Annotated in this window: 105 protein-coding genes and 1 pseudogene; 51 read left to right on the forward strand and 55 right to left on the reverse strand. The window is 64.6% G+C overall.

The window, feature by feature from the left end; genetic code table 11:
* Positions 1-127: 127 nt before the first annotated feature.
* Positions 128-850 carry a hypothetical protein gene (locus tag Q0030_RS26150; protein WP_298373463.1) on the reverse strand — a complete coding sequence of 241 codons (723 nt, stop codon included), beginning with the start codon at positions 848-850 and terminating at the stop codon, positions 128-130.
* A gap of 166 nt (positions 851-1,016) precedes the next feature.
* Here Q0030_RS26150 and mbfA point away from each other — a divergent pair, with 166 nt between their 5' ends.
* The 4 genes from mbfA (at position 1,017) to Q0030_RS26170 (ending at position 4,983) form a co-directional block, all read left to right on the forward strand.
* The gene (mbfA, locus tag Q0030_RS26155) at positions 1,017-1,988 is read left to right on the forward strand and encodes an iron exporter MbfA (protein WP_298373464.1); all 972 of its coding nucleotides are present in this window, start codon (positions 1,017-1,019) and stop codon (positions 1,986-1,988) included.
* Between the two features lie 19 nt (positions 1,989-2,007).
* On the forward strand, positions 2,008-2,874 hold the full coding sequence (locus tag Q0030_RS26160) for a hypothetical protein (RefSeq protein WP_298373466.1): 867 nt from the start codon (positions 2,008-2,010) through the stop codon (positions 2,872-2,874).
* A gap of 160 nt (positions 2,875-3,034) precedes the next feature.
* Positions 3,035-4,507: an amidase gene (locus tag Q0030_RS26165; RefSeq protein WP_298373469.1), complete on the forward strand. Its 1,473-nt coding sequence runs from the start codon at positions 3,035-3,037 to the stop codon at positions 4,505-4,507.
* Positions 4,508-4,629: 122 nt separating this feature from the next.
* On the forward strand, positions 4,630-4,983 hold the full coding sequence (locus Q0030_RS26170; RefSeq protein WP_298373471.1) for a nuclear transport factor 2 family protein: 354 nt from the start codon (positions 4,630-4,632) through the stop codon (positions 4,981-4,983).
* A gap of 49 nt (positions 4,984-5,032) precedes the next feature.
* On the opposite strand, the gene Q0030_RS26175 is transcribed toward Q0030_RS26170, so the two are convergent.
* Together Q0030_RS26175 and Q0030_RS26180 are read right to left on the reverse strand one after the other, a co-directional pair.
* The gene (locus Q0030_RS26175) at positions 5,033-6,121 is read right to left on the reverse strand and encodes a Zn-dependent alcohol dehydrogenase (protein WP_092119616.1); all 1,089 of its coding nucleotides are present in this window, start codon (positions 6,119-6,121) and stop codon (positions 5,033-5,035) included.
* Between the two features lie 53 nt (positions 6,122-6,174).
* Positions 6,175-7,956, reverse strand: coding sequence for an acyl-CoA dehydrogenase family protein (locus Q0030_RS26180; protein ID WP_298373477.1), 1,782 nt, complete (start codon positions 7,954-7,956; stop codon positions 6,175-6,177).
* Positions 7,957-8,027: 71 nt separating this feature from the next.
* Here Q0030_RS26180 and Q0030_RS26185 point away from each other — a divergent pair, with 71 nt between their 5' ends.
* The gene (locus tag Q0030_RS26185) at positions 8,028-8,729 is read left to right on the forward strand and encodes an SDR family NAD(P)-dependent oxidoreductase (RefSeq protein WP_298373480.1); all 702 of its coding nucleotides are present in this window, start codon (positions 8,028-8,030) and stop codon (positions 8,727-8,729) included.
* A 163-nt stretch (positions 8,730-8,892) separates the two neighbouring features.
* Complete coding sequence (locus Q0030_RS26190; RefSeq protein WP_298373482.1) at positions 8,893-9,723, forward strand: enoyl-CoA hydratase; 831 nt, start codon at positions 8,893-8,895, stop codon at positions 9,721-9,723.
* 264 nt (positions 9,724-9,987) lie between these two features.
* Here Q0030_RS26190 and Q0030_RS26195 read toward each other — a convergent pair whose 3' ends face one another.
* Positions 9,988-10,611, reverse strand: a complete 624-nt coding sequence (locus tag Q0030_RS26195; protein WP_298373483.1) for a GNAT family N-acetyltransferase — start codon at positions 10,609-10,611, stop codon at positions 9,988-9,990.
* 70 nt (positions 10,612-10,681) lie between these two features.
* Positions 10,682-10,885: a DUF1127 domain-containing protein gene (locus Q0030_RS26200; RefSeq protein WP_298373485.1), complete on the reverse strand. Its 204-nt coding sequence runs from the start codon at positions 10,883-10,885 to the stop codon at positions 10,682-10,684.
* A gap of 117 nt (positions 10,886-11,002) precedes the next feature.
* Between Q0030_RS26200 and Q0030_RS26205 the strand changes: the two genes are divergently transcribed.
* From Q0030_RS26205 to tcuB, 4 genes are all read left to right on the forward strand, one after another.
* On the forward strand, positions 11,003-11,902 hold the full coding sequence (locus Q0030_RS26205) for a transcriptional regulator GcvA (protein WP_298373487.1): 900 nt from the start codon (positions 11,003-11,005) through the stop codon (positions 11,900-11,902).
* A gap of 242 nt (positions 11,903-12,144) precedes the next feature.
* Entirely contained in the window at positions 12,145-13,470 is a 1,326-nt protein-coding gene (locus Q0030_RS26210) for an MFS transporter (protein ID WP_298373490.1), read from the forward strand.
* A 141-nt stretch (positions 13,471-13,611) separates the two neighbouring features.
* On the forward strand, positions 13,612-15,003 hold the full coding sequence (tcuA, locus tag Q0030_RS26215; protein WP_298373903.1) for an FAD-dependent tricarballylate dehydrogenase TcuA: 1,392 nt from the start codon (positions 13,612-13,614) through the stop codon (positions 15,001-15,003).
* Between the two features lie 29 nt (positions 15,004-15,032).
* Positions 15,033-16,136, forward strand: a complete 1,104-nt coding sequence (tcuB, locus tag Q0030_RS26220; RefSeq protein WP_298373493.1) for a tricarballylate utilization 4Fe-4S protein TcuB — start codon at positions 15,033-15,035, stop codon at positions 16,134-16,136.
* 160 nt (positions 16,137-16,296) lie between these two features.
* On the opposite strand, the gene Q0030_RS26225 is transcribed toward tcuB, so the two are convergent.
* From Q0030_RS26225 to Q0030_RS26235, 3 genes are read right to left on the reverse strand one after another with little or no spacing between them, the layout of a single operon-like run.
* Positions 16,297-16,710, reverse strand: coding sequence for a Rieske (2Fe-2S) protein (locus Q0030_RS26225; RefSeq protein WP_016846808.1), 414 nt, complete (start codon positions 16,708-16,710; stop codon positions 16,297-16,299).
* A 53-nt stretch (positions 16,711-16,763) separates the two neighbouring features.
* Positions 16,764-17,873, reverse strand: coding sequence for an amidohydrolase family protein (locus Q0030_RS26230; RefSeq protein WP_298373501.1), 1,110 nt, complete (start codon positions 17,871-17,873; stop codon positions 16,764-16,766).
* Positions 17,870-18,952, reverse strand: a complete 1,083-nt coding sequence (locus Q0030_RS26235) for an amidohydrolase family protein (protein WP_298373503.1) — start codon at positions 18,950-18,952, stop codon at positions 17,870-17,872. Before Q0030_RS26235 ends, Q0030_RS26230 begins: the two co-directional genes overlap by 4 nt.
* A gap of 172 nt (positions 18,953-19,124) precedes the next feature.
* Between Q0030_RS26235 and Q0030_RS26240 the strand changes: the two genes are divergently transcribed.
* Positions 19,125-19,601, forward strand: coding sequence for a CinA family protein (locus Q0030_RS26240; protein WP_298373505.1), 477 nt, complete (start codon positions 19,125-19,127; stop codon positions 19,599-19,601).
* 364 nt (positions 19,602-19,965) lie between these two features.
* On the opposite strand, the gene Q0030_RS26245 is transcribed toward Q0030_RS26240, so the two are convergent.
* From Q0030_RS26245 to Q0030_RS26255, 3 genes are all read right to left on the reverse strand, one after another.
* A complete protein-coding gene (locus Q0030_RS26245) occupies positions 19,966-21,276 on the reverse strand; it encodes an HlyD family type I secretion periplasmic adaptor subunit (protein ID WP_298373508.1) in 1,311 nt (436 codons plus the stop codon).
* Between the two features lie 8 nt (positions 21,277-21,284).
* Positions 21,285-23,036: a type I secretion system permease/ATPase gene (locus Q0030_RS26250; protein WP_298373510.1), complete on the reverse strand. Its 1,752-nt coding sequence runs from the start codon at positions 23,034-23,036 to the stop codon at positions 21,285-21,287.
* A 149-nt stretch (positions 23,037-23,185) separates the two neighbouring features.
* Positions 23,186-23,980 carry an acyl-CoA thioesterase domain-containing protein gene (locus tag Q0030_RS26255; RefSeq protein ID WP_298373512.1) on the reverse strand — a complete coding sequence of 265 codons (795 nt, stop codon included), beginning with the start codon at positions 23,978-23,980 and terminating at the stop codon, positions 23,186-23,188.
* Positions 23,981-24,092: 112 nt separating this feature from the next.
* Between Q0030_RS26255 and Q0030_RS26260 the strand changes: the two genes are divergently transcribed.
* The gene (locus Q0030_RS26260; protein ID WP_298373515.1) at positions 24,093-25,001 is read left to right on the forward strand and encodes a LysR substrate-binding domain-containing protein; all 909 of its coding nucleotides are present in this window, start codon (positions 24,093-24,095) and stop codon (positions 24,999-25,001) included.
* Between the two features lie 229 nt (positions 25,002-25,230).
* On the opposite strand, the gene Q0030_RS26265 is transcribed toward Q0030_RS26260, so the two are convergent.
* The 7 genes from Q0030_RS26265 to Q0030_RS26295 all read right to left on the reverse strand — a co-directional run bounded on the left by Q0030_RS26265 (position 25,231) and on the right by Q0030_RS26295 (position 32,628).
* Positions 25,231-26,208 carry an ABC transporter ATP-binding protein gene (locus Q0030_RS26265; RefSeq protein WP_298373517.1) on the reverse strand — a complete coding sequence of 326 codons (978 nt, stop codon included), beginning with the start codon at positions 26,206-26,208 and terminating at the stop codon, positions 25,231-25,233.
* The gene (locus Q0030_RS26270; protein WP_298373520.1) at positions 26,205-27,617 is read right to left on the reverse strand and encodes an amidase; all 1,413 of its coding nucleotides are present in this window, start codon (positions 27,615-27,617) and stop codon (positions 26,205-26,207) included. Before Q0030_RS26270 ends, Q0030_RS26265 begins: the two co-directional genes overlap by 4 nt.
* Positions 27,614-27,805 carry a hypothetical protein gene (locus Q0030_RS26275; RefSeq protein WP_298373521.1) on the reverse strand — a complete coding sequence of 64 codons (192 nt, stop codon included), beginning with the start codon at positions 27,803-27,805 and terminating at the stop codon, positions 27,614-27,616. The genes Q0030_RS26270 and Q0030_RS26275 overlap by 4 nt, the downstream gene beginning before the upstream one ends.
* Entirely contained in the window at positions 27,802-28,875 is a 1,074-nt protein-coding gene (locus Q0030_RS26280; RefSeq protein WP_298373522.1) for an oligopeptide/dipeptide ABC transporter ATP-binding protein, read from the reverse strand. Before Q0030_RS26280 ends, Q0030_RS26275 begins: the two co-directional genes overlap by 4 nt.
* A 3-nt stretch (positions 28,876-28,878) precedes the next feature.
* Positions 28,879-29,766 (reverse strand): ABC transporter permease, encoded by an 888-nt coding sequence (locus Q0030_RS26285; protein ID WP_298373525.1) that lies wholly within the window; start codon positions 29,764-29,766, stop codon positions 28,879-28,881.
* Positions 29,767-29,857: 91 nt separating this feature from the next.
* Positions 29,858-30,811: an ABC transporter permease gene (locus Q0030_RS26290; RefSeq protein WP_176528672.1), complete on the reverse strand. Its 954-nt coding sequence runs from the start codon at positions 30,809-30,811 to the stop codon at positions 29,858-29,860.
* Between the two features lie 197 nt (positions 30,812-31,008).
* Positions 31,009-32,628: an ABC transporter substrate-binding protein gene (locus tag Q0030_RS26295; protein WP_298373906.1), complete on the reverse strand. Its 1,620-nt coding sequence runs from the start codon at positions 32,626-32,628 to the stop codon at positions 31,009-31,011.
* 243 nt (positions 32,629-32,871) lie between these two features.
* Here Q0030_RS26295 and Q0030_RS26300 point away from each other — a divergent pair, with 243 nt between their 5' ends.
* Positions 32,872-34,479 (forward strand): ABC transporter substrate-binding protein, encoded by a 1,608-nt coding sequence (locus Q0030_RS26300; protein WP_298373529.1) that lies wholly within the window; start codon positions 32,872-32,874, stop codon positions 34,477-34,479.
* A gap of 184 nt (positions 34,480-34,663) precedes the next feature.
* Here the strand turns inward: Q0030_RS26300 and Q0030_RS26305 are convergent, their stop codons facing one another.
* Together Q0030_RS26305 and Q0030_RS26310 are read right to left on the reverse strand one after the other, a co-directional pair.
* Entirely contained in the window at positions 34,664-36,898 is a 2,235-nt protein-coding gene (locus Q0030_RS26305; RefSeq protein ID WP_298373531.1) for an adenylate/guanylate cyclase domain-containing protein, read from the reverse strand.
* Positions 36,899-36,990: 92 nt separating this feature from the next.
* Positions 36,991-39,804, reverse strand: a complete 2,814-nt coding sequence (locus Q0030_RS26310; RefSeq protein ID WP_363323491.1) for a VCBS domain-containing protein — start codon at positions 39,802-39,804, stop codon at positions 36,991-36,993.
* Between Q0030_RS26310 and Q0030_RS40615 the strand changes: the two genes are divergently transcribed.
* Positions 39,770-39,886, forward strand: coding sequence for a Vmc-like lipoprotein signal peptide domain-containing protein (locus Q0030_RS40615; protein WP_363323492.1), 117 nt, complete (start codon positions 39,770-39,772; stop codon positions 39,884-39,886). The two genes, Q0030_RS26310 and Q0030_RS40615, sit on opposite strands and share 35 nt — an antisense overlap.
* A 590-nt stretch (positions 39,887-40,476) precedes the next feature.
* Here the strand turns inward: Q0030_RS40615 and Q0030_RS40620 are convergent.
* Positions 40,477-41,154, reverse strand: a pseudogene (locus Q0030_RS40620) (FecR domain-containing protein); the annotation flags it as partial.
* Positions 41,155-41,748: 594 nt separating this feature from the next.
* Here Q0030_RS40620 and Q0030_RS26315 point away from each other — a divergent pair.
* The gene (locus tag Q0030_RS26315; protein ID WP_298373537.1) at positions 41,749-42,501 is read left to right on the forward strand and encodes a transglutaminase-like cysteine peptidase; all 753 of its coding nucleotides are present in this window, start codon (positions 41,749-41,751) and stop codon (positions 42,499-42,501) included.
* A gap of 126 nt (positions 42,502-42,627) precedes the next feature.
* Here the strand turns inward: Q0030_RS26315 and Q0030_RS26320 are convergent, their stop codons facing one another.
* From Q0030_RS26320 to Q0030_RS26345, 6 genes are all read right to left on the reverse strand, one after another.
* Positions 42,628-43,827, reverse strand: coding sequence for an ABC transporter substrate-binding protein (locus Q0030_RS26320; RefSeq protein WP_298373540.1), 1,200 nt, complete (start codon positions 43,825-43,827; stop codon positions 42,628-42,630).
* A 78-nt stretch (positions 43,828-43,905) separates the two neighbouring features.
* On the reverse strand, positions 43,906-45,744 hold the full coding sequence (locus Q0030_RS26325; protein WP_298373542.1) for an AMP-dependent synthetase/ligase: 1,839 nt from the start codon (positions 45,742-45,744) through the stop codon (positions 43,906-43,908).
* Positions 45,745-45,919: 175 nt separating this feature from the next.
* The gene (locus Q0030_RS26330; protein WP_092119687.1) at positions 45,920-46,699 is read right to left on the reverse strand and encodes an ABC transporter ATP-binding protein; all 780 of its coding nucleotides are present in this window, start codon (positions 46,697-46,699) and stop codon (positions 45,920-45,922) included.
* 10 nt (positions 46,700-46,709) lie between these two features.
* A complete protein-coding gene (locus Q0030_RS26335) occupies positions 46,710-47,468 on the reverse strand; it encodes an ABC transporter ATP-binding protein (protein WP_050403853.1) in 759 nt (252 codons plus the stop codon).
* The gene (locus tag Q0030_RS26340; RefSeq protein ID WP_298373546.1) at positions 47,465-48,616 is read right to left on the reverse strand and encodes a branched-chain amino acid ABC transporter permease; all 1,152 of its coding nucleotides are present in this window, start codon (positions 48,614-48,616) and stop codon (positions 47,465-47,467) included. Before Q0030_RS26340 ends, Q0030_RS26335 begins: the two co-directional genes overlap by 4 nt.
* 10 nt (positions 48,617-48,626) lie before the next feature.
* Positions 48,627-49,502, reverse strand: coding sequence for a branched-chain amino acid ABC transporter permease (locus tag Q0030_RS26345; RefSeq protein ID WP_298373548.1), 876 nt, complete (start codon positions 49,500-49,502; stop codon positions 48,627-48,629).
* 292 nt (positions 49,503-49,794) lie between these two features.
* On the opposite strand from Q0030_RS26345, the gene Q0030_RS26350 reads away from it, so the two are divergent.
* Together Q0030_RS26350 and Q0030_RS26355 are read left to right on the forward strand one after the other, a co-directional pair.
* The gene (locus tag Q0030_RS26350) at positions 49,795-50,547 is read left to right on the forward strand and encodes an ABC transporter ATP-binding protein (RefSeq protein ID WP_298373550.1); all 753 of its coding nucleotides are present in this window, start codon (positions 49,795-49,797) and stop codon (positions 50,545-50,547) included.
* Positions 50,544-52,061, forward strand: a complete 1,518-nt coding sequence (locus Q0030_RS26355) for a permease (RefSeq protein ID WP_298373551.1) — start codon at positions 50,544-50,546, stop codon at positions 52,059-52,061. The genes Q0030_RS26350 and Q0030_RS26355 overlap by 4 nt, the downstream gene beginning before the upstream one ends.
* A gap of 83 nt (positions 52,062-52,144) precedes the next feature.
* Here Q0030_RS26355 and Q0030_RS26360 read toward each other — a convergent pair whose 3' ends face one another.
* Positions 52,145-53,083 carry an alpha/beta hydrolase gene (locus Q0030_RS26360; protein WP_298373555.1) on the reverse strand — a complete coding sequence of 313 codons (939 nt, stop codon included), beginning with the start codon at positions 53,081-53,083 and terminating at the stop codon, positions 52,145-52,147.
* 174 nt (positions 53,084-53,257) lie between these two features.
* Between Q0030_RS26360 and Q0030_RS26365 the strand changes: the two genes are divergently transcribed.
* From Q0030_RS26365 to Q0030_RS26375, 3 genes are read left to right on the forward strand one after another with little or no spacing between them, the layout of a single operon-like run.
* Positions 53,258-54,073, forward strand: a complete 816-nt coding sequence (locus Q0030_RS26365) for an MBL fold metallo-hydrolase (protein WP_298373558.1) — start codon at positions 53,258-53,260, stop codon at positions 54,071-54,073.
* 44 nt (positions 54,074-54,117) lie between these two features.
* Complete coding sequence (locus tag Q0030_RS26370) at positions 54,118-55,167, forward strand: amidohydrolase family protein (RefSeq protein WP_298373561.1); 1,050 nt, start codon at positions 54,118-54,120, stop codon at positions 55,165-55,167.
* An 11-nt stretch (positions 55,168-55,178) separates the two neighbouring features.
* Positions 55,179-56,111, forward strand: coding sequence for a GNAT family N-acetyltransferase (locus Q0030_RS26375; RefSeq protein ID WP_298373564.1), 933 nt, complete (start codon positions 55,179-55,181; stop codon positions 56,109-56,111).
* A gap of 7 nt (positions 56,112-56,118) precedes the next feature.
* Here the strand turns inward: Q0030_RS26375 and Q0030_RS26380 are convergent, their stop codons facing one another.
* The 3 genes from Q0030_RS26380 to Q0030_RS26390 form a co-directional block, all read right to left on the reverse strand.
* Positions 56,119-57,375: an aminopeptidase gene (locus Q0030_RS26380; RefSeq protein ID WP_298373567.1), complete on the reverse strand. Its 1,257-nt coding sequence runs from the start codon at positions 57,373-57,375 to the stop codon at positions 56,119-56,121.
* 120 nt (positions 57,376-57,495) lie between these two features.
* A complete protein-coding gene (locus Q0030_RS26385) occupies positions 57,496-58,857 on the reverse strand; it encodes an adenylosuccinate lyase family protein (protein ID WP_298373598.1) in 1,362 nt (453 codons plus the stop codon).
* A gap of 60 nt (positions 58,858-58,917) precedes the next feature.
* Complete coding sequence (locus Q0030_RS26390) at positions 58,918-59,307, reverse strand: carboxymuconolactone decarboxylase family protein (RefSeq protein WP_298373601.1); 390 nt, start codon at positions 59,305-59,307, stop codon at positions 58,918-58,920.
* Between the two features lie 137 nt (positions 59,308-59,444).
* On the opposite strand from Q0030_RS26390, the gene Q0030_RS26395 reads away from it, so the two are divergent.
* From Q0030_RS26395 to Q0030_RS26410, 4 genes are read left to right on the forward strand one after another with little or no spacing between them, the layout of a single operon-like run.
* Positions 59,445-60,404 carry a tripartite tricarboxylate transporter substrate-binding protein gene (locus Q0030_RS26395; protein ID WP_298373604.1) on the forward strand — a complete coding sequence of 320 codons (960 nt, stop codon included), beginning with the start codon at positions 59,445-59,447 and terminating at the stop codon, positions 60,402-60,404.
* A 19-nt stretch (positions 60,405-60,423) separates the two neighbouring features.
* Positions 60,424-61,311 carry an NAD(P)-dependent oxidoreductase gene (locus tag Q0030_RS26400; protein ID WP_298373607.1) on the forward strand — a complete coding sequence of 296 codons (888 nt, stop codon included), beginning with the start codon at positions 60,424-60,426 and terminating at the stop codon, positions 61,309-61,311.
* Entirely contained in the window at positions 61,308-62,288 is a 981-nt protein-coding gene (locus tag Q0030_RS26405) for a Gfo/Idh/MocA family oxidoreductase (protein WP_298373609.1), read from the forward strand. The genes Q0030_RS26400 and Q0030_RS26405 overlap by 4 nt, the downstream gene beginning before the upstream one ends.
* Before the next feature lie 6 nt (positions 62,289-62,294).
* Positions 62,295-63,050, forward strand: coding sequence for a GntR family transcriptional regulator (locus tag Q0030_RS26410; RefSeq protein ID WP_298373612.1), 756 nt, complete (start codon positions 62,295-62,297; stop codon positions 63,048-63,050).
* A gap of 121 nt (positions 63,051-63,171) precedes the next feature.
* Here the strand turns inward: Q0030_RS26410 and Q0030_RS26415 are convergent, their stop codons facing one another.
* Entirely contained in the window at positions 63,172-63,303 is a 132-nt protein-coding gene (locus tag Q0030_RS26415; protein WP_298373615.1) for a hypothetical protein, read from the reverse strand.
* A 359-nt stretch (positions 63,304-63,662) separates the two neighbouring features.
* Between Q0030_RS26415 and Q0030_RS26420 the strand changes: the two genes are divergently transcribed.
* Positions 63,663-63,839: a hypothetical protein gene (locus tag Q0030_RS26420; RefSeq protein ID WP_298373618.1), complete on the forward strand. Its 177-nt coding sequence runs from the start codon at positions 63,663-63,665 to the stop codon at positions 63,837-63,839.
* A 600-nt stretch (positions 63,840-64,439) separates the two neighbouring features.
* Here Q0030_RS26420 and Q0030_RS26425 read toward each other — a convergent pair.
* Entirely contained in the window at positions 64,440-65,996 is a 1,557-nt protein-coding gene (locus Q0030_RS26425; RefSeq protein ID WP_298373620.1) for a serine hydrolase, read from the reverse strand.
* A gap of 106 nt (positions 65,997-66,102) precedes the next feature.
* Here Q0030_RS26425 and Q0030_RS26430 point away from each other — a divergent pair, with 106 nt between their 5' ends.
* Both Q0030_RS26430 and Q0030_RS26435 read left to right on the forward strand, forming a co-directional pair.
* Positions 66,103-66,729: a cyclic nucleotide-binding domain-containing protein gene (locus tag Q0030_RS26430; RefSeq protein ID WP_298373623.1), complete on the forward strand. Its 627-nt coding sequence runs from the start codon at positions 66,103-66,105 to the stop codon at positions 66,727-66,729.
* A gap of 366 nt (positions 66,730-67,095) precedes the next feature.
* On the forward strand, positions 67,096-67,368 hold the full coding sequence (locus tag Q0030_RS26435; RefSeq protein WP_298373625.1) for a hypothetical protein: 273 nt from the start codon (positions 67,096-67,098) through the stop codon (positions 67,366-67,368).
* A 9-nt stretch (positions 67,369-67,377) separates the two neighbouring features.
* On the opposite strand, the gene Q0030_RS26440 is transcribed toward Q0030_RS26435, so the two are convergent.
* Both Q0030_RS26440 and Q0030_RS26445 read right to left on the reverse strand, forming a co-directional pair.
* On the reverse strand, positions 67,378-68,412 hold the full coding sequence (locus Q0030_RS26440) for an ATP-grasp domain-containing protein (RefSeq protein ID WP_298373628.1): 1,035 nt from the start codon (positions 68,410-68,412) through the stop codon (positions 67,378-67,380).
* The gene (locus Q0030_RS26445; protein WP_298373631.1) at positions 68,409-69,437 is read right to left on the reverse strand and encodes a putative zinc-binding metallopeptidase; all 1,029 of its coding nucleotides are present in this window, start codon (positions 69,435-69,437) and stop codon (positions 68,409-68,411) included. Before Q0030_RS26445 ends, Q0030_RS26440 begins: the two co-directional genes overlap by 4 nt.
* Before the next feature lie 245 nt (positions 69,438-69,682).
* On the opposite strand from Q0030_RS26445, the gene Q0030_RS26450 reads away from it, so the two are divergent.
* Positions 69,683-70,123 carry a hydrogenase gene (locus tag Q0030_RS26450; RefSeq protein ID WP_298373633.1) on the forward strand — a complete coding sequence of 147 codons (441 nt, stop codon included), beginning with the start codon at positions 69,683-69,685 and terminating at the stop codon, positions 70,121-70,123.
* A gap of 20 nt (positions 70,124-70,143) precedes the next feature.
* Here the strand turns inward: Q0030_RS26450 and Q0030_RS26455 are convergent, their stop codons facing one another.
* From Q0030_RS26455 to Q0030_RS26485, 7 genes are all read right to left on the reverse strand, one after another.
* Entirely contained in the window at positions 70,144-71,427 is a 1,284-nt protein-coding gene (locus Q0030_RS26455) for an RNA polymerase sigma factor (RefSeq protein ID WP_298373635.1), read from the reverse strand.
* 87 nt (positions 71,428-71,514) lie between these two features.
* Positions 71,515-71,910 (reverse strand): YciI family protein, encoded by a 396-nt coding sequence (locus Q0030_RS26460; protein WP_097670979.1) that lies wholly within the window; start codon positions 71,908-71,910, stop codon positions 71,515-71,517.
* Between the two features lie 197 nt (positions 71,911-72,107).
* Positions 72,108-72,803 carry an AprI/Inh family metalloprotease inhibitor gene (locus tag Q0030_RS26465; RefSeq protein ID WP_298373643.1) on the reverse strand — a complete coding sequence of 232 codons (696 nt, stop codon included), beginning with the start codon at positions 72,801-72,803 and terminating at the stop codon, positions 72,108-72,110.
* The gene (locus Q0030_RS26470; RefSeq protein WP_298373646.1) at positions 72,803-73,786 is read right to left on the reverse strand and encodes a 2-hydroxyacid dehydrogenase; all 984 of its coding nucleotides are present in this window, start codon (positions 73,784-73,786) and stop codon (positions 72,803-72,805) included. The genes Q0030_RS26465 and Q0030_RS26470 overlap by 1 nt, the downstream gene beginning before the upstream one ends.
* Complete coding sequence (locus Q0030_RS26475; RefSeq protein ID WP_298373649.1) at positions 73,786-74,574, reverse strand: ABC transporter permease; 789 nt, start codon at positions 74,572-74,574, stop codon at positions 73,786-73,788. Before Q0030_RS26475 ends, Q0030_RS26470 begins: the two co-directional genes overlap by 1 nt.
* Positions 74,571-75,374 (reverse strand): ABC transporter ATP-binding protein, encoded by an 804-nt coding sequence (locus tag Q0030_RS26480; RefSeq protein ID WP_298373652.1) that lies wholly within the window; start codon positions 75,372-75,374, stop codon positions 74,571-74,573. The genes Q0030_RS26475 and Q0030_RS26480 overlap by 4 nt, the downstream gene beginning before the upstream one ends.
* Before the next feature lie 16 nt (positions 75,375-75,390).
* Positions 75,391-76,434: an ABC transporter substrate-binding protein gene (locus Q0030_RS26485; RefSeq protein ID WP_298373655.1), complete on the reverse strand. Its 1,044-nt coding sequence runs from the start codon at positions 76,432-76,434 to the stop codon at positions 75,391-75,393.
* 145 nt (positions 76,435-76,579) lie between these two features.
* Between Q0030_RS26485 and Q0030_RS26490 the strand changes: the two genes are divergently transcribed.
* Positions 76,580-77,386: a creatininase family protein gene (locus Q0030_RS26490; protein ID WP_298373658.1), complete on the forward strand. Its 807-nt coding sequence runs from the start codon at positions 76,580-76,582 to the stop codon at positions 77,384-77,386.
* Positions 77,387-77,755: 369 nt separating this feature from the next.
* Positions 77,756-78,019, forward strand: coding sequence for a hypothetical protein (locus Q0030_RS26495; protein ID WP_092119779.1), 264 nt, complete (start codon positions 77,756-77,758; stop codon positions 78,017-78,019).
* 196 nt (positions 78,020-78,215) lie between these two features.
* Here the strand turns inward: Q0030_RS26495 and Q0030_RS26500 are convergent, their stop codons facing one another.
* Positions 78,216-78,485 (reverse strand): metal-sensing transcriptional repressor, encoded by a 270-nt coding sequence (locus Q0030_RS26500; protein WP_050403822.1) that lies wholly within the window; start codon positions 78,483-78,485, stop codon positions 78,216-78,218.
* Between the two features lie 337 nt (positions 78,486-78,822).
* Here Q0030_RS26500 and Q0030_RS26505 point away from each other — a divergent pair, with 337 nt between their 5' ends.
* From Q0030_RS26505 to Q0030_RS26550, 10 genes are all read left to right on the forward strand, one after another.
* Positions 78,823-79,116 (forward strand): hypothetical protein, encoded by a 294-nt coding sequence (locus Q0030_RS26505; protein ID WP_298373664.1) that lies wholly within the window; start codon positions 78,823-78,825, stop codon positions 79,114-79,116.
* 318 nt (positions 79,117-79,434) lie between these two features.
* Entirely contained in the window at positions 79,435-79,800 is a 366-nt protein-coding gene (gene hisE, locus Q0030_RS26510; RefSeq protein WP_298373667.1) for a phosphoribosyl-ATP diphosphatase, read from the forward strand.
* Entirely contained in the window at positions 79,784-80,077 is a 294-nt protein-coding gene (locus Q0030_RS26515) for a hypothetical protein (RefSeq protein ID WP_298373670.1), read from the forward strand. The genes hisE and Q0030_RS26515 overlap by 17 nt, the downstream gene beginning before the upstream one ends.
* Before the next feature lie 37 nt (positions 80,078-80,114).
* Entirely contained in the window at positions 80,115-81,776 is a 1,662-nt protein-coding gene (locus Q0030_RS26520; RefSeq protein ID WP_298373909.1) for an NRAMP family divalent metal transporter, read from the forward strand.
* 35 nt (positions 81,777-81,811) lie between these two features.
* Positions 81,812-82,012, forward strand: coding sequence for a hypothetical protein (locus Q0030_RS26525; protein WP_298373673.1), 201 nt, complete (start codon positions 81,812-81,814; stop codon positions 82,010-82,012).
* A gap of 307 nt (positions 82,013-82,319) precedes the next feature.
* Positions 82,320-84,317: a carbohydrate porin gene (locus Q0030_RS26530; protein ID WP_298373676.1), complete on the forward strand. Its 1,998-nt coding sequence runs from the start codon at positions 82,320-82,322 to the stop codon at positions 84,315-84,317.
* Positions 84,318-84,662: 345 nt separating this feature from the next.
* Positions 84,663-85,043: a hypothetical protein gene (locus Q0030_RS26535; protein WP_298373679.1), complete on the forward strand. Its 381-nt coding sequence runs from the start codon at positions 84,663-84,665 to the stop codon at positions 85,041-85,043.
* Positions 85,043-86,779: an ABC transporter permease subunit gene (locus Q0030_RS26540; protein WP_298373681.1), complete on the forward strand. Its 1,737-nt coding sequence runs from the start codon at positions 85,043-85,045 to the stop codon at positions 86,777-86,779. The genes Q0030_RS26535 and Q0030_RS26540 overlap by 1 nt, the downstream gene beginning before the upstream one ends.
* A gap of 13 nt (positions 86,780-86,792) precedes the next feature.
* Complete coding sequence (locus Q0030_RS26545; RefSeq protein WP_298373684.1) at positions 86,793-88,103, forward strand: nitrate/sulfonate/bicarbonate ABC transporter ATP-binding protein; 1,311 nt, start codon at positions 86,793-86,795, stop codon at positions 88,101-88,103.
* 294 nt (positions 88,104-88,397) lie between these two features.
* Positions 88,398-89,882: an FAD-dependent monooxygenase gene (locus Q0030_RS26550; protein ID WP_298373686.1), complete on the forward strand. Its 1,485-nt coding sequence runs from the start codon at positions 88,398-88,400 to the stop codon at positions 89,880-89,882.
* Between the two features lie 68 nt (positions 89,883-89,950).
* Here Q0030_RS26550 and Q0030_RS26555 read toward each other — a convergent pair whose 3' ends face one another.
* The 4 genes from Q0030_RS26555 to Q0030_RS26570 form a co-directional block, all read right to left on the reverse strand.
* Positions 89,951-91,576: an FMN-binding glutamate synthase family protein gene (locus Q0030_RS26555; protein ID WP_298373689.1), complete on the reverse strand. Its 1,626-nt coding sequence runs from the start codon at positions 91,574-91,576 to the stop codon at positions 89,951-89,953.
* A 299-nt stretch (positions 91,577-91,875) separates the two neighbouring features.
* Entirely contained in the window at positions 91,876-92,184 is a 309-nt protein-coding gene (locus tag Q0030_RS26560) for a hypothetical protein (protein ID WP_298373691.1), read from the reverse strand.
* 70 nt (positions 92,185-92,254) lie between these two features.
* Positions 92,255-93,124: a patatin-like phospholipase family protein gene (locus tag Q0030_RS26565; RefSeq protein WP_298373694.1), complete on the reverse strand. Its 870-nt coding sequence runs from the start codon at positions 93,122-93,124 to the stop codon at positions 92,255-92,257.
* Positions 93,125-93,498: 374 nt separating this feature from the next.
* Positions 93,499-94,272: a ferredoxin--NADP reductase gene (locus Q0030_RS26570; RefSeq protein ID WP_298373696.1), complete on the reverse strand. Its 774-nt coding sequence runs from the start codon at positions 94,270-94,272 to the stop codon at positions 93,499-93,501.
* 297 nt (positions 94,273-94,569) lie between these two features.
* Here Q0030_RS26570 and Q0030_RS26575 point away from each other — a divergent pair, with 297 nt between their 5' ends.
* On the forward strand, positions 94,570-95,505 hold the full coding sequence (locus tag Q0030_RS26575; protein ID WP_298373697.1) for a RimK-like protein: 936 nt from the start codon (positions 94,570-94,572) through the stop codon (positions 95,503-95,505).
* Between the two features lie 80 nt (positions 95,506-95,585).
* On the opposite strand, the gene Q0030_RS26580 is transcribed toward Q0030_RS26575, so the two are convergent.
* Entirely contained in the window at positions 95,586-95,942 is a 357-nt protein-coding gene (locus tag Q0030_RS26580) for a response regulator (protein WP_298373699.1), read from the reverse strand.
* Positions 95,943-96,143: 201 nt separating this feature from the next.
* On the opposite strand from Q0030_RS26580, the gene Q0030_RS26585 reads away from it, so the two are divergent.
* The 3 genes from Q0030_RS26585 to Q0030_RS26595 all read left to right on the forward strand — a co-directional run bounded on the left by Q0030_RS26585 (position 96,144) and on the right by Q0030_RS26595 (position 96,963).
* Positions 96,144-96,407 carry a hypothetical protein gene (locus Q0030_RS26585; protein ID WP_298373701.1) on the forward strand — a complete coding sequence of 88 codons (264 nt, stop codon included), beginning with the start codon at positions 96,144-96,146 and terminating at the stop codon, positions 96,405-96,407.
* A gap of 110 nt (positions 96,408-96,517) precedes the next feature.
* A complete protein-coding gene (locus tag Q0030_RS26590; RefSeq protein ID WP_298373704.1) occupies positions 96,518-96,664 on the forward strand; it encodes a hypothetical protein in 147 nt (48 codons plus the stop codon).
* Positions 96,665-96,735: 71 nt separating this feature from the next.
* Positions 96,736-96,963 carry a hypothetical protein gene (locus Q0030_RS26595; protein ID WP_298373707.1) on the forward strand — a complete coding sequence of 76 codons (228 nt, stop codon included), beginning with the start codon at positions 96,736-96,738 and terminating at the stop codon, positions 96,961-96,963.
* A 133-nt stretch (positions 96,964-97,096) separates the two neighbouring features.
* Here Q0030_RS26595 and Q0030_RS26600 read toward each other — a convergent pair whose 3' ends face one another.
* Positions 97,097-98,053, reverse strand: coding sequence for an amino acid ABC transporter substrate-binding protein (locus tag Q0030_RS26600; protein WP_298373710.1), 957 nt, complete (start codon positions 98,051-98,053; stop codon positions 97,097-97,099).
* Between the two features lie 13 nt (positions 98,054-98,066).
* Entirely contained in the window at positions 98,067-99,356 is a 1,290-nt protein-coding gene (locus Q0030_RS26605; protein ID WP_298373713.1) for a dicarboxylate/amino acid:cation symporter, read from the reverse strand.
* Positions 99,357-99,572: 216 nt separating this feature from the next.
* Between Q0030_RS26605 and Q0030_RS26610 the strand changes: the two genes are divergently transcribed.
* Positions 99,573-100,574 (forward strand): NADP-dependent oxidoreductase, encoded by a 1,002-nt coding sequence (locus tag Q0030_RS26610; protein WP_298373715.1) that lies wholly within the window; start codon positions 99,573-99,575, stop codon positions 100,572-100,574.
* A gap of 477 nt (positions 100,575-101,051) precedes the next feature.
* On the opposite strand, the gene Q0030_RS26615 is transcribed toward Q0030_RS26610, so the two are convergent.
* Complete coding sequence (locus Q0030_RS26615; protein ID WP_298373718.1) at positions 101,052-104,222, reverse strand: multidrug efflux RND transporter permease subunit; 3,171 nt, start codon at positions 104,220-104,222, stop codon at positions 101,052-101,054.
* A gap of 10 nt (positions 104,223-104,232) precedes the next feature.
* Positions 104,233-105,435, reverse strand: a complete 1,203-nt coding sequence (locus Q0030_RS26620; RefSeq protein ID WP_298373721.1) for an efflux RND transporter periplasmic adaptor subunit — start codon at positions 105,433-105,435, stop codon at positions 104,233-104,235.
* 264 nt (positions 105,436-105,699) lie between these two features.
* Here Q0030_RS26620 and Q0030_RS26625 point away from each other — a divergent pair, with 264 nt between their 5' ends.
* The 5 genes from Q0030_RS26625 to Q0030_RS26645 all read left to right on the forward strand — a co-directional run bounded on the left by Q0030_RS26625 (position 105,700) and on the right by Q0030_RS26645 (position 110,042).
* Positions 105,700-106,410, forward strand: coding sequence for a cysteine rich repeat-containing protein (locus Q0030_RS26625; protein ID WP_298373724.1), 711 nt, complete (start codon positions 105,700-105,702; stop codon positions 106,408-106,410).
* Between the two features lie 40 nt (positions 106,411-106,450).
* On the forward strand, positions 106,451-106,672 hold the full coding sequence (locus Q0030_RS26630) for a cysteine rich repeat-containing protein (RefSeq protein ID WP_298373727.1): 222 nt from the start codon (positions 106,451-106,453) through the stop codon (positions 106,670-106,672).
* Between the two features lie 110 nt (positions 106,673-106,782).
* On the forward strand, positions 106,783-106,995 hold the full coding sequence (locus Q0030_RS26635) for a hypothetical protein (RefSeq protein WP_298373730.1): 213 nt from the start codon (positions 106,783-106,785) through the stop codon (positions 106,993-106,995).
* A 309-nt stretch (positions 106,996-107,304) separates the two neighbouring features.
* Complete coding sequence (locus Q0030_RS26640) at positions 107,305-108,435, forward strand: FAD-dependent monooxygenase (RefSeq protein WP_298373733.1); 1,131 nt, start codon at positions 107,305-107,307, stop codon at positions 108,433-108,435.
* Positions 108,432-110,042, forward strand: coding sequence for a benzoate-CoA ligase family protein (locus tag Q0030_RS26645; RefSeq protein WP_298373736.1), 1,611 nt, complete (start codon positions 108,432-108,434; stop codon positions 110,040-110,042). Before Q0030_RS26640 ends, Q0030_RS26645 begins: the two co-directional genes overlap by 4 nt.
* Before the next feature lie 163 nt (positions 110,043-110,205).
* Here the strand turns inward: Q0030_RS26645 and Q0030_RS26650 are convergent, their stop codons facing one another.
* Genes Q0030_RS26650 through maiA form a run of 3 tightly spaced genes read right to left on the reverse strand, consistent with a single transcriptional unit; the run spans position 110,206 to position 112,524 of the window.
* Positions 110,206-111,390, reverse strand: a complete 1,185-nt coding sequence (locus Q0030_RS26650; protein WP_298373739.1) for a 3-hydroxybenzoate 6-monooxygenase — start codon at positions 111,388-111,390, stop codon at positions 110,206-110,208.
* Positions 111,390-111,902 (reverse strand): MarR family transcriptional regulator, encoded by a 513-nt coding sequence (locus tag Q0030_RS26655; protein WP_298373741.1) that lies wholly within the window; start codon positions 111,900-111,902, stop codon positions 111,390-111,392. Before Q0030_RS26655 ends, Q0030_RS26650 begins: the two co-directional genes overlap by 1 nt.
* Positions 111,892-112,524: a maleylacetoacetate isomerase gene (gene maiA, locus Q0030_RS26660; RefSeq protein ID WP_298373745.1), complete on the reverse strand. Its 633-nt coding sequence runs from the start codon at positions 112,522-112,524 to the stop codon at positions 111,892-111,894. The genes Q0030_RS26655 and maiA overlap by 11 nt, the downstream gene beginning before the upstream one ends.
* A gap of 148 nt (positions 112,525-112,672) precedes the next feature.
* Between maiA and gtdA the strand changes: the two genes are divergently transcribed.
* On the forward strand, positions 112,673-113,713 hold the full coding sequence (gene gtdA / locus Q0030_RS26665; protein ID WP_298373748.1) for a gentisate 1,2-dioxygenase: 1,041 nt from the start codon (positions 112,673-112,675) through the stop codon (positions 113,711-113,713).
* Positions 113,714-113,756 lie beyond the last annotated feature (43 nt).

The raw sequence follows: 113,756 nt of genomic DNA on the forward strand, positions 1-113,756 counted from the left end.
CCATCATCACCACCATCATCATCACAGCTTCTACCGTCGCGATTACTGAGCGATGGCGACCGATCGGCGGTACCACAACGGGGCCCGCGGGCCCCGTTGTTTTGTCAACGATGATGCTGCATCTCGCTCAATCGTTGCGCGCCTTCTCCTTTGCGGCGCGGTGCAGATGGCGATATGTGCCGTCGAACACCGTGTCCGATGACGACGTCCATTCCGTTCCGGCGGCCAGTTTGGGCCGATTGTTGTAGATGCGGCGCGCCTGCAATTCGCGTTCGGCAGCCTCCTCCTCGCCCATCTGCTCGAGCTGAAAGTTCGCTTCCTCGGGAATCACGATGATCTGGGCGAACGGCTCGTTCGGCCGGAAAATGTGAGTGCGCCCTTCCGCCGGCGCCTTGAACACCGTGAAGAACATCATCGGCCACCAATTGCGCACGAGCGCCGGAACGGCGATCGGCACGGAGTCGGTGCGATCGGTGTAGAAGCGCGGATGCGGTTCGGTACGGATCGCCATGCCCTTCTCGACCTTGAGATCGAGCAATATCTGGTAGGTGTAGAACGCGTCGCCGAAATTCCGGAAGGGTGGCCACTGCACGCCGCTGTCCGGCGGCTCGCCCCAATCCGCATCGAGGCGCAACTGGCCATCCTTCGTGGTGACGTGCAGCTCGAAATCATAGGGGTAGAACAGCTCGATGCCGTATTGCGCGCCCTCCGAGAACGGCACGCAATGCCAGACCTGCTCGCGCGAACCATCGCTGCGCGGCTCACGGTTGCCGGCCCAGCCCGGAATCTCGAGTTTGGTCCGCCGCGGCGCCAGGCGCGCGTCGTTCAGCCGATATTTGACCCTGTCCATACAATCCCCCTCGTGAGCCACAGTAACTCGAACGGGCACAGAACAGCCCGGTTCCCTTCATCGTGATCACGAACAGGGCCATAGCGCGGCTTTGTGGATTGACCCCAGCACGGCCTACACATATTAGAATTATTCTAATTCTAAATTGGGTAAAGAAGGCGTCGTCGTGAAGAATTTCGCCGATTTGACCGAGCGCGAGGTACTCGCGGTCGCGATTGCCTCCGAAGAGGAGGACAGCCGGATCTATATGTCCTTCGCCGAGGACCTCACCGAGCGCTATCCTGATACCGCAAAAATCTTCGAGGAGATGGCGGAGGAAGAGCGCGGCCATCGTCACCGGCTGCTCGAAACCTATGAGCAGCGCTTCGGCCCGCACCTGCCGCCGATCCGGCGCGAGGACGTCAAAGGCTTTCTGCGCCGGCGCCCGATCTGGCTGACCAAGAACCTGCCGCTCGACACCATCCGCAAGGAAGTCGAGACCATGGAATTGGAGGCCGAGCGCTTCTATGCCCGTGCCGCCGAAAGGGCCGACGATGTCGGCGTGCGCCGGCTGCTCGGCGATCTCGCCGAGGAGGAGAAGGGCCACGAGAAGCTCGCGGTCCGCCTGACCGGCGAGATCCTCAAGCCCGACGTGCGCGCGGAGGAAGACCGCACGCGGCGGCGGATGTTCGTGCTGCAATACGTGCAGCCGGGCCTCGCCGGACTGATGGACGGCTCGGTCTCGACCTTGGCGCCGCTGTTCGCCGCCGCCTTCGCCACCCATCACAATTGGCAGACGTTTCTCGTTGGCCTCGCCGCCTCGATCGGTGCCGGCATCAGCATGGGCTTTGCGGAGGCGCTGTCCGACGACGGCTCGCTGACCGGCCGCGGCTCGCCCTGGCTGCGCGGCATCACCTGCGGATTGATGACGACACTTGGCGGTCTCGGCCACACCATTCCCTATCTGGTGCCCGACGCCTGGCCGAACGCATTCTGGATCGCGACTGCGATCGCCGGGATCGTGGTGTTCTTCGAATTGTGGGCGATCGCCTTCATCCGCTCGCGCTACATGGACACGCCGTTCCTGCAGGCGGTGTTCCAGATCGTGCTCGGCGGCGCGATCGTGCTCGCGGTCGGCATATTGATCGGCGCGGCGTAGCGCGGAATCGAGGTATCTGATGTGCCGTCTCCGCAAACATCGCGTTCTGGCCGGCGCAGCATTGACCTTGCTGGGCGCGCTCGGATGCAGCGGTCGCGCGCAGGCGACCGACGAGATCCAGGTCTACAATGCCGGCATCGCGGCGGTCGGCCAGTTCACCATCCAGCAGCATCTCAACTATGTCGGCATCGGCCAGAAGGATCCGCCGTTCCCCGGCGGCTTTCCCTCCAACCACAGCCTCAACGGCACGCCGGAGTTTGCCTATGGCATGACGGACTGGTGGGAGCTCGGGCTCTATCTGCCGTTTGCCGTGCAGGACCGGCAATTCCTGTCCGACGCATTCAAGCTGCGCACGCTGTTCGTGTCGCCGAACGCCGACAAGCGCAATTTGTTCTACGGCATCAATTTCGAGCTGAGCTACCAGATGCCGAAATTCGCGCAGACCCGCTGGGGCCTCGAGATCCGGCCGATCATCGGCATGCGCAACGCGGACTATGAATTCATCGTCAATCCGATCGTCGACGTCGGCTTCGGCAAATATGGCGAGGCGGATTTCGCTCCCGCCGCGCGTGTGGCGCGGAAGCTGAAGGATAATGTGTATGTCGGCCTCGAATACTATGGCGATTTCGGCAAGATCGGCGCCTTCAGCCCGCTCGCCGAGCAGCAGCACACATTGTTCGCGGTGACCGACTTCAAGGTGGGCGATGTCGACATCGACTTCGGCGTCGGCTACGGCCTGACGCGGGCATCCGACCGGCTCGTGGTCAAGACCATCATCGGATACGCCTTCCCGGTGCCCGGGACCAAGGAGAGCAGCGAGCGCGCCAGCGCGAGCGGCCCCATCAATCCCATGGCACACCTGTCGGCGCGCAGCACGCCATATTAGGCGCGCGTCGGGTTCGTCGACATCAGGCAGAGCCCGATAATCACGATCGCGTTAGGCGATGTGTGACGTCAAAGGTTGCGCGAGCGCAATTGCGATCAAGCCGGTCTTGCCCGTCCGCTCCATTCTGCGCATGATCGCCGCCAAAATCAGGGAGCACGCCGTGGCCAAATCGCAATACAGTTTCAAGACCGCCGTCGAACTGTCGGATGCGCTACGCAACAAGCAGGTCTCCGCCGTCGAGCTCGCCGAAGACGCGATCGGCCGCATCGAGCGCCACGACGGCAAGATCAACGCGGTCTGCGTGCGCGATTTCGAGCGCGGCCTCGCTGCGGCCCGCGCTGCCGATGCCGCGATCGCGCGCGGCGAGCACAGGCCACTGCTCGGCATTCCCATGACGGTGAAGGAATCCTTCAACGTCGCGGGATTGCCGACCACCTGGGGCTTCCCGCCTCAAAAGGATTTTGTGCCGACTGAGGACGCGCTCTCGATCCAACGGGTAAAGGACGCCGGCGGCGTGATCCTCGGCAAGACCAACGTGCCGGTCGCCCTCGCCGACTGGCAGAGTTACAACGAGATCTACGGCACCACCAACAACCCCTACGACCTCGGCCGCACGCCGGGCGGCTCCTCCGGCGGGTCGTCGGCCGCGCTCGCCGCGGGCTACGGCGCATTGTCGCTCGGCTCCGACATCGGCGGCTCGCTGCGCGTGCCGGGATTCCACTGCGGCATCTATGCACACAAGCCGACCTTCGCGCTGCTGCCGTCGCGCGGCCACACCCCGCCGCCGCTGCCGCCGCTGCCGTTCGATCGCGATCTTTCCGTGATCGGCCCGATGGCGCGCGGCGCGGCCGACCTCGCCCTCGTGCTCGACGTGATGGCCGGCCCCGATCCGCTCGAAGCCGGCAAGGCCTACCGGCTGGACCTGCCGGCGGCGCGCCACAGCGTCTTGAAGGATTTCCGCATCCTCGTGATCGACAGCGATCCGCTGCTCCCGACCGACAAGGTGATCCGGGGAAGCATCGACAAGCTCGCGAGCAACCTCGACAAGGCCGGCGCGAAAGTGTCTCGCTCGAGCCCACTCTTGCCGGACTTCGCCGCGTCCTCGCGGCTTTATATGCGGATCCTGCTGTCGTTCCTCGCGGCGACCTTCCCGCCGGAGGTCTATGCCGGCGCCTGCGCGGCGGCGGCCGCGCTGCCGGCCAGCGACACCAGCCTGCAAGCCGAGCGGCTGCGCGGCATCGCGCTCAGCCATCGCGACTGGGTGATCGCCGACGGCGGCCGCGCACGGCTGCGCGCGCAATGGCGCGAGCTGTTCAAATCGTTCGACGCCGTGATCTGCCCGATCATGCCGACGCCGGCCTATCCGCACGACCATTCGCCCGACCAGGAGCAGCGGCGGGTTCTGATCGACGGTGAGCCGCACGTCTACACCGACCAGCTCGCCTGGCCCGGCATCGCGACCCTGCCCGGCCTGCCCTCGACCGCGATCCCGACCGGCTTTGCGCCCGACGGATTGCCGGTCGGCGTGCAGATCGTCGGCCCCTGGCTCGAGGACCGTACGCCACTCAAGCTCGCCGAGCTGATCGAGCGCGAGTTCGGCGGCTTCGTGCCGCCGAAGATGTTCGATGATTGATGCGAGTCCCACCGTCATTGCGAGCGAAGCGAAGCAATCCATATAGCAACGTGCGCGGAACGATGGATTGCTTCGTCGCTCCGCTCCTCGCAATGACGAGATGAGAAGCCGGGAGGAAACCAATGAGCAACGACCTCGATGAGCTGACAAAACTCAACAAGGACTACGTCGATTCCGTTCAGAACTGCGACGTCAAGCGTTTCGACGAAATCCTGGCGCAGGACTTCTACTGCACCAATCCCGACAAGAGCCTGGTCGACCGCGCCGCCTTCCTGAAGCAGACGGCGATCCCGGTGAAGATCAAGGGGTTGAAGGCCGAGGACGTCAAGATCCGCATCCTCGGCGATTTCGCCATCATCCACGCCCAGACCAGCTACACCAACGCCGACGGCCAACCTACGCACGGCCGCTACACCGATTGCTGGGCAAGGCAGAACGGCAAATGGCTCGCGGTGTCGGCGCACGTCGCGCGGTGAGCGAGGTGTCGTCCCGGCTCGCGCTTCGCTTGGCCGGGACGACGGGGCCTCAGCTGTCGAACATGATCACGCTGCGGAGGGTCTTGCCGGCTTTCATGTTGGCAAAGCCCTCGTTGATCTCGCTGAGCTTCAGCTTGGCCGAGATCCAGTCCTCGAGATGCAGCTTGCCGCGCATGTAGAAGTCGACGAGGCGCGGCATGTCGACGCGGAAATGGTTGGAGCCCATCGACGAACCCTGGATGCGGCGCTCGCGCAAAAAGTCAAAACCGTGCAGCTCGATCTTCTGGCCGAACGGGATCATGCCGACGATGGTCGCGGTGCCGCCGGCGGCCAGCATGGCGAAGGCCTGCTCGGCAGTCTCCTTGCGGCCGAGCACCTCGAAGGAATGATGCACGCCGCCGCCGGTGAGCTCGCGCACCTGCTGCACGACGTCGCCGCGCGCGGGATCGACGATGTCGGTGGCACCTAACTTGGTCGCGAGCTGCAGCTTCGCCGGATTGGTGTCGATCGCGATGATGCGGCCGGCGCCGGCGATCTGCGCGCCGTTGATCGCGGCCATGCCGACGCCGCCGCAACCGATCACAGCCACGGTCTCGCCGGCGGTCACCTTCGCGGTATTCACCACGGCGCCATAGCCGGTGATGACGCCGCAGCCGATCAGCGCGGCGAGATCGAGCGGCATCTCCTTCTTGATCTTCACGATGGCGTTCTCGTGGACCAACATCTGCTCGGCGAACGACGACAGATTGAGGAACTGGTTGAGCTTCTCCTTCCGGCCCCAGGACAGGCGGTTGGAGGCGCCGGGCAGCATCTTCACCGTGGTGTCGGTGCACAGCACGGTGCGCCCGGTGGTGCAATTGTCGCAGGTGCCGCAGAACACCGACAGACAGGTTACGACGTGATCGCCCGGCTTCACGTAATTGACGTCGGAGCCGACCTTCTCGACCACGCCGGCCGATTCATGGCCGAGCACGGCCGGCAGCGGATGCGGATAGAGGCCTTCCATGAAGTGCAGGTCGGAATGACAGAGGCCCGCGACCGCGGTACGGATCAGGACCTCACGCGGCCCCGGATTGGGCACGCTGACGTCCTCGATCACCAGCGGCTGATTGACTTCATGCAGGACGGCGGCCTTCATCGGGATCTCCCTTGGCGTTTCTGATTGTTTGAACGGTGCGCTCGCGCGGCAGACTACGCTGCTGATAGCAATTCGCCAACCTCGGCCATGCCGACGGCGCGATCGCCGAGCAGGTGCTCGGTCATCCTGCGCTGAACGGTATTTTCCGCTAGCCGGAACGGATCGCCCGGCATCACGCGGTGATCGATCACCATCCGCGACAGCAACAGCCGGCGCGCGTCACCGCGCATCTCATGAATGCGACCGCCCTCCCATGCCAGCGCCACCGCGCTCGCGACATGATAGAGCAGGCTGGTGGCGCGCCGCGCATCGCCCTCATTGTCGATGCGGCCTGCGACTTCGCGCGCAAACCCGATCGCACGATCGCTGAGATCACGCAGCCGGTTGCGCCAGGCTTGCGGCACATTCGGGCCGTCATCGAGCCGCGCATGCAGATCGGCGGCGAGCGCGTTGTCGGCGCCATGGCGTCCGACCGCGCGCTGCAGCGCATCGATCGCGACGATGTTGCCGGTGCCCTCCCAGATCGAACCGAGATGCGCATCGCGCAGCAGCCGCGGCGTGACGAATTCCTCGATGTAGCCGATGCCGCCGCGCATCTCCATCGCGTCGCCGCAGACCTTGCGGGCGTCACGGGTGGCGCGGAATTTCAGGGTCGGCGTCAGGATGCGGAGCAGCGCCGCGGCATCCTGGCTGCCGGCCTCGGCGCGGTCGAGCGCATCGGCGGTCAGGAAGCTCATCGACAGCGCCTGCTCGGTCGGCAGCATGATCTTCATCAGCTGACGCCGCGCCAGCGGCAGATCGATGATGCGTTGGCCAAACACCACGCGGCCCCTCGCGACGGTGATCGCGTCGTGCCAGGCGCGGCGCATCAGCGCGGTCGACTTCACGCCGTTGGAGAGCCGCGACGAATTCACCATTTCGGCCATCTGCACGAAGCCGCGGTCGAGCTTGCCGACGGCATAAGCGATCGCACCGTCGAACTTGATCTCGCCCGAGGCCATCGAGCGGGTGCCGAGCTTGTCCTTCAAACGCACGATCCGGTAATGGTTCTGCGAGCCGTCGTCGAGGAAGCGCGGCATCAGGAACAGGCCGACGCCTTTAGTGCCCGGCCCTGCGCCCTCGGGGCGCGCCAGCAGCATCACCACCTTGGCGTCGGCATTCGAGCAGAACCACTTCTCGCCATAGAGCCGCCAGTGGTCGCCCTCCTGCACCGCGCGCGTGGTCAGCGTGCCGACGTCGGAGCCGCCCTCCTTCTCGGTCATGAACTGGCCGCCCTGCGTCAGTCTGCTCATGTCGGTCTGGGTCAGGCCGTCGAGATATTTCGCCTTCAGTGCCTCGCTGCCGAAATTCGCCAGCAGTTTTGCGCAGCCATCGGTGACGTTGATCGGGCAGCCCATGCCGAATTCAGTCTGGTTGAACAGGAAGGTGAAGGCGTGCTTGGCCACCACAGGATATTTGTCGGGCCAGCCCATGATGCCCTTGCGGATCGACAGTGCGTGGATGCCGAACTCGCCGAACGCGGCCTTCTCGATCTCGCGATAGGCCGGATGATATTCGATTGTTTGCACGTCGCGGCCGAACTTGTCGCGCTGGTGCAGCACCGGCGTATGCCGGTCGGCAAGCCGCGCGCATTCGTCGAGATAGCCGCCGGCCAATCCACCGAGCCGGTCGAGATGCGGCTCGATGTGGCGGAACAACGCCTCGGGCAGATGCAGTTTCAGAAGATCGGTCAGCGCCGGATCGGCCCGGTAGAAATTCATTCCCGTCGTATCGGGCGCCAACAGGCCCGGCTGGCTGGCGGACGACGTTTTCGGATCCTGTTTGTGCGGCTGCATTGAATTCCCGGCTTCGGTGCTCATTTGTTTGGGCACGACTATCCTCCTCCGGCCGAGCAAAGGAAAGCCCAATGGATATTCCAAAATACAAGATCGCCCTGATCGTCGGCGCCGGCGAAGGCCTCAGCGCCTCACTGACACGGCTATTTTCGCGCGAGGGAATTCGCGTCGCGCTGGGCGCCCGCAGCATCGAGAAACTTGGTGCGTTATGCAACGAGACCGGCGCGCGCGCCTATGCCTGCGATGCCACCAAGGCCGAAGATGTCGCGCGTTTGTTCGGCCTGGTCGAACGCGAGATCGGAACACCCGACCTCGTGGTCTATAACGCCTCTGGCCGCAGCCGCGGTCCGTTCGTTGAACTCGTCCCTTCCGAGGTCCAGCAGGCGATCGCGGTCTCGGCGTTCGGCGGTTTCCTGGTGGCACAGGAAGCAGCGAAGCGCATGCTGCCCAACAAGAAAGGCGCGATCCTGTTCACCGGCGCCTCCGCCAGCGTCAAGGGCTATGCGCAATCGGCGCCGTTCGCGATGGGCAAGTTCGCATTGCGTGGACTGGCGCAGAGCATGGCGCGCGAATTGTCACCGCAGGGCATCCATGTCGCGCATTTCGTGATCGACGGCGGCATCCGCAGCGCCGCGCGCACTGAGCCCGCCGACCGCCCGGATTCGATGCTCGATCCCGACGCGATCGCGTTGAGCTACTGGAACGTGCTGCAACAGCCGCGCAGCGCCTGGACTTGGGAGCTGGAATTGCGGCCCTGGGTTGAGAAGTTTTGAGATGACGGAGATCATGCAAGCAGCGTAACGTCGGCGACAACCATCCGCCGCATCCGTCATTGCGAGCGGAGCGAAGCAATCCATGCCACCACGAGCGGCGAAATGGATTGCTTCGGCGCTTCGCGCCTCGCTATGACGGCAACGATTGGCTTGGAGAGGAACCATGACCGCTGAAATCAAGATCGAGACTGGCACCGACGAACTGCTCTGCGTGATCCGCGACCGCGTCGCCGTCATCACGCTGAACCGCCCCGATGCCCGCAACTCGCTGTCGGACACGCTGACGCCGGCGCTGCGCACGATGATCCGGACCTGCGGCGAAAACCCCGAGGTCGGCGTGCTGCTCGTCACCGGCGCCGGCAAGGCGTTCTGCGCCGGCGGCAACGTCAAGGGCATGGGCGCCAATCGCGACCCGAAGAAGCTCGAAATGTCCTATGAGGACAAGGTCGCCGACCTGCAGGAGCGCCAGCGCCTGCTGACCGGCGCGCTGGCCTCGGTGCGCAAGCCGACCATTGCCGCGCTGCCCGGCCCGGCGGTCGGCGCGGGCCTCGCGATCGCGATGGCCTGCGACATCCGGATCGCGGCGCAATCCGCCTTCATCTCGACCGGTTATCTGCGCGTGGCGCTGAGCGGCGACTACGGCATGGCTTGGCTATTGACGCGCCTGGTCGGCACCTCGCGCGCCCGCGAATTGATGTTCACCTCCGAGAAGGTCGATGCCACGAGGTGCGAGCAGATCGGTCTCGTCAACCGCGTGGTGCCGGACGAAACGTTGCAGGACGAAGCATTCGCCCTGGCGAAGTCGATGGCCGAAGGCCCGACGCTCGCGCTGCGCTACATGAAGGACAATCTCGACGAGGCGCTGCAATTCGACTTCGCCACCGCGCGCGACCACGAGGCCGAGCGGCTGATCCGCCTGACCACAACGGCGGATCACAAGGAGGCGGTGCAGGCCTTCATCGAGAAGCGCAAGCCGGTATTTCGGGGTAATTGAGCGCGTAGCGCCCTTCAAGTCACCTCTCCCCTTGTGGGAGAGGTCGGATTGCATCGGAAGATGCAATCCGGGTGAGGGGTTCAGGTCTCTCCGTGAGGGCGAGTCTGCCGAAAGACCGCACCCCTCACCCGCACCGCATTCCGCTTCGCTGCATGCGCTGCGGCCCCTCCCACAGGGGGAGAGGCGAAGCAAGCGCGTAGCCCGGATGAAGAATCAAAAAGAAAAGGGCCCGGTTCTGGAGGGGCCAGAACCGGGCCTAGTCAGTCAAACCGCAAGCGAGGACATCGTGGCCAAGCGGGAAGTGGCGGCGAGCCGCCAGCTGGCACAGGGAATGTCTTGTGGTTCGACGTGGATCTCCTTCGCAAAGCGCACCAGCTTCCAGTCACCGGGGCTTTGGGTAAAGGCGTAATCGGACTTGCGGGCGAGCCCGATCATCGCCGCATTGGAGCGCAGCGTGTCGCCGAAGATGCGCTCGGCTCCGAAGGACGCCGCGCGGCATTCGAGATTCTTCAACAGCGCCTTGCCAATGCCGTGGCCCTGCCACCGGTCATCGATCGACAGGCCGAACTCAACGCTCGACGTATCGGCATGGAAGGCATAGCGGGCTTCGCCGACGATGGTCTCAAAACCATCGACCACCATCGTCGCGACCACCGTGAACCGGTCTGCCTCGCCGACGTGAATAAAACGCTCGAGCTCCATCTTTGGCAGCTCGCTTAGTGCACCCAGGAAGCGGTTGTAACGGGACCCGGCGGAGAGCGAGCGGATGTAATTCTGCAGCTCTTCGCGATCGCGCGGCTCGACGAAGCGCACCTTGATCTCGCTGCCGTTCCTGGCGCGCAGCACATCAGAGTGTTGCTTGAGATCGTCGAGATGCAGCGCAGTCATGACACGCTCCTCGGGGTGAAGGAATTAGCCGGCGCCCCTCGATCGAGGCTGCGCCGGCGATGGCGGCCCATTAGGCCCGCCAGAATGGCTTGTCGGTCTCGAAAACGATGTCGCTGCGGGACATGCCGATGTCGTGCAGGTCGCGCTCGGTCCACTGCGACAACTCGCGGCGGCGCTCATAGCGATCCCACCAGACATGCAGGGTATCGCTGACCTGGTTCAGCAACCCAGGCGTATGATGATTTGTCATCGATTCATGGGTGAAAATGGACATTTACGGCTCCTATCGGTAACCTGTTGACGGTAATATCGGAGCTATTCGGCCCGTTCACAAACGACACTTTGTACCGCTTCGCATGAATTAAAGTCATGCATCGGAGATTACCCTGACATGACCAGCCGCCTGCCTTCGCTGAACGGCCTCAGGGCATTCGAGGCCGCCGCGCGGCACATGAGCTTCACGGTCGCAGCGTCCGAATTGAACGTGACGCAGACCGCGATCAGCCATCAGATCCGGCGCCTCGAGGAAGAGCTCGGCGTTCGTCTGTTCGTCCGCCAGAACCGCTCGTTGAGCCTGACGCCGGAGGCCGCCGAATACCTTCCCGGCGTCCGCGCCGCCTTCAACGACCTCAGGCTCGCGACCGATCGCCTGCTGCGTCGCGACGATGGTCACGTGCTCACCGTCTCGACGCTGGCATCGCTCGCCGCCAAATGGCTGCTGCCGCGACTGTCGGCGTTCCAGGAGGCGCATTCCGGCATCGATGTCCGCATCACCACCTCGACCAGCCTGGTCGACTTCCAGCGCGACAAGGTCGACGCGGCGATCCGCTATGGCCGCGGACAATGGGCCGGCCTGCGCGCGGACTGGCTGATGGCGGACGAGCTGTTTCCGGTGTGCAGTCCCTCGCTGCTGGATGGAACCAGGCCGCTGAAATGCCCTGAAGACCTCAGGGACCATGTGCTGCTGCACACCAGCAACGCCAACAGCGACGATTGGCGGCTGTGGCTGACCGCAGCCGGACTGCCGACCGACATCTCCAAGCAGCCGGGCGTGACCTTCGACCTGCTGTTCGTAACGATCCAGGCCGCGATCGACGGCATCGGCATTGCGATGGGCCGTACCTCCTATGTGCAGGACGATATCGCCAAGGGCCGGCTCGTGGTTCCGTTCAAGATTGCATTGCCGGCCGACGCCGGCTTCTATCTGGTCACGCCGCAGGGACGCGTCGATTCTCCGAAGCTCTCTGCATTCCGCTCCTGGCTCGGCGCCGCGGCGCATACGACGCCTTGATGCGGCGCACGCAGCAGCGCAAGAGCTTCTTGTTTTGACGCGTTTTCTTTACGCGACCGGTGCCCACTTCGCTCAAAAACGCTCCGGAGAATTCCACCTACGGCTTTTTTCCGATAGCGGCGGCGCGATTTCGGGTTGGTCGCGCCGGACAGCCGTGCCAAATTGCCGCATATGGCAGTTAACTGCCTTGGCCGGCGAGACAATTTGCGCCGGCCGTTTTGTCACGGGGAGGAAAGGGCGTTATGTCGCAGTCGAGTTCATCGCAAGTCCCGCAAATCAAATCGCGTCTCGGCGCCATCCTCCGCGCGACCAGCGGCAATTTCCTCGAGCAATTCGATTTCTTCCTGTTCGGCTTTTATGCGCAGGACATCGCGAAGGCGTTCTTCCCCGCCCAGAATGAGACCGCGGCGCTGCTCAATGCATATGGCGTGTTCTGGCTTGGCGCGCTGATGCGTCCCGTGGGCGCGGTCGTGCTCGGCTCCTACATCGATCGCATCGGCCGCCGCCAGGGCCTGATCGTGACGCTCGCGCTGATGGCGCTGGGTACCGTCGTGATCGCCTTCTGCCCGTCCTATGCATCGATCGGCATTGCCGCAACGATCATCGTGCTGATTGGCCGGCTGATCCAGGGCTTCTCCGCCGGCGTCGAACTGGGCGGCGTCTCCGTTTATCTTTCCGAGATCGCAACACCCGGCAATCGGGGATTCTACACCTCGTTTCAATCCTCCAGTCAGCAGGTCGCCATCTTCGTCGCGGCCGTCATCGGCTTCGTCCTGAGAGAGGTGATTCCGGGCGACACCTTCCTCGATGCGATCGGCGGCGTCGCCAAATGGCGCATCCCGTTCTTCATTGGATGCCTCATCATTCCCGTGATTTTCATGTTGCGGCGTTCGCTTGAGGAAACACCGGCCTTCCTGGCCATGAAGAAGCATCCGACGCCAAGCGAAGTGTTTGCCTCGGCGATCGAGAACTGGCGCATCGTCATCCTGGGCATGATGATCGCGGTCCTGACCACCACGACGTTCTATTTCATCACGGTGTATGCGCCCGGCTTCGGCAAGGAGCTGCACCTTTCGGCCTCCGGGACGCTGCTGGTGACCCTGCTCGTTGCGGTGACGAATTTCATCTGGAATCCGGTCGGCGGCGCGCTGTCCGACCGGATCGGCCGCAAGCCGGTGCTGATCGCCATCGCGAGCCTGTCGTTCGTGACCGCCTACCCGGCGCTGTCGTGGCTTGCGCATGAGCCCACGCTCGGGAAGCTGCTCGCCGTGCAGATGATGTTCTCGTTCTACTTCGGCGTCTACAGCGGCACGATGCTGGGATGCCTGGTCGAGATCGTACCGGCGCATGTCCGCACCACCTGCTTCTCGATCGCGTTCGCGTTGGCGGCGGGCATATTCGGCACGTCGACTCCCTTCGTCGCGACCAAGCTGATCGCCATGACCGGCCAGGACAAGGCCTCGCCGGCCTACTGGCTGATGTTCGGCGCTGTTCTCGGCATCATCGCCGCGCTGATCGTCTATCGTGGCGGCCAGACCATCGAGCAGCGCGAGACGGTTGCTGCGTGACTCTCCGCATGCAATTGGGGCAGACTCTTTGATTTGAACATGATCTTTCGGAAAACCGCTACACACTTTTCCGGATCATGCTCATTCGCCTGCCCCAGTTGCTTTCCATGCCAACCACGATAACAAGAACGCATGGTTGATCTGACGCGCAGGTTCGACGTGCTGGTGATCGGCGGCGGCAACGCCGCCCTTTGCGCTGCGATCAGCGCACGGCGCGCCGGCGCATCCGTGCTGGTGCTGGAGGGCGCTCCGAAATTCTACCGCGGCGGCAACACCCGCCACACCCGCAACATGCGCTGCGCCCATGACGCGGCGACCGAGATCCTCACCGGTCCCTACACCGAGGAGGAGTTCTGGAAGGATTTGCTGCTGGTGACCGGCGGCCAGACCGACGAAGAACTGGCCCGCTTCATGATCCACGAGTCCAAGGACATCCTGAACTGGATCGTCGAACAGGGCGTGCGCTGGCAGCCCTCGCTCGGCGGCACGCTCAGCCTTGGCCGCACCAACTCGTTCTTCCTCGGCGGCGGCCGCGCGATGCTGAACGCGCTCTATCGCACCGCCGAGGAGCTCGGCGTCGACGTCCTCTACGATGCCGAGGTGATCGATCTCAAGATCGAGGACGGCATGTTCCTCTCAGCCGCGCTGAAGCAGCCGGTCGGCGGCAAGACCGAGGTGCGTGCCTCGACGCTGGTCGCGGCGGCCGGCGGCTTCGAGGCCAATATCGAGTGGCTGAAGCAATATTGGGGCGAGGCCGCCGACAATTTCCTGATCCGCGGCACGCCCTATAACCGCGGCGCGATCCTGAAGATGCTGCTCGCGAAGGGCGTGCAGGAAATCGGCGATCCCACCCAGTGCCACGCGGTGGCGATCGATGCCCGTGCGCCGAAATTCGACGGCGGCATCATCACCCGCCACGACTCGGTGGTGTTCGGCATCGTCGTCAACAAGCATGCCGAGCGCTTCTACGACGAAGGCGAGGACATCTGGCCGAAGCGCTATGCGATCTGGGGCCGCCTGGTCGCAGCACAGCCGGACCAGATCGCCTACATCATCTTCGACTCGACCGTCGTGACGAGCTTCATGCCGACGCTGTTCCCGCCGATCGCAGGCGCGACGATCGCCGAGCTCGCCGGCAAGCTCGAGCTCGATGCGTCAGCGTTGGAAAAGACCATCACCGACTTCAACGCCGCGGTGCAGCCCGGCACGTTCGATCACACCATCCTCGACGACTGCGCTACCCAAGGCATCACGCCGGCGAAGACGCATTGGGCGCGCAGGATCGCGACGCCGCCCTACCTTGCCTATCCGGTGCGGCCCGGCATCACCTTCACCTATCTCGGCACCCGCGTGAACAAGCAGTCGCGGATGCTGATGAAGGACGGCAAGCCGTCCGCCAACATGTTCGCGGCCGGCGAGATCATGGCCGGCAACGTGCTCGGCAAGGGCTACGCCGCCGGCATCGGCATGACCATCGGCAGCGTGTTCGGCCGCGTCGCCGGGCGGGAAGCGGCGAAGAATGCGCGGAATTGACGCGCGGAACTGAGGACAAGGCTGGCGCGATGCACGGGACGAGGATCTTGCAGGAAGCCGACCGTCTGATGACGGTGTGCAATTCCTGCCGCTATTGCGAGGGCCTGTGCGCGGTGTTTCCCGCGATGGAGATGCGCCGCGCCTTCTCCGACGGCGACCTCAACTATCTCGCCAATCTGTGCCATTCCTGCGGCGCCTGCTACACCGACTGCCAGTTCTCGCCGCCGCACGAGTTCAACGTCAATGTCCCGAAGACGCTGGCGGTGGCGCGCGCCGAATCCTACGCGGCCTACGCCTGGCCGCGGGCCTTCTCCGGCGCGTTCGCGCGCAACGGCCTCGTCATCAGCCTGATCGCAGCGCTCAGCGTCGCCGCCTTCATCTTCGGCTTCGCCGCGATCAACGACCGCGGCGTGCTCACCGGCATCCACACCGGGCCCGGCGCGTTCTACGGACTGATGCCGCACAATGCGATGGCGCTGCTGTTCGGCGCCGCTTTGCTCTACGCGATCCTCGCGCTGGTGATGGGCGTCCGGTCGTTCTGGCGCGATATCGGCGAGCCGGTCGGCATGAAAACGGATGCGAAGGCGCTGTTGCAGGCGGTCCGCGACGCCGGCGAGCTGCGCTATCTCGACGGTGGCGGCGTCGGCTGCTTCAACGAGGACGATCACCCGACCGACCGCCGCAAGCTGTATCACCACTTCACCTTCTACGGCTTCGCCCTGTGCTTCGCCGCGACCTGCGTCGGCACGCTGTACCACTATCTGCTGGCGCGCGAGGCGCCCTATGCGTGGTGGGACCTGCCGGTGGTGCTCGGCACGCTCGGCGGCATCGGCCTCGTGGTCGGCCCGATCGGGCTCCTGTCGGAGAAATGGAAACGCGACCGCGTGCTGGTCGACGAGCAGCAGATGGGTATGGACACCGCGTTCATCCTGATGCTGTTCCTGACCAGCGTCACCGGCCTTGCCTTGCTGCTCTGGCGTGAGAGCGCCGCGATGGGTCCGCTGCTGGCGCTGCATCTCGGCGTGGTGTTCGCGCTGTTCATCACCATGCCCTACGGAAAATTCGTGCACGGCATCTACCGCTTCGTCGCGCTGGTGCGCTACGCACGGGAACGGCAGATGATGGCAGAATGAATGCGGAATGTAGGGTGGGTTAGCGAAGCGTAACCCGCCATCTTCTTCGCGGCACGAAGTCGGTCGGTTACGCCTTCCGCCTTCACTCGTTGAGCTACGGCGGACGTAGTCGGCTAACCCACCCTACGGGACCTCTCGCGTGGCGCCAGCGCGGCGGATACTACAAATCCACCACCACATAGTCGCTTTCGACCGCGACCTTGATGGTCTCGGCGACATACGGCCCTTTCACCACATTGGTACCCGGCTCGACGCTGACGGGATAGGCGCGCACGCGGAAGCGGCGCGGGTCGCAATAGGACTGGCCGGTGCGGATATCGAACTCCCAGCCGTGCCAGGGGCAGCGCAGGATCTCGCCGAGCTTGGTGTATTCGATCTCGCCGGGGTCTGACGACGAGGCAAGCCCGATCAGCGGCCCCTCGCACAGCGCCGCGCCCTGATGCGGACAGCGATTCAACAGGCCGAAGAACTCGCCCTTGACGTTGAAGACGGCAATCGGCCGTCCGTCGATCTCGAGGAATTTTCGCGAACCCGGCGGCAGTTCGTCCACCGGGGCAATTACATGACGCGCCATCAGTTGTTCTCACGCATGATCTGATTCGAAAAACCGGTTCCCACTTTTTCGGATCATGCGATACCGTACAGCTGCTTCGCATTGTCGAGATAAAACGCCTGGCGGTTGGCGTCGCTGACGCCGGCCGGCAGCACGCGCGACGGCTCGTCGTAATCCCAGTGCGGGTAGTCGGTCGCAAACAGCAGCTTGTCCCAGCCGATCCATTCGATGGTCTGGAACAGATGGTCGCGGCTCTCCGGATCCTCCATCGGCTGCGTCGTCCACCAGATGTGATCGCGGATATATTCCGACGGCTTGCGCTTCAGATGCGGCACCTCGGCATGCAGCCGCGCAAACACCTTGTCGAGCCGCCACGCCAGCGACGGCGCCCAGCCGAACCCAGCCTCGACCATCACCATCTTCAGTTTCGGGAAGCGTTCGAACACGCCCTCGAGCACGAGGCTCGCCAGCGCGGTCTGCTGGCACTGCGAATGGCCGACCATCTCCTCGATGTAGTAGCTCGGCCATCCCGAGGCCGTGATCGGGTTGCCGCCGAAGCCGAAGGCGTGCACGCCGATCGGAAGGCCGGCCTCCTGCGCCGCCTCATAGATCGGCCAGTAACGGCGCTGGCCGAGCGGCTCGACATTGCGGCTCAGCAGCAGCACCTGGACGAAATTCCTGTCACCTGCGCGCCTGCGGATTTCGGCGGCAGCCGACACGCCGTCCTCGTTGGCGACGACGACCGAGCCCTTCAGGCGCGAGTCCTTGCTGGTCCATTTCTCGATCTGCCAGTCGTTGATCGCCGAGCAGATCGCGGCCGCGAGATCCTGGTTGCGGATGCCCTGCCCGGTGTTGAGCGGGTTGAGCACGCCGAGCGCGACATTGTTGGGGTCGAGCAGCTGCTTCTGCATGAAGGACAGCGACGAGCCCTGCGGTCCGCCTTCCGGCGGATAGGCATCGCGGCGCGAAGCATTCGGCTGCGCCTTCGGGTATGGCGGTCCTCCCATCATGCCCTGATAAGGATGGACGCCGAATGTTTCGAGATGGGCGTGCCAGCGCTTGGCGAGGAACGGATTAAGTTCGTCGTTGGTCGCGCGCGCCGGATGGATGTCGCAATCGGCGATCGCGGTTTTGATGTTGCCGGACGACGCGGTCTGCGGATGCTCGCGAATCTGAATGTTCATGGCGTCGTCTCCTTCACATTCTGCTTCAGCCGGCCGTAGGTTGCGAGCGGATTGTCGATCATGATCTTGCGGACCAGATCCTGCGACAGCCCCTTCGGCAGCACCTCGTCACCGTCGAACTGCCAATGCGGGTAGTCGGTCGAGAATAGGATCAATTCGTCCGACTGCATATGGTCGAACAGCCGGTTCAGCGTATCCCCTTCCGGCGGTGCGTCGACCGGCTGCAGCGAGAAACGGATGTTGCTGCGCACAATCTCCAGCGGCGCGCGGTCGACCCACGGCGTCTCCATGCGCACGCCGCGCCAGAACTTGTGCAGCCGCCACAGGAACGGCGGCAGCCAGGTGAAGCCCGACTCCAGCATCACCATTTTCAGGTTCGGATGGCGCGCGAACACGCCCTCGACGATCAGGCTGGTGAGCTGGGTCTGGAACGCCTGCGCCTGCGCGACGTAGTCCTCGATGTGATAGGAACCCCAGCCGACCGAGGTCGGCGGATTGTGATAGGCGCTCCCGGCATGGATGCCGATCGGCAGGCCGAGCCGTTCGGCCGCGGCGTAGATCGGCCAATAGTGACGCTTGCCGAGCGGCATGTCGCCCATCACGAGCATCAGCACCTGCACGAAGCGCTTGTCCTGCGCACAGCGCTCGATTTCGGCGACCGCCTTCTCGATGCTCTGCACGGGGATCACGATCGAACCGCGCAGGCGATCGTCCTTGTCGAGCCATTCCTTGACCAGCCAGTCGTTCAGCGCGCGGGAGAAGGCATCGGCCATGTCCTCGGAGAACACCATCTGCACGCCATAGAGCGGATTGCAGATGCCGGTGGCGGTGCCGAACCGGTCGAGCGCCTGGCGCTGCATGTCGGCAAGGCTCGAACCCGGCTTGCCCTGTGCAGGACGCCAGTCCGGCCGCGAGGAGATCGGCGAATTGGCCGGATAGGATTGCGAGATCAGGTCGGTCATGCCGCGGGTCGTCACCTGGTCGCGCCAGTAGTCGTTCATGTACGGCAGCAGGCTGGTGAGATGAGGCACGGCGGGATGCAGATCGCAATCCACGCCACCCGCGATCGGCGACGTCATGGTGTTTCCTCCGCGCACGCTCTCGCAACAACTGTCGGGGCGTCGCTTGGCTGTTCTGCGGCATTCAAGCAGGCCGTGCCACGATCCGCAACTCGGCAGAGACCGGTGTGGTGTGCTAGGAAGGCAGAACGCCCCACGGGATTTTCATGGCAAGCAACGAGAACGAGCGCCGATGAACGCACTCATACCCATCGCCGAGCAGGTCGCCGCGAAACTGATCGCGAACAAGCAGACGATTGCGGTCGCGGAATCCTCCACCGGCGGACTGATCTCGGCATCGCTGCTCGCCGTGCCCGGCGCATCGGCCTATTTCCTCGGCGGCGGCGTGATCTACACCCGCGATGCGCGGCGCGCGCTGATGGACATTCCCGACGACGCCATGCGCGGTCTCCGCTCATCGTCAGAGCCTTATGCCCAGTTGCTGGCACGCCAGATCCGCGAGCGCCTCTCGACCGATTGGGGATTGTCGGAGACCGGTGCCGCCGGCCCGACCGGCAACCGCTACGGCGATGCCGCCGGCCATAGCTGCATGGCGGTCGCAGGTCCCCAGCAACAGGTGATCACGCTGGAGACCGCCAGCGGCGACCGGCAGGCCAACATGCAGGCGTTCGCGAAGGCGGCGCTGGAACTGTTGTTGACGAATCTATAGCTACTGTCGTCCCGGGCAAGCGAAGCGCGACCCGGGACCCATAACCACAAATGCTGGTTGTTGAAGGCGCTGGGGCCGCAGCGTCGATCCGAACAACCGGTTGTGGTTATGGGTCCCTGCTTTCGCAGGGACGACGTGGGGAAAGAACCCGCTCTGGGTTAAGAGGCCGTAGCCCGGATGGAGCGAAGCGTAATCCGGGGCACCGCGCGACCCGGATTTCGCTGCGCTCCATCGCCCCGTCATCCTGAGGTGCGAGCGGAGCGAGCCTCGAAGGATGCACGGGCATCAGCCGGGCCGTGGATCCTTCGAGACGCCTGCTACGCAGGCTCCTCAGGATGACGGGTCAATTATCTCGCGCGCTAGCTCACTTCTCGCGGAACGAGCGCATGAACTGGTCGCTCAGCGGCTTCATCAGGTACGACAGCATGGTGCGGTCGCCGGTCTGGACGAAGGCTTCGACCGGCATGCCGGGGATGATTTTCACCTCGCTGCCGAGGCGCGCGACCTCTTCCGGCGGCATCGAGACGCGGATCGTGTAGTAGCTCTGCCCGGTGCGCTGGTCGGTGTTGACGTCGGCGGAGACGCGGGTGACCACGCCGTTCAGCTCCGGCGTGGTGCGCTGGTTGAAGGCGGAGAGCCGCAGCACGGTCTTCTGTCCGACCTGGAGCTTGTCGATGTCCTGCGGATTGACCTTGGCCTCGACCGACAAATCATCGGCCCTCGGCACGATCATCATGATGGCATCGCCCGCGGTGACGACTCCGCCGACCGTGTGGACGGTGGATTGCAGCACCACGCCGTCCTGCGGGGCGCGGATATCGATACGGCGGAGCTGGTCTTCGGCGGTCACCTTGCGCTCGACGAACTCGCCGATCTTGTCGTTGGCCTCGCGCAGATCCTTCGAGACCTCCGAGAGCATGTCCTTGTCGACCTGGATGATCTGCAGCTCGGTCTCGGTGATCTTGCCCTTGGCCTGGGCGCGCGAGGCAATGTACTGCGCGCGCTCGCCGGAGAGCCGCGCCGCGTCGCGCTCCAGCGTGGTGAGACGCGTGAGCTGCACCAGATGCTGCTCATAGAGCTGGCGGACACCGACCAGCTCCTGCTGCACCAGCGCGATCTCCTTGTCCTTGGAGGTTTCCTGCGCCTGCAGGCCGGCGATTTCCTCGTTGAGCTGGGTGACGCGTTCGCGCAGCTGCGCCTTCTGGCCGGCGCGGCCGTTGACGCGGACCTCGAACAGCTTGGTTTCGCTTGCCATGATGTCGCGGACGTCGGGATCCCTCGCCTGCTCGGTGAGCTGCGGCGGAAACGCGATCTTGTCGAGGCCCTGCTGTTCGGCCTGGAGCCGGGCCGCACGCGCATAGAGACCGTTCAGCGTCTTGACCACGATCGCAAGGCTCGCCTTCACGACGGTCTCGTCGAGACGCACGACAACGTCGCCCGCCTTGACCGTGTCGCCGTCGCGCGCCAGGATTTCGCCGACGACGCCGCCGGTCGGATGCTGCACCTTCTTGACGTTGGTATCGACCACCACCGAGCCCGGCGCGATCAGCGCGCCCGAGATCGGCACCGTCGCAGCCCAGCCGCCGACGCCGCCGCCCAGGACCAGGACAACGGCGAGACCGACCACGAGATGCTTCCTGATCGAAGCATGTGCGTTGCGCGGCTGATCGGTCATGCGGCCGCTCATGACTTGGTCGCCCCCGCATCGGCGACGATCTTGATCGGCGTGGGCGCTGGCGGCGCGACGCGCTGCAGCACCTGCGCCAGCACGGTCTCCTTCGGCCCGAAGGTCTGCATGCGGCCGTCCTTGAGCACGAGCAGCTGGTCAACGCCCTCGATGCCGATCGGCCGATGTGCGACCACGATGACGACGGCGCCGCGCTCGCGGGCGCCACGCACCGCGCGGGTCAGCGCCTCGTCGCCTTCGCTGTCGAGATTGGAGTTCGGCTCGTCCAGCACGATCAGGAACGGATTGCCGTAGAGCGCACGCGCCAGCGCCACGCGCTGTGCCTGGCCGGCGGAGAGCGCAGTGCCCTGCTCGCCGACCTGGGTGTCGTAGCCCTCGCGCATCTTGATGATCATCTCATGCACGCCGGCCTCCTTGGCCGCCGCGATGATGCCGTCGGACTTGGCGTCGGGATCGAAGCGGCAGATGTTCTGCGCGACCGTACCGGCGAACAGTTCGACGTCCTGCGGCAAATAGCCGACATGGCGGCCGAGTTGGTCCGACGACCACTGATCGAGCGCGGCACCGTCGAGCCGTACCTTGCCGCGCACCGGCACCCAGACGCCGACCAGCGCCCGGATCAGCGACGACTTGCCGGACCCGCTCGGGCCGATCACGCCGACGCCGCTGCCGGCTTCGACGGCGAAGGTGACGTCTTGCACGATCGGGCGCTGGTCACCCGGCGCAACCATGGTCACCGCCTCGACCGAGAGCTTCTTCTGCGGCGCCTGCAGCAGCGTCTGCTCCGGCCGCGCCGGAATCTGCTGCAGCAGGCGGTTGAGGCGCTGCCAGCTCTGCCGCGCGGCGACGAAGCTCTTCCAATGCGCGATCGCGAGATCGACCGGCGCCAGCGCCCGCGCGCTCAGGATCGAGCCGGCGATGATGATGCCACCGGTGGCCTCCTGGTGGATCACGAGATAGGCACCAACCGCGAGCACGGCGGACTGCAGCATCATGCGCAGCACCTTGGCGACCGCACCGAGCCCGCCGCTCACGTCGCTCGCGCGCTGGTTGCCGGACAGATACTCCTCGTTGGCTTCGTTCCAGCGCTTGTTCATCCGCCCGGCCATGCCCATCGCCACGAGCACTTCGGCGTTGCGGCGGCTGGAGGCGGCGAGATCGTTGCGCCGCGCCGCGAGCGACATCGCTTCCCTGGCCGGCGTGCGCGACATGTATTCGGTGATCAGCGTCAGCGTCACCAGGATGATGGCGCCGACCAGCGCCGTGACGCCGAGCAGCCAATGGAACGCAAAGCAGATCAACATGTAGAACGGCAGCCAGGGCAGGTCGAAGAACGCGCCGGGACCCATGCTGCCGAGGAAGGAACGCACATTGTCGAGGTCGCGCAGCGGCTGCAGGCCCTCGCTGCGATTGCCGGCCATCAGCGGCAGCCGCACGATGGTGTCGAACACCCGCGCATTGAGCGCTTCGTCGAGCGAGGTGCCGACGCGGCCGAGGATCCGTCCGCGCAGCAGATCGAGCACACCCTGGGCCATGTAGAGGGCCGCGGCGATGACGACGAGGCCGACCAGAGTCGGAACGCTGCGGCTCGGCAGCACCCGGTCGTAAACTTGCAGCATGAACATCGAACCTGTCAGGTACAGCAGGTTGATCATGCAGCTGATGAGGCCGACGCCGATGAAGGCACTGCGGCATGCGCGCAGCGCCTCAGCCAGTTCGGAACGCCGGACAGCGGGCGCGACTGCCATAAAAACCGATCTCTGCAAATCAAAAGAGTTACGTGATCACCACGTTGTATAGACGTTTGCGACCACCGTCCATTTCAAGTCGCGCCAACCAAAGCATGGTTCGCGGCCTATTTTTGTGACTGCACAGACAGTTGACGGAATAATTTGCGTTAACCAGCCTCGGAACCCGGACCCGCAGCGGGTGCGCTTCTCGGAAAGGGCACGAGAATGACCGACATCGAGACCCGGCCGATCTCGCCATCCACATCGAGCAATACCCCGCTGCCGACGCCAAGCCCGGCCTCCGGGCGCCAGCGGGCCTCGGCGCGAATGCCGATCCACGCGCCCCGTGGCGGCCTGAACAGTTGCACCGCGAGGTTCGGATTGGGGTCGGCCACCACGTTCTGCACCGGTCGTGCGATGCCGTGGGTCCAATCGGCCGGACCGAGCACGCGCGCCAGCGGGCCGGCATCCGCGATCACGCTATGGTGCATACGAAACCAGGCGACGTCGCCGCCGGCACGGGCTTCCATCGCGTCCATGAACCAGCTGCGGCCATGGACCGCGTGCGGGCTGTGCAACGGAAAACGCGTGGGATCCACCGGGTCGGCTGCGCTGCCGTGAAAGCCGGGGATATCGACCGCACGTTCGCGCGACAGCGTCACGCGCACCGTCGCACAGGGCTGCTCCTCGCCGGCCGGCCAGAGCGTGTTGTCGACGACGCTGACCCGGCCGCCCTCGGTCACGACGGTCACTTGCGTGCGCAATTCCGCCATCGGCGTCGGCCGCAGGAACCAGGCTGACGCCGATATCGCGGCGCCCCAGTTGCGCGAACCTGCCATCGCCTCGACCTCGGCGGTCAAGAGACTTGCGACCGCTCCGCCCTGGAGGCCTGCGAACGGCCCCGCCGCCAGCGCGGCGGGCCTCCAGTGATGCGGCGTGGCGAGCGGTTCGAAGATGGCCAAGGCGGATGAGATCCCATCAGATGAGCAGGATTGAGCGTAGGAGCAATCTGATCCAAGAATAGCGGCCATGACAAAAGGCCATTCATCACTTCAGGTGAACAGGATTCACCCATTGGACGCCCCGGATCCGCGGGCCATCCCGCCGCTGCCGGCGCTGCTCGCCTTCGAGCGCGCGGCAACCCAGTTTAGCTTCCGCCGCGCCGCGCGCGACCTGTCGCTGAGCCCGTCCGCAATCAGCCACCAGATCCGCGGACTGGAGCAGCAGTTCGGCACCAAGCTGTTCGTCCGCGGCGCGCGCTCGGTGCGGCTGACCGCGGCCGGCGAACGCTACCTTGCAAAGGTGTCGGTCGCGCTGGCGACGCTGCAGGAAGCAAGCCGCGACATGCTGCGGCGACGCGGCGAGGCCAGCGGCGAGCTGTGGATCAGCTCACTGCCGTTCTTCACCAGCGCCGTGCTGCTGCCGGCGCTGCCGGAGTTCAAGCGGCGCCATCCGCAGCTGACGTTGCGGATCGAGGCCACGCACCAATATGCCGACTTCAACGGCTCGCGCGTCGATGTCGCGGTCCGCTACGGGCGGGAACATGCCGCCGGGCTGAAGGTCGAGCCGCTGGTCCGGGTCAGCGGACAGCCGGTCTGCACGCCGGCGCTGGTCAAGGCGGGACTGCAGCGGCCGGAGGACCTGTCGCGCGAGGTTCTGATCCATGTCACGACTCAACCGCGGGCCTGGCCGGCCTGGCTGCAGCAGGCCGGACTGCCGCAACTCGCCCCGCGCGGGCATCTGTGGCTCGACAGCGTGCCGGCGATGCTGGAGGCCGCCGAGCACGGGCTCGGCGTTGCGATCGCGATCGCGCCGCTGATCAAGGCGCGGCCCGGCTTCGGCAAGAGGCTGGTGGCGCCGTTTGCGTTCGAGGCCGAGCCCAGCGAGACGATCTACCTGATCTCGCGCACCGAGCAGGCGCGGGACCGGCGGATCGCGGCGGTGCGGCGCTGGATCGCCGACGCAGTCGCGCGGGCGAGCTAAGCCTGCTGAGCTTGGTTGAGCTGGAACGGCGTCGAAAGTTCACCTCTCCCTTGGGAGAGGTCGATTTGCGCAGCAAATCGGGTGAGGGGTTACGGTCTATCGAGAGAGCAAGAGCCCTCACCCGGATTGCACTGGACGATGCTTCGCATCGCCAGGCGCAATCCGACCTCTCCCCGATGGGGAGAGGTGAACCGAAACCTTGGCAAGCTCATTCAACCTCATCCTGCCTTTAGACCGCGGCGGCCGCCGGCTCAGCGAGGACGCAGCGTGCCAGATGGCCGGGTGCGACCTGCACGCTCGGCGGCAGGCTCACACTGCAACGCGGTTCGGCGAACTTGCAGCGCGGTGCAAAGGAGCAGCTGGCCGGTGCCTGGTCGAGCGAGGGCGGCGTGCCCGGGATGGTCTCGAGCCGCTGGCCGCGCATCGCGCCGTGAATGGTCGAGGCCAGCAAGCCCTTCGCGTAGGGATGGACCGGCGTGCGCACGATATCGCGCAAGGCGCCCTGCTCCACGATCTGGCCGGCATACATCACCGCGACCCGGTCGCAGATCTCGATGGCAACGCCGATGTCGTGGGTGACGAAGATGACGGACATCCCGAATTCGCGCTGCAACTCGCGCAGCAGCAGCAGGATCTGGATCTGCACGGTGGCGTCGAGCGCGGTAGTCGGCTCGTCCGCGAGCAGGATCTTCGGCTTGCAGGCCAGCGCCAGCGCGATCATCGCACGCTGGCGCATGCCGCCCGACATCTCATGCGGATAGGAGTCCAGCCTTCGTTTCGCGGAGGGGATCCGCACCACTTCGAGCATCTCGAGCGCGCGCGCCGTGGCGTCGCGCTCGCTCTTGCCCTCGTGACGCATCACCGTCTCCGCGATCTGACGGCCGATGGTGTAGACCGGATCGAGCGCCAGCGCCGGCTCCTGGAAGATCATCGAGACGGTCTGCCCGCGGAATGCGGACAGCGTCTCGTCATCCATCGCCAGCACATCGCGGCCGAGCACCTTGACGCTACCGGAGATCTGCGTGCGCTTCTTCGGCAACAGCCGCATCAGCGCGCGCAGCGTCACGCTCTTGCCCGAGCCGGACTCGCCGAGCAGCCCCAACACCTCGCCCTCGCCGAGCTGTAGGCTGAGATCGTTCACGGCATGGACCGTGCGATCGCCGGTGAAGCGGATGTTGAGGTTGTTGATCTCGACGAGATTGGTCATGCGAGCTTGGGTACCCTGGCGTGGAAGTCGGTCGCGCGCTGGAAGGCAGCACCAATCCGGAGCAACACCGCTTCCTCGAAGGAGCGGCCGATCAGCTGCATGCCGACCGGCAGACCCGCCTTGGTGAAGCCCGATGGAATCGAGAGAGACGGCAGGCCGAGATAGTTGACCGGGCGGGTGAACCGCGTCAGCCGCTGGATCACCGCTTCCGCGCCCGGACCGTTGCCGACGTCGCTCTCGGCGATCGTCGGCGCCGGTACCGGGGCCGACGGCGCGATCACCGCATCGATCCCGTTGACCGCCGCGTTGTGCGCGGCGAGCGCGGGCCCGCGCCAGCGCATTGCTTCGAGATAGGTCACCGCGGGAATGGTGAGGCCATTCTGCAGCCGCATCAGGACTTGTGCGCCATAATCCTGCGGCCGTTCGATCATCCAGCGTTTGTGGTAAGCTGCGGCTTCGGCCGCGAGCACCAGTTGCGACGCGGCGCTGAGCTGGCGCTGATCGGGCAGCTCGACCTTGACGATCTCGGCGCCTTCCTTCTTCAGGGTGGCCACGGTCTCATCGAGGATGCGCGCGACCTCAGGATCGAGGTCGTCGACGTAGAATGCCGTCGGGACGCCGATCTTGAGACCCTTCAGCGATTGTCTGGTCGCAGCCAGATAGTCGGGCACCGGTTGCGTCGACGCCGTCAGATCCTCGGGGTCAGCGCCGGCCATCAGGCCGAGCAGCAGCGCGCAGTCCTCCGCGGTCTGCGCCAGCGGACCGACGGTATCGAGCGACTGCGACAGCGGCATCGCGCCGGCGCGACTGACGCGGCCGACCGTCGTCTTCAGGCCAGTGACGCCGCAGAAATGCGCGGGCATGCGCACCGAGCCGCCGGTGTCGGAGCCGAGCGCGGCAAAGGTGAGACGTGCGGCGACCGCCGAGCCCGAGCCCGACGACGAGCCGCCGGTGATGTGTTCGACGTTCCAGGGATTGCGCACCGCGCCGTAATGCACATTGTGGCCGGTCGGCCCATAGGCGAACTCGACCATCTGCAGCGAGCCGAGCCGGACCTGCCCGGCATCCTTCAGCCGCTGCAATGCCGTCGCGGTCGTCTTCGGCACGAAGTCGCGGCGGATCAGCGAGCCGCAGGTCACGACCTTGCCGGCCTCGTAATACATGTCCTTGTGCGCCAGCGGCACGCCGTGCAGCGGACCCCGGCTATTGCCCTTGGCGAGCGCGGCGTCGGCTTCGGCTGCGGCCGCAAGCGCCTGCTCGGATTCGATCGCCATATAGGCGTTGAGGCGCGGCTGCCATTCCGCAATGCGATGCAGCACGGCGCGCGTCACCTCATGCGAGGAGACTTTCTTGTCGGCAATCGCCTTGGCGACTGCGGTCAGCGTCATCAGGGCCGGTTCGGTGCTCATTTCGACACCTGCTGCGCCAGCAGGAAGCTCGCGGGTTCGAGATCGAACGGCAGCGTGCCGGCAATCGGCGCGAAGCCGTCGAATGCCGGGCCGATCGAATTGGCGATGCGGTTCGCTACCTCATCATCAGCGGGCACGTCGGCGACGTGCGCGATCACCTTGACGTCCCTGGGAGCTGGTCTGGTCATGCCGCGTTTTCTCCTTTTGCTTTTGCCGGCGCGCGGCTGTGCCCGGAGCCAGCAATGGCCATGTAGCACGCCGCTTGATGGCCCATTGTATCGAGATCGCTGAGTTTTGGCGTGTCGTTTGCGCAGAGCGGCTCCGCAAACGGACAACGGGTGTGAAACCGGCAGCCGGCCGGCGGATCGATCGGATTGGGCGGATCGCCCGAGATCGGCGGCACCTCGGTGCGCCTGTCGGGATCGGATGACGGCATCGCCGCGAGCAGCGCGCGGGTATAGGGATGCGCCGGCGCGTCCCAGACCGCGTCGACCGGCCCGAGCTCGACGACTTCGCCGAGATACATCACAAGCACGCGATCGGAGATGTAGCGGACCACGTTGAGATCGTGGCTGATGAAGAGATAAGTCAGGCCGAATTCGCGCTTCAAATCGGCGAGCAGATTGAGCACCTGCGCCTCGACCGATTTGTCGAGCGCGGAAACCGCCTCGTCGAGGATCACGAGCCGCGGCGACAGCGCGAGCGCGCGGGCGATGTTGACGCGCTGACGCTGGCCGCCGGACACCTCATGCGGATAGCGGTTGGCGAATATCTCCGGCCGCAAGCCGACTTTGCCGAGCAGCTCGCGCGCCAGCGTCCGCGCCGTGTCATCGGCCATGCCGTGGACTTTGGGTCCGAAGGCGATCGACTCCTCGATGGTGAGGCGCGGATTGAGCGAGGCGTAGCTGTCCTGGAACACCATCTGCACACCGCGCCGCAAATCGCGCAGCGAGAGCGCCGGGCCGACCTGCCGGCCGTCAAAGATGATGTCGCCGGCATCACGCGCCATCAGGTGCATCAGCAGCCGCGCGGTGGTCGATTTGCCGCAGCCGGATTCGCCGACAATACCGACGGTCTCCCCTTTCATGACCGCGAAATTGACGTCGTCGACGGCACGCACGGTCTTGCGTGGACTGAACAGCCCGCCACGCACCGGGAAGTGCTTGGTCAGTCCTTTGACCTGCAGCAGCGGCTGCGCGGCGCCGCCGATATCGGCGATCGGCTCCAGCATGTCGACGGAGAGATTGGCGTCGCTCATGTTCTAGTTCCTGATGTCCATGGCGCTGCGCATGCCGTCGCTGAGCAGATTGAAGCAGATCGAGACCGCGAAGATCATCGCGCCCGGCAGCGCCGCGACCCATGGATTGACATAGATCGCGGTACGCAGCGTGTTCAGCATCAAGCCCCATTCCGGCTCCGGCGGCTTGGTGCCGAGCCCAAGGAACGAAAGGCCCGCGGCGAGGATCATCGACACCGAGATCAGGCCGGTGGCATAGACGAAGATCGGGCCGAGTACATTGCCGAGCATGTGCACGCGCATGATGGTGAACGGACCGGCGCCGGAGGCGCGCGCCGCCTCGACAAAATCCATGTTGCGGACGCCGGTGGTGACGCTTTCGGCGACGCGGGTGATCTGCGGCACGAACACGATGGTCAGCGACACGATCGAATTGGTGATGCCGGCGCCGAGCGCACCCGAGATCGCTATCGCCAGCAACACCGACGGGAAGGCGTAGAACACGTCAACGGTGCGCATGATCGCGGTGTTGAGCTTGCCGCCGACGTAACCCGCGACGAGGCCGAGCGAGGTGCCGATGGTGAAGGCGAGGATCACCGGCAGGATGCCGATGACCAGCGACAGCCGTCCGCCATAGATCAGCCGCGCCAGCATGTCGCGGCCGAGCTCGTCGGTACCGAGCGGATAGCCCGGCGTGCCGATGTGTCGGAGACGACGGATCATCGAGCCCTGATAGGGATCGGCGAGATGCAGCCATGGCGCCAGCAGCGCGGAGGCGAAGATCAGCACCAGGATGATGGCGCAGGCCATGCTGACCTTGTCGCGCCTGATGCGACGCCCGACCGTCGCCCAGTAGCCGCGCGCCTTGGTCGCGGGAGCGGCCTGCAATGCAGTATCTGACATCGCACTCATGCGCTGGCTCTTTGTTGGAGCATGATCTCCGCGCAAACGCGTTCCGCGTTTGTCGCGAGGGAAAACCGGTCCCCACTTTTCCGGATCATGCTCAGCTCCGCTTGATGCGCGGATCGATCGCGGCCTGCGCGATATCGACCAGGAGATTGAGCAGCACGAAGAACAGCGCCAGCACCAGGATCGTGCCCTGCAGCAGCGGCAGATCGCGCTGGAAGATCGCCGAGTTCAGCAGCAGCCCCGAGCCCGGCCAGGAGAACACGGTCTCGATCAGGATCGAGCCGCCGAGCATGTAGCCGAGTTGCAGGCCCATCACCGCAAGCGCCGTCGGCGCCGCGTTCTTGATGACGTGACGAAACACCCCGGTCTCACGCAGGCCCTTGGCACGCAGCGCCTCGACGAAATCCTGGCTCAGAATATCGCCGGTCAGCGCGCGCACTGTGCGGGTGACGATGCCCATCGGGATCACCGAGGTGGTGATCGCCGGCAGCACCAGATAGCGCAGATGCTCCCAGTCCCACGCCCAGGCGCCGGAGCCGCCGGGACCGGCACCGACCGCGGGCAGCCAGTTGAGCTGCACCGAGAAGATGATGACCAGCACCATGCCGAGCCAGTAATGCGGCAGCGAGACGCCGGCGATGGCGACCGACGTCGCGACCTTGTCGACCCAGGTGTCGCGGAAATAACCGGCGATCAGGCCGAACAGCAGGCCCAGCGTGAAGCCGATCATTGCAGCCGCAATCGCAAGCATCACGGTGTTGCCGACCGCGCGCATCACTTCCGACAGCACCGGCCGCCCGGTGGCGATCGAATTGCCGAGATCACCATGGATCGCGCGCCACAGCCACAGGCCGAACTGCACCGGCAACGGGCGATCGAAGCCGTAAGCGCTGCGCAATTGCGCGGCGAGCTCCTGCGAGGCGTCGGCCGGCAGCACCGCGACCAAGGGGTCGCCGGGCGTGATGTGCACCAAGAGGAAGCACACCAGCGCAACGCTGAGCACGATCGGAATGACGTAGACGATCCGTCTGGACGTATAGGCGAGCACGTTGCGTTCTTTCTTCCTTCTCCCCTTGTGGGAGAAGGTGGCGCGCAGAGCGCGCCGGATGAGGGGTTCTATCCGCGGATAAAGTCATTTCAGATCGGAGAGGAGCGCCCGCGGAGACAACCCCTCACCCGGCTTCGCTCTCGCGAAGCCACCCTCTCCCGCAAGGGGAGAGGGTGCACCGAGTATTCGCTACCCCCTCACGGCACGACCGAGACCGGCGAGAAGTCGACGAACCAGCTCTTCGGCTGCACAAAGCCCTTGACCTTCGGGCTCATCGCGCGCGGCGCAACGTCGTGAGCGACGTAAAGGAACGCCGCATCGTCGACCGAGGCGGCGTGCAGTTCGGCGAGCGCGGCGTCGCGCGCCGCCGGTTCGAAGGTCTGGCGGGCCTTCTTCACCAGCTCATCAAACTTCGGATTGTTGATGAAGCCCCAATTGTTCGAGACCGGCGGCGCCATGCCCGATTGCAGGAAGCGCACCAGCGCGAAGAACGGATCCATCGCCGCATAGGTGACGTTGGTCGCGTTCGATCCGTTGGCCGACGGATCCTTGGCGCCGCGCCGCCAGTTGGTGAACAGCGTATTCCACTCGATGACGTCGAGCTGCACATCGAAATAGCACTCGGCCAAAGCCTGCTGCAGATACTCGTTCATCGGCAGCGGCAGCATTTGGCCCGAACCTGATGCCGAGGTCTGGATCTTGACCGTCAGCTTCTTGTTGGGACCGAAGCCGGCCTCCTGCATCAGCTTTTGCGCCGCCGGCTTGTCATACTTGATCTGGAAGGTCGGATTGCCGCGCCAGGGATGGCCGGACTCGAACGTGCCGGTGGCCGGCACCATCAGCCCCGCGAGCAGGCCGTCGCGCAGCCCTTCGCGATCGACGCAGAGGTTGGCGGCCTTGCGGACGCGGATGTCATTCCACGGCGAGCCCTCGACGCGGGAGAACTGCCACGGCCAGACATGCGGCTCCTCGTTGGAATAGAGATTAAAGCCACGCTGCTTGATCTCGGGCAGCGCGTCGGGCGCCGGCGCCTCGATCCAGTTGACCTGCCCCGACAGCAGCGCCGCAGTGCGCGCGTTGGCCTCGGGCATCGGCAACAGCACCATCTTGTCGGTCTTCGGCACGCGGGCCTTGTCCCAGTAGTTCTCGTTCTTCACCAGCTCGAGCCGCTCGCGCGGCGTGAAGCTCGACATCTTCCACGGGCCGGTGCCCGAAGCGTCCTTGGCGAACGCCGCCCAGGCGGCCTGCGACTTCGCCTTGGCATCGGCACCTTCGGCCTTGTCGTAGAACTTCTGCCACTTGGCCGGGCTCGCCATGAACAGATTGGTGAGGTTGATCGGCAGGAAGCTGTCCGGCTCCTTGGTGGTCAACTCAACCGTCATGTCGTCGATCTTGCGCGCCGACACCAGCGTCGGCATCCGCGAGGCGGTGACGCCGACCTGGCTCGCGTCGTACTGCGGCGCGTCCTGCTTCAGTACCTTGTCGACGTTCCAGACCACCGCGTCGGCATTGAACGGCGAGCCGTCGTGAAAGCTGACGCCGGGACGCAGCTTGAAGACCCACTTGGTCTTGTCGGCGTCGTCGACCTTCCACTCGGTGGCGAGGCCCGGAATCATCGCGCTCGCCTTGTCCGACGAGGACAGGTCCCACATCGTCAGCGCGTCATACATCGTGAGCCCGGTGAAACGGTTGCCCTCAAAACCCTGGTCGGGCTGCCCGAGCGTGCGCGGAATATCGGCAGCCGTCATGCCAATACGCAGCACGGTCTCGGCGCTGGCGATAACAGGCACACACGCGGCCATCGCAAGCGCCAGCATGATCGCCGTCGCATTGGTCTTCCTGTTACGCATCTGAGCAACCCCTTCGAAGTCTGGTGACGTTTTGGTGATTATTTCTTGGGCAAGCGTATGCAATGCCTGTGCCAAGGGGAATAGTTCTTCAGCAAATAACCGCTGGGCGCGTCATTTCTTCCCACCTCGCGCCTGAAGCGTGCGAAGATGCCTATTCTGGCATCATGCTTGCAAGATTTGGCCCCGACTTCCCACCAACGGAGCCTTCTTATGCGCGCGCGCAATTCGATCCTGACGGCGGCAATGGCGCTCGCCCTGACCGCGGGCTGGCCGGCCAACTCAGCGCGAGCAGAGTCCATTGTGCGCTACGGCATTTCGATGGCCGACATTCCGCTGACGACCGGCCAGCCCGATCGCGGCGCCGGCGCCTATCAGTTCACGGCCTACACGATCTACGATCCGCTGGTGGCCTGGGAGATGGACGTTGCCGACCGGCCGGGCAAGCTGGTGCCCGGGCTTGCGACCGAATGGAAGGTCGATGACAACGACAAGACCAAATGGCGCTTCACCCTGCGCAAGGGCGTGAAATTCCACGACGGCAGCGACTTCAACGCCGACGCGGTGATCTGGAATCTCGACAAGGTGCTGAACGACAAGGCACCGCAATTCGACAAGCGGCAGAGCGCGCAGGTCAAGACCCGGCTGCCCTCGGTCGCGAGCTACGCCAAGATCGACGACCAGACCATCGAGATCACCACCAAGACGGTCGACTCCTTCTTCCCTTACCAGATGCTCTGGTTCCTGGTCTCGAGCCCCGCGCAATACGAGAAGCTCGGCAAGGACTGGGACAAGTTCGCCAGCCAGCCCTCCGGCACCGGCCCGTTCAAGCTGACCAAGCTGGTGCCGCGCGAGCTCGCCGAGCTGACCAAGAACCCGGACTATTGGGACAAGAAGCGGCTGGCGAAGGTCGACAAGATGATCCTGATCCCGATGCCGGAGGCGCTGACCCGCACCAACGCGCTGCTGGCCGGCCAGGTCGACCTGATCGAAACGCCGGCGCCCGATGCCGTGCCGCAGCTCAAGGCCGCCGGCATGAGGATCGTCGACAACGTGACGCCGCATGTCTGGAACTATCATTTGAGCGTGCTGCCGGGCTCGCCCTGGACCGACATCCGCCTGCGCAAGGCGCTCAACCTCGCGATCGACCGCGATGCGGTGGTTGGCCTGATGAATGGCCTCGCCAAGCCGGCCAAGGGCCAGGTCGACCCGTCGAGCCCGTGGTTCGGCAAGCCGAGCTTCGAACTGAAATACGACCTCGCGGCCGCGAAGAAGCTGGTGGAGGAAGCCGGCTATTCCAGGGACAAGCCGCTGAAGACGACCTTCATCATCGCCCAGGGCGGCACCGGGCAGATGCTGTCGCTGCCGATGAACGAATTCCTGCAGCAGAGCTTCAAGGAGATCGGCATCGATATCGACTTCAAGGTGGTCGAGCTCGAGACACTCTATTCGCACTGGCGCAAGGGCGCCGCCGACGAGATGAACGCCGGCATCACCGCCAACAACATCGCTTATGTCACCTCGGATCCGCTCTACGCTATCGTGCGGTTCTTCCATTCCGGCCAGGTGGCGCCGACAGGCGTCAACTGGGGCGGCTACAAGAATCCGAAGGTCGACGCGCTGATCGACGAGGCCAAGCAGACCTTCGACAGCGCCAAGCAGGATGCGCTGCTGGCGCAGGCGCACGCACTGATCGTCGACGATGCCGCGCTGGTGTGGGTGGTGCACGACACCAATCCGCACGCACTGTCGCCGAAGGTGAAGACCTTCGTGCAGGCGCAGCACTGGTTTCAGGATCTGACGCAGATCGGGCTGGAGTAGTTGTTGGTCGTCGCCGCGTAAAGCTCTCCACCGTCGTCCCGGCCCAGTGCGCAATTGCGCACGGGGGCCGGGACCCATACGCCGCGGCCGGCGCAATGGGCACGCGGCCAGACGGCTTTCTAACAACACCCATTTGTGGTTATGGGTCCCGGCTTTCGCCGGGACGACAGCTGGTTTGCGGCGCCTATTTCGTCGTCAACGCAAAGGCGCCGTCCCAATCGTCCGGCGGCGGCTCCTTCTGGAAGGCGCGGATCCGTACCTCGTAGAGGCGGTAGAGATATTGCAGCGTCTGCGCCTCGTCGGTCTTGCGGCCGCGCTCGATCGCGGCGAGCGCGCCGTCCCAATCGCGGCCGCGGTAGCAGGCGAGCATCTCGATGGTCAGGTTGCGCAGCCGCTGGAAGCGGCCGGAATTCGCCACGTCCTCGCGCCCGGCGATCGCGTAGATCACCTCGGGCTCCTTCTTGCCCTTCACCATGATGAAGTCGAGTTCGAGGATCGCGAACTTCTCCTTCACCGCGAGCGCGGTCTTCGATCCCACGATGATCGGGAAGCCGTACTCCTTGGACTGCCCCTCCAGCCGCGCCGCCAGATTGACGCTGTCGCCGAGCACCGAATAATTGAACTTGAGATCAGACCCCATATTGCCGACCACGCAGGTGCCGGTGTTGAGGCCGACGCCGATGTTGAGCGGCACATAGACGTGGCCACCTTCCTGCGCTTCCTGTTCGCGCTTGCGGTTGAGGTCGCCGACGTGCTGCAGCATGTCAAGCGCGGCGTCGCAGGCGTTGAGCTGGTGCTGCTTGTCGTCGAGCGGCGCATTCCAGAATGCCATGATGGCGTCGCCCATGTATTTGTCGATATACCCTTTGCGGGCGAGGATCGCGTTGGTGAGCGGCGTGAGGAAACGGTTCATCAGCGCCGTGAGGCCCTGCGGATCGCGCTTGTAGGTTTCCGAGATCGAGGTGAAGCCGCGCATGTCCGAGAACATGATGGTCATCTCGCGCTCTTCGCCGCCGAGCACGAGCCGCTCCGGCGATTGCGCCAGCTGCTCGACCAGCGCGGGCGACATGTACTGCACGAATTGCGACCTGATCTGCCGGCGCTGCTGCTGTTCGCGCACGAAGGCGGAGAAGATCAGGGTGAGATAGATTGCCGTGGTCGACATCAGCGGATAAGTGAAATCGATCAGGAGCCGGTGCTGGGAATAGAAATACCAGGACGTGCCGGTCAGCACCGAGGCGAACATCCCGCCGACAACCACGAGCGTGATCGGACCGAACTTCGGCGCGAAGGCGATGACCAGGAGCCCCATGATCAGCGCAGCGAAGAACTCGATGCCGATGCCGTAGTTCGGCTGCGAAACGACGTCGCCGGTCAGCGCGCTCTCCAGCACTTGGGCGTGGACCTCGACGCCGGGCATCGCCGGCGTTACCGGCGTGGTCTTGATGTCGTTCAGCCCGACCGCTGAGGTGCCGATCACGATCAGCTTGCCGGCGATCCTGTCCGGCGGCACCCGCCCATCCAGCACGTCGACGGCGGAGACGTAGATCGAGGGGTCTCGGCGCGCGTAGTGGATCCAGAGCTGGCCGTGGAGATCGGTCGGGATCGCAAAGCCCCTGAGGCCCAGGCTCTTGATACCGGCCTTGTCGGCCTTGATCAGGATCGTGCCCGAGCCGCTCGCCACCCGCAGCATCTCGAAGCTCAGCGACGGCATGGTGATGCCCTGCGCCACCATGATCATCGGCACCCGCCTGACGATGCCGTCGCGTTCCGGCCTGATCGTGAACAGGCCTCGCCCGGCCGCGGCCTCCTCCAGCAGCGGCACGTTGCGCAGCAACCCCGGAAACATGAACATGAAGGGCTGCGGCTCTTCGCCGAGCGTCGCTAGTCCGGTGACCGGGAGCTTCTCGTTAAGGTCGGCGCGCACGTTGGGCCCGCCGGATTCGCCGAGCACCACGCGCGAGTTCTTGATGGCGTCGGCCAGGATGCTGTCGTTGCTCGGCAGCTGCCGCAGCCTGGCGCGCATCTCCTCATCGAGGCTGCTGAACGTATCGGCCGCGATATCGGGGTTGAGGCGGTCGGGCTCGGAGAACACCGCGTCGAACGCGATCACCACGGCGCCGAGCCGGGTGAGGTTGATGACGATGTCGGCAAGCCGCGTCCGCGGCCACGGCCATTGTCCGAGCCGGGGGTCAGCGAGGCTCTTCTCGTCGATATCGACGATGGTGACGGGCCGCGCGGTCTTCTGGCGCGGTTCGATCACCTGGAACGTGTCGAACGTCCTGACGCGAAGCTCCTGCACCGGAGCCGGATCCGCGATCCGCAGCGCGGCAAAGCCGATCAACAGCGCCACGCAGGCCAGCCGCGCATAGCCGAAGCGCCGTCCGAACCACCTTCGTATCGCCTTCAGCCGTCTCATACCGTCTGGATATCACGCGCGGAGGGTTGTTCCAATCGAGCAGACGTTGCGCAATGCAGGATCCAGTCGGCTTTTCAGGAGGCCGACGCCCATCACGTATAATGAATGATGAAGTCGTTCTGGGACAAACTCGCCTTCGAGACATTGTGCAACGTGATCGTATCGGCACTGTCGACCGTGATCAGCGTATCGGCCGAATTGGTCGGCGACGTCGCCACATGCTGATCGAACCAGCTGCTGAAGGTGCTTGTCGAGACGACCGTCGACAGGTCGATCTGGTCCTGGCCCGGCGTAAAGTTCAGGATCGTGTCGTGGTTGAAGTTCGGCGCAAACACGAACTTGTCCTGATAGCCCGATCCGAAGAACACGTCCTTGTCGCTGGTGCCCGTCAGCGTCACCGGCTGAGACGGATTTTGCTGGACATTGAAGATCAGATTGACCGCGTCGCTCGCGCCATGGCCGTCGGTCACGGAGAGCGCTATCTTGTCGGTCGCCGGCGGGGTCTGGCCCGGATCGTAGACAAGGCCCGGCGACCCGAGCGCGGTGTTGATAGCCGAGAGATGGCCGAGCAGCGCCGGCGGCGCGACGCTGCTGCCCGAACCGGGGTTCGTCGCGGCAGCCAGGGTGAAGTTCTCGTTGGCGCCGGCATCGACATCCGTGACCGTCAGCCCGGAGATCGTTTCGGTCCCATTGGGATTTTCGGTGATGCTGATGTTGTCGGTATGGATCACCGGCGCGTCGTTGGCGCCGACCACATCGACCGTCAGCGTCGCAGTCCCGGTCGCGCCATGGGCATCGATGGTCTCGACGGTGAACGTGTCGGCATAGGTGCCCTTGGCCAGCGCATTGATCGCGGCGGAGTCGGGAACGTAGCTGTAAGTGCCATCCGGATTAACCGTGAGCGAGCCGTAGAGGCCCGCGATCGAGGAGTTGACCGCGACGTGGTCCGAATTGAGGGCGGCATAGGTCAGCGTCGCAGTCTCGCCATCGTCGACGTCATGGCCGTGCAGCGCGCCGGTGAGCGGGCTGAACGTGTCGTACGCAGCGGTATCGGTGAGCGTGCCGGCGTTGACGTCAGCCAGCGTCGGTGCGTCGTTGGCGCCGTTGATCGTAATCGTCACGGGCGTGGTGATGACGCCGCCATGATGGTCATCGATCTGGACCGTATATTTCAACGTCAGCGTCTCGCCGACGGCGAGGTAGTCGAAATTCTGGTCCGCAGCCGAGAACGTCCAGGTGGACGATCCAATCCCGCCATGGGTCGCATCCGTCAACGTGCCCAGCGACAGCCAGTTCAGGATGGTGGACTGGTCCTCGGGCAGGCCCGTGGTCGCGCCGGACTCGGCCACACCGGTGATGCTCACCGTGTGGGTGTCGCTGAGGTCCACATCGGTGAACGTCACGGTGCCCGATGCGCTGTCCGGCTTGGATGAACCGGTCGTGTCGGGCTGCTCGGCGATGGTGGCCGCCTGCGCTTGAGACGTGACGGTCGGCGCATCGTTGCTGCCGGTAATCGTGATCGTCACCGGTTCGCTGATCACGCCACCATGATGGTCGTCGATCTTGACTGTGTAGGTCAGCGTCAGCGTCTCGCCGGCGGCGAGATAATCGAAATTCTTGTCCGCGGCCGAGAAGGTCCAGGCCTGCGATCCGTTCACATGGCCGGTCGAATCCGTCAGCGTCCCCAGCGACAGCCAGTTCAGGACCGTGGACTCGTCCTCAGGCAGGCCTGTGGTCGTGCCGGATTCCGCGACGCCGGTGATGGACACGGTATGGGTGTCGCTGAGATCGACGTCGGCAAACGCCACCGCGCCTTGAGCCACGTCCGGCTTGGTCGAGCCGGTCTCCCCGATCGCCTCGGTGATCGAGGCAGTCGGCGGCGCCGATGTGAATGTCGGAACGTCGTTGGTGCCGGTGATGGTGATCGTGACCGGCTGGGTGACGACGCCGCCATGGTGGTCGTCGACCTGGATCAGGTAGGTCAGCGTCAGCTTCTCGCCGGCCGCCAGATAGTCGAAATTCTTGTCGGCGGCCGAGAACGTCCAGGCGCTGGATCCGGTGACGCCGCCGGTCGAATCCTTCAGCGTGCCGAGCGACAGCCAGCTCAGGATCGTCGCCTGATCGGGGAGCCCGGTGGTCACGCCCGTTTCGGTGACACTGGCAACGCTAACGCTGTGGGTGTCGCTGAGATCGACATCGGTGAAGGTCACGGTGCCGGACGCGGTATCGGGATTCGTCGAACCGGTTACGCCCTCGGCCTCGGTGATGGCTGCTGCCTGGGTCGGCGAGGTAATCACCGGCTTGTCGTCGGTGCCGACGATCGTGATCGTGACGGGGACCGTGACGACGCCGCCATGATGGTCGTCGATCTGGATCGTGTAGATCAGCGTCAGGGTCTCGCCGGCAGCGAGATAATCGAAACTCTTGTCGGCGGCCGAGAACGTCCAGGAGCGCGATCCCATCACGCCGTCGGTCGAATCGGTCAGCGTGCCCAGCGACAGCCAGCTCAGCATGGTGGCCTGGTTGGGAATTCCGCCAGTGAAGCCGGTCGCGGTGACGCCGGTGATGGCGACCGTGTGGGTGTCGGTCAAATCGGCATCGGTAAACGTCACCGTGCCATGCGCCGTATCGTGCACGGAGGAATTCGTCGTCCATGGGAGTTCGGTGATCGAACCGACCTGCGCCGAGGACGTCACGACCGGCGTGTCGTTGGTGCCGGTGATCGTGATGGTGATAGTCTTGAATGCGGTCTCGTTGCTCAGCGCGTAGTTGTTGTCGACGCGCACCATATAGGTGAGCGTCAGCGTTTCGCCGGCGGCGAGGAAGTCGAAGGCGCCGTCGGCAAGGCTGTAGGTCCAGGTTGCCGAGCCGATGTTGCTGTTCAGCGGATTGGGGTCGAGCAGCACCGGGACCTCGACCGCCGCGATCGCCGCCTGTTCCGCCGCCGTCAGCGACGAGGTGACGTCGTTGCCGCTGGCGTCGTGGTAGCTGAACGTACTGAAGTTGATCGTTGCAGTCGGCTTGTCGCCGAGATTGACGTCCACCCAGGTGATCTGGCCGGTCACCGTGTCGGGCAGCGTGCTATGGGTCTGTCCGGGCTGTTCGGTGAACGCCGCATTCTGTGTCACGACATGCGGCGCCCCGGCAATGTGGTCGGACTTGATGGGCGCAGCCTGCGATCCGGGATTGTTGGTCAAACCGAGCAGAAAGTTGATCGGCACGAAAGCTTCGCCGGTCGCGAGCTTCAGGCCGATCGTGACCGGGACGACGCTGTCCGTGAAGTTCGTCGTGAGCTTGGTATTGGGATTCGAATTGTCGGTAAACTTCAACGCGAAAACGTCGGAGATGAGCTTCTGCGCATCGGTCGACAGTTGCGCCGACGAGACGAAGCTGACGCTGCCCTGGCCGTTGACGATGGTCTGGGTGCCGGCCTGATCGACGGTCGCGATCGGATTGAGCGTCGTCTTGTCGAACAGGATGTAGGAGCCGGTGCTGCCATCGGGCTCGACCAGCACCTGGAATTTGGCCGGCGGCACACCACCCGCGCCCTGCACGTCGAAATCGATCTCGACCAGCACTGCGGTGCCGCGGATGCCCATGGTCGCAACCGGCGTATCGACCTTCATGTCGCCATGCTTGGCGGTCGCGCCGGCAACGAATGAGATCGTGCCCGAGACGAGGCTCATCAGCGACGAGTTGCTCGACCCGTTCGGGTCGTAGATCATCTCGTTCAGCACCATCTTGGCGTTTGGTCCGAGACCGAACACGGTGCCGTCGATGAAGGTAATGCCGAGCGTCGAGTCGCCGCCGGACTGCACCACGTCACCCTTGTTGACGTTGTCGCCCTGGTTCAGGACGATCGCGACACCATTGCGGATCGCGGTGGCGTTGCCCGCCAGCTTGGTGACGTGGCCGATGACCTTCGCCGGTTCCACCGCGCCGCCGGCCTGGGCATATTGGGTGTGGCCGGTGAGCGCGGCGACGAGGTCGCCGGTGAGATGCGCGCCTTCAGGCGACGCCAGGGCCGCGTGTTTCTCACCCTTGAAATAGTCGTGCAGGACGAGTTCCCGGTCGTCCTTCGAGATGACGAGATCGAGCCCGGTCCGCTTGAAGTCGCCGGTGAACAGCAATTGCCCGTCGTCGACGGTGATCGCGCCGGGCGGAGTGTGGGTGGAAACGCTGTCGACATGCACCGATCCACGGGCATAAGCGTCCGTGTTCGGCAAATAGCCGTCGAATTTCTCGACAAAGTTCACTGCGGATCACCGCACGAAGGTTAATATTGGTAGAATATCCGAATGATTACGCCTGCATATCATCGGATAAAGCTTCGCGAAACCATCCTGTGCTTTCGCGAGGTGCTCTGATTGCGCGGTTTGACTGGGTGTGACTTGGCTCACGCTCTCATGAGTCATGTATTTGCGACTCACATGACGGTACCATGAGATGGGATTCAAGCCAAGATGGGTACTGAGCCACGTATTCGTGGTATTCACTGACATTTCTCTACTTGCCTTTATTTCCCCGCAGCCCCGAGAGGGCATTTGACCCCAATTTTCCGGCTAAAGCTGTGACCTGGCTTACAAATCGCAGCTATCCCGTGCGCAGATCGGCCGGGTTAACCAGAAGGCAAGGATGAGGCATTTCGCGGTGGAAAAAGGTTCGCTGGTCCGTTTCACAAATCGGTAAAGTTTTCGGGACCCGGACCACACGCCCTTTAGGCTCCCGCCCGGATTCCCCACATCTTAAGTTGATTCGAAGGGATCGTTGGCCATGCTGCCGGCATGAAACGATCCGGTCGCGTGCGCGGTGCAGTATCCACCCGTCGATGAGCGGACAGGGGGTGTCACATGGGTAACTCGCTTCGCTCGTTTGCGCTGCGCGCCGTCATGCTGGGCTTCGGCCTGGCCCTGGCCGCGCCGATTGCCGAGCTCAATGCCGCCTCGGTGCTTTCGCCCGGCCCGGCGACCCTCCTCAGAAAATCGACCGAGCCGTTCGGCCTGGCGACCAGCCTGCTTGCCGGCGGCGGCCTGCGCGACAAATGGCTCGGCGTGCAGCGCCAGCTTGCCGACGAATTGGAGCAGCTCGCAGCCTGCGAGAGCGACCGTGCGGGATGTGCGTCGCCGGAGGCGCTGCGGTTCCTGGCGATCGTCGATGCCGGACGCGCGCGCACCGGCCGCGCCCGTTTCGGCGAGATCAACCGCGCGATCAATCTGGCGATCCGCCCGGGCAGCGATCTTGCGACCTATGGCGAGCCCGACGTCTGGGCCACGCCGCTCGCCACCTTTGCCCGCGGCAGCGGCGATTGCGAGGACTACGCGATCGCGAAATTCGTGGCGCTCGGCAAGGCCGGCGTCGCGCCGGAAGATTTGCGCATCGTCGTCATGCATGACCTGCTCGGTGGCGAAGACCACGCCGTGGTCGCGGCGCGGCTCGACGGCCACTGGCTGACGCTCGATAACCGCCGCATGGCGATGATCGAGGATGCCGACATCAGGAGTTTTCGGCCGACCTTCGTGATCGACCAGAACGGCGTCAGCCGTTATGTCGATGCGCCGCTCGTCACCGAGGCCGCGTGGCGGCCGGCGGCTGGGGTGAATTAAGACCGCCAGACATAGTTTCCGTCATTGCGAGCGAAGCGAAGCAATCCATCCTTCCGCGAAAAAGGTGGATTGCTTCGTCGCTTCGCTCCTCGCAATGACGACTGAATCGAGAGGAGCGCCTGCCCCTCAGAACATCAGATTGTCCTTCACCAGCACCCAGCGGCCGCTCTTGACCTGCTGCACCTGGGTGATGGTGTTGGCGAGATGATCAGTCTTGGAGAACTTGGTCGGCGGCGAGCTGAAGATGTCGAGGAACTTGTCGCCTGACTCCAGCGCGTCCAGCATCTTCTGGCCGGTGAGGTCCTTGCCCGCCTTCTGCGCGTAGAAGGCGAAGGTCATCACCGCGTTGTAGCCGATGATCGCCTGCGTGTTGGCCTCGCTGTTGAACATCTTCTTGTAGTTGACCAGCCAGTCCTTCACCTTGCCCTTGGCCGTATCCTCGTAGGGAATCTCGAAGCCCGACGCTGCGTAGAGGCCCTCGACCGCTTCCTTGCCGAGCGCCGGCACTTCGAGCACGTTGGTCGGGGTGGCGCCGAGGAAGGTCACGTCCCAGCCGAGCTTCTTCGCCTCGTTCATCGCGCCGATGGTCTCGCGGATCACGGTGCCGAGCACGACGAGATCGCAGCCGTCGGACTTCATCTTGGCGACCTGCGCCGAGAAGTCGGAGGCGCCGCGCTTGTAGCTCGTGACCGAGGCCGGCTGCACCTTCATCGCGCCGAGCTGCTGGGTGAAGCCGTCGAGCACGTTCTTACCGTACTCGTCGTCCTGGTGCATGATGCAGGGCTTCTTGAAGTTCTTCCACTCCATCATGTATTTGATCGCGGCGCGCGTGCTCTCGACATAGGGCAGCAGGTTGTTGAACTTCAGCCGCTCCTGCGGCTTGGCGGGATCGAACTTGAAGGTGAATTCGGCGGCGGTCAGCGGGAACAGCTGCAGCACGCCGGCGTCGAACAGGATGTCCTGCGCGGCGAGCACGGTCGGCGAGCCCATCGGGCCGATCATCGCGAAGACCTTGTCGCGCTCGACCATTTTCTGCGAAGCCAGCACGGCCTTCTTCGGGTCGTAACCATTGTCCTCCAGGATCATCTTAATCTTGCGGCCGTTGATGCCGCCGCCAGCGTTGATCTCCTCAACCGCCATCTTCATGCCGTTGGATACCGGAACGCCCCAGACCTTGATCGGGCCGGACAAATCCTGATGCGTTCCGATCACGATCTCGGTCGGCGAGATGCCTTCATTGGTGACCTTGGTCTGGGCTGCGGCCGGCAGACAGGTCAGCGCCAGCGCGCTCACCGCAAGGCCCAGCGCCTTCAGCGATTTCGACATTGCAGTCTCCTCCTTACATGGCCCATGTTGAGCGAAGGGTCGGGCCTGCTCGCTCCTTCGCCAATTCCCTCTCCCCGGCTAGGCCACCGCGCGTTCGCCATACATGGCGTCGATCTCGGCCGCGTAGCGCTTGTTCACAAAACTGCGTTTCAGCTTCATGGTCGGCGTCAGCTCCTCGTCCTCCGGCGTGAGCTGGCGCTCGATCAGGTAGAATTTCTTGATGGTCTCGACGCGCGCGAACTTTGCGTTGACCGCCTCGACCTCGCGATGGATCAGGTCCTGGATCTCGCGGGCACGGCACAGGCTCGCGTAGTTGGTGAAGGGGATGTCCTGGTCCTGGGCGTATTTCTCGACATTCTCCTGATCGATCATGATCAGGCAGGTGAGATACGGCCGCTTGTCGCCGATCACGACCGCATCGGAGACGTAGGGCGAGAATTTCAGCTGGTTCTCGATCTCGGACGGCGTGATGTTCTTGCCGCCGGAGGTGATGATGATGTCCTTCATCCGGTCGGTGATCTTCACATAGCCTTCATTGTCGATGGCGCCGACGTCGCCGGTGTGCAGCCAGCCTTTCGCGTCGATCGTCTCGGCGGTCTTCTCCGGCTGGTTGAGATAGCCCATGAACAGGAAGTCGCCCTTGATCAGGATCTCGCCCTTCGGGCAAATCATCACCTCGCCCCAGGGCGCGGCCTTGCCGACCGAACCAAGCTTGATGCGGTCCGCCGGCATCATGGTCGCGACGCCGCAATTCTCGGTCTGGCCGTAGACCTCGCGCATGTCGATGCCGAGCGCGAGATACCAGCGGATCAGATCCGGCGAGATCGGCGCCGCGCCTGTGAGTGCGATCCGGCAGCGGTCGAGCCCGAGCATGCGTCGGATGTTGCGGAACACCAGCCAGTAGGCGGCGCGGTTGGCGAGCCGCAGCGATAGCGGCGGCGTCTCGCCCTCCAGCCGGCATTCGGTCATCCTGTTGCCGATCGCAAGCGCCCGGGCATACATCCAGTTCTGGAACGGGGTCGCGTCCTTCAGCGCGATGGTGATGCCGGAATAGAACTTCTCCCAGATCCTGGGCACCGCGAGGAACGCGGTCGGCTGCACCTCGCGCAGATTGTCCGGCACCGTCTCAGGGCTCTCGGCGAAATTCATCACCGAGCCCAGCGCGAGCGAGATGTAGTAGCCGCCGACCCGCTCGGCGACATGGCAGAGCGGCAGGAACACCAGCCGCTCCTCGCTGTCGGTCGAGGGATAGAGATCGTTGGCGTGGCGCATCTGATGCGTGACGCTGCGGTTGGAGTGCATCGCGCCCTTGGGCGGGCCCGTAGTGCCTGACGTATAGACCAGGATCGCGAGGTCGGAGGCGGTACGGCTGCCGGTCATTTCATCCCACAAGGCATCCTTGCCCTGCGCATGATTGCGGCCGAGCGCCGTGAACTCGGCGAGCGACAGCACCATGGGATCGGAGAAGCCGGAGAGGCCTTCCATATCGAACACGACGATCTTTTCCAGCGTCGGACAGCGCGACCGGCAGGTCAGCACCTTGTCGAGTTGCTCCTCGTCCTCGACGAACATCACCCGCGTCTGGGAATCATTGACGAGGTATTCGACCTGCGCCGCCGAATCGGTCGGATAGATGCCGGAGGAGACGCCGCCGGCGCACAGGATGCCCATGTCGGCATAGACCCATTCTGGCACCGCGTTGGCGATGATCGAGGCGACGTCGCCGGGGCGGAAGCCGGTTGCATGCAGGCCGAAGGCGATGTCCTTGGATATCTGCAGCCATTCGCGCCAGCTGGTCGGTTGCCAGATGCCGAACTTCTTTTCGCGGATCGCGGGCCTGTCGCCACGCGTTTGAACCGCGAGCAGAAAGCTCCTCGCGATCGTGTCGGCAACCGTCAGCACCGCTGGTCCTGCCATGCGCGCTCCCTCCTCTGCCGCTTGCCTCACCCGCCGGCTCGAATGCCGGTCTTGTTCGCGAAGCAGGCCTGAAATCTAGCTCCAACTCGCTCTCAGCGCCAAACCTTCCTCGGCCAACTTTAGTCGACGCCAACCTTCGTCGGCGCCGGCCTTTCCGCTCAACGCCGGATCTTCCTCAACGCCACGTCTTCTTCTTCTTCCAGCGCCGCTCGCCCCGCGCGCCGGCTTCCTTGGCGCCGAGGTAGAACTCCTGGATATCGGGTGAATTCAACAGCCGCTCGCAGGTGTCGTTCATGACGACGCGGCCGATCTCCAGCACATAGCCATAGTGCGCCGTCTCCAGCGCGATCTTGGCATTTTGCTCGACCAGCAGGATCGACATGCCCTGCTCCTCATTGACGCGGCGGATGATGGTGAAGATCTCCTTCACCAGGATCGGCGACAGCCCAAGCGACGGCTCGTCCAGCAGCAGCAGCGTTGGCCGGTTCATCAGCGCACGCCCGATCGCAAGCATCTGCTGCTCGCCGCCCGAAAGCTGTCCGGCCGGCTGGCCGAGCCGCTCCTTCAGCCGTGGAAAATAGCCGTAGACGCGTTCGAGGTCCTGCGCCACACCGTCGCGGTCCTTGCGCAGATAGGCACCCATCATCAGGTTCTCGCGCACCGACAGGAACGGAAACACCTCGCGTCCTTCCGGCACGTGGCTGAGCCCGAGCCGCACGATCCGGTCGGCCTCCATGCGCTGGATCGGCTTGCCGAGGAATTCGATCGAGCCCTTCTGTGGATCGAGGATGCCGGAGATCGTCTTTAGCACCGTGGTCTTGCCGGCGCCGTTGGCGCCGAGCAGCGTCACGATCTGGCCGCGCGGGACCTCGAGGCTGATGCCGCGGATCGCCATGATCGGCCCGTAATAGCTCTCGATGTTGGAGAGTTTCAGGATGATGTCTGCTGCGCTCATGGCATCATCCTCATGCGCCGAGATACGCTGCGACGACGTCGGGATGGTGCTGCACCTCGGACGGCGAGCCCATCGCCAGCACACGGCCGTAGTTCAGCGCGATGACGCGGTCGGAGACGCGGTTGACCAGCGTCATGTCGTGCTCGACCATCAAGACCGTGATGCCGAGCTCGCTCTTCATGTCGCGGATCCAGAACGACATGTCGTCGGTTTCCTCGACATTGAGGCCGGATGACGGTTCGTCGAGCAGGATCAGCTTCGGCTCCGAGCACAGCGCCCGCGCCAACTCGATCACCTTGCGCACGCCGTAGGGCAGCCCCGAGATCAACTTGTCGCGGTAGGGCTCGAGGTCGAGGAATTCGATCACCTGCTCGACCCGGCGGCGATGCGCCTTCTCGCCGGCTCGGACGCTCGGCAGGAACAGGAGCTCCTGCCAGAGCTGGGTGGTGGAATGGCGATGCCGGCCGACCAGCAGATTGCTCAGCACGGTCGCATTCTCGAACAGCTCGATGTTCTGGAAGGTGCGCGCGATGCCGAGTTTGGCGATGTCGTACGCCGGCTGCTGGGTGATGTCCTGATCCTCGAAGAAGATCTTGCCCGAGGTCGGCGGATAGATGCGCGAGATCAGGTTGAAGATCGAGCTCTTGCCGGCGCCATTGGGCCCGATGATCGAGAGGATCTCGCCCTTCTCGACCGCGAAGCTGACCGCATCGACCGCCTTGAGGCCGCCGAAGTGCAGGGACAGGTTCTCGGCGCGGAAATAGCTCATCGGTTCCGCTCCGATTTCACGTAGATCTTCTGCCGCTTGAAGGTCGCGCGCTTGTAGAGCGGAAACAGCTGGAAGAAGAGCTTGATCTTGAGCCAGCGGCCATAGAGCCCCAAGGGTTCGAACAGTACGAACACCACGATGATGATGCCGTAGATCGCGCCCTTCAGCCCGTTGGCGGAGGCAATCGCTGCGACCGCATCCTGGATGTGGCCTGCGCGTTCCGTGCCGGCGCCCAGCGTGGCCGCGACGCCGCCGATCACGCCGGGCATGTCGTCCTTCAGATAGGTCAGGAACGGATCGATCATGACCAGGAAGATCGCGCCCAGCACCGCGCCATGCAGGCTGAAGGTGCCGCCGATCAGGATCACGATGATGAACTCGATCGAGAGCTGCAGAGTGAACATCTCGGGTGAGATGAAGGACAGCTTGTGGGCGAACAGCACGCCGGCAAAGCCCGTGATCGCCGCCGAGATCGCGAACGACTTCACCTTGTAGAGCGCGACATTGATGCCCATGCTGCGCGCCGCGGTCTCGCTGTCGCGGATCGCGACAAAGGCGCGCCCGGTCGGCGAGCGCAGCAGATTGAGCGTGCCGACGATGGTCAGCACCAGCACCGCAAGGCAGAGATAGTAGAAGGTCGGGCCGTCGCGCGACACCGTGGTGCCGAGCAGCTGAATGGTCTTGACCCGCATGCCCTCGTTGCCGTGGGTCACGCTTTCCCAGCGCGCCAGGATTTCCTCGACGATGAAGGCAAACGAGATCGTCGCGATCACCAGATAGATGCCCTGCAGCCGCAGCGCCGGAAATCCGACCAGCGCGCCGACCACGCCGGTCAATAGCCCCGCGGCGAGAAAATAGACCGGGAACGGCACGTTGAATTGCTGCAGATAGGCCGCGGTGTAGGCGCCGATCGCCAGAAACGCGGCATGGCCGAGCGAGGCCTGTCCGGTGAAGCCGGTCAGGATCAACAGCCCGACGCCGACGGTCGCATAGATGCAGACGAAGACGAGCTGGCTCATCAGATAGCTCGAGAGCAGGTAGGGCGCGATCAGCAGCACCGCCAGCAGCAGGCCGTAGGAATAGATATAGCCGGAATGCGGGAACAGCCTGATGTCGTCTTCATAGTCGGTCTTGAAGAGAAACCGCATGTGTTACTCCTCAAACCTTCTTGCGGACGTGAAGGCCGAACAGGCCCTCGGGCTTGAGCAGCAGCACCGCGAGCAGAACGATGTAGGGCGCGACGTCCTTCCATCCCTGCGGCAGGTAGAAGCCGGCCATACTCTCGATCACGCCGATCAGGACGCCGCCGACCACCGCACCCGGGATCGAGCCGAAGCCGCCGAGCACCGCGGCCGGAAACGCCTTCAGCCCCAGCACCAGGCCGACATTGGAATGGATGAAGGTGATCGGCGCCAGCAGCACGCCGGCGCAGGTCGCCACCGCCGCCGAGATCGCCCAGACGATCGAGACCACGCGCTTGACGGGGATGCCCATGTAATAGGCAGCCAGCATGTTCTCGGAGCTAGCGCGCATCGCGGTGCCGAGCGTGGTGCGGTTGAAGAACAGGTAAAGTAGCGCGCACAGGATGATGGTCGCCGCGATCACCGACAATTTGTCATAGGCGAGCACCAGGCTGCCGATCCTCAGGACGCCCTCGCTGAACGGCGTCTCGATCTTGAAGTCGTCGGTGCCCCAGATCATGCCGGCGACCGAGCGCAGGAAATAGCCTAGCCCGATCGTCGCCATGATGATGGAGAACTGCGGATAGCCGAGGATCGGCCGCACCACGAGCCGCTCGGCCAGCATGCCGAACAGCGCCATGCAGATCACCGCGCCGGCAAAGCCGACCCAGTAGTTCAGTCCGAGCATGCCGATGAAGGTGAAGGCGAAAAAACCGCCCAGCATCATCAAATCGCCTTGCGCGAAATTGACGACCTCGGTTGCTTTGTAGACCAGCACGAAGCCGAGCGCGATCAGGCCGTAAACGCAGCCGAGCGCGACGCCGCTGACGAGCTGCTGAACAAAGTCCAGCATCGTTCCCTCCCCGATGCCCGGCGATTCTTCCCGATCGCTCGTTGCATCCCGCCTTCGCGCCCTTGTGTCGGAAGCGCTGAAAGCTGCCTATGTCCGCCCCGATTGAGCCAAAAGGCCCGATCCCTGTCAACAAACCGCTGATCCGGCTATATCATCACATTTGCGGAGATATGCCGCAGCACGGACTAATACGGATATCGCGGTCGATTTGCCCCGTGCGATTCACTGCACCGAAACAGTTTTTGTCCAAGCTTGCGCAACCGACGAGCGAACTCCCGGATCGCCACGCACCATGACTTCGCAACTGTCCGCACTCGCCGTGCGAAGGTTAACCAAGCGTTTTGACCGCCCGGCGGTCGACGCGCTCGATCTCACCGTCCGTGTCGGTGAATTCTATGCGCTGCTCGGGCCGAACGGCGCCGGCAAGACCACGACGCTGCGCATGGTGGCAGGGCTATTGCGGCCCGATGCCGGCTCGGTGTCGATCCTCGGCATCGATGCGCTGGCCGATCCGGTCTCAGCCAAGCAGATCATGGCCTGGGTGTCCGACGAGCCGATGATCTACGACAAGCTGACGCCGCTGGAATATCTCGAATTCGTCGCCGGCCTGTGGGGCATCGATCCCCGCACGTCGGAGAAGTCGGCGCGCAATCTCCTGGTGTCGCTCGGGCTCGAGCCGCATCTCAACGAGCGCTGCGAGGGCTTCTCCAAGGGCATGCGCCAGAAGGTGGCGCTCGCCGGTGCGCTGGTGCACGATCCCCGCCTGATCATTCTCGATGAACCGCTGACCGGCCTCGACGCGCTGTCGGCGCGTCACGTCAAGGGGCTGCTGCAGGAGCGCGTCCGCGCCGGCTGCACCGTGATCATGACCACTCACATTCTCGAGGTCGCTGAGCGCATGGCCGACCGCATCGGCGTGATCGCGGCCGGCAGGCTGATCGCCGAGGGCACGCTGGCCGAGCTGCGCGAGCAGAACGGCCGCAACGACACCACCCTCGAGGACATGTTCATCGCGCTGGTCGATACCGAGGCGGCCGCCGCGTGAGCTCGACCGCCCATCTTACCTGGTTCGCCCGTCACGAATTCCGCCTGGCGTGGCGCGAATGGCTGGCGATGATGACCGGCGGCCGGCGCCGGCGCAATCGCGCCGTGATCGGCCTGCTGATCTTCGCGGCGATCCTGCATCTGCCGGCCTATGCCGTGGTCGCCCGCTATGTCGACCTGCGGTTTCCGCTCGATCCGTCCTCGCTGATCGTGCTGACCGCGACGATCTTCCTGGCCTGGGCGCTGATGCTCTCGCAGGCGATCGAGTCGGTGACGCGCGTGTTCTACGCCCGCGCCGATCTCGACCTGATCATGTCGTCGCCAGCGAAGCTCACCAACATCTTCTCGATCCGGATCGCCGCGATCGCGCTGACGGTGAGCAGCATGGCGCTGCTGCTGTCGACGCCGTTCATCGACGTGCTCGTGTACCTCGGCGGTGCGCGCTGGCTTGCCGGCTTCGGCGTCGTGCTTGCGATCGGGCTGTCGGCGGCGGCCGCGGCGATCGCCGTCACCGCGTTGCTGTTTCGCCTGATCGGGCCGGGCCGGACCCGGCTGGTGGCACAGATCGTCTCCGCCGTCATCGGCGCCGGCTTCGTCATCGCGCTGCAGGTCGTCGCCGTGCTGTCCTACGGCACGCTGTCGCGCTTTGCCTTTCTGACCTCGGAGACCGCGGCACGCATTGCCCCGGCCCCTGACAGCCTGCTCTGGTGGCCGGCCCGCGCATCGCTCGGCGATTTCGAGATCATGATGCTGCTGCTCGCCACAGCGCTCGTGCTGCTCGGCGTCGTGATGGCAGTGTTCGCGCCACGGTTTGCCGACACGGTCGCACGCGTCGCCGCCAATCCGGCGACGGTCACGCAAGGACGCGCCCGCGCGTTCCGGACCGGCTCGCGGCAGCAGGCGCTGCGGCGCAAAGAATTTTTGCTGCTGCGCCGCGATCCGTGGCTGCTGTCGCAGAGCCTGATGCAGATGCTCTATCTGCTGCCGCCGGCGCTGATGCTGTGGCGAAGCTTCTCCGGGACGTCGACCGCAATCGTGCTGATCACGCCTGTCATCGTGATGGCCGCAGGCCAGCTCGCCGGCGGCCTCGCCTGGCTGACCATCTCGGGGGAGGATGCGCCCGATCTGGTGGCAACCGCGCCGCTGCCGCCGTCGCGCGTGACCCGCGCCAAGGTCGAGGTCGTGCTGATCGCGATCGCCACGGTTTTCGCGCCGCTGGTGGCCGCGCTGGCGTTCGCCTCACCAGGGCAGGCTGCCGTGACGGCGATCGCGATCATCATTGCGACCGCATCCGCCGCAGCGGTCCAGCTCTGGTTCCGCGCGCAGGCCAAGCGCAGCCAGTTCCGCCGGCGCCAGACCTCCTCCCGCATCGCCACCTTCGCGGAAGCCTTCTCCTCGATCGGCTGGGCCGCAACCGCAGCGTTGGCCCTGACGATCCCGGCGGCCGCGCTCGTCAGCGGCATGCTGACGCTGCTGACGCTCGCCACCGCCTGGAAGATCAGCCCGCGGCGCTAAAGCATGACGAGATCAGGTTGAGCTGGAACGGCGTCGATCACCTCTCCCTTGGGAGAGGTGAACCGAAACCGCGGTGAGCCGGTCTACCCCTTCATCACTTCCATCACCGCCGCGGCAAACGCCTCCGGCGCTTCCTGCGGCAGATTGTGGCCAGCGCCCGGGATCACGCGATGCGCCCGGCGGGCGGTGTATTTTGCCGCGCTGGCGCTGCCGTCGCGGGCCGGCGTCACGCCGTCGTCGGCGCCATCGAGCGAGATCGTGGGGACTGTAATCACCGGCAATGCGGCCAGCCGTCGCTGCACCTCCGCATATTGCGGGTCCCCATCGGCAAGGCCGAAGCGATGCCGATAGCTGTGAATCACGACGTCGACATAGTCCGGATTGTCGAATGCGATCGCGGTGCGCTCGAAACCGGCTTCGTCGAACGCCCAGCTCGGCGACCATTGCGACCACAATAGCTTCGCGATACCGCGCCGGTTGGCGGCAAGCCCGGCGCGTCCGCGCTCGAGCTGGAAGTAATACTGATACCACAGCGGCACCTCGCGCTCCGGCCGCGCCGGCGCCATCGCATGTGCGATGTCCTGGATCATGTAGCCGTTGGTGCAGACCAGCCCGATGCATCGTTCCGGCCACAGCGCCGCACCGATCGAGGCAGCGCGGCCGCCCCAGTCGTAGCCCGCGAATACCGCGCGCTTGATGCCGAGCGCATCCATCAGCGCGATCAGGTCGGCACCGACCGCCGCCTGCTCGCCCGAGCGCGGCGTCGCCTTGTCGCGGAACACCGTCGGTCCGTATCCACGCAGATAGGGCACGATGACCCGGCAACCTTGCGCCGCCAGCATTGGCGCGACGTCCACATAGGAATGGATGTCGTAGGGGAAGCCGTGCATCAGCAGCACCGCCGGCCCTTCGGCCGGGCCAGCCTCGTAATAAGCGATGGTGAGCACGCCTGCGTCGACATGGCGCAGCGGCTCGAGCCGCTTGGTGGATGATGCGCGCGGCGCGGAGCTATTGTCAGTCACGCAGAACTCCCTGATCGCTGTGATCTGCGCGGCATGGTAGCGCGTCCCGACGCAAGAATCGCCCGGATCGTGTTGCAGCCAGCGCCGTGGAGCGATGCGCCGGCCTCATCATGACGGCACGCCGATTGCGCGATAGTCTGACGCCGGCGGATATCCCCGCAGACGGAACAGCTCATGCTGAGATTGCTTGCCGCGCTCGTCTTGCTGGGAACATTGACCAGCCACGCCCTGGCGCAGGACGGCCAGCGCAGCGAATGCTTGGCGATGGCCAATTCACCGCCACACGCCGTCCCGGTGAGCTACCGGCGCATCGCGGCCAAAGCGGATGAGGTCGCGATCACCTATGCCGGCCATTCCACCTATTACATCGACACGCCCGGCGGCATCAGGATCGCAACCGACTACAACGGCGTCTATCGGACCGGTCGGCTGCCCGATGTCGTGACCATGAACCGTGCCCACGCGACGCATTACACGCTGTTTCCCGACCCGAAAATTCCCCACGTGCTGCATGGCTGGGGCGAGAACGGCCAGGCCGCGCATTACGGGATGCGGATCGGCGACGTCTATATCCGCAACGTGACCACCGACATCCGCCGCTATTGGGGCGAAGACTCCGGCGGCGAGATGATCAAGGACGGCAACTCGATCTTCATCTTCGAGGTCGCCGGCCTCTGCATCGGCCATCTCGGCCACCTCCACGTCAAGCTCGACGACAGCCATTTCGCGGCGATCGGCCGGCTCGACATCGTGATGGTGCCGATCGACGGCACCTATACGATGTCGCTCGATGGCATCTCCGAGATCACCAGGCGGTTGCGCTCAGCCGTCGTGCTGCCGATGCACCGCTTCGCCACCCCGCTCGACGAGTTCATGCGCCTGATCGGCCAGCAATTCGAGATCGACCGCCGCGGTGGCGAGCGCACCTTGCGGATCTCACGCGACACGCTGCCGGCGACGCCGACGGTGATCATCCTCGACGGGGTGTGACGTCTCTTTTCAAAAAGAAGCAAAACCAAACGGGAGTGAAATCGATGACCAGTACCTTGCCCGCCTCTGCGAGCGGGCTCTATGCCAATCCGCGCGAAGACTGGCTCGCCCAATATACCGAGGAAATTATCGATCCGGCCCAGCCGATCGTCGATCCGCACCATCATCTCTGGGACCGCGGCGGGCTCCGCTACCTGATCGAGGAGATGCGCGACGACATCGCCTCGGGCCACAACATCGTGGCGACCGTCTATGTCGACTGCCGGTCGATGTATCGCACCGACGGGCCGGAGGCGTTCCGCCCGGTCGGCGAGGTCGAATTCGCCAACGGCGTCGCGGCGATGGCGGCAAGCGGCGGCTATGGCAAGACGGCGATCTGCGCCGGCATCGTCAGCCACGTTAACCTTCTGATCGGCGACCAGGCCAAGGCGGTGCTGGAGGCGGAGATATCAGCCGGCAACGGCCGGTTCCGCGGCATCCGCCACTCCTCGGCCTGGGACGAGGACCCCAACGTCGCCCACATGTATGCCAACCGCCCGAAGGGCATCTTGCTGGATTCCACCTTTCGTAAGGGGTTCGCCTGCCTGGCGCCGCTCGGCCTCAGCTTCGATGCCTGGTTGTTCCACCCGCAGATCGGCGAACTGACCGACCTCGCCCGCGCCTTTCCCGACACAAGGATCGTGCTCGACCATTGCGGCGGCCCCGTCGGCACCGGCCGCTTCGCCGGCAAGCGCGAGGAGACCTTTCCGGTCTGGAAGGCGTCGATCCAGGAGATCGCCAAATGCCCGAACGTCGTGGTCAAGCTCGGCGGGCTGGCGATGTGCCTGCTCGGCTACGACTTCCACCTCCGCCCCAGGCCCCCCTCGTCGGAGGAACTCGCTGCCGTCTGGCGGCCCTATGTGGAGACCTGCATCGAGGCGTTCGGCCCGAACCGTTGCATGTTCGAGAGCAACTTCCCACCTGATAAGGGACAGTGCAGCTATCAGGTGATCTTCAACACCTTTAAACGGCTTGCATCACAATATAGCGAAGCCGAGAAGACGGCGTTGTTCCTGAACACGGCAAAGGATGTCTATCGGCTCGATATCGGGTAAACTTCCGACTCATGGATGACAGCATCACCATCCGGCCGCTTCGTGAGCCTGATGCAGAAGCGGTGGTCGAACTCTACGCAAAGGCGGCTGCGGTGGAACCGCGGCTAGGCCCTGTCGCGCTGCCGCAGTGGGACCAGTTCCTGAAGCTGCCGCAGAACCGTGGCGGCCGCGACTTCCGCATTGCCGAACGGAACGGCCAACTCCTCGGCCTCGCTGAGTCATCGTTGCGCGATCAGGGCGCGCATCATTCCCGGTTCCTCAAGATCGTCGTCGCGCCCGAGATGCGGCGCCGCCGGATTGGCCTCGCGCTGTTCGACGACGTGCTTGCGATCGACACCGATCCCGATCTCACCGTCCAGACGCTGGTGAGCAGCGACTGGCCGGCGGGGATGGCGTTCGTCGCCGCCTTCGGCTTTGTTCATCTTGAGTCAGAGATCGGGATGAAATGCGTCGAGCCGTTGCAGCCGGCGCGCACGCTCGCGGCGGCCCGCGCCACCATCGAGCAGGTCAGCGACGTCACCGCCTGCGCCGGCGAGGTCGCGCGCATCCACAACGTCGCCTATGCGTCGGACTCCGCCTTCCGCCGGTATTCACCGGAGGAGATGGCGCAGGTCCTGACCGAGAGCGAAGTCTGGATCGCGTCGGAAGACGGCCAGATGTCGGGCTTCTGCCTGACCGAGCCGGAGCGGAACTCGATGTGGATCGAGTCGGTCGCCGTCGACCCGGCGCGGCAGGGACGCGGGCTCGGCCAGCTGCTGGTCTACCGCGTGTTGGCCGCGCATGACGTGTCGGCCGAGCATCCCTGCTGGCTCAACGTCTCGAGCCGCAATGCGCCCGCGCTGAAGATCTATCGCCGGCTCGGATTCAAGCCGCAGCACGAGACCTGCCGCTTCAGCGCGCCGCGCGGCGAGCTGATCGCCGCCCGCGAGCGCAAGCTTCGCTAGCCGCGCTTTACGCCCACTCGCCCTTGCGGAACACCGGGACGCTGCGGCCGTCGGCGTGGATGCCGTCGATGTCGGTGTGGGCGGAGCCGATCATCCAGTCGATATGGATCAGGCTCTTGTTGCCGCCCTGCTCGGCGATCTGCTGCGGCGTCAGCTTGTCGCCGTTGACGAAACATTTCGAGTAGCACTGGCCGAGCGCGATGTGCGAGGCGGCGTTCTCGTCGAACAGCGTGTTGAAGAACAACAGCCCGCTCTTCGAGATCGGCGATGAGTGCGGCACCAGCGCGACCTCGCCGAGGCGGCGCGCGCCCTCGTCGGTGTCGAGCACCTTGTTCAGCACTTCCTCGCCGCGCGACGCCTTGGCCTCGACGATGCGCCCCTCCTCGAACTTCACCGAGATATTGTCGATCAGCGTGCCCTGATAGGACAGCGGCTTGGAGCTGACGACGTGGCCGCTGACGCGGCGGCAATGCGGCGTCGTAAATACTTCTTCGGTCGGAATGTTGGCATTGCAGACAATGCCGTTCTTGGCGGTCGACGCGCCGCCTTCCCATTCATGGCCGTCGGCAAGGCCAATGGTGAGGTCCATTCCGGGACCGGAATATTTCAACGCGTGGAAGCGCTGGCCGTTCAACCATTCGGTACGCTCGCGGAGCTTCGCATTGTGCCTTTCCCAGTTGGCGACGGCGCCGTCCTGATCGACCCGGGACGCGGAAAAGATCGCATCCGCGAGCCTGGCGACCGCGACATCCTCGGCATCGTCAGGGAATACCTGCTTCGCCCAGGACGTGCTCGGATAGGCGATGATGTTCCAGTTGGTGTCGAAATTGACGATCTTCTCCAGCGCCGGCTGGTAGGCGATCGAATTGGCCTTGCTGGCGCGCGCCACCTTGGTCGGGTCTTCGCCCGACAGCAGCATCGGATTGTCGCCGACGATCGCGAGCCGCGCGGTGTTGGCGCCGAACGCCTTCGCCATGCCCTCATAGAGCCAGCTCGCGGCACGATCGAAACTCGCATCGTTGGCGTAGCGGTAGCGCGCCAGCGTGAGCTCTTCGTCCGAGAAGAACGGGGTCACGAGGCCCGCGCCGGCCTTGTAGGCGTGCTCCACCACCCGCCGCACCAGCGGCATTGCCGCGGCAGGCGCCGTCAGCAGCAGATCCTGCCCCGGCTGCAGCTGCAGGCCGACCTTGATCGCGACTTCGGCGAGCCGATCGAGTTTTACAGGATCGATCGAGGCGGAAAGGTTACGTTGATGTGCGGTCATGAAGTGTCCGGCCGTGTCGTTTGAGGGCTTTTAAGGATTCGTAGTCCAATTCGATCCGCGTCCGCAAGGTTCCCGCCCGCCGCGCCCGATCACGCGACGGCGAGCCATTTGCCGCGAATTTTACCGCTTCACCGACGCCAGCACCCGGTCGACCATCTCGGGTGCAAGGCCGAGATAGTTTTTCGGCGCGGTGAGACGGTCGATCGTCGCCCGATCGATCCGGCTCGCGACGCGATCATCCGCCGCCAGCGCCTCGGCCAGCGTCAGGCCCTTGTCGTTGGCGACCCGGCAGGCGTCGTAGACCACATCATGCGCGTCCTGCCGGCCGATCGCGGGCGCAAGCCCCATCATCACGGCTTCGGCAACGATCAGCCCGCGGCTGATGTCGAGATTGGCGGCCATCCGCTTCTCGTCGACGATCAGGCCGCCGAGCGCGAACCTGGCCTGGTGCAGCGCGCCGGCGGTCAGCACGAAGCTTTCCGGGATCGCCATCCATTCGGCGTGCCACGGGCCGGTGGCGCGTTCGAAATCCTGCACCATCGCATCCAGCATCAGGCCGGCGTGCTGGCGCACTGCCTTGGAAGCGGCGAGCATCAGCTCCGACGAGATCGGGTTGCGCTTCTGCGGCATGGTCGAGGAGGCGCCGCGTCCCTTCACGAAGGGTTCGTAGACCTCAGCGAATTCGGTCGAGGCCATGATCATGATGTCGAGCGCGATCTTGCCGAGCGTTCCCGTCACCAGCGCGAGGAAATTCACCGCCTCCGCCAGACCGTCGCGCGCGACATGCCAGGTCGAGACGGGAACGCCGAGGCCGAGTTCCTCGCACAGCGCCTTCTGGACCACGAAGCCCTTGTCGCCCAGCGAGGCCAGCGTGCCGGCGGCGCCGGCAAACTGGCCGACCAGCACGCGCGGCTTCAGCTCGGCCAGCCGCGCGGCGTGGCGATCGAAGGCGGCAAGCCAGATTGCGGTCTTGTAGCCGAAGGTCACCGGCAGCGCCTGCTGCAGATGGGTGCGGCCGGCCATCGGCGTGTCGCGGTATTTCTTCGAGAGATCGGCGAGGATGCCGCGCAGCGCGGCGATGTCATCCTCGATGATCGCAAGGCCATCGCGCAGTTGCAGCACCACGGCGGTGTCCATGATGTCCTGCGTGGTGGCGCCCCAATGGACATAGCGGCCGGCCTCGCCGCACTGCTTGGCCATCTGATGCACCAGCGGCAGGATCGGGTAGCCGACGACGTCGGTCTCCTGCCGCAGCAGGTCGAAATCGAACGCGGTGATATCGGTGCGCTTTGCGATCTCCTCGGCCGCTTCTGCCGGGATCACGCCGCAACGCGCTTCGGCGTTCGCGAGCGCGACTTCGACTTCGGCATAGCGCTGGAGCAGCCGCAGGTCGGAAAACACCTCGCGCATCGCGCGCGTGCCGAAGGCATCGCGAAACAGCACGGAATCGAGCACGGTGGTCGAGGTCGGAAAGGCGGACATGGGCAGATCCTGTTGCCGGTCGCAGTCGGCAACGTCCCTATCACGGCGCGCGCCCGTGCCCTACCCCTCCGCGGGTGCCTCGCCGAACACCTCGGCTGCGATCTTGCTGGTCTCGATCGCGGCTGGAATGCCGCAATACATCGCGACCAGCAGCAGCACGTCCTGCACCTGCGCGGCGGTGCAGCCATTGGCCAGCGCGCCCTTGGCATGGACGCGGAACTCGGTCGGCTTGCTGCTCGCCGCGGTGATGCCGAGCATCACGAGGCTGCGGACCTGGTCGGACAGCCCGCTGCGCTCCCAGACGTCCCCGTAGACGTAGGCATTGATGATGTTTTGCAGCGGCGTGCCAAAATCGCCCGCGGCCGCCATCCGCTTGGCGACATCGACCTCGCCGAACATCTTCTGCCGCCGGCGCAGCCCGCGGGCATGGAGATCGCTGGTGTCCACCATCGTCGTCTGGCTCCCCTGTATGGACTATTTATACGGATAAATATGTCGCACCTCAATATTCCGATAGGCTTGATGCTTGCCACTCTGATCCATTTGTCCGTATAAATTTGCCAAAAGCAGAGGCGGAGGGGACCGGGATGAAGTTACGGCTGGGGCTACTTGTCGTCCTGCTCGCTGCGCTTCCGGCTCTGCCGGCTTTCGCGGCGGACGATTTCCCGCAACGGCCAATCAAGATCATCGTGCCGTTTCCGGCCGGCGCCGGCCCCGACAATGTCGCGCGGCTGGTCGGCCAGCATCTGCAGGACGCGTTCGGCCAGACCGTGCTGATCGAGAATCGCGCCGGCGCGCTCGGCAGCATCGGCGCCCAGGAAGTCGCCCGCAGCGCGCCCGACGGCTACACGCTGTTGATGGGCACCAACACCACCCATGCCAGCAACGTCGCAACGCTCAAGAGCCTGCCCTACGACCCGGTGAAGGATTTCGCGCCGGTGATCCGCACCACCACCACGGCAATGGTGCTGCTGGTCAACCCGAAGCTCGCGGCCACCGACCTGCCGCAGTTCCTCAGCTACGCCAAGGCCACCCCCAATCTGACCGCGGGCTACGGCTCCGGCGCGTCGCAGATCTCGATCGCGCAGCTGCAATCGCGCGGCGGCCTGTCGCTGATCGCAGCCTCCTATCGCGGCGTGCCGCAGGCGATGACCGACGTGATGGCCGGCGTCATCGACCTGACCTTCGGCGATTTCTCGGTCGCGATCCCGCAAATGCAGGGCGGCACCTTGCGTGGGATCGCCGTGACGTCAGCGACCCGCAACGAGCTGACGCCCGGCCTGCCCGCACTCTCGGAAGCGATGCCCGGCTTCGAGGCCACCATCTGGTACGGGCTGTTCGCGCCCGCCGGCACGCCGGAACCGGTGGTCAACAAGATCTACGCCGAGTGCGCAAAGTACCTCGCGATGCCGGAGACCAGGAAGAAGCTCGCCGATGTCGGCGTGATGGTGGCGCCGCTGGCGCCGGCCGAGTTCGGCGCCTTCGTCAAGAGCGAGGTCGTGCGCTGGTCGGCGGAGGTGAAGGCGGCCGGCATCCAGCCGCAATAGACCAGAGCTCCGTCGCACCATGGCTCGCGAGACACCTGTCGGCATGATTGGCCTGGGCCTGATGGGATCGGCGCTTTCCGCGCGGCTGATCGACGCCGACGTCGGGGTGATCGGCTTCGACATCGATGCCGCGAAGAAGGACGGCCTGAGAGCCAGCGGCGCCGAGTTCGCGGCCTTCGCCGCCGACGTGGCGGCGCGCTGCCGGACCATCGTGATTGCCGTCTACGACGCAGCCCAGGTCACGGGTTTGCTGCCGGATATTGCGAACGCCGAGCTGCCGCCGCTCGTCATCTGCACCACCACCTGCGCACCAGGCGAGATCACGGCGGTCGCCGAGATCGCCGTGCGCTCACGGCTTGCCTTCATCGAAGCGCCGATCTCCGGCACCAGCGCCGAGGTCCGCGCGGGCACGGCCACCGCGCTGGTCGCCGGCGATCGCGACGTGATCGCCGCCGCCGCGACGACGCTCGACATCCTCTGCCCGCAGCGGATCCATGTCGGCGCAATCGGCAATGCGAGCCGCACCAAGCTTGCCATCAACCTGATCCTCCAGAACAACCGCGCCGCGCTGGCCGAAGGCATCGCCTTTGCCGAGAGCCTCGGCCTCGACGGCGCGAGCTTCCTTGCGACCGCACGGCAATCGGCGGCATATTCCAGAGTGATGGACGGCAAGGGACCGAAGATGCTGGCGCGCGATTTCGCGCCGCAATCGCATATCGCGCAGACCCTGAAGGACGCCGAGCTGATCCTGCAGGAGGCCGGCCGGCACGGCCTGCCTCTGCCGCTGACCTCGGTGCAGGCCGGGCTGCTGCGTGCGGCGATCGCACTGCACGGCCCGGACTGCGACAGCGCCGCAGTGATCGAGGCGATCCGGGCCGGACGCGATCAGGACAAGGAACACTCATGATCAACTGCGCGATCGCGGGCCTCGGCCGCTGGGGCCGCGCACTGGTCGAGGCTACGCGGAGCGAGCCGCGGCTCAGGATCGTCCGCGCGGTGGAACCCGACATGAGCAGCGCCGAGAGCTTTTGCGCGGCGCATGGTCTGTCGCCCGCGCCCAGCCTCGAGGCCGTGCTGGCCGAGCCCGGCATCGATGCCGTGCTGCTGGCAACGCCGCATTCGCTGCACAGGAACCAGGTGATCGCCGCCGCCGCGGCCGGTAAGCAGGTATTTTGCGAGAAGCCGCTGGCGCTCAAGCGCGACGATGCGGCCGAGATGTTCGCAGCCTGCCGCAACGCCGGCGTGACGCTCGCGGTCGGGCATAACCGGCGCTTCTGGCCGTCGATGCAGGCGCTGCGCGCGATTGTCGCAAGCGACGAGCTTGGCACGATCCTGCATGTCGAGGGCCACAACAGCAACGAGAACTCGCAAGGCATCACGCAGGGCTGGCGGCTGTCGCCGGAGGAGTCGCCCGGCGGCGGGCTGACCGGCGCGGGACTGCATGTGCTCGACAGCTTCGTCAGCCTCCTTGGTCCTGCCCGACAGGTTTATGCACGGTTGAGTGAACGCGAGGCCGGACCGCCGCCGCTCGACACTGCAACTTTAGCGATTGAATTTGTGAATGGCGTGAGTGCAACCCTTGCTACAGTCCGCGCAACACCGTTCTATTGGCGCGTGCATGTGTTCGGGACGAAGGGATCCGCAGAGGTGCTCGACGAAGGGACGATGGTGCTACGGAAATCCGGCGAGGCGGCTGCGACGACGCGCTATCCGGCGGTCAACACGCTCACCGCGGAACTTGCGGCCTTTGCCGACGCGGTCGAACGCAGACAGCCGTTCCCCGTGCCCGAAGCAGATGTGCTGGCGACGCTCTCCGCGTTCGAAGCCGCGTTGCAGTCGATGCAGTCTGGACATCCGGTTGCCTGCCATATGGCATACCAGTGATCCGCCATGTCTGAACAACCGGAGAGGGCGAGATCGTCCCGCTACCGCGACATCGCCACCGGGCTGCAGAAGGACATCCGTCTCGGCACTTACGCGGTCGGCAATCTGCTGCCGACCGAAACCGAGTTGATGGCGAGCTATCAGGCGAGCCGCCAGACCGTGCGCGAGGCGCTGCGCATCCTGATCGACCAGGGCCTGATCGTGCGCCGCGCCGGCCTCGGTTCGGTGGTGATCGCCTCCGAACCGCCGGTGCTGTTCACCCACAGCGTCAAGTCGCTCGGCGAGTGGCTGCGCTATTCCAATGAGACCTACCGCGACGTGGTTGGCAGCAGCGACATCGTCGCCGACCGCAAGCTGGCTGCGCTCCTGAAATGCGAGCCCGGCAAGAGCTGGTTCCTGATCGAGGCCGTGCGCCGCTCCGACCAGTTCGCCGCTCCGCTCGGCTGGACCGAGATCTACGTGTTGCGCCGGTTCGCCGATGTCGTGACCCGCAGCGACCACGGCCGCACCCCGGTGCACGAGCAGATCGCCAAGATGTACGGCCAGGTCACCGAGCGCGCACAGATGGAAATCTTCGTGCGCGGCATGCCGGCGCCGATCGCCAAGGCCCTCGGCGTTAAGACCGGATCGCCGGCGCTCACCGTGGTACGCCGCTACTACGGCCTGCGCGAGGAACTGTTCGAGGTCACCATCACCACGCACCCGGAAGGGCGCTACACCTACACGATGGATATGCAGCGCTCGCTGCGGCCGAAGCTCTAGATTCTAGTTTTGACGCGTTTTCTTCACGCGAACCGGTGTCCACTTCGCTCGAAAACGCTCTGGCTTTTGTGGAGACGCGTTGTCTTGACGCGAGCCGGAAGCCGCTTCGCTTGAAATCGCGCTAGCGCGCCCGGGCCAGATGCGTGCTGCTGGCAGAGGTATGTGCCATCTGCGGGGTGCCGCTCACACCCCAGACCACGACCGCGATCAGCGCGGCCGCCCAGACATATGGCACAGCATTCAGCTTCTTCATTTCCGAGATCATCCCCAACGTCTCAGGAGCACAGATGAATCTTACGACCTTAATCGCCAGCGTCTCACCAGGCACCCGTCCTTCACAACGCTACTAAGGTTAGACCTTGTCGGTTTCAGGACGTCTTCGTGCGAATCCGGAAATGATTTCGTGGGAACCGGGCCCTCTCATCCGAATTGATGAGACCGAGGTCTCGACGGCTTCGGCGCTCGCTACAAGGCCGGAGAATTTCCTGCTTAAATTTGAGTCAGATGCACAACAAACGTTCCAAAGACCGCCCGCTGAATTCTTTTTGATTGTCCGCCGGACTCCGGCCGTGGCATCAGGGCCTGTGACACTGCGATGACAAGGGTTCTCCCGTGACTGCCCAACCGGCCAAACCGCACGGCGGCTCCCGCCGCCACTCCAAGGAAACCCAGGACGAGGTCGCGCGGTCGCTGGAACGGGAGCTGCAGTTCCTGGCGGAAGAGCGCCAGGAGCGCGCCCTCCGGCTCGGCCTCGACTTCGCAGCCAAGACGCCGAAGACCGACCACTAGGCGCGCTGCCGCGACTTGCTTCGCGGACGCTGCACCGGCGCGGCCGCAAATTCCGATTCAACTGTCAAGCAGCTTGTCCGGTGTCATCACCCGCGCATACGGGTGATCAAGTGTGTGAGGCACAGCTCCACCACGTCGTCCTGGCGAAAGCCAGGACCCATAACCACCGCATTCCGTGATGAACGGGATCGCGGCCCCAGCACGCACAACAATTGAGATTCGGGGTAATAGGTCCTGGCTTTCGCCAGGACGACACCGATTGTGTGGCACGGCTGCATCCACAATCGTCGTCCCTGCGAAAGCAGGGACCCATAACCACAGGATCGTGTTGTTGAAGGGAGAGCCGTGGCCCCAGCGGCGCGCAACAATCACCCTCGGTGGTTATGGGTCCCGGCCCCGGTGCGCAATTGCGCACTAGGCCGGGACGACACTGAATTTATGGCGCTGCTTGTGGATCACGCTTCCGCGTTCTTGCGACATCCTTGTCCGAGTTTTGCATTTTGTTTCGCCCTCTCTCTTGAACAGAGGGCGCAGGAAAGCCGGGTGCGTGCACACATCACCGTCATTGCACCGTGCGCGCCGCCTCAAAATGACGAATCGCTATTGCCCGCCCTGCGCTTCGCCATCGACCTGCACATCATGGCCGAAGCGATCCTTGCCGCTGAGCCTGGCCTTGCCGCCGTCGAACGTGAGCAGCCATCTGCGGTCGGTATCGCCGCCGACCAGACGCAGATCGATCGCAAGCGTCTCAGCGGTCTGCCACGTCCCCTTCAGCGCCATCACGCCGAGTGGCGTTGGCTGGCCGAGACGGTAGGTGCCGTCGAGCCCGATCGGTCCCGCCAACTTGACTACCGGCCGCGCCGCATCCGGCGTCGCCGTTTCCAGCTCATAGTGCGGGGACGGATCGGTCAGATACAGCGTCAGCGCCCGCAGATTGAGGCCGTTGGCCCGGAAGCCCCATGTCTTGCCCGAGATGGCCGCCGCGGTCTCGGGCACAGCGCCGACCGCCGACGGCTTTTCCGTCGCGCTATCGCGCAGCGCCGCGGCAAGCTGATTGCCGCCGGCGGAGTTCACCGGCAGCGCCGTGTCGGACTTGACGGCGCCGGAAATGTCGTCGGCCATCCTGCCGAACGAGCAGTAGTCGCGTGCGGTCACGACCGTGACGATGTCGAGCGTGGGGAGGATCATGATCAGCTGGCAGCGGTCGCCGACCGCCATGAAGGCCTGCTGCTTCGGCATCACCCAGAAGAAATTGGCGTAGCGCAGGGATGGATCGAACGAGGCGTGCATGTCCGTCGTCGCGTGCCTGATGCGATCGACCCAGCCGGACGGCAGCAGCCGCTGCCCCTCCCATTCGCCGTCATGCAGATAGAGCAGCCCGATCTTGGCGGCGTCGCGCGGCGCGAGCAGGAGCCCGCCGCCGCCTTGCGTCAGTCCCGGCCCGATGCTGTGCCAGTACGGCGCGGCAATCCCCAGCGGGCGAAACAATTTCGTCACCGCATAGTCCCGCGCGCTCACGCCGGTGAGCTTGTCGATGATCGCAGCCAGCAGCTGCGGATTGCCGGTGTTGTAGTAGAACGCCTCGCCCGGCGCATTCGCCATCGGACGGTCCAGGATGAACTGGATCGCATCGGGGCTGCGCCCCCATTCGATCAGCGAGTCCGGCCTGCCGCCCTCGACGCCCTCCGTCCAGGCCATCCCCGAGGTCATGTCGAGCATGGTCTGGATCGTGATCGCCCGTTTGCGGTCATCGAGTTTGGCGATGGTGCGGTCGCCAAAGAAATCCACCATGCGATGGTCGAGGCTATCGAGCACCTTGTCCTTGAGCAGCATCGCGACCAGCGTGCCGGTCACCGCCTTGGTGGCGGAATTGATCAGATGCGGGATCTCCGGCGTGTACGGCGCGTAGTAAGCGTCGAGCACGATCCGGCCATGACGCGCAATCAGGAGACTATCGAAACTGTGAGCCGCGCCAAAGTTGACGAGCCGCGCCAGCGCAGCGGAATCCATCCCCTGCTCTTCCGGCGTCGAACTCTGCCACTGCCGGGTCGGCCACGCCCGATCGCCGGCCCCTTCTGCGCGGGCTGCGCCTGACAAGGCCGTGGCTGCGAGCAGCCCCCCGCTCAGGATCGATACGGCCAGTCGCTTGAGATGCATGGCATGCTCGGCCTCATTTCCGCCCACGACAATAAGCGCACTGGTATATGTTTCCAGTCGTTTTCAGAGCGCATTTCTTGCAATTCATTTCCGGTGAGGCGCTGTCATGACGCTGATCGATGGCTTGGGTTACCTGGCGTCGGCTCTTGTGTTGCTGACGTTCTGCATGAGCACGATGTTGAGCCTGCGCACCGTCGCGATATTCAGCAATCTGGCATTCATCAGCTATGGATTGGGCGACCGGATCTACCCGGTGCTCATCCTGCACATCATTCTGCTGCCGCTGAACGTGGTGTTGCTGTTCCAGATGGTTCGGCTGCTTCGGAAGGCCAGGCGCGCTGCAGCGACGGACCTTTCTCCGAGCTGGCTGCAACCGTTCATGCGACCGAAGCACATCAAGGTAGGAGAAACGATCTTCAGGAAAGGCGATGACGCCGACCTGCTCTACATGGTCGTATCGGGCGAGGTCAGGTTTCCCGAGATCGATCGCGAGGTCTCGGCGGGCGAGTTGTTCGGAGAGATTGGACTGTTCTCACTCGAGCGACGACGCACGCAGACTGCCCTGGCAGCGACCGATGTGGATTTGCTGTCGATCAGCGAGGGCGCACTGATGAAGCTGTGCGAACGCAATCCAGGACTGTCGCTGTATTTCCTGCGGCTGACGGCAACCCGGATGACGGAAAACGCAGCCCGCGCAATCGCGGTTGCCGCGGCAACGCCCAATCCGGCGTAAAGCGCCGGGGCACCGCGTCGTTTGCCAGTGTTACGGCGCGGACGACGCCGCCAGGCTCGGCAGCGGCGCGAACTGCATCTCTGCAACGGCCGAGCCGGCGTAAGCACTGGCGATCAGGATCATGACTCGAATGGCGACGAACATGGTGCCTCCTCAGTCTTCTTGTTGGTCTCTTGATGCCAGAGAGTTCTTTCCCGCCGGTGAGGAAAGCTGGTTGCCGCAACCTTGAAAGCATTGGTAAGCGAGCCGTTTACGCACGCTCCCGTTCATGAGTTGGGAACCGTATCGGCCGATCGGCCCGAGCGCTAAACGCGCGGTTCACCGCCGCCGGGCATTGTTCGCCTCAATCAAGAAGGCGCAATCACAATGCCGATTTTCAGGACGATCCTTGTTGTCGTATCGATTTTTCTTGCCGGTTTGTACGTCTACGATACCTGCCGCAGCGACTGGCTCACCATGCCGGCATCGGTGAACGATATCTTTGCGCGACGATGGCCGGAACCAGATGAATTTCGCGGCACGGCTCCCGCCGTCGCCACCCTCGCCGCCGCCGCGACGCCGGCCGCGCGCGTTAGGGAAACGTTTGCGATGTTCATCCCTAGGGACGCGCGACGCCACACGATGCAGCGCAGCCTTTAACGCTCCGATTCAGCCCAGAGATACGCCGGCCTTGGCGCGGCTGATCCCGAGCGTCAGGATGCGATTCAACAGAACCGGGTAGTCCAGTCCGTCATGCCCCGCGGCGGTCGCGAACTCCTGGCTCTTGGCGATTTCGGGGTTGGGATTGGCTTCAATGAAATACGGCACGCCATTGGTGGACAGGCGGAAGTCGATGCGCGCGTAGCCATCGAGCCCCAAGGTCCGGTAGATGCGCTTCGCCAGCCGTTGAATATGGGCTGATAGTTCCGGCGTCAGGTCCTCGGCCGGGCCATCCGCAATTCCGATGCGCTCCTGATAGCTGGTGTCGTGCTTGACCTTTTCGGTGGCGATCTGGCGCGCAGCGGGGCCACCCATGCTGCCGAACTTCAATTCCCAAACCGGCAGGACCCGCAGCCTGTTGTTGCCGATCACACCGACATAGAGTTCACGTCCCTCGATGAACTGCTCGGCGATCGCGGCCGTTCCGATCCGTTCGTGGATGAAGGCAACGCGCTCCGCGAGCTTCTCGTCGGTATCGACGATCGACGCCTGCGAGATACCGAGCGATCCATCGCTGCTCAGGCTCTTGACGATCAGCGGCAGCGCAAGCCGCGGCGGCCGCTTGACCTTGCGGCGCATCGGGAACACGGCGAAGGCCGGCACCGGGATACGGCGGTGATGCACCAGCGTCTTGGACAGATCCTTGCCGCGCGCCAGGATCAGGCCGCGCGGGTTGCACCCGGTATAGGGGATCTTCATCAGCTCGAGATAGCTCGCGATATGCTGGTCATACACGACGTCGTAGTGAAACTCCTCCAGCAGCGTGAACACCACGTGCGGCTTGAAGCCCTCGATCTCGTCGCGGACCGGCTTGATTTCCTCTTGCACGCCGAGCGGACGAACGTCGTGACCGGCCGCACGCAGGGTGCTCACCACGTCGTATTCGGTTTTCCACTCGTTGATTTCCCGCGCGGAGTATCCGTCGCTGGAGTCCGGCGGCACACAGTCCGGGTGCATCAGCACCAGAATGCGAAAGTGTTTCATAGCGCGATCCATTTCCGGCGCGACGGGCCGAACAGCGCGTGCATGGTCTTGGCTGTCAGCAGGATGGTGAAGTTGGTCACCAGCTTCTGCTCAGGGCCGACGGCACGCAGATTGAGCTCGCGGCAGCGCGAGATCATGTCGTCGAGCACGGCATCGAGCGTCAGCTGGTTCTCGCCGGTCCACCGCGCGACCAGCTGCCTGATCTGGGCGCGGTGCCGCCTGATGAAGACCGCGGCCGGCGGCTGCCGCCGATGCCGCGGATCGGCGGAGAACAGCTTCGACAGATCGCGGTCGTAGGTCTTCGGCGGCGTGAACGCATAGAACGCCTGCTTCTTCTTGTAGTGTTCGCCGAGCGTCTGTTTGAGCGTATGCAGCGGATCGACCCGCTCCCGCGTCGTGAGCAATGGCCGGTTGCCGGCGATCTCGCCCATCAACTCGTCGACATATTCGAGCTTCTTCAGCGCCGGCCAGCCGGCATACCGCGTCCGCCAGTTCGAGCGGGGCCGCAGCCACACCGCGAAGGTCTCGGCGAAATCCTCGTCGGGATGGCTCTGCGCGTACCACAGCCTGAGATGCTGGACATAATTGCGGCTGGCCGGATTGGGCCGGTAGTAGCGCGGATAATGTTGCGACGACGGGCCGAACAGCTGTTGCCAGCGCCGGCGGCGTTGCAACTGGTAGCCGTGCTGTATGGCATGCCCCGCCTCGTGGCGGAGAATGGCCATGCACTCGGACCACGAGGCGCCCTCGACGTCGAGCATCATCTTCTTCTCGAGCTTCATCAGGCGGGGATGGGCGAGATAGAACGGAATGGCGATACCGGGCACATCGGCCGGGCTGAACCATTCGCTCGAGATCCATGCGTGCGGCCGCAGCCGGATCCCCCGCTCTTCGAGCTCTTCGTAGAGCGTGCTGACACAATCCGCGAGCCAGGTGCCTTCGACCGCAACCCTCAGACTGCTGAGGCGCTGCTCGAGCAACTGCGCATCCGTGAGCTTCTCCCAGGCAAATTTGCGACGCGGCATAGGCTTCCAAAGTCAAAAACAAACCGGAATCGGGATGGTGTCATAGGTTGCCGCCGGCAACAACCGCTGGGCTTTTGCGCCAGGCTCCGGTCCGTGCCGCTATGTGCCAGCCCCGCCGCCGTGCTTCAGCCGCAGATCGGCAGGACGCCGAGAGCCCGGGCCATGGCCCAGATCGCCGCAGGGACAGCTTCGCGCCTTCTGCTATGATTGGGCCGTTTCCGGGCAAGGTTCTTTGAGGGGGCGACATGGATGATCGGCGGCGGCGGCTGCTATTTCACGGCATGGCTTTGTTCCTGATCGGGCTGTTGACCGGCCTCATCGAGCAGCACTTCAACAATGTGCGGATGGCGCTCGCAGCGCATCTCGAGGGCGTGATGAACGGTACGTTCCTGCTCGCGGTCGGCGCGATCTGGAGCGAGGTCAGGCTGTCGCCCCGCGCGAGCGTCGCAGCCTACTGGGCGCTGCTGTGCGGAACGTACGGCAACTGGGCCGTGACGACGCTCGCTGCCGTTCTCGGGACCGGCGCGCTGTCGCCGATCACGGCGGCCGGGCGTGGCGCCGCGCCGTGGCAGGAAACGCTGGTGACCATAGGATTCGTCTTGATCGGCCTTGCGATCATCGCAGCATCGATCTTGCTGTTGTGGGGGCTGCGCGGCAAGGCTGCGCTTTCCCGTGACGCGAGATAGCTTCTCCTGACTTCCCGTCGCTAGCGCTGGCCGTGATCTTGCGCGGCGCGTGCCGCGACCGCGGCGCGGCGTTTGAGGAACTCGCGCTCGCGCGCATTGCCGGCCAATGCGGCGGCGACCTCGAACGCGGTGTGCGCCTCCGCGAAGCGGTTCAGCCGGTGCAGCAGATCGCCGCGCACGCTCGGCAGCAGATGATAGGCTTTCAGCGCCGGCTCGTCCGCGAGGCCGTCGACGATTGCAAGCGCGGCCTGCGGCCCTTCGGCCATGCCGATCGCAACCGCGCGGTTGAGCTCGATCACCGGCGAATCCAGCAACGCGGCGAGATCGCCGTACAGCGCGGCGATGCGGCGCCAGTCGGTCGCCTCAGGCGTATCGGCCTCGGCATGGCAGGCGGCGATCGCGGCCTGCAGCGCGTAGAAGCCACCCGCGCCGCCGAGCTCGCGGGCGCGCGCCAGCGCCAGCTGCCCGCGGCGGATCTGCAGGCGATCCCACAGCGCGCGATTCTGATCCATCAGCAGGATCGGCTCGCCGGCCGCGTCGGTGCGCGCCGCCGTCCGCGAGGCGTTGAATTCCATCAGCGCCAGCAGGCCGTGCGCCTCCGGCTCGTGCGGCGCAATCGAGGTCAGCATACGGCCGATGCGCAGCGCCTCGCTGCAGAGCTGCGGCCGCAGCCATTCGTCGCCGCTCGCCGCGGTATAGCCCTCGTTGAAGATCAGGTAAGCAACCTCGAGCACGGAAGCGAGCCGCTCCGACAGCGCCTCGCAGCGCGGCGTCTCGTAGACCAGACCGGACTCCGACAGCGTGCGCTTGGCGCGCACGATGCGCTGGGCGATGGTCGCCTCCGCCTGCAGGAAGGCGCGCGCGATCTCCTCGGTGGTGAGGCCACAGATCATCCGAAGCGCCAGCGCGGCGCGGGCCTCGCGCGACAGCAGCGGATGGCAGGCGGTGAAGATCAGCCGCAGCAATTCATCGCCGATATCGTCGTCGAGCGCGGAATCGAAATCGGGCATGGTCTCCTGCTCCCGCACCAGATCATGCGCAAGCATGCCGTGCTTTTCGGTCCGCATGCGGTTGCGCCTGATATGATCGAGCGCGCGCCGCTTGGCGGTCGCCATCAGCCAGGCGCCCGGCTTCTCCGGCACGCCACTGAGCGGCCAGTGCTCGAGCGCCGCGATCAGCGCTTCCTGGGTCAGATCCTCGGCGAGCGGCACGTCGCGCAGCATCCGCGACAGGCTGGTGATCAGCCGCGGCTGCTCGATGCGCCACACCGCAAGGATCGTCGCCTGGATGTCGGCGGCCGTCATCGCCGCCGACCTGGATCGTTGTCTGGACGCGCGCTCTTCACGCGAACCGGAGGCCGCCTCGCGTGAACGCGCCCTGTCCGCGGCGCATCAAGCGATGGCGGAGACATCGACCTGGCAGGCGCCGTCGACGCCCGGGGTGGCGAAGGGGCGCACCTCGCAGGTGCCGTCCCAACCAGGCATGTGCTCCTTGTGCAGCTGCATGAACTCCACGGCGGCCGCCACCGCCTCTTCCTTGTTGCGGAGCTCGAAGATCGCGTAGCCGCCGATCATCTCCTTGGCCTCGACGAACGGGCCGTCGATGACGTTGAGCTTGCCGTCGGTGATGCGGACCTGGGCCCCCATCGCGACCGGCAGCAGCCCACCGGTGTCGATCATGCGGCCGGCCTTGATCTCCCGCTCGGCGAGCTTGCCCATCGCCTCCATCAGGGCCGGCGTCGGCGGGCGCGGGGGCTGGGCGGAGGTGACGATATACATGAACCGCATCGGAAATCTCCTGTTGGGCGAGAAGCGACGATAACCGCCGCAAAACCGGCTCGCTATGGGGGACGACGATCCGCGGCATGCCGGATCGACAGGGAAATGGGAATTATTTTTGGAGGTGCCAGCGAGAAGCAGATCGTACCGCCCCATCGTCGTCCCTGCGAAAGCAGGAACGACACGGAGTTTTGTTGCAGCGCCGCCTATTGCTCCCGCAGCATGATCAGCGGGTCGGCGCTGTCGGGGACGCGGCGCCACTGGGCGTTGTCGTCGGCCTCGAACTGCCAGGTCTCGCCCTTGGGCGACATCAGGATCATCTGGCCGTGGTCGAGCCGCCACAGCGTCGGGTTGAAGGCCGCGACCGCGGGATCGCATTTGCCTTTCAGGAACACCTGGAAATTGTCGTTGCCGGCGTCGGTATTGGTCAGCACCAGGGCGCAGATCGCCTGGCCGTTGCCGCGGACCATCGACCAGTCGCCGATCATCTGGTCCATCGACTTGGCGAGCGCGCGGGCAGCGGCGAGATTCTGCAGGATGTAGACGCCCTCGTTGGTGCGCATCCCCTCGAAGATGCCGGTCTCGACCTCGGTGAAATCGATCACCGCCTCGCCGGCCGCGTTGTGCAGTCGCACGATGTCGCCGAGGCCCTTGATGCTCCAGCCCGTGATGTCCTTGGTGAAGGGCAGTGCGGCGGCGCAGGCCGGCTCGAGCTCGAGCTTGAAACCTTGCGGCGTCGCATCGCTCTTCAGCGTCACGACGCAAGTCTTGCTGCGCTCGGTGGTGGCGAGCTCCCACTGCCCGATCATGTCCTTCTTCAACGTCGAGACGTCCTGCGCGGCTGCCGGACCGCACGCGGCCAGCAGCACAAGCAGCACGACGTTGAAGCGGGACAGCGGCATCAGCGGCCCTTCACCGGCGTTTCCGCAACCGGCGTCAGCGGCGGCTTGCCGGCGAACCAGTTTGTGATGTTGTCGACCACGAGCTGATCCATCGCATTGCGCGTGACCACCGAGGCCGAACCGATATGCGGCAGCAGCACGACGTTCTGCATCGCCTTCAATTCATCCGGCACGTTTGGCTCGGCAGCGAACACGTCGAGGCCGGCGGCGAGGATGGTGCCGGATTTCAGCGCTGCGACCAGCGCCGGCTCGTCGACCACGGAGCCGCGCGCGACATTGATCAGCACGCCGCGCGGGCCGAGCGCCTTCAGCACGTCGGCGTTGATCATCTTCGCTGTCGAGGCGCCGCCCGGCACGATGACGATCAGAGTATCGACCGCTTTCGCCATCTCGATCAGATCGGGATAGTGCTTGTAGGCGACGTCCTTGGACGGATTGCGCGAGTGATAGGACACCGGCACGCGCGAGGCCTCCAGCCTGCGCCCGATCGCCTGGCCGATGCGGCCCATGCCGACGATGCCGATCTTGCGATCGCGCAACGAGCCGACGCTGAGCGGATAATTCTGGGTCTGCCACAGGCCGGAGCGCACGTAGCGGTCGGCCTTGACGAATTCACGCAGCGTCGCGATCAGCAAACCCATCGCGACGTCGGCGACCTCCTCGGTCAGCACGTCGGGCGTGTTGGTGACCACGATATTGTGATCCCGCGCATAAGCGGAATCGACGTGGTCGTAGCCCACGCCGAAGCTGCCGACGATCTCGAGCTTCGGAAACATCGCCATCGCGGTCTTGTCGGTCGCCATCGTGTGATAGGTGACGGCGATGCCGCGGATCTTGGCCATCGTGTCGGGCGTCAGGCGCTCGAGGTCGCCGCGGCTCTCGGCCCGGTGCAGCACATACTGATCGGAAAAGCCGTTTTCGAGGATTGGCCGGATCGGTCCATAAACCAACAGATCGATCTTTTCGGAAGAAATCGGGGCCATCAATTGTCCTTTCCTAACGCGCTTTCATGCCAACGCCGCAACAGAAGGTGCGAAACTAGCGCCAGCACCCCATAGATGACAATCCCGGCCAGCGATAGCAGCAGAAGTGCTGCGAACATGCGGGGAATATTCAACCGGTAGCCTGATTCGGCGATCCGGAAGGCAAGGCCCGAGCCGGCGCCGGCGCTGCCCGCCGCGATCTCCGCGACCACGGCGCCGATCAGCGACAGCCCGCCGGCAATACGCAGGCCGCCGAGGATATAGGGCAGCGCCGCGGGCAGCTTCAGCAACAGCAGCGTCTGCAGTCTCGAGGCGCCATAAAGTTGAAACAATCCGGCGAGGTTGCGATCGACCGAGTTGAGGCCGAGCGTGGTGTTCGACAGCACCGGAAAGAACGCCACGATCCAGGCGCAAACGATCACCGCGGTCTGCTGCTGCAGATAGATCAGCAGCAGCGGCGCGATCGCGATCACGGGCGTGACCTGCAGCACCACGGCATAGGGAAACAGCGAATATTCCAGCCATTTCGACTGGTTGAACAGCAGCGCCAGCACGACGCCGCCGACCGCGGCGGCGACGAAGCCTTCGAGCGTGGTCAGCAGCGTGACGCCGAGCGATTGCGACAGCACCGGCCAGTCCGCAACCAGCGTCTTCAGCACCAAAAGCGGGCTCGGCAGTACATAGGGCTGGATGCCATAGGCGCGGACGATCGCTTCCCAGAGCACGAGACCCGCGGCGAACACCGCAAGCGGCAGCAGAAATCGGACGAGGTCCTGCGGAGATTTCATGCGCCCGCCTGCCCTGCATAGGACGGCGCCAGCGCATTGGAGACCTCGCGGCAGAAGGCGGCATATTCGGCCGAGGTGCGGAACTCCTCGCCGCGCGGCTCGGGCGAGGTGATGCGAAACTCGGCGCCGATCCGGCCCGGGCGCGCCGTCATCACGATCACGCGCTGCGAGAGATAGACCGACTCGAACACCGAGTGCGTCACGAAGATGACGGTCTTGTGCAAATTGCGCCACAGCGACAGCAGGTCGTTGTTGAGGCGAAAGCGCGTGATCTCGTCGAGCGCGGCGAACGGCTCATCCATCAGCAGGATATCGGGATCGGTGACCAGCGCGCGCGCCAGCGACACCCGCATCTTCATGCCGCCGGACAATTCGCGCGGATAGGCGGTCGCGAACTCCGCAAGCCCGACCTGCTCCAGCGCCGCCTCGATGCGCGCATCGGCGTCGATCGCCGGCGCACGAGCGAGCTTGAGCGGCAGGCGGACATTGTCGCGCACATTGGCCCACGGCATCAGCGTCGGCTCCTGAAATACGAAGCCTACTCTGTGGCTGCCGCGCTGCTCGGCGCCATGATGCGAGAGCTCGACCGTGCCGGCGCTCGGGGTAGCGAGGCCGGCAATGAGGCGCAGCGCGGTGGATTTGCCGCAGCCGGAGGGGCCGAGCAGCGAGACGAACTCGCCGCTGACGACATCGAGGTCGAGCGGCCCGAGCGCCATTACCCCGCTGTCATAAGTCTTTGTGACGCCGCGCAGGCGCACGGCCCATCCGGCATCAGGTCCAGACAACGCAGGCTCCGCCATCGTGCGTCCGCACCCGTCAGTTCTTCGGCCTGAGCTCGACGCCGACCGCCTTGTTGACGAAGCGCAGCGTGTAGCCTTGGCGATAGTCGATGGTGCCCTTGACCACGCCGGCGCGCACCATCTTGTCAAAGAAGCTCGCCATCCGCTCGTCGGTCATCGCGCCGATGCCGTTCTTGATGGACTCGCCGGAATCGACGATGCCGTGCTCGCGCATCTTGGCGACGCAATAGGCGAGCAGCTCGTCGTTCATGTCAGGATTGAGCTTCTTGATCATGGCATTGCCGGCCGAGTTGTCGCCGTAGACGTAAGTGTACCAGCCGACGATGGAGGCATCGACAAAGCGCTGCACCAGATCCGGCTTCTTGTCGACCAGGTCGCGGCGAGTCTCGATCAAGGTCGAGTAGGAGTTGAAGCCGTAATCGGCGAGCAGCAGCACGTTCGGCTTGAAGCCGGCAGCTTTCTCCACCGCAAAGGGCTCGGAGGTGACATAGCCCTGCATCGCGGTCTGCTTGTTCACGATGAAGGGCTGCGGGTTGAAGGTGTAGGGTTTCACCTTGTTCTCGTCGAAGCCGTATTCGGACTTCAGCCACTGGAAATAGCTGGTGATGCCTTCCTTCGAGATCAAAAGCGTCAGCGGCTTCAGATCCTCGATCTTGCCGACCTTGACTTCGGGATGGGTCAGGAAGACCTGCGGGTCCTTCTGGAACATCGCGGCGACGGCGACCAGCGGCACGTTGTTGGTGACGGCGTCGAAGGTCTGCAGCGAGTTCGCACTCATGAAGAAGTCGAGCTTGCCCGCGATCAGCAGCATGCGGTTGTTCTCGTTGGGACCGCCGGGCACGATTGACACGTCGAGGCCGTATTTCTTGTAGGTGCCGTCGGCGAGCGCCTGGAAGAACCCGCCATGCTCGCCCTCGGCGACCCAATTGGTGCCGAACGAGACCTTGTCCAAAGTCTTGTCCGAGCTCTGCGCCCGCGCCGGCAGGAGGCCTGCGGAAACGCCGAGGGTGACGGCCAGAAGAGCTGTGGTTAACGCTCGCGGCAAAAAGGCCGGGATCATGGTTGGACTCCGTCGATCATTATGGCCCATGATGGAAGGCGGGAAGACGTGGATCGCGCCCGGAGACGCGAACGCCTCACCGATGTTAAACAAACTAGCCTGCAAATCCATCCCATGAAACGCTTGTATTGAAACGACTGGCTTGATGACTTCTCAGCTTCCGCCCCGCGACTGGACCGCCATCCACTGGCCCGACCTCGCCAAGGACGCGGCCGCGCGATGGATCGCGGTGCTGCCGCTGGCCGCGACCGAGCAGCACGGGCCGCATCTGCCGCTCGGAACCGACGTCATGATTGGCGAGGCGTATCTGGCGCGGGTTCAGGAGCTGCTGCCGGCGGCCATCCCGGCGACGTTCCTGCCCCTGCAGCCGGTCGGCATCTCCACCGAGCACATCGATTTTCCGGGAACGCTGATCCTGCCTACCAGGGTGGCGCTGAACAGCTGGATGGCGCTCGGCGAGAGCGTGGCGCGCGCCGGGATCAGGAAGCTCGTGATGGTGACGAGCCATGGCGGCAATTCCGCCGCGATGCAGCTCGTGGCGCAGGACCTGCGCGCGCAACACAAGATGCTGGTGGTGACCACGAGCTGGTCGCGCTTCGGCACGCCCGATGGGCTGTTCGATGCCGACGAATTGCGCCACGGCATCCATGGCGGCGCGGTCGAGACCTCCATCATGCTGGCGAAATATCCGCAAGCCGTGCGCAAGGATGCGATCGCGGACTTCAAGCCCGCGAGCGTGCAGATCGAGAAGGACCACCGCTTTCTGTCGACCCAGCGGCCGGCGCCGTTCGCCTGGCAGGCGCAGGACCTCAATCCGAGCGGCGCGATCGGCGATGCGACCAAGGCCGCGGCCGAGAAGGGCGAGCAGCTGATCGAGCACGGCGCGCGCGCGTTCTGCGAGCTGCTCGCCGACGTCGACAGGTTCGATCCGGGCGTCTTTCGGGGCAACTGATCGGGAATTCCTTTGTGCTGGCGCACGATGGGATGAGGTCGAATAGCAGCGGCGAAGGCTGTGCGCTCCCTCTCCCGCTTGCGGGGGAGGGCTGGGGTGGGGGCTCTCTCCGCAAGTCATATCGTGGAGAGAGCCCCCACCCGCATCGCATCTCCGATGCGATGCGACCTCCCCCGCAAGCGGGAGAGGTGCAACCGGGTCTGCGGCGAGACCTATTCGACGCGGCTTCATGCAGCGTTGGCCGGAGCCGACGAAACAATCCACGAAACCATATTTCCGGCACGGCCTTTCGAACCGGAACCGAAAAGCCTCCGTCCAACGGGCATGCGGGCCACACCGGCGCCGCGCTCAAACAGGATGGAGTATCCCATGTCGATCAAGACCAGGTTTGCCGCCCTCGCCCTCACCGCGCTCGCCGTGACCGGCACCATCGCGTCCACCACGTCGCAGGCCAATGCCAAGCCGTATGGCTGGGGCTGGGGCGTCGGCGCGGGCCTTGTCGGCGCCGCCATCGTCGGCAGCGCGATCGCGGCCAGTGACGGCTATTACGACGGCGGCTATCGGCGCTGCGCCTGGGTGCGCCAGTTCGACGCTTACGGCAACTACATCGGCCGCGTGCGCTCCTGCTACTGATCGACGGGATTTTCATAGTGTTTTCGAGCGAAGTGGGCACCGGTTCGCGTGAAGAAAACACGTCAAACTAAGAATCTAGAGCCGAGTAGGCTCTAGGGCTGCGGATCCTGCGTTCGGCACGGGTCCTCATCCACCCCGTGTCGCACACGACCCGTCCGGTGATCCCCCCGGGCGGGTCAATTCTTGAACGCGGCGATCACAGATATTTTGCGATCAGCCGGAAGTCGCGCAGCACGTTGCGGCCCTTTGGACCTGACGCCTTCAGCGTCTCCTCCAGGCTGTGGCCGATGTGGTCGTGGATCAGCGCCTTCTTGGCGCTCTCGATCGCGCTCTCCACCGCCTGCAATTGCTGGGCGATCTGCGCACAGGGCCGGCCCTGCTCGATCATCTCGACAATGGTCTCGAGATGGCCGTTGGCGCGCTTCAGGCGCCGGGCAATCGCTGCGTGCGGATGGTCGTCTGACATTCGGTTCTCCTATCCTCCCTGGAGGATAATCATGATCCTCCCCGGAGGATAGCAGAATCGGCTTGACAGGCCATTGTGGCAGGCGTAGTGCCCGATTGTCGGAACATGCGTTCCGCACCGGGGTCTGACCCCGGACATCAACCCGACCACGAGCCAGCACAGAAGGCACATGGGCAGTAGCAACTCAGGCGACAGTAGACCGACAACGGGACTATTGAAGCCGCAACATAGCAAGACTGATCGCGCAGATCTCGCCTGCGTGGATGGGTGGTCACGCCTCGCGTAATCGCCTGCTCCTCACCGGCCTGCCGCGCGACAGCGGAAGTGGAGGTGAGCGATGTTCGAAAAGCTCGCAAAATTTCGGCCGTTCGAGCCGCGGCAGATCCCGCCGCGGGCGGCCACCTATTCCAATGACAACCTGCCGGGTTTTCGCCGCCCGGCGGACCGCCGGCGTCCAACCCCGGCCTGTCATTGGATCCTGATCGACGGCCGCCTGGAGTGCCGGTGGATCGTCGAAACCACCCTCGAATCATCAACGAATGATCTCGATCGAAAGCGGCGCGCGGACCGGTATTCCGGCCCGCGCGCAATACCTGCGCATTCCGCAGCAAAGATGACCGCAAGCGCCTGAAGGACCGACATGGACGAAGGACCTAGTCGTCCCGTTGCGCGCCATCGCGGCGCGGCAACGGGACTCCCTCCGGGGAACGACATCACTTTTGGAATTGCCGCTGCTCACGGCAGCGGAGGTTGCGCGCGCGCATAGAGCTGCTCCGCGTCCCTCGTGCCGTGCCCAACGGGCAGCGAGGAGACGATCGGAGCAAGCATGACAGAGACCGCCAGATATCCCGGGCCTGAATTGGCCAGCCGGCGAAGACGCACCCTTCGGCAAGCCGGAGGACGCCCCGACGGCGGTCGCCGGCGCGCATCACCGGGCGAGCAAGGCGAAATGGAGCGGCTCCATGCGTCGCTCGCCGCCGTGACGCCGGACAATCACCCGCGCACCGCAAGGCTGCTCGCCTCGAGCACCCGCAAGATTGCCCAGAAGGTGATCGAGGAGGCCGGAGAGGTCGCGCTCGAGACGGTCAAACATCGGCCCGAAGCGATCGTCCGCGAGAGCGCCGATCTGCTCTACCACCTCGTCGCGCTGTGGCATCGCGCCGGCGTCGACCCCGGCTCGGTCTGGATCGAGATGCGCCGCCGCGCCGACGAACTCGGAATTGCCGAGAAGCCGCCGAAGGCCCGCCACCGGAACTCAAATCCGTCCATCCCAACAACAAAGCGGCAGGGAGGCGACCATGAGCAAGACAAATGACATCTTCGGGCAAGCCCGTCGGCCGACCGCCGCCGATGCCGTCAGGCGTCCCGCAACGGCCAACGATCCGCTCGTCCCGGTGATGCAGAGCGTCATCGGTCTCATCAACGAGAGCGCGGGCCTCGTGCGCCATGTCGCCGCGCTCGGCATCGTGCTGATGCTGGACACCAACCGCGCGCCTCAGCGGCGCCGGCCGGCGGCAGATCCTGTCCGGGCGCCTGAAGCCAGCAACATCATCCGTTTTCCAACTCCCAAAAATACCAAACCACGCAAATGAGAAGGAATAAGTCATGACCGTCGTCAATGACTTGAAAATGCACGCCTCCGATCGTGAGGCCGCCGCCAGCTCTGTCGCCACTGCGGTGCTGGACCGCGCGCATCTCGGTGATATCCACGGCGCGCTTGGAAGCATCGCCGAGGATGACGTCGCGCCGCGCGCGACACTGCTGGCCCGGCTGAAGACCTTGCTGGCGATCGTCGGCCCCGGCCTGATCGTGATGGTCGGCGACAACGATGCCGGCGCGTTCGGCACCTATACCCAGGCCGGACAGAATTACGGCACCACGCTGCTGTGGACGCTGCTGCTTTTGATCCCCGTGCTCTACGTCAACCAGGAGATGGTGGTGCGGCTCGGCGCCGTCACCGGCGTCGGCCATGCGCGGCTGATCTTCGAGCGCTTCGGCAAGTTCTGGGGCGCCTTCAGCGTCATCGATCTGCTGGTGCTGAACGCGCTGACCATCGTCACCGAATTCATCGGCATCACCTTCGCGCTTCATTTTCTCGGCGTCTCGCAGTTCTGGGGCGTATTGGCCTCGGCCGTTATCGTGATGCTGGCGGTTTCGACCGGAGACTTCCGCCGTTTCGAACGCTTCGGCATCGTGCTGGTCGCGGGCAGCCTGCTGCTGGTGCCCGTGATCCTGATGGTGCATCCGCCGGTCGGGCAGATCGCTGCCGATTTCTTCGTGCCGAAGATGCCGCAGGACGCCAAGCTCAGCGAGGTGATGCTTTTGATCGTCGCCATCGTCGGCACCACGGTGGCGCCGTGGCAATTGTTCTTCCAGCAGAGCTACATCGTCGACAAGCGGATCACGCCGCGCTTCATCCGCTATGAGCGGATGGATCTGTGCATCGGTATCGTGCTGGTCGTGGTCGGCGCCGTGGCGATGATCTCGTTCTGTGCCGAAGTGTTCGCCGGAAAGCCCGAATTCGGCAACTACACCGACGCACTGGGGACCGCGGTCGGGTTAGAGAAATATGCCGGCCGGCTGCCGGCGGTGCTGTTTGCCCTCGCACTGCTGGATGCCTGCATCATCGGCGCGGCCGCGGTCTCTCTCTCGACGGCCTATGCGATCGGTGACGTGTTCGCGGTCAAGCACTCGCTGCACCGCAAGCCGTGGGATGCGAAAGGATTCTACGGCGTCTATTGCGGACTGATCGTGCTTGCCGCCGTGCTGGTGCTGACGCCGGGCACGCCGCTCGGGCTGCTCACCAACGCAGTGCAGACGCTGGCCGGCGTGCTGCTGCCGAGCGCGACCGTGTTCCTGCTGCTGCTCTGCAACGACCGCCACATCCTCGGGCCCTGGATCAATTCGACCCGGCTGAACCTGTTCACCGGCGCGGTGGTCGCGGGCCTCGTGATGCTGTCGGTGATCCTGACTGCCTCGGTGCTGTTCCCGGATCTCAGCGAGCAATGGATCATCGGCATCCTGGTCGGCGGCAGCCTGCTCGCGCTCGCGGTCACCGCGGCGGTCAAGCTGTACGAGATGTTGTCGCACGGTCGTGCGTCCTCCCGCTTCAAGCACAAGCCGCCGCTGTTCGACCGCGACACCTGGCGGATGCCGCGGCTTGACCGGCTGCCGCCGGCACGGCTCAGCCCGCTGAGCCGGATCTGGATGCTGGTGCTGCGCGGCTATCTGGTCGTCGCTGCCGGCCTCGTGCTGCTGCGGATCGTCCAGCTCGCCACGGTGGGGGCGTGACGACACTCGGCCGCGGCCGACGATGGGGCGCAATCGTGTTGTTCAGGCTGGCGAGCGCCATCCTGCGCGGCGCGACCGCGCTCTATCAGCGGCGTGTGATTTCAGGCGCCGATCTGCGGACGGCGCTGTCGATGGCGCGATGCGTCGAACGGACCGGCGCGAGGGTCGTGCTCGGCAGGCCATCGCAGCCGGCATTCATCAAGACAAGGAACGAAAACAATGGTGGCCTCGATTGAACGGTCGGATCTCGACCGATTTGCCACAGATGCGCGGTCGATCGCAGCGGATGAGGCCCACAGCCTCGTGGTGTTACGCGACTGTCATAGTGGCGTGCAAATCGGAGAGGTATCCGGCGCGCCTCAGTTGCTATTGCGAATTACTTGCAACAAGCCACAGGGGATGCTAGGTGCTGATCTGGCTTTGGATGGGACGACACGGATCGGACCAGGGACGGCGGGCGATGAATTCAAATCTCGGGTGGCAAGTGGCCGCCAAATCTGCAATGCCGGGCGAAATCGCCAACCGTTCGCGGAAAGCCGCGTCATGACCTGCGTCCGTCTCTACCGGGTTCGGATCGCCGCCGGCGCAGCGCTCGGCGCGGCGGCATTCGGCACGCCGGTATCCGCGGCCGACATGGCCGTCAAGTCACCGGCCATGAACGCGGCGGTTTACAACTGGACCGGCTTTTATGTCGGCGGCCATGTCGGCTATGGCGACGGCAGCCTCGGTCCCGATACCAATCCGCTTCCCTTGCAGGGCGTCTTCTTCCCCCACACTGTCACGGGAGGGATCGGCGGCTTCCAGGTCGGATACAATCACCAGTTCGCAAACCGCTTCGTGCTCGGCGTCGAGGCCGATGCGACATTCGTGGGCCCGATCGATCTGCCGCGGCGCAGGCTCGGCCCCTTCAATAGCTCGATCGACTATGTCGGCACCGTGCGCGGCCGCGCCGGTTACAGCTTTGGCACCTGGATGCCGTACATCACCGGCGGCTTCGCCTGGGGCCACAGCCAGGTCAGGGTCAACGATGCCGCCGGCAACGTGATCTCGGAGCCCGGCCAGTATCAGACGGGGTGGACTGTCGGCGCCGGCGCCGAATTTGCGCTGAGCGGCAATTGGACGGCCAAGCTCGAATACGACTACGTCGACCTGTCGCGCCGCACGCTCGGCCTCAACGACTTCGGCATGCCCGGCGTCAGCATCGAGCCGCGGCTGCAGATGCTGAAATTCGGCCTGAACTACCAGCTTGGCGACTCGCCCTGGTCGGCGACGCCGACGCGGTCCGTGCTGCCGGACTCCAGCGACTGGAGCGTGCACGGACAGACGACGCTGATCGGTCAGGGCTATCCGTCGTTCCGCGCGCCCTATGGCGGGACCAACAGCCTTCCGGGTGCGGGGCAAGCGCAACAAACCTGGACCACGACGGCGTTTCTCGGTGTGCGGCTTTGGGAAGGCGGCGAGTTCTATTTCAATCCGGAGACGGCGCAGGGCTTTGGCCTCAACGGCACGCTCGGCCTTGCCGGCTTCCCGAACGGCGAGGCGCAGAAGGCCGGCGCCGAATATCCGAGGATCCGGCCGCAACGCTACTATTTCAAGCAGACCTTCGGCTTCGGCGGCGAGCAGGAAGACGTCCCTGATGGCCCCAACCAGATCGCGGGCAAGCGCGACATCGATCGCCTCACCCTCATCGTTGGCCGTTTCGCAATCGGCGATTTCTTCGACGGCAATTCCTACGCCAAGGACCCCCGCGCCGACTTCATGAACTGGGCGATGTGGTCGTCCGCCGCCTATGACTTCCCGGCCGACCTGCCCGGGTACACCCGCGGCGCGGTGGTCGAGTTCAACCGCAAGGACTGGGCGGTGCGCGCCGGCGTGTTCCAGGTGCCCAATGCACCGAACAGCGACGTGCTGGTCTCCAACACCAACAATGGCGGAGCGGTGGTGGAATTCGAGGGCCGCTATTCGATCTTCGATCAACCCGGCAAGGTGCGCGTCGGCGTGTTCGGCAATCGCGGCTTCACCGGCAATTATCGCCAGGCGCTCGCGATCGAGGATGCCAATCCGGGGCTCGACATCAACGACGTGATGGCCGGCATCCGCAAGGACAACACCAAGTATGGCTTCTACCTGAACGGCGAGCAGCAGATCGCAACCGATGTCGGCCTGTTTGGCCGCCTCAGCTGGAACGACGGCCAGAACGAAATCCTGTCGTTCACCGATGTCGACCGCAGCGTCTCCGGCGGCGTGTCGATCAAGGGCAGCACTTGGGGCCGGGCGAACGACACGATCGGCATCGGCGGCGCGGTCAACGGGCTGTCGTCAGCGCATCGCGACTATCTCGCCGCCGGCGGCCTCGGCCTTCTGATCGGCGACGGCGCGCTGAACTACAGCCCCGAGCGGATCTTGGAGACCTACTACGCCTACCAGGTGAACAAGAACCTGACGCTGACCGCGGACTATCAGTTCATCACCAACCCCGCCTACAACGCCGACCGCGGCCCGGTGCACATCTTCTCCGGCCGCATCCACGGCGAGTTCTGAGCAATGGCGCTCTCCCGATGAGAGGGTGCTGGGGGCACGACCGCCCCCAGCAGTCCCACCGTTCCTTGACCGATCGGACATGGTACGTACAGCTCCTCACATTCGGTTTTTGGCATACGACTAGTGCGCTCGTCCAAATGGGGATATGTGGGCATCATCGGGGGGGCGACGGCATCCACTCGCAGAGGTGTCCAATGCCGCATCGGCTTCGGCGGAAACGATTGAATCGTCGCCTCCTCGCGCTCGTACTGGTGACGCTGGCTTCCTGCACAGCGATCTTCGCTGCCATCTTCCGGATTTCGTCATGATGGCGAGGCGATCGATGGCCCTCGAAGGCTTCAGAAGATGGGCAGCCACCGGAATTCTTTCGCTGACAAGCTTCGTCTTGCACAGCGCTATGGATCTGCATCGGGAGCGCAGGATTTTCACATACCGGTCTTCGAAACGTCTTATCAGGAACGCGATGGTTGGAGCGGCTTGGAGAGTGGCTGGTTCTCGGAGCCCGACGACAAACTCAACAAGCCGACCGGGATTTGCGCAGTGAACGGATCGATTGACCACAGCGAACGGATGCTTATGGCTCACTACGCGTTCGCGATCCACGCGAACTTCATTGTCACCACCGACCATCAACTGGTCGCAAATCACACCGACAAATTCGATCGCAGACTGACTTCCGCTTTCTCCAGCCGGTTGCGCGGCAAATCCCAGACAAGGCGCCCGTAATGAACCTGCAGGATATCCGGACGCCAGCCCTGGGACAGGTGCTGCGGCCAAACGTTTGGGACGTTGTCGCGCTGGTCCTCATCATCGGCACCATGGTGGCGCTCGTCTACGGCGGCGAGCAGACCACGCTTCCGTTGTCGACACTCGACGTCAATCCGGTATCGCTCGATCCGGCCAATTTGCCGCTGTACGCCTTGCGCACGACCATGCGCATGCTGCTGGCAATCGCCTGCTCGATCGTCTTCACGTTCATCTATGCGGCGCTTGCGGCGAAGAGCCGGCGCGCCGAGATCGTCCTGATCCCGCTGCTCGACATCCTGCAATCGGTACCGATCCTCGGCTTTCTCACCTTTACGGTCGTCTTCTTCCTGAACCTGTTTCCCGGCAAGGTGCTCGGCGCCGAACTGGCATGTGTGTTCGCGATCTTCACCAGCCAAGCCTGGAACATGACCTTCAGCATGTACCAGTCGATGCGCAATGTGCCCAAGGATCTGGAGGAGGCTTCCCAGAGCTTCCATCTGACGGGCTGGCAGCGGTTCTGGCGGCTCGACGTACCGTTCGCGATGCCGGGCCTGATCTGGAACACCATGATGTCGATGTCGGGCGGCTGGTTCTTCGTGGTGGCCTCCGAGGCCATCACCGTCGGAAACACCACGGTGACGCTGCCGGGCATCGGCTCCTACGTCGCTCTGGCCATTCAGGAGCAGAACCTCGCGGCGATCGGCTATGCGATCCTCGCGATGCTTCTGGTGATCATCGCCTACGATCAATTGCTGTTTCGCCCGGTGGTGGCGTGGGCCGACAAATTCCGGTTCGAGCAGACCGCCTCGGCCAGCGCACCGACCTCATGGATGCTCGATCTGTTTCGGCGGACCCGCGCGCTTCGCGCACTGACCTATCCGTTCACGGCTTTGAATCGGGCCGTCTCGAACCTGCATATCGGATTTCCGCGCCTCGGCGTAGCGGCAAAGGGCGGGAGCGAGCGGCAGTCTCACGTGATCGACGCCGTCTGGCTCACCACCATCCTTGCCGGCACCAGCTATGCCGCCTGGAAGAGCTATCAATATCTGGCGGCGACACTCGACCTTTCCGACGTCGTCACCGCGATCGGATACGGCTTCATCACTCTGGCACGCGTGGCCGTGCTGATCGCGCTGGCAACCTTGATATGGGTCCCGATCGGAGTGTGGATCGGGCTGCGGCCAAAGCTCGCCGAGCGGATTCAGCCGCTCGCGCAGTTTCTGGCGGCGTTTCCCGCCAATCTCGCTTTTCCAGTGTTCGTGGTTATCATCGTTCGCTTTGGCCTGAGCCCGAATATCTGGCTCAGTCCGCTGATGATCCTGGGCACCCAGTGGTACATCCTGTTCAATGTGATCGCGGGCGCCAGCGCGTTCCCGACCGATCTTCGTGAGGCTGCCGGCAGTTTCCACCTCAAGGGATGGCGGTGGTGGGTCAAGGTCGTATTGCCTGGGATTTTCCCCTATTACATCACCGGCGCTATCACTGCCTCGGGCGGGTCCTGGAATGCCTCGATCGTCGCGGAGGTCGCAAGCTGGGGTAATACCCATCTGACCGCAACAGGCCTCGGGGCCTATATCGCGAAAGCGACCGAAGCCGGCGACTTCCCCCGGGTCGTTCTTGGCATCGCCATCATGTGTGTGTTGGTAACACTGTTCAATCGCCTCCTGTGGAGGCCTCTGTATGCCTTTGGCGAGCGCCGCCTTCGCCTTGGCTAATCAGGAGGACTGCATGCTCGATCAACCCAACCAACCCAGCCTGCTCGATATCCGTGGCGTCTGCCGGTCGTTTCCCAAGGGCAGCGGCGAGGAGTTGCTGGTGCTGGAGAAAGTCGACCTGACGCTGCGTTCGGGCGAGATCGTAGGCCTGCTCGGCCGCTCCGGGTCGGGCAAATCGACACTGCTGCGCATCATCGCCGGCCTGGTCGCGCCAACCTCCGGCGACGCGAAATGCCGGGGCGAGGCGATCAAGGGACCGCCGAACGGGGTCGCGATGGTGTTCCAGTCGTTTGCACTGTTCCCTTGGCTGACGGTTCTGCAGAACGTGGAGCTTGGACTGGAGGCATTGGGGATCGATAGCGCCGAACGCCGCAAGCGGGCGCTCGCCGCAATCGACCTGATCGGCCTCGACGGGTTCGAGTCGGCTTACCCCAAAGAGCTGTCGGGTGGCATGCGACAGCGCGTCGGCTTTGCCCGGGCGTTGGTGGTCCATCCGGACCTGCTGTTGATGGACGAGCCGTTCTCGGCGCTCGATGTGCTCACCGCCGAGACATTGCGCACCGATCTTATCGACCTCTGGATCGAGGGTCGGCTGCCGATCAAATCGGTGCTCATGGTAACGCACAACATCGAGGAAGCGGTCCTGATGTGCGACCGCATCCTGGTATTCTCGTCCAATCCCGGACGCGTCGCAGCCGAGATCAAGGTCGACCTGCCGCATCCGCGCAACCGACTCGATCCAATGTTTCGGCAACTGGTCGACAGCATCTATGCCCGCATGACGCAGCGGCCGGAGCCCAGGACGCCGGCCATCGAGGGCATCCCGGGCAGCGGCGTGGGGATGGTCCTCAACCACGTTTCGTCCAACGTGCTTTCGGGCCTGATCGAGACCCTTGCCGGACCACCCTACAACGGGCACGCCGACCTGCCGGTGCTCGCCGGCCATCTGCAACTCGAGGCTGACGAGATCTTTCACCTCGGTGAAGCGCTGCAATTGTTGCGGTTCGCGCAATTGAGCGAAGGCGACCTGATGCTGAGCGATGCCGGCAAGCGATTCGCCCACCTCGAAACCGACGCGCGCAAGCGGCTGTTCGCGGAGCACCTCGTCAATTATGTGCCGGTGATGGGTCTGATCCGCCGCGTACTCGATGAGCGGCCGTCGCACTCGGCTCCGGCAGCGCGCTTCCGCAACGAACTGGAAGACTACATGTCGGAAGACTATGCCGACGAGACGTTGAAGACGATTGTGTCATGGGGCCGCTACGCCGAACTATTCGCGTATGATGAGCAGTCGGAGCTGTTCAGCCTGGAGAACCCTCACTAGCCAGCGGTCGTGTAAGCGAACCGCGACCCATAACCATCGCTGATTGCGGTTAGAGCGAGCTGGGGCTACAGCGAATCCAACCACAAGGTCCTGTGGTTTTGGGTCCCGGCTCCCGTGCGCAATTGCGCACTCGGCCGGGACGACGGCGAGTTTGCGTCGCCAGCGTGTCGCTTCTGGCTTGGTTCGAAGGGCCAACGCCCTCTCCCCACTTAGATATATGTAGACCCCCCGGGCTTGCCGCAAGCCCGGGGTCATCCCGTAGAACGCGCGCCCAATCGAACGGAGGAGTGCGCGATGCGGGAACATGCTGTGGTGATTGCCGGCGGAGGACCGACCGGGCTGATGCTGGCGTGCGAGCTGGCGCTGGCGGGTGTCGATGTTGCGATTGTCGAGCGGCGCGAGAGTCCGGACCTGATCGGCGCGCGGGCGGGCGGCCTACACGCGCGCACCATCGAGGTGTTCGACCAGCGCGGCATCGGCGACCGCTTCGTCGCGCTGGGGACGCGCCATCCGGCGGTGCTGTTCCACTCGCATCTGGTTCCGCTCGAGATCGGCGACTTCCCGACACGGCGCAATTTCACGCTGGGGCTGCGGCAGAACCATATCGAGCGTGTGCTCAGCGAATGGGCCGGAGAACTGGCGGTGCCGATCGAGCGCGGGCGCGAGGTGACCGGCTTCGCACAGGACGACGATGGCGTCGATGTCGCGCTGTCGGATGGCCAACGGCTCCGGGCGCTGTATCTGGTCGGCTGCGACGGCGGCCGCAGCATCGTCCGCAAGGCGGCCGGCATCGAATTCGTCGGATGGGATCCGACCAGGAGCTGGCTGATCGCCGAGGCCGAGACATCGGACCAACCGGAATGGGGCTTTCGCCAGGACGACGCCGGCATCTATGCCATCGGCAAGGTGGAAGACGGTGAACGGGTGCGGCTCGTGCTGACCGAGCGGCAACTCGGCACCGAGAGGGAGCCGACCCTGCGCGACGTCAGCGAGCGGCTGGTCGCCGTATACGGCACCGATTTCGGCATCCACAGCCCGGTCTGGATATCGCGCTTCACCGACATGACCCGACAGGCCGTGACCTACCGCAAGCAGCGCGTGCTGCTGGCCGGCGATGCTGCCCATGTGCATCCGCCGATGGGCGGACAGGGCCTCAATATCGGCGTGCAGGATGCGGTGAACCTGGGCTGGAAGCTCGCCCAGCTGGTCAAGCAGACATCGCCGGACAGCCTGCTCGATACCTATCAGGCCGAACGGCATCCCGTGGCGGCCCGCGTGCTGCGCAACACCATGGCGCATGTCGCGCTCAGCCGGACCGACGCGCGCAGCAAGGCGCTGCACGAGATCGTCTCCGAACTGCTGCGCATGGACGAGCCGCGCCGAAAATTCGCCGCGATGATGTCCGGCCTCGACCTGCACTACGATCTTGGCGATGGCCATCCGTTGCTCGGACGCCGCATGCCCGATCTCGATCTGGTGACGACCAACGGCCCGCTGCGGGTGTTCGCGCTGCTGCACCAGGCACGGCCAGTGCTGCTCAATCTTGGCGAGCCCGGCAGCCTCGACATCGCGGGCTGGGGAGATCGGGTTCAGCTGGTCGATGCCGATTATGCCGGCGCGTGGGAGCTTCCCGCGCTCGGAACGGTTGCGGCGCCCGGCGCGGTGCTGGTCCGGCCTGACGGCTACGTGGCGTGGGTCGGAGACCGGAGTCGGTCGGGCCTCGCCGAGGCGTTGACCAAATGGTTCGGCGCGCCTGGTGCGTCACGAGATAGAGCCTAAGCGTTAGCAGCATCGGGACTGCGTCCCCTCTCCCGCAAGCGGGAGAGGGGAACCGAAAACCGCGAGCCCTATCCCGCCGGCTGGAACGAGTCCGCGCGCGCCATCGCCCAGGCGTCGCGGAAGCGGCGGTCCTGGGTGCCTTCGAGCAGCTCGCCGAGGCGCAGCGCCGGATAAAGTTCGGCGAAGGAGGAAACCTCGGTGGTCGAGCTTCGCTGCGAGAAGTGGATCGGGCGCAGGTCCTGCGTGTGCTCGAGGCCGGCGGCCGCTAGCAGCTCGGTCAGCGCGTGCAGGGTCGAGTGGTGGTAGTTGTAAACGCGCTCGATCTTGCCGGGCACGTAGAGCGCGCGGTTGCGGATCGGGTCCTGCGAGGTGACGCCGGTCGGGCAGCGATCGGTGTGGCAGCTCAGGGACTGGATGCAGCCGAGCGCGAACATGAAGCCGCGCGCCGAATTGCACCAGTCGGCGCCGATCGCCATCGCGCGCGCCATGTCGAAGGCGGTCGCGATCTTGCCGGCGGCGCCGATCTTGATGCGATCGCGCGCGCCGATGCCGATCAGCGCATTGTGGACGAAATTGACGCCCTCGCGCATCGGCATGCCCAGATGATCCATGAACTCGAGCGGCGCGGCGCCGGTGCCGCCTTCATTGCCGTCGACCACGATGAAGTCGGGATAGAGCCCGCTCTCCTTCATCGCCTTGCAGATCGCGAGGAACTCCCAGGGATGGCCGATGCACATCTTGAAGCCGGCCGGCTTGCCGCCGGACAGTTTGCGCATCTGGGCAACGAATTCCATCATCTGCAGCGGCGTGGAGAACGCCCTGTGATAGGCCGGCGAGATGCAGTCCTCGCCCATCGGCACGCCCCGGATCTTGGAAATCTCCTCGGAGACCTTCGCGGCCGGCAGCACGCCGCCATGGCCGGGCTTGGCGCCCTGGCTGATCTTGAGCTCGACCATCTTGATCTGATCGTCGCCCGCGACGCTTGCGAAGAGGTCCGGATTGAAGGTGCCGTCGCGGTTGCGGCAGCCGAAGTAACCGGAGCCGATCTCCCAGATGATGTCGCCGCCCATCTCGCGGTGATAGGGGCTGACACCGCCCTCGCCGGTGTCGTGGGCGAAGCCGCCCTTCCTGGCGCCGGCGTTGAGCGCTCGCACCGCGTTCGGGCTGAGCGCGCCGAAGCTCATCGCCGAGATGTTGAAGACCGAGGCCGAATACGGCTTGGTGCAGTCGGGCCCGCCGATGGTGATGCGGAATTTCTCCTCGGCACGCGGCTTCGGCGCCACCGAATGGTGCATCCACTCATAGCCCTCGCGATAGACGTCCTCCTGGGTGCCGAACGGCCGCTTGTCGAGCACCATCTTGGCGCGCTGATAGACCAACGCGCGGGTATCGCGCGAGAATGGCATGCCGTCCTTCTCGCTCTCGAAGAAATACTGCCGCATCTCCGGGCGGATTTCCTCGAGCAGGAAGCGCATATGCGCCGAAATCGGATAGTTGCGCAGCACTGCATGGTTCTTCTGCGTCAGGTCGCGGATGCCGAGCAATGTCAGCGCGCCGAAGATCGCCAGCGGGATCACAACGATCTTGAAGACCTTGTGGTCGAAAATCCCGACCAGCAGCAGGAGCGCGGTGACGACGGCGCAGATCGTCATCACGATGAAGCGCGGCGAGAACGGAAGCAGTATCGTATCCATGGAATCCCCCGGTCTGCCTTGAATGCCTTGTCGGCGGTGAGCCTAATCCAACTCGCGGAACAAGTGCACTACGGTTATACGGCCGAACAGTCACAGATATGACAACCGCCCGGATGGGCGGGTGCGGCTACCGCAATCGGCCAAATTGATTTGAAATCGACTTTTGCAGTGCAACGAAGCGGAGCTCCACAAAGGCTGCGCCCCCTCTCCCGCTTGCGAGCAGGGCGCAACGCCAAAATATCGAAAACAACCCCATGCAAAGTAGCCGGCGGACACGGCAACTTGACTCGTCGGGCAAATCAGCGGCATTCTTCCATTTTCCAGAAATCGTGCAGACGCCCTTCGCCCTGCGGGCTATCGTGCGGGACGCCCGCCGTTGGCGGGCTCCTCAGGATGACGGGGTAATTGCTCAGCTTGCCCAGTGTCATCACCCGCGCATGCGCGCATGCGGGTGATCCAGTATTCCAGAGACGTCTGCGCTTGAATCGAGGAGCCGCGGCGTACTGGATCGCCCGGTCGAGCCGGGCGATGACGGCGGTGGACGAGGATATCACCTCACATCCTCTCAGGATGACGTCTTGTTTCGCGGCTAAGCTGTAGACCCTCATGGTGAGGAGCGCCGCTTGCGGCGCGTCTCGAACCACGAGGCCAAGCACCCGAGGAGAGAGCACCGTTCGCCTAATGGTCGTGCGGCTGCAATTCGTGGGGGATATGCCCCGGCTTCAGGCCGTCGCTGGCGAGCCACGCATTGGTGGTATCGAGGGCGCGCGCGATGTGATCTGCGGTCCGGGAGAAATCGTAGGGCGAGCCGACCAGCGGGCACAGCGGCGGCACCACGAAATACTCGACGTCGGGGCCGATATTCTCGAGCTCGTTGACGAGCTGCCGCGCGATCAGCAGCGTCAGCGCATGCAGCGCATTGGCGAGCGCGCCGACCGGCGGCGCCTGGTTGGCGCAGGCATGTCCGGTCGGCAGCACGATCAGGCGTTTTGCCCCATGCTTCACGGCAACGCGGACCGGCGTGTTGCTGGAGATCGCGCCGTCGGCGAGGTAATGATTGCGGTAATGCACCGGCGTGAACGCGCCGGGGATCGCGGTCGATGCGACGATCGCCTCGGCCGCGGAGCCTTCCGACAGCACCACGCTGTCGCCGCTGATGATGTCGGTCGTGACGATGTGGATCGGCAGCCGCGCGTCCTCGAGATTGCGGAACGGGATGTAATCGTCGATCAGCCTGCGGACCCCGTCATGCGGGATCAGGAAGTCGCGCCGCCACAGGAAGCCCACCAGCGTCCGCCAGGTCACCGGAAACACGTCCTGCCGGTTCAGGCCGCGCCAGATCTCGGCCAGCCGCGCCACGCCCGAGACCGTCGGGTCGCCGGCATAGAACGCGCCGTTCAAGGCGCCGACGCTGGAGCCGACCACCATGTCGGCGGCCACGCCATGCGCGGCCAACGCCTGCAGCATGCCGACCTGGATCGCGCCAAAGCTGCCGCCGCCGGCGAACACAAAGGCGGTCTTCGGGGCATCGGGATCGGTGATGGACAAGCTGCGGCTCCCTGATCGCCGCGTTCGGGAGAGGGCTGCGCGGCGTTGGGGGGATTTATAGCAGCGGGGGAATGGTGCGCACCATGCGAGTGCGTCGAGACAATATCCTCATCGGGACTGCGCCCCCTCTCCCGCTTGCGGGGGAGGGTCGGGGTGGGGGTGTCGCCGCTTGCGACATTCTTTGCGAGGAGAGAGCCCCCACCCGGATCGCATCTGGCGATGCGATCCGGCCTCCCCCGCAGGCGGGAGAGGCAAAGACAGTTCGTGGAGGCCCGCCGGCACAAATGCAAAAGGCTGGAGCCCGATGGGGCCCCAGCCTTCGCAAAACAGGGAGTAGTGGTAATGGGTCCCGGCTTTCGCCAGGACGACAGAGATCAGCGCTCGACGAACGCCTTCTCGATCACGAAGTGACCGGGGGTGTTGCCGCTGCCTTCCTTGAAGCCGCGGGTCTCGAACAGCTGCTTCAGCTCCTCCAGCATCGCCGGGCTGCCGCACATCATGATGCGGTCGGTCTCGATGTCGAGCGGGCCCTGATGCAGGTCGGCGAACAGCTGGTTGGAGGTGATCAGGTCGGTGATGCGGCCGCGATTACGGAACGGCTCGCGCGTCACGGTCGGATAGTAGGAGAGCTTCTCGGACAGCAGCGGCCCGAACAGCTCGTCGTCGCGCAGCTTGGCGACCAGCTCCTCGCCATAGGCGAGCTCGGAGACCTGGCGGCAGCCATGCACCAGCAGGATCTGATCGTAGCGATCGTAGACCTCGGGGTCCTTGATCAGGCTCGCGAACGGCGCAAGGCCGGTGCCGGTCGACAGCAGCATCAGCCGCTTGCCGGGGATCAGATTGTCGGTGATTAGCGTGCCGGTGGCCTTGCGGCCGACCAGGATGGTGTCACCCTCGCGGATCTTCTGCAGCTTGGAGGTGAGCGGGCCGTCCTGCACCTTGATCGAGAAGAACTCGAGCTCTTCCTCGTGATTGGCGCTCGCCATCGAATAGGCGCGCAGCAGCGGCCGGCCCTCGACCTCCAGGCCGATCATGGCAAACTGGCCATTCTGGAAGCGGAAACCGGAATCGCGGGTGGCCCGGAAGCTGAAAAGCGTATCGGTCCAGTGCTGAACAGAAAGAACTTTCTCTCGATAGAACGCGCTCATGGGTTTTCGTTTTCTCGACTGATCAGATTTAGAATGGTTTGATTTCTAGACTGCTCGCGACGGCGCTGAAGTGGCCGAAATCATTGAAGATCTCGCGTGTCCATTGCGCCAATGCATGAGATAGTCAAGATCAACTGGCGTGCAATTGCGATCTCAGAATGGCAGTCGTTCGAATTCGCGCAGAGGTTCAGCCACGACATCGTTAACACGTGGCGCCGCAGGTAATTTACTTGCTGAGATCGCTGCCGATCTGGCAATTAATTGCTACGAAAACCGCGGTGAAGGGAAAATGATCTCGTGGTCCTGATCAGCCAGCGAATCTTCCTGGAAACCATCAAAAAATATTGTTCGGCGCGCTCCATTGCCGTCGAGGTGCGGTCCGGCGGCTGGCTGGTCATCATGACCAAGGGCGACGCGCGGCGGCTTGCGATCGGCTACGATATCGGGCTGAACAGCGCGGTCGCGCATCAGGTCGCCAACGACAAATCGGCCTGCGCCGAAGTGCTGGCATCGGCCGGCATATCGGCCATTCCGCACAGGCTGTTTCTCGGCAGCAAGCTCAGCAAGCACATTCCCGGATCGGACTCGCTGGATGCGATGCTGCTTCTGCTCGCGCAACATCCGCACGGCCTCGTCGTCAAGCCCAATGAGGGGACCTCCGGCGAACTCGTCTTCCGCGTGACGACGCGAACGCAGCTGGAGACCGCGGTCGCGCGCATCCTCACCGCGCATCCGAGCCTTGCGATCTCGCCTTACGTCGAGATCAAGGACGAGGTGCGCGTGGTGCTGCTCGATGATCGCGCGCTGATCGTCTACGGCAAGACGCGGCCGTCGGTGATTGGCGACGGCGTTCACTCGCTGCGCGCGCTGGCGCAGGCGACCGCGACCGCCGAGCAGCTCAAGGCTATGGCCGAGGATTTCGATGCCGCTGCGCTCGACACCATTCCGCCCGCCGGCGAACGACGTCTGCTCAACTGGCGGCACAATCTCGATGCCGGCGCCGAGCCGATGCTGGTCACCGATGCTGCGGCACGCGACGCCTGCGTCGCACTCGCGATCAAGGCCGCGCAGGCCGTCGGCATCCGCTTCGCCTCGATCGACGTCGTGCGCGTCGATGGCGCCTGGCAGGTGCTTGAAGTCAACTCCGGCGTGAAGATGGAAGCACTGGGCCGCCGCCATCCGGCGCTGGTCGAAGCGGCGTATGCGGCGGCGCTGGACGCCGTGTTCGCCTAAGTCGCGTGACGCGGTTGCCTTGAGCGCCCGACCATTCTCGCGCGCACTGCTTGCATGAGCCAGGTCTCTACCGGGGAAATTTACGACGCCAGCTCGCGCAGCAGAGTGGACGGATAAACCGGTTTGGCAAAAAATTTGACGCCGTCAGGCAGATCGCTGGGCGGCGCCAGGCCCGAGATCACGAGCACGCGCACGCGCGGGTCGCAATCCAGGGCCCATTGCGCGAGTTCGATGCCGTTCATTCTGCCCGTGAGCTTGATGTCGGTGACCAGCAGTGACGGGTGACGCATCTTGATGGCAAGCGCAGCCGTCTCGCCGTCTTCGCATTGGATGACGTCGAAATGCCCTTCCTTCAACAACAGCGCAATCATGTCGCGCTGGATCGTGTCGTCTTCGACCACAATCGCGGTTTGGTGAATTGACCTCGTGTAGCCCATGGCAACCTCCAAACGGTCAACCCCAGTGGTCAATGACTGAGGACGCTTAAAGTTCTGGTTCCGAACTCGATATCCGGCGGGTTCCGGCGGACGTTTGCAAGTTCCGAGCGGAACAACATTCGAGGTTGCCGCGTCATTGATGGGAGACGAGCCGGATGGTTCGGGCCTGGGGAAAGGAAGTCGTGCCAGGAGGCAAAGCTGATGAAGAACGCTGTACGCTCGGATCAGGATTTTACTGAACCCTACAAAGCCGACGCGGCGGCTGGCGCACCCAGCTATCTGTCCTCACGACGGGTCGAAGATCCGGTCTCTGATGCCAACGTCGTGCGGCATCAGGCGATGGAGCGAGAGACGACCGGTTCGCCTGGTGATCCCCTTGGCGCTCGCCTGCCCCACGACATCGTTTCCGAGATGGAAGCAGAGCTCAAGCAGCAGGTCGATCGGCTTGTCGCGGAGCGACACTAGCTGGTGAAGTGTCGAGTTCGCAGACTTCAACAGCTCGCCTGCCGATGATGCTCCAGAGATCGCGGCGCGGAAATTCGAACCAAGATCCCCGCCGGATCAATGGAGTTTTGATGGGAGCGATCCTTGGACGCGCGATCTTCCAGGTCATGGTTGTTCTGGCTGCGGTCAGTATCGTTGCCCTCGCTTCCATGGCGGTCCACGGCGGCTACGCGCGTGCGGCAGTACAGCTTGCCGCAAAATTCTCGCCGCCATTTTGATCCATTCAGCAGCTTGCTCCTCCCGATTAAGGGAGTACGCTGATGCGCATTAATCGATCCGGATCCAGATTATGCGCAAACTCCTTTTGAGCCTCCTCGCAGTCACGGCGTTCGTCGCGGCCTTCAACCCTCCAGCCGCAAACGCCGTATTTTGGCGCGGCGTCACCGCCCCGACGAACATCGACATCCACGGCTATCCGATCATCAAGGAGCCACCGCCGAGCCCATGCCAGTTGATCCATGTGAACGGGTTCTGGGTCCGGCAGTGCCTGGATGTGTCGCATCGCTATTGGCGATGAACGAGGTCCCGTTTCGTTGGGACAGTTCGGGACCGCTTCGGAAGCCGCGCGCGTTGCGCAAGCCCCCTCACCCGGATTGCGTCGGCAAACGCAATCCGGCCTCTACCGCAAGGAGAGAGGCCGGAATTCGAGGCTAGTTCGCGCCGCCCGCCGAATCGTCGAGCGCCTTGAAGGCCTCTTCGAGCTGCGGTGACAGCGCGACGTTGAGCTTCTCGCCGGTCGGCAGGCGGGCGACGAACCACTTGTTGTAGAGCGGGATGATGTCGCGGTTCGAGGCGAGCTTGCGGAAGGCGCGCTCGACCACGTCCTTCATCTGCGGCTCGCCCTTGCGGTACATGATGCCGTAGGGATCGTAGGACAGATAGTCGCCGGTGACGCGGAACTTGTCCTGCGACTTGTGCCGCGCGATCAGGCCATAGAGCAGGATGTCGTCGGTCGCGAACGCATCCGCCTTGCCGTCCGCCAGCATCTGGTAGGACTGCTCATGATCGGGCGCGGTCACGATGTTGAGGCCGAGCTGTTGCCTGGCGTCGACATTATGCATCGCCTGCTCGTTGGTGGTGCCCTTGGTCACCACCACCGTCTTGCCCTTCAAGTCGGCGACCTGGTTGACGCCGGAGGCCTTCGGCACCATCAGCTTGGTGCCGGCCACGAACATCAGCGGCGAGAAGGCGACCTGCTTGCCGCGCTCGGCATTCGCCGTGGTCGATCCGCATTCCAAATCGATCTTCTTGTCGACGACCGCCGGAATGCGGTCATCGGAGGTGACCTTGACGTAGTCGACCTTGAGGTTGGCGTCGTCGACCTCGACCCCGATCTCGTCGACGATCGCATCGCACAGCTCGAGGCTGTAGCCGATCGGCCGGTTGGAGTGGTCGAGGAACGAGAACGGCGGCGAGCTTTCGCGATAGCCGATCCGCACCGCGTGCGTGGCCTTGATGTTGGCGAGCGTGGGGCTGAGCCCCTCGCCCGCCGGCTGTGCGGATACCGGTCCGATCAGCAGGCCTGCCGCCAGCAGACATGCTGACAGCAGGCATGTCGACAGCAGAGGCGCCTCAGCCCGTATCGGCCTCCAGCGGGCGCGATGCATGGCATCCCTCCCGTCAATGACCGGCCATCACGGCGCCGGGCACCGCATCCTGCGGCACCGCGTCGTCGGGCCCGAGCTCGTGCTCGGCCTTCAGCTCGCCCTCCCACTTGGCGACCACGGCGGTGGCCAGCGAGTTGCCGATCACGTTGGTGGCGCTGCGGCCCATGTCGAGGAAGGTGTCGATGCCCATGATCATCAGCAGGCCGGCCTCGGGGATGTTGAACTGCGACAGTGTCGAGGCGATCACCACCAGCGACGCGCGCGGCACGCCGGCCACGCCCTTCGAGGTGATCATCAACGTCGCCAGCATCGCGAACTGCGTGCCGAGCGACATCTCGATGTGGTAGCTCTGCGCGATGAAAATACTCGCGAAGGTGCAGTACATCATCGTGCCGTCGAGGTTGAAGGAGTAGCCGAGCGGCAGCACGAAGGACGAGATCCGCGAGGAGGCGCCGAACCTGTTCAGCCCCTCCAGCGTCTTCGGGTAGGCCGCCTCCGAGGAGGCGGTCGAGAACGCGATCATCAGCGGCTCGCGGATCAGCCGTAGCAGATGGCTGTAACGCGGCCCGATCACGACGAAGCCGACCGCCACCAGGATGCCCCACAGGATCAGCAGCGACAGATAGAAGCCGCCCATGAAGACGATCAGCTTCCAGAGCACGCCGAGGCCGTTCTTGGAGACGGTCGCCATGATTGCGGCCCACACCGCGATCGGCGCGAACAGCATCACGTAACCGGTGACCTTGAGCATGATGTGGGCGAGGTCGTCGATCAGGCTCATGATCGGCTTCGACCGCTCAGGCATGGCGCCGAGCGCCACCGCGAAGAACACCGCGAACACCACGATTTGCAGGATCTCGTTCTGTGCCATCGCATCCGCGATCGAGGTCGGGATCAGATGGGTCAGGAATTTCTCGATCGAGAAGGCCGAGACCGGCAGGCCGGTGGACTGCGCCTTGTCAGGCAGCGTGCCGGGGAAATTGGCGCCGGGCTGCAACAGGTTGACCATCACGAGGCCGAGCAGCAGCGAAACGAACGAGGCTGAGACGAACCAGCCCATGGTCTTGGCGAAGATACGCCCGAGCTTGGCGCCGCTCCCCATATGGGCGATGCCGCCGACGAGGGTTGCAAACACGAGAGGCGCGATGATCATCTTGATCAGGCGCAGGAACAGCATCGCGATCAGGTTGACGTCGGCTGCGATCTCGGCGCGGCTGTCGGGAAAGTAGTTGAAGACAATCGTCCCCATTGCGATGCCAAGGACCATCGCAAGCAGGATGTATTGCGTAAACCTGTTCGACATTCTCTTACCCCCGTAAGTTCCCGGCGAAGGACAAGTGTGGCAGATTTACGCAGCTACGCAACACGCTTCGCGCCGAGCGGGACTTTGCCGATATATTCCCGTTGTGGAATGCCAGCGCGCGGACTAGCGTTCATGCAGCGCACAATCTGTGCAATGAGAGCGCACAGTGCAGTCAAGCTGCATGCGAAACGATCAACGCGAGGGGAGACACCGCCAATGACCGACACCGTCAATCGCCAGATTCTGCTTGTTGAAAAGCCGACCGGCAAGCTGGGCCCCGAGCATTTTCGCCTGACCAAGGGCACGGTCCCCGCGCCGAAGGACGGCGAGGCGCTGGTGCGAACGCGCTACATCTCGCTCGACGCCGCCAACCGCGCCTGGATGCACGGCGCCACCTACCGCGCTGCGGTGGAGGCCAACACCGTGATGGCCGGCGGCAGCATCGCCGAAGTCGTGTCGTCGAATGACCCCGGCCTGAAGCCGGGCGATATCGTGTTCGGCGACACCGGCTGGCAGGACTACGCCGCCGTGCCCGCCAAGCACCTGGCCAAGATGCCGAAGCTCGAGCCGATGACGCATCTGCTCAGCGTCTATGGCATCGCCGGCCTGACCGCCTATTTCGGCCTGCTCCATGTCGGCAAGCCGAAGGAGGGCGAGACCGTGGTGGTGTCGGCGGCCGCCGGCTCGGTCGGCTCGATCGTCGGCCAGATCGCCAAGATCAAGGGCTGCCGCGTGGTCGGCATCGCCGGCGGCAAGGACAAGTGCCACTGGCTGACCTCAGAGCTCGGCTTCGACGCCGCGGTCGACTACAAGGACGGCGCCACCTACAAGGCGCTACGCGCCGCCGCGCCCAAGGGCATTGACGTCTATTTCGACAATGTCGGCGGCGACATCCTGGAAGCTTGCCTGGCGCAGATGAACAATCGCGGCCGGATCGCCTGCTGCGGCGCGATCTCGCAATATGACGGCGTGCCCTCCGCGCACGGCCCGCGCGGCGTGCCCGGCCTGATCGTGGTGAAGCGGCTCGTCATGCAGGGCTTCATCGTGATGGACTACATGGAACAGCGCGATGCCGCGCTCGCCGACCTGCAATCCTGGGTCTCCTCGGGCAAGCTCAAGGTCCAGGAGGACGTCATCGACGGGATCGAGCACACGCCGCAGGCGCTGATCGGACTCTTGGCCGGCGAGAACCGCGGCAAGCGCATGGTGAAGGTGTAGGCGGGGAGCTAGCCCGCCACCGAGAGGGGACGAATCCATACAGTCTCGTCATTGCGAGGAGCAATAGCGACGAAGCAATCCATCTGCCCGTTCTGCGGAACCATGGATTGCTTCGCTCCGCTCGCAATGACGGGGATGGAGTCGTGCGCTCCGTCATCCCCGCGCAAAGGCTTCGCCTTTGTCGCTGGAGGAGCGCGTAGCGCGTCTCGAAGGATGCACGGCCCGGCTGGTGGCCGTCGACCCTTCGAGACGGCCGCTTCGCGGCCTCCTCAGGGTGACGGTGTGAGAGTTGTAGCGAGTGGCCTCCTCCCCACGCCGTCGTCCTGGCGAAAGCCAGGACCCATAACCACCGAATTCGATTGAGAGTGAGATAGTGGCCCCAGCGTCACACAACAACAAGCGGTTGGGGTAATGGGTCCTGGCTTTCGCCAGGACGACGGTGAACACGGAGAGAGATTCGATTGCGCGGCACGGCCCCTAATGCACTGTGCCCGATGCCTGCGGTGCGGCTTGCGGCGTCGCCGCCTTGCCGTTCTTCGCCTTGCGCCAATTCTCAAAGTTCTGCACCACGACGAAGAACGCCGGCACGAACAGCACTGCGAGGCAGGTCGAGGCGATCATGCCGGAGAATACGGTGATGCCGATCGACTTGCGGGCGTTGGCACCGGCGCCGGTCGCGAGCACCAGCGGCAGCACGCCGAGGATGAAGGCGAACGACGTCATCAGGATCGGCCGGAACCGGGCGCGCGCGGCGTCGATCGCCGACTCCAGCACCGGCTTGCCGTCGCGGATGTGGTGCTCGAGCGCGACCTCGACGATCAGGATCGCGTTCTTGGCCGACAGCGCGATCAAGAGGATGGTGCCGATCTGGGTGTAGAGATTGTTCTCGATCCGAAGCGACGTCAGCACCAGCATGGGCCCGAGCAGCGACAGCGGCACCGCCAGGATCACCGAGATCGGCGCATACCAGCTCTCATATTGTCCGGCGAGCACGAGGTAGACCAGCAGCAGCGCCAGCGCGAACACGAAGTAGATCTGGCTGCCGACCTCCTTCTCCTGGTACGACATCGCCGTCCACTCATAGCCGGTCCCCGGCGGCAGCGTCTTGGCGGCGATCTCCTCCATCAGCGCCATCGACTGGCCGGAGCTATAGCCCTGCGACGGCAGGCCGATGATGGTCGCGGACGGATAGAGGTTATAGAGACTGATCAGCGACGGCCCGACCGACGGGGTGATCTTCGCCAGGGTGCCGAGCGGGACCATGTCGCCATTGCTGTTGCGCACCATCATGTTCTGGATGTCGCGCAGCGTCAGACGGTATTGCGCATCGGCCTGGGTGTAGACCTGGAAAGTGCGGCCGAACTTGTTGAACTGGTTGACGTAGCTCGCACCGAGATAGGACGACAGCGTCGAGAAGATCTGGTCGGTGGTGACGTGCAGCGTCTCGGTCTTGACGCGGTCGACCTGGACGTCGAACTGCGGCACCATCGAGCGGAACGACGACTGCACCCGCTGCAGCGCGCTTTGCGTCTGCGCATTGCCGACGACAGCGCCGGTGACCGCCTGCAGCTTGCCGTAGTCGGCGTTGCCGTCACGGAGCTGCACCTGCATGGCAAAGCCGGCGGCATTGCCGATGCCCTGGATCGGCGGCGGCGGGATCACCAGGATCCGCGCCTCCGGAATCACCGCAAGCCTGTCGTTGAGCCCGTAGACCAGCGAGCGCAGGTCCTCGCCGGGGCCGCGCGAGCCCCAATCCTTCAGGATGACATAGGCGACGCCGGCATTGGCGAGGCTCGACGAGTTGTCGAGCGCGGAGATGCCGGCGATGGCAACCACCTGCTCGACACCCGGTGTCTTGCGGGCGATCTCGGTGACTTGATCGAGCACCCGCTGGGTGCGATCGATCGCGGCGCCGTCGGGTAACTGCACCGCGGCCAGCAGGTAGCCCTGGTCCTCGATCGGAATGAAGCCGGTCGGCACCCGTGACAGCCCGTAGCCGGCAATTCCGATCAGGATCAGCGCGACGAGGACCCAGGTCTTGGCGTGGCCGGCAATGCCGCCGATCACCCGCGTGTAGCCCCGCTCCACCCGGTCATAGACCGCGTTGAAGCCGCGGTAGAAGAAATTGCGCTGCGCCAGTGGTACCGGCCGGCGCAGCCACAGCGCACATTGCGTCGGCTTCAGGGTCGCGGCATTGACGGCGCTGAGCAGCGCGGTCGCCGCGATCACCAGGGCGAATTGCGCGTACATCCGGCCGGTCAGCCCCGGCAGGAAGGCTGCCGGCAGGAACACCGAGATCAAGACCAGCGTGATGCCGACGATCGGCGCGAACAATTCGTCCATCGCCTTGATCGCGGCATCGTGCCCGGACATGCCACGCTCGATATTGTGCGCGGCGCCTTCGACCACCACGATGGCATCGTCGACCACGATGCCGATCGCCAGCACGATCGCAAACAGCGTCGACAGATTGATGGTGAAGCCGAGCGCGGCCATCGCCGCGAACGCGCCGATGATGGTGACCGGCACCGTGGTCGCGGGCACCAGCATCGCCCGCCAGTCCTGCAGGAACACCAGGATCACGACCAGCACCAGCAGGCCGGCCTCGATCAGCGTCCGGTAGACCTCGTCGATCGAGGCCTGGACGAATTTGGTGGTGTCGAACGGTGTGTCGTATTTGATGTCCTGCGGGAACTGTTTGGCGAGCTGCGCCACCTTCTTCTGCACTTCCTTCTCGACCTGCAGCGCGTTGGCGCCGGGTGACAGGAACACGCCGATGCCGGTGGCCGGCTTCTGGTTGAGCGAGAACACCTGGCTGTAGGTCTGCGCGCCGAGCTCGACCGAGCCGAGATCGCGGACACGGATGACGTCGCCGACATTGCCGGTCTTGACGATGATGTTCTCGAACTGGCTCGCATCATCGAGCCGGCCGTTGACGTTCAGCGTGTACTGGAACGCCTGCCCCTGCGGCGCGGGCGGCGCGCCGACCTGCCCCGCGGTGACCTGCTGGCTCTGCTGCTGGATCGCCTGGATGACGTCCTGCGGCATCAGCCCGCGCGCCTGCAGCTTGTTCGGATCGAGCCACACCCGCATCGAATATTGTCCCGCACCGAACACGGTGACGTTGCCGACACCAGGCAGACGCGACAGCTCGTCGCGAATGTTGATGGTGGCATAGTTCGACAGGAACAGGCTGTCGTAGGTCTCGTTCGGCGAGGTCAGCGTCACGAACAGCAGGATCGAGGTCGACCGCTTCTGCACCGTGACGCCCTGGTTCTGCACCGCGGTCGGCAGTTGCGACAGGGCCGAGGAGACGCGGTTCTGCACCAGCACTTGCGCGAAGTTGAGGTCGGTGCCGATCTTGAAGGTCACCGTCAGCGTGTAGGTGCCGTCGGCGCCGCTGTAGGACTGCATGTAGAGCATGTCCTCGACGCCGTTGACCTGCTGCTCGATCGGCAGTGCCACGGTGTCGATCACGGTTTTTGCCGACGCGCCGGGATAGCGCGTCGTCACCTGGACCGTCGGCGGCACCACATCGGGATATTGCGCGACCGCAAGATTGAACAGCGCGACGCCGCCGATCAGGATCATCAGGATCGCGATGACGTTGGAAAGGACTGGCCGCTCGATGAAGAATTTCGAGATCATGGCGCGCCCCTCACTTGGCCGGTGCCGGCGTCGCGTCGCCCTTCTGCATCTGCGGGTCGACCTTCTGCCCCGGGATCGCGCGCAACAATCCGGCGGTCACGACGCGGTCGTCGGCCTTCAGCCCGCTCTCGATGACGCGCAGCCCCTCGTCGAGCGGACCGGTCGTCACCTTGCGTTGCTCGACCACGTTCTCGGCATTGACGACCAGCACGTAGCGGCCGGCCTGGTCGCTGCCGATCGCAACGTCCGGCACCAGCAGCGCATTGTCCTGCTTGTCGATCGGCACGCGAACGCGGACATAGAAGCCGGGCAGCAGCACGCGATCCGGATTCGGCACCAGGCCGCGGACGGCAAGCGTTCCGGTCGACTGACTGACGGTCGGCGAAAGATAGTCGAGCTTGCCCTTGTGCGGATAGCCGGTCTCGGTCTGCAACCCGACCTCGATCGGCAACTGCCTGAGATCGTTGAACGTCAAGCCCCGGCGGCGCGCCTCGTCCCGCACCCGCTGCACGTCCTGCTCATTGACGTTGAAATTCACATAGATCGGGTCGAGCTGCACGATGGTGGCAAGCTGGGTGGGCGAAGCCACGCCGACCAGCTCGCCGACCGAGACCAGATGGTTGCTGACGATGCCGTCGAACGGTGCGGCCACGTTGGTGTAGCCGTAATTCACCGCGGCGATCTTGGTGTTGACCTGGGCCTGCTGCAGGCTGGCCTGGGCGTTGTCCCGCGCCGAGGTCGAGCTATCCAGCGTCGACTGCGAGACCGCCTGGCGCTGCACCAGATCCGTCTGCCGCTTGAAGTCGGACTCGGCCTGCTTCAGCGTCGCCTGCGAACCGACCTCCGCGGCCTGCGCCTGCTCCAGCTTCAGCTTGTAGGTCTCGGGCTCGATCGTGAACAGGGTGGTCCCCTCCTTCACCGGCGAGCCGTCCTGATAGTTGATCGACTGCAGAAAGCCCTGCACGCGCGCGACCAGATCGACGGTCTTGATCGGCGCAGTGTTTCCGGTTGCGTCCAGGTAGCGCGTGATGGCGCGCTGCACCGGCGGCGCGACTTCGACCTTGGGCGGCGGCGGCGCGACAAAACTGTTTTGCTCGCAGGCACTTAAACTGACAAAGGCCGCTACAACGAACGCGATGCGCACAAGCGGTGCATTTCGCAGCCGCACAAAATCGCTCTGACTGAAATGTGCCGACGCGCGCGCGTGCCTCATTTCCGAGCCTCAAATCAAATGACTTAATGCAAAGATATCGAAGCGAGCAAAAAACTCAGCCGACCTCTTCCATAGCAACAATCCGCTTGCAGCGGAACTCGAAAGCGAAAATGATGCCGCTCGCGAAGGTTGTTAGAGCAAAACTATTTCTGACTCAGTTCAGTTGAGCCGGACGCTTCCGGCGCGACGAGAGGATTTATTCAAATGATCAACGCGTTGACACGTGCAACGAGGCTCTCCGCATGGCTCGCGCTTGCGGCATTGATGAGCACCGCACCGGCCTTGTCGCAGGCGCCGACCCAGGCGCAGCGCGACGCCATCAAGTCGCAATGCCGCAACGACTACATCGCACACTGCTCCAGCGTGCCGCCCGGCGGCGAAGCATCGCTGCAATGCCTGCAGAAGAACATGGCAAGCCTTGCCCCCGGCTGCGCCAGCGCCGTGAAGGCCGTGGAAGCACCGGCCGCTGCGCCGGCAGCAGGCAAGACCGACGCGGCTCCGGCGGCGACGGCGGCCAAGCCCGCGGAGACGGCGGCACCGAAGGCCGCGGCAGCAAAGCCAAGCAGCGCGCAGATCTCCGCGATCCGCAGCGCGTGCCGCTCCGATTATCCCAAGGTCTGCGCGGGCGTGCCGACCGGCGGTGCGCCGGCGCTGCAGTGCCTCGAAAAGAACAGGGAGAAGCTTTCGCCGGCCTGCGAGAAGGCCGTGGCCGCCGCTGGCGGCGGTGGCGCCGCACCGGCCGCGGGTGCCGCGACCGCGACAGCACCGGCCGCGGCTCCGTCGGTGATCGCGCTGCGGCCGCTGCGGCCGCGCGAAGAGCTGTTCGTGCTGCGTTCGGCTTGCGGCGCCGACGTCCGCTCGATCTGCGGCGGCGTCCAACCGGGCGGCGGGCGGATCGTGCGATGCCTGGCAACCAATGCCGGCTCGCTCTCGCCGGCGTGCCGCGACGTGCTGGCGCCGTTCGCGGCGCGGTGATCCTGTTGTTCAGCCGACTGATCGGAAAAGGGAGCGATCAATGCTGCGTATTGTCCTGACCGCCGTTCTGCTTTGCGGCTCAACCGCCGTCTACGCCCAGGAGCTGACAACAGCGCAACGCGACGCCTGCATGGGCGACTATCAGAAGTTTTGCAAAAGCGTGACGCCGGGCGGCGGGCGCATCATCGCCTGTCTTGCCAAGGAGAGCGACAAGCTGACGCCCGCCTGCAAGAAAGTGCTGGCGGCAGCGGAAAAGAAGTAGCCGCGCAGGCAATGAGACGACAAGTGCCCGGCAGTTTGCCGGGCACGGAGGCGTAGCACCTTGTTGTCACCCACAGGCCAACCATACCTCACTCCGGGAGAGGGACTATCATGCGCTCATTGTTGCTGATCGCCGCAGCCCTGTTGTCCTTTGTCGCGACCATGACCTTTGAGGCCCCCGACGCCAACGCCGTGGTTTGCGCGCGCGGCGTCTATCGCGCCGGATGCGCCGGCTATCGCGGCGCGGCCGTCGTCCGAAGGCCGCCCGTCGCCGGCTGCCGCTGGGTGTGGGTCGGCGGGGTCAAGGTCCGCCGCTGCTACTGAGGTTAGATCGGACGTGACCGCGAGCAGGCTGCGCCCCCTCTCCCGCTTGCGGGGGAGGGTTGGGGTGGGGGTATCGCAACGAACGACTCTGTTCATTGTGTGGAGAGAGCCCCCACCCGCCGCGCTACGCGCGTCGACCTCCCCCGCAAGCGGGAGAGGTGCAGCTTGCCCTCTCGCAACACCGCTTCGATCCGGCTCGCTAGGTTACTAGAGCCAGCACTCGGACGCATTTTCCCTCTGGCGTTCCCGCCGGAGGGCGATTAGTCTGGACCCAAATTGTAAGTACACTGTCAATCTGGGAGGCAGACGTTGCGGATCGCCGTGATCGGCGGAGGGCCCGGTGGGCTCTATTTCGCCTATCTCTGGAAGAAGCGTCATCCTGACGCCGAGATCGATCTGTTCGAGCAGAACGCGGCCGGCGCCACCTGGGGCTTCGGCGTGGTGTTCTCCGAGCAGGCGCTGGAGTTCCTGCGCGCCGACGACCCCGAGACGGTCGACGCCATCGCGCCGCGGATGGAGAGCTGGAAGAACATCACCCTCAATCTGCGCGGCGAGAGCGTTGAGATCGACGGCGTCGGATTCTCCTCGATCGGCCGGCTGGCGCTGCTGACGATCCTGCAGCAGCGCGTGCGCAGCACAGGCGTCACGCCGCGCTTCGACACCGTGGTGCAATCGGTCGACGAGCTCAGGGGTTACGACCTGATCGTCGCCGCCGACGGGCTGAACTCGATGGTCCGCCGCGGCTTCGAGACCGCGTTCGGCGCGACGGTCTCGCATTCGACCAACAAGTTCGCCTGGTACGGCACCACCAAGACCTTCGCGACGCTGTCGCAGACCTTCGTGGCGACCGACCGCGGCAGCTTCAACGCCCATCATTATCGCTATGCGAAGGACATGAGCACCTTCCTGGTCGAATGCGACGCGGCAACCTGGGAAGCTTACGGCTTCGCCGACAAGACGATCGAGGAATCGCAGGCGATCTGCGAACAGGTGTTCGCAGCGACCCTGGACGGTCACAAGCTGATCTCGAACAAATCGGTGTGGCGCAATTTCCCATGGATCTGGAACGAGCGCTGGTCGCACGGCAACATGGTGCTGATCGGTGACGCGCTGCATTCGGCGCATTTCTCGATCGGCTCGGGCACCCGGCTTGCAATCGAGGACGCGATCGCGCTGACCAAGGCGCTGGAGTCCGAAGACGGCATCGCCGCCGCGCTTGCCCGCTACGAGAGCGAGCGCAAGCCGATCGTGAAGAAGCTCGTCACCGCGGCGCGGACCAGCGCCGACTGGTACGAGCATTTCCCAACGCACATGAAGCGCGACCTGATGGATTTCGCCTACAGCTACATCACCCGCTCCGGCCGGATCGACGACGCGCGGCTGCGCGCGATGTCACCCGCCTTCATGGCCCGTTTTGAGGCCGCAAAGGGACGCTCATGACTGGGATCGCCGACCTGGTTCCGCTGGACAATCCCGGTGCGCGCGAGATCGGCTTTGCGATCCCCGAGCGCTACAATGCGAGCCGGATCCTGTTCGACAATCTCGGCAACGGGAATGCCGAACGCCTGGCGCTGACCGGCCCGGCCGGCACGCGGACTTATCGCGAGCTCTGCACTGATGCGGCACGCTGGGGCCACGCCTTCCAGTCGCTTGGACTGCAGCGCGGCGACCGCGTGCTGCTGTTCCTCGACGACACGCCGGCCTATCCGGCGGCGTTCTTCGGCGCGGTGCGCGCCGGCTTCGTGCCGCTGCTGATCAACACGCTGACGACGCCGGAGCTGCTGCAATTCTATCTGTCCGATGCCGGCGCGCAGGTTGCCGTCACCGATGCGGAGTTCTGCGCCCGTTTCAACGCCGAGGCCTGCAAGGACACGCCGCTGCGCACGTTGGTCGTGGTCAATGGCACGGCCACCGGGCATGCCGTCGCGGAGACGCGCAACTCCGGCGACTGGCTGCATGCGTTTCCGACCGAGCTCGACGCGGCCGACACCCATCGCAACGAGATGGCGTTCTGGATGTATTCGTCCGGCTCGACCGGCCGCCCCAAGGGCATCGTGCATCTGCAGCACGACATGACCTATAGCGAGCTCGCCTTTGCTCGCAACGTGCTGAAGCTCAAGCCCGGCGACATCTGCTTCTCGGTGCCGAAGATCTTCTTCGCCTACGGCTTCGGCAATTCGATCACGTTTCCCTTTTCGGTCGGCGCCGCGACGCTGCTGCTGCCGGGCCAGCCGAAGCCGGCCGCGATCTTCGCTGCGATCGGGCAGTACCGGCCGACCGTGTTCTTCGGCCTGCCGACGCTCTACATCACCCTGACCAAGGCCGAAGGCGCAGAGCAAGCCGATTTCTCCTCGCTGCGGATGGCGGTCTCGGCCGCCGAGGTGCTATCGGCCGATGTGTTCAACGGCTGGAAGCGGCTCACCGGGCTCGAGATCATCGAAGGGCTCGGCTCGACCGAGGTGCTGCACGTCTATCTCAGCAACCGCGCGGAGCGGAAGAGGCTCGGCGCCGCGGGCCTGCGCGTGCCCGGCTACGAGATCATGCTGCGCGACAGCGACGGCCGCGAGGTCGGCGATAATGAGGAAGGCATCCTGTGGGTGCGCGGCGATTCCGCGACGCCGCTGTACTGGAACCGGCCGGACAAGACCGCCGAGACGGTGCGCGAGGACGGCTGGATCTACACCGGCGACCGTTTTGTGCGCGACAGCGACGGCTTCCACTTCTTCCGCGGCCGCGCCGACGATCTGGTCAAAATCTCCGGCCAATGGGTCTATCCGCTGGAGGTCGAGCTGTGTCTCGCCGATCACCCCGATGTCCGCGAATGCGCCGTCTACGCCGCCGAATTGCCGGACCGCCGCATGACGCTGCGGGCGGTTGTGGTGATGAACAAGGGCGGCTTCGATACCGATGAAGCGACGCGTCGGCTGCAGGATTACGTCAAGACGAAGTTGCTGCCGTACAAATATCCGCGCGAGGTGAAGTTCATCGACGAGTTGCCGAAGACAGGAACGGGGAAGATCGACCGGCAAGCGGTGATGCGGATGTGACAGCTACACACTCGCTGTCGTCCCTGCGAAAGCAGGGACCCATAACCACAAATATTCGTGGCACAAAGGCAGGGGCCCGAGCTTGCCATAACAACAGCCATCGGTGGTTATGGGTCCCGGATCGCGCTTCGCTTGTCCGGGACGACAACTGAGTTTGCCGCAGCTAACCGCCCAGCCCCGTCCCGCCATACAGCCACGCGATGTCGTCGCACCACTCGGCCTGCGACTTCCCGCTCATGATTGCGTTGCGGATGCGGGCGTGTTCGCCGGCGGGATGGTAGACGTGCTCGCCGATCGCGCGTGACATCAGCTGCACGCGCGCGGTGCGCGGAAAGCGTTGAGCGCGATACGCATCGAGCGCCGCCGCTTGGTCGTCGTGACTGGCCAGCATGTGCGACAGGCAGACCGCGTCTTCCATCGCCTGGCAGGCGCCCTGCGCGAAATATTGCAGCATCGGATGCGCGGCGTCGCCGAGCAGCACCACGCGGCCGTCGATCCAGCGCTCGGTGGGGTCGCGGTCGCACAGCACCCAAAGCTTCCAGTTGGTCCCGTGTCGGATGATGTTCTGCGCCCGCTCGTGGACGTGGGTGAAGCCCTTCATCACCTCCGCTTCGGAGACCGGCTTGCCCGCGACCGGCTCCGGCGCGTCGTTGTGATAGGTGACGACGAGGTTGAACACCTTCCAGCCCGACAGCGGGTAATGCACGATGTGGCATTTTGGGCCGGCCCACAGCGTGGCCGCATTCCAGCGCAGATCTTCCGGCATCTGCTCGGTCGGGATCACCGAACGATAGGTGGTGTGGCCGGAGACACGCGGCGGGCCATCCGCCGTGACCTGCTTGCGGATGTTCGACCACAAACCGTCGGCGCCGATCAGCAGACGCCCGGCGATGCGCTCGCCATTGGCAAGCTTTGCGGTCACCGACGAGCCATCCTGCTCGTAACCTGTCACCTCGCTGGACACGCGCAGCTCGATCAGCTCATGGCTCTGGCAGGCACGCAGGAACACGCCATGCAGGTCGCCGCGATGCACCACGGCATAGGGATTGCCGAACCGCGCGCGAAACGTGTCGCCGAGGTCGATGTGGGTGATTTCATCGGCGGTCAACGCATCCATCAGCCGGAGCTGGTCGATATAGACCGCCATGTTGCGCGCGGCTTCGCCGACGCCGAGATAGTCGAAGGCGTGGAACGCGTTCGGCCCGAGCTGGATGCCGGCGCCGATTTCGCCGAATGCTGAAGCCTTCTCCAGCAGGATCGAGCGGATGCCCTTCTGCGCGAGCCCGAGCGCGACGGCGAGGCCGCCGATGCCGCCGCCTGCGATCAGGACAGGTCTCGTCTCCGCCATCAGCCCGATCTCCCGAGATGTTCGAGCGCATCCTCGGCGCGCAGCGGCACGCGCGACGCCTCGTTGTTGAGGTCGACGAGTTGGGTCAAAAGCGCGAGCAGCGTCTTGCGATCGGCCGGCTTCAGCGGCTGCAGCATCCGCGCCTGCGCCTTGTCGACCGAGGGCATGATGTCGTTGAGCACGGAAGCACCGGCCTTGGTGAGGTAGAGCAGCTTGACGCGCTTGTCCTCGGGCGCCGGCTTGCGCACGACGAATTCCTTGGCCTGCAGCCGCTCGATCACATTGCCGAGCGTCGAACGGTCGAACGCGATCACCGCCGAGAGCCGGGTGGCGTCGATGCCGGGGTGGGTCGAGATCGTGACCAACGCGGCGTACTGCACCGGCGTCAGGTCGAACGCCTTGCACTCCTCGATGAACAGCGCGACCGCGATCTGCTGCATCCGCCGGAACAGATAGCCGGGCGCGGTGTAGACCGCGTCCATGGTGACGGGTGTTGGCTTGCTATTCGGCATCGGGCTGCTTGTCCGGGGCGGCGTCGGCGAACGCCTTGACTTGTTTTGCCGCCGCTTCGGCCCTGAGCAGGCGCGGATAGGCCGACACGTCAACGCCGAAGCGCCGCGCATTGGCGAGCTGCGGCACCAGGCAGAGATCGGCCAGCGTCGGCTGGTCGCCAAAGCAGAATGGCCCGGCCTCCTCAGCGATCAGGGTTTCGCAAGCCGCAAGGCCTTCGCGATTGGCCCAGGCCGCCCATTCCGTCACCTGCTCCTCGGGCAGCCCGAGCTTGCGCAGCCGCGCCAGCACTTTCAAATTCTGCACCGGATGGGTGTCGCAGGCGATCGCCTGCGCGAACGCGCGCACCTTGGCGCGCCGCAGCGGATCCTTCGGCAGCAGCGGCGGATTGGGATTGGTCTCGTCGAGCCATTCGATGATTGCGAGCGACTGGGTAAGGATCGCGCCGGCATCGCTCTCCAGGGTCGGCACCAGCCCCTGCGGATTGATCGCGAGATAGGCCGGCGCGCATTGCTCGCCCTTGCGCAAATGATGCGGCAGATGCTCGGAGGTGAGCCCCTTCAAATTGAGGGCGATCCGGACCCGGTAGGACGCGCTGCTCCGGAAATAGCCATGCAGCTTCATCGGAACCTCCCTTGCATTTTTCTGGTTCTTCACGCGAACCGGTATCCGCTTCGCTCGAAACACTATGGCTTGGTTGATTGACGCTAGCCATATTGTGAGTATACTGTCAATTAATTGAACCGACAAGAATGATGATGGGAGGCTTGCCATGGAAGCCGTGCAGAAGACCCCCGAGCGTGAAGCGTTCTACAAGAAGATCGACGGCCAAAACCTCTCCGCGCTGTGGAACGTGATGAACGATCTGATCACGCCGGAGCCGAAAAGCGCCTGCCGTCCGCATCTGTGGAAGTTCGATCAGATCCGCGATTACATGAACGAGGCCGGCAAATTGATCACGGCCAAGGAAGCCGAGCGCCGCGTGCTGGTGCTGGAGAATCCCGGGCTGCGCGGCCAGTCCAAGATCACGACCTCGCTGTTCGCCGGCGTGCAGATGGTGGTGCCGGGCGACATCGCCCCCGCGCATCGTCACGCCCAGTCGGCGCTGCGCTTCGTGCTCGAGGGCAAGGGCGCCTTCACCGCCGTTGACGGCGAGCGCACCGCGATGTCGCCGGGCGACTTCGTCATCACGCCGTCGATGACCTGGCACGACCATTCCAATGAAACCAATGAACCGATGTTCTGGCTCGACGGGCTCGACATCCCGATGGTGCAGTTCTTCGACTGCTCGTTTGCCGAGGGCGCCAAGGAAGATCAGCAATCGATCTCCAAGCCGGCCGGCGCCAGCTTCGCGCGTTACGGCCACAACCTGCTGCCGATCGACCAGAAGCGGACGTCGAAGACCTCGCCGATCTTCAACTATCCCTATGAATACACCCGCGAGGCGCTGGAGAAGGCCAAGGTCAGCGACGAGTGGGATGCCTGCCACGGCCTCAAGCTGAAATTCTCCAACCCGGAGACTGGCGATTTCGCGATGCCGACCATCGGCACCTTCATCCAGCTGCTGCCGAAGGGCTTCAACACCGCGCGCTATCGGTCAACCGACGCCACCGTGTTCGCCGCGATCGAGGGCAAGGGCCGCACCCGCGTTGGCGACCAGACCTTCGAATGGGGACCGCGCGATTTGTTCGTGGTGCCGAGCTGGCACTGGGTTACCCACGAGGCCGAGGCCGACTCCGTGCTGTTCTCGTTCTCCGACCGCCCGGTGCAGCAGAAGCTCGATTTGTTCCGCGAGGATCGCGGCAACGCATAACACCGTCGTCCCGGGCAAGCGAAGCGCGACCCGGGACCCATAA

Origin of the sequence: uncultured Bradyrhizobium sp. (genome assembly GCF_947648125.1) — a bacterium.
Taxonomy (GTDB): domain Bacteria; phylum Pseudomonadota; class Alphaproteobacteria; order Rhizobiales; family Xanthobacteraceae; genus Bradyrhizobium.

Excerpts from the sequence above, each read along its gene's own strand:
- Q0030_RS26150 (WP_298373463.1), bottom strand. The coding sequence starts at position 850 with ATGGACAGGGTCAAATATCGGCTGAACGACGCGCGCCTGGCGCCGCGG.
- Q0030_RS26160 (WP_298373466.1), top strand. The coding sequence starts at position 2,008 with ATGTGCCGTCTCCGCAAACATCGCGTTCTGGCCGGCGCAGCATTGACC.
- Q0030_RS26170 (WP_298373471.1), top strand. The coding sequence starts at position 4,630 with ATGAGCAACGACCTCGATGAGCTGACAAAACTCAACAAGGACTACGTC.
- Q0030_RS26175 (WP_092119616.1), bottom strand. The coding sequence starts at position 6,121 with ATGAAGGCCGCCGTCCTGCATGAAGTCAATCAGCCGCTGGTGATCGAG.
- Q0030_RS26180 (WP_298373477.1), bottom strand. The coding sequence starts at position 7,956 with ATGCAGCCGCACAAACAGGATCCGAAAACGTCGTCCGCCAGCCAGCCG.
- Q0030_RS26185 (WP_298373480.1), top strand. The coding sequence starts at position 8,028 with ATGGATATTCCAAAATACAAGATCGCCCTGATCGTCGGCGCCGGCGAA.
- Q0030_RS26190 (WP_298373482.1), top strand. The coding sequence starts at position 8,893 with ATGACCGCTGAAATCAAGATCGAGACTGGCACCGACGAACTGCTCTGC.
- Q0030_RS26195 (WP_298373483.1), bottom strand. The coding sequence starts at position 10,611 with ATGACTGCGCTGCATCTCGACGATCTCAAGCAACACTCTGATGTGCTG.
- Q0030_RS26200 (WP_298373485.1), bottom strand. The coding sequence starts at position 10,885 with ATGTCCATTTTCACCCATGAATCGATGACAAATCATCATACGCCTGGG.
- Q0030_RS26205 (WP_298373487.1), top strand. The coding sequence starts at position 11,003 with ATGACCAGCCGCCTGCCTTCGCTGAACGGCCTCAGGGCATTCGAGGCC.
- Q0030_RS26210 (WP_298373490.1), top strand. The coding sequence starts at position 12,145 with ATGTCGCAGTCGAGTTCATCGCAAGTCCCGCAAATCAAATCGCGTCTC.
- tcuB (WP_298373493.1), top strand. The coding sequence starts at position 15,033 with ATGCACGGGACGAGGATCTTGCAGGAAGCCGACCGTCTGATGACGGTG.
- Q0030_RS26225 (WP_016846808.1), bottom strand. The coding sequence starts at position 16,710 with ATGGCGCGTCATGTAATTGCCCCGGTGGACGAACTGCCGCCGGGTTCG.
- Q0030_RS26230 (WP_298373501.1), bottom strand. The coding sequence starts at position 17,873 with ATGAACATTCAGATTCGCGAGCATCCGCAGACCGCGTCGTCCGGCAAC.
- Q0030_RS26235 (WP_298373503.1), bottom strand. The coding sequence starts at position 18,952 with ATGACGTCGCCGATCGCGGGTGGCGTGGATTGCGATCTGCATCCCGCC.
- Q0030_RS26240 (WP_298373505.1), top strand. The coding sequence starts at position 19,125 with ATGAACGCACTCATACCCATCGCCGAGCAGGTCGCCGCGAAACTGATC.
- Q0030_RS26245 (WP_298373508.1), bottom strand. The coding sequence starts at position 21,276 with ATGACCGATCAGCCGCGCAACGCACATGCTTCGATCAGGAAGCATCTC.
- Q0030_RS26250 (WP_298373510.1), bottom strand. The coding sequence starts at position 23,036 with ATGGCAGTCGCGCCCGCTGTCCGGCGTTCCGAACTGGCTGAGGCGCTG.
- Q0030_RS26265 (WP_298373517.1), bottom strand. The coding sequence starts at position 26,208 with ATGACCAATCTCGTCGAGATCAACAACCTCAACATCCGCTTCACCGGC.
- Q0030_RS26270 (WP_298373520.1), bottom strand. The coding sequence starts at position 27,617 with ATGAGCACCGAACCGGCCCTGATGACGCTGACCGCAGTCGCCAAGGCG.
- Q0030_RS26275 (WP_298373521.1), bottom strand. The coding sequence starts at position 27,805 with ATGACCAGACCAGCTCCCAGGGACGTCAAGGTGATCGCGCACGTCGCC.
- Q0030_RS26280 (WP_298373522.1), bottom strand. The coding sequence starts at position 28,875 with ATGAGCGACGCCAATCTCTCCGTCGACATGCTGGAGCCGATCGCCGAT.
- Q0030_RS26285 (WP_298373525.1), bottom strand. The coding sequence starts at position 29,766 with ATGAGTGCGATGTCAGATACTGCATTGCAGGCCGCTCCCGCGACCAAG.
- Q0030_RS26295 (WP_298373906.1), bottom strand. The coding sequence starts at position 32,628 with ATGCTGGCGCTTGCGATGGCCGCGTGTGTGCCTGTTATCGCCAGCGCC.
- Q0030_RS26300 (WP_298373529.1), top strand. The coding sequence starts at position 32,872 with ATGCGCGCGCGCAATTCGATCCTGACGGCGGCAATGGCGCTCGCCCTG.
- Q0030_RS26305 (WP_298373531.1), bottom strand. The coding sequence starts at position 36,898 with ATGAGACGGCTGAAGGCGATACGAAGGTGGTTCGGACGGCGCTTCGGC.
- Q0030_RS40615 (WP_363323492.1), top strand. The coding sequence starts at position 39,770 with ATGTTGCTGTTCAGCGGATTGGGGTCGAGCAGCACCGGGACCTCGACC.
- Q0030_RS26315 (WP_298373537.1), top strand. The coding sequence starts at position 41,749 with ATGGGTAACTCGCTTCGCTCGTTTGCGCTGCGCGCCGTCATGCTGGGC.
- Q0030_RS26320 (WP_298373540.1), bottom strand. The coding sequence starts at position 43,827 with ATGTCGAAATCGCTGAAGGCGCTGGGCCTTGCGGTGAGCGCGCTGGCG.
- Q0030_RS26325 (WP_298373542.1), bottom strand. The coding sequence starts at position 45,744 with ATGGCAGGACCAGCGGTGCTGACGGTTGCCGACACGATCGCGAGGAGC.
- Q0030_RS26330 (WP_092119687.1), bottom strand. The coding sequence starts at position 46,699 with ATGAGCGCAGCAGACATCATCCTGAAACTCTCCAACATCGAGAGCTAT.
- Q0030_RS26335 (WP_050403853.1), bottom strand. The coding sequence starts at position 47,468 with ATGAGCTATTTCCGCGCCGAGAACCTGTCCCTGCACTTCGGCGGCCTC.
- Q0030_RS26340 (WP_298373546.1), bottom strand. The coding sequence starts at position 48,616 with ATGCGGTTTCTCTTCAAGACCGACTATGAAGACGACATCAGGCTGTTC.
- Q0030_RS26345 (WP_298373548.1), bottom strand. The coding sequence starts at position 49,502 with ATGCTGGACTTTGTTCAGCAGCTCGTCAGCGGCGTCGCGCTCGGCTGC.
- Q0030_RS26350 (WP_298373550.1), top strand. The coding sequence starts at position 49,795 with ATGACTTCGCAACTGTCCGCACTCGCCGTGCGAAGGTTAACCAAGCGT.
- Q0030_RS26365 (WP_298373558.1), top strand. The coding sequence starts at position 53,258 with ATGCTGAGATTGCTTGCCGCGCTCGTCTTGCTGGGAACATTGACCAGC.
- Q0030_RS26370 (WP_298373561.1), top strand. The coding sequence starts at position 54,118 with ATGACCAGTACCTTGCCCGCCTCTGCGAGCGGGCTCTATGCCAATCCG.
- Q0030_RS26375 (WP_298373564.1), top strand. The coding sequence starts at position 55,179 with ATGGATGACAGCATCACCATCCGGCCGCTTCGTGAGCCTGATGCAGAA.
- Q0030_RS26380 (WP_298373567.1), bottom strand. The coding sequence starts at position 57,375 with ATGACCGCACATCAACGTAACCTTTCCGCCTCGATCGATCCTGTAAAA.
- Q0030_RS26385 (WP_298373598.1), bottom strand. The coding sequence starts at position 58,857 with ATGTCCGCCTTTCCGACCTCGACCACCGTGCTCGATTCCGTGCTGTTT.
- Q0030_RS26390 (WP_298373601.1), bottom strand. The coding sequence starts at position 59,307 with ATGGTGGACACCAGCGATCTCCATGCCCGCGGGCTGCGCCGGCGGCAG.
- Q0030_RS26395 (WP_298373604.1), top strand. The coding sequence starts at position 59,445 with ATGAAGTTACGGCTGGGGCTACTTGTCGTCCTGCTCGCTGCGCTTCCG.
- Q0030_RS26400 (WP_298373607.1), top strand. The coding sequence starts at position 60,424 with ATGGCTCGCGAGACACCTGTCGGCATGATTGGCCTGGGCCTGATGGGA.
- Q0030_RS26405 (WP_298373609.1), top strand. The coding sequence starts at position 61,308 with ATGATCAACTGCGCGATCGCGGGCCTCGGCCGCTGGGGCCGCGCACTG.
- Q0030_RS26410 (WP_298373612.1), top strand. The coding sequence starts at position 62,295 with ATGTCTGAACAACCGGAGAGGGCGAGATCGTCCCGCTACCGCGACATC.
- Q0030_RS26415 (WP_298373615.1), bottom strand. The coding sequence starts at position 63,303 with ATGAAGAAGCTGAATGCTGTGCCATATGTCTGGGCGGCCGCGCTGATC.
- Q0030_RS26425 (WP_298373620.1), bottom strand. The coding sequence starts at position 65,996 with ATGCATCTCAAGCGACTGGCCGTATCGATCCTGAGCGGGGGGCTGCTC.
- Q0030_RS26430 (WP_298373623.1), top strand. The coding sequence starts at position 66,103 with ATGACGCTGATCGATGGCTTGGGTTACCTGGCGTCGGCTCTTGTGTTG.
- Q0030_RS26435 (WP_298373625.1), top strand. The coding sequence starts at position 67,096 with ATGCCGATTTTCAGGACGATCCTTGTTGTCGTATCGATTTTTCTTGCC.
- Q0030_RS26440 (WP_298373628.1), bottom strand. The coding sequence starts at position 68,412 with ATGAAACACTTTCGCATTCTGGTGCTGATGCACCCGGACTGTGTGCCG.
- Q0030_RS26445 (WP_298373631.1), bottom strand. The coding sequence starts at position 69,437 with ATGCCGCGTCGCAAATTTGCCTGGGAGAAGCTCACGGATGCGCAGTTG.
- Q0030_RS26450 (WP_298373633.1), top strand. The coding sequence starts at position 69,683 with ATGGATGATCGGCGGCGGCGGCTGCTATTTCACGGCATGGCTTTGTTC.
- Q0030_RS26455 (WP_298373635.1), bottom strand. The coding sequence starts at position 71,427 with ATGACGGCCGCCGACATCCAGGCGACGATCCTTGCGGTGTGGCGCATC.
- Q0030_RS26460 (WP_097670979.1), bottom strand. The coding sequence starts at position 71,910 with ATGCGGTTCATGTATATCGTCACCTCCGCCCAGCCCCCGCGCCCGCCG.
- Q0030_RS26465 (WP_298373643.1), bottom strand. The coding sequence starts at position 72,803 with ATGCCGCTGTCCCGCTTCAACGTCGTGCTGCTTGTGCTGCTGGCCGCG.
- Q0030_RS26470 (WP_298373646.1), bottom strand. The coding sequence starts at position 73,786 with ATGGCCCCGATTTCTTCCGAAAAGATCGATCTGTTGGTTTATGGACCG.
- Q0030_RS26475 (WP_298373649.1), bottom strand. The coding sequence starts at position 74,574 with ATGAAATCTCCGCAGGACCTCGTCCGATTTCTGCTGCCGCTTGCGGTG.
- Q0030_RS26480 (WP_298373652.1), bottom strand. The coding sequence starts at position 75,374 with ATGGCGGAGCCTGCGTTGTCTGGACCTGATGCCGGATGGGCCGTGCGC.
- Q0030_RS26485 (WP_298373655.1), bottom strand. The coding sequence starts at position 76,434 with ATGATCCCGGCCTTTTTGCCGCGAGCGTTAACCACAGCTCTTCTGGCC.
- Q0030_RS26490 (WP_298373658.1), top strand. The coding sequence starts at position 76,580 with ATGACTTCTCAGCTTCCGCCCCGCGACTGGACCGCCATCCACTGGCCC.
- Q0030_RS26495 (WP_092119779.1), top strand. The coding sequence starts at position 77,756 with ATGTCGATCAAGACCAGGTTTGCCGCCCTCGCCCTCACCGCGCTCGCC.
- Q0030_RS26500 (WP_050403822.1), bottom strand. The coding sequence starts at position 78,485 with ATGTCAGACGACCATCCGCACGCAGCGATTGCCCGGCGCCTGAAGCGC.
- Q0030_RS26505 (WP_298373664.1), top strand. The coding sequence starts at position 78,823 with ATGTTCGAAAAGCTCGCAAAATTTCGGCCGTTCGAGCCGCGGCAGATC.
- hisE (WP_298373667.1), top strand. The coding sequence starts at position 79,435 with ATGGAGCGGCTCCATGCGTCGCTCGCCGCCGTGACGCCGGACAATCAC.
- Q0030_RS26515 (WP_298373670.1), top strand. The coding sequence starts at position 79,784 with ATGAGCAAGACAAATGACATCTTCGGGCAAGCCCGTCGGCCGACCGCC.
- Q0030_RS26520 (WP_298373909.1), top strand. The coding sequence starts at position 80,115 with ATGCACGCCTCCGATCGTGAGGCCGCCGCCAGCTCTGTCGCCACTGCG.
- Q0030_RS26530 (WP_298373676.1), top strand. The coding sequence starts at position 82,320 with ATGACCTGCGTCCGTCTCTACCGGGTTCGGATCGCCGCCGGCGCAGCG.
- Q0030_RS26535 (WP_298373679.1), top strand. The coding sequence starts at position 84,663 with ATGGGCAGCCACCGGAATTCTTTCGCTGACAAGCTTCGTCTTGCACAG.
- Q0030_RS26540 (WP_298373681.1), top strand. The coding sequence starts at position 85,043 with ATGAACCTGCAGGATATCCGGACGCCAGCCCTGGGACAGGTGCTGCGG.
- Q0030_RS26545 (WP_298373684.1), top strand. The coding sequence starts at position 86,793 with ATGCTCGATCAACCCAACCAACCCAGCCTGCTCGATATCCGTGGCGTC.
- Q0030_RS26550 (WP_298373686.1), top strand. The coding sequence starts at position 88,398 with ATGCGGGAACATGCTGTGGTGATTGCCGGCGGAGGACCGACCGGGCTG.
- Q0030_RS26555 (WP_298373689.1), bottom strand. The coding sequence starts at position 91,576 with ATGGATACGATACTGCTTCCGTTCTCGCCGCGCTTCATCGTGATGACG.
- Q0030_RS26560 (WP_298373691.1), bottom strand. The coding sequence starts at position 92,184 with ATGAGGGTCTACAGCTTAGCCGCGAAACAAGACGTCATCCTGAGAGGA.
- Q0030_RS26570 (WP_298373696.1), bottom strand. The coding sequence starts at position 94,272 with ATGAGCGCGTTCTATCGAGAGAAAGTTCTTTCTGTTCAGCACTGGACC.
- Q0030_RS26580 (WP_298373699.1), bottom strand. The coding sequence starts at position 95,942 with ATGGGCTACACGAGGTCAATTCACCAAACCGCGATTGTGGTCGAAGAC.
- Q0030_RS26585 (WP_298373701.1), top strand. The coding sequence starts at position 96,144 with ATGAAGAACGCTGTACGCTCGGATCAGGATTTTACTGAACCCTACAAA.
- Q0030_RS26590 (WP_298373704.1), top strand. The coding sequence starts at position 96,518 with ATGGGAGCGATCCTTGGACGCGCGATCTTCCAGGTCATGGTTGTTCTG.
- Q0030_RS26595 (WP_298373707.1), top strand. The coding sequence starts at position 96,736 with ATGCGCAAACTCCTTTTGAGCCTCCTCGCAGTCACGGCGTTCGTCGCG.
- Q0030_RS26600 (WP_298373710.1), bottom strand. The coding sequence starts at position 98,053 with ATGCATCGCGCCCGCTGGAGGCCGATACGGGCTGAGGCGCCTCTGCTG.
- Q0030_RS26605 (WP_298373713.1), bottom strand. The coding sequence starts at position 99,356 with ATGTCGAACAGGTTTACGCAATACATCCTGCTTGCGATGGTCCTTGGC.
- Q0030_RS26610 (WP_298373715.1), top strand. The coding sequence starts at position 99,573 with ATGACCGACACCGTCAATCGCCAGATTCTGCTTGTTGAAAAGCCGACC.
- Q0030_RS26615 (WP_298373718.1), bottom strand. The coding sequence starts at position 104,222 with ATGATCTCGAAATTCTTCATCGAGCGGCCAGTCCTTTCCAACGTCATC.
- Q0030_RS26620 (WP_298373721.1), bottom strand. The coding sequence starts at position 105,435 with ATGAGGCACGCGCGCGCGTCGGCACATTTCAGTCAGAGCGATTTTGTG.
- Q0030_RS26625 (WP_298373724.1), top strand. The coding sequence starts at position 105,700 with ATGAGCACCGCACCGGCCTTGTCGCAGGCGCCGACCCAGGCGCAGCGC.
- Q0030_RS26630 (WP_298373727.1), top strand. The coding sequence starts at position 106,451 with ATGCTGCGTATTGTCCTGACCGCCGTTCTGCTTTGCGGCTCAACCGCC.
- Q0030_RS26635 (WP_298373730.1), top strand. The coding sequence starts at position 106,783 with ATGCGCTCATTGTTGCTGATCGCCGCAGCCCTGTTGTCCTTTGTCGCG.
- Q0030_RS26645 (WP_298373736.1), top strand. The coding sequence starts at position 108,432 with ATGACTGGGATCGCCGACCTGGTTCCGCTGGACAATCCCGGTGCGCGC.
- Q0030_RS26650 (WP_298373739.1), bottom strand. The coding sequence starts at position 111,390 with ATGGCGGAGACGAGACCTGTCCTGATCGCAGGCGGCGGCATCGGCGGC.
- Q0030_RS26655 (WP_298373741.1), bottom strand. The coding sequence starts at position 111,902 with ATGCCGAATAGCAAGCCAACACCCGTCACCATGGACGCGGTCTACACC.
- maiA (WP_298373745.1), bottom strand. The coding sequence starts at position 112,524 with ATGAAGCTGCATGGCTATTTCCGGAGCAGCGCGTCCTACCGGGTCCGG.
- gtdA (WP_298373748.1), top strand. The coding sequence starts at position 112,673 with ATGGAAGCCGTGCAGAAGACCCCCGAGCGTGAAGCGTTCTACAAGAAG.